106 protein-coding genes and 4 tRNA genes (1 of these 110 cut by a window edge) are annotated in these 110,671 nt (G+C 63.0%); 57 read left to right on the top strand and 53 right to left on the bottom strand.

The features are described 5' to 3' along the window. Positions 1 to 446, top strand: the 3' portion of a protein-coding gene (locus MESCI2_RS0126295) for a site-specific integrase (RefSeq protein WP_155936678.1). It extends 571 nt beyond the left edge of the window; the window shows 446 of its 1,017 coding nt (coding positions 572–1,017); the start codon falls outside the window, past its left edge; the stop codon is at positions 444 to 446. A gap of 88 nt (positions 447 to 534) precedes the next feature. Here MESCI2_RS0126295 and MESCI2_RS0126290 read toward each other — a convergent pair. Further along, positions 535 to 608: transfer RNA gene (locus MESCI2_RS0126290), tRNA-Cys, on the bottom strand. Positions 609 to 835: 227 nt separating this feature from the next. Here MESCI2_RS0126290 and MESCI2_RS0126285 point away from each other — a divergent pair. Then, entirely contained in the window at positions 836 to 1,042 is a 207-nt protein-coding gene (locus tag MESCI2_RS0126285; protein WP_027039079.1) for a hypothetical protein, read from the top strand. Between the two features lie 24 nt (positions 1,043 to 1,066). On the opposite strand, the gene MESCI2_RS0126280 is transcribed toward MESCI2_RS0126285, so the two are convergent. Further along, a complete protein-coding gene (locus MESCI2_RS0126280) occupies positions 1,067 to 1,324 on the bottom strand; it encodes a hypothetical protein (RefSeq protein ID WP_024503836.1) in 258 nt (85 codons plus the stop codon). A 223-nt stretch (positions 1,325 to 1,547) separates the two neighbouring features. Between MESCI2_RS0126280 and MESCI2_RS0126270 the strand changes: the two genes are divergently transcribed. Together MESCI2_RS0126270 and MESCI2_RS01000000135700 are read left to right on the top strand one after the other, a co-directional pair. Then, positions 1,548 to 1,622: transfer RNA gene (locus MESCI2_RS0126270), tRNA-Asn, on the top strand. Between the two features lie 399 nt (positions 1,623 to 2,021). Next, the gene (locus MESCI2_RS01000000135700; RefSeq protein WP_032901381.1) at positions 2,022 to 2,270 is read left to right on the top strand and encodes a hypothetical protein; all 249 of its coding nucleotides are present in this window, start codon (positions 2,022 to 2,024) and stop codon (positions 2,268 to 2,270) included. Between the two features lie 376 nt (positions 2,271 to 2,646). Here the strand turns inward: MESCI2_RS01000000135700 and MESCI2_RS1000000137540 are convergent, their stop codons facing one another. From MESCI2_RS1000000137540 to MESCI2_RS0126245, 4 genes are all read right to left on the bottom strand, one after another. Next, complete coding sequence (locus MESCI2_RS1000000137540; protein WP_081738913.1) at positions 2,647 to 2,892, bottom strand: hypothetical protein; 246 nt, start codon at positions 2,890 to 2,892, stop codon at positions 2,647 to 2,649. Positions 2,893 to 3,099: 207 nt separating this feature from the next. Next, entirely contained in the window at positions 3,100 to 3,399 is a 300-nt protein-coding gene (locus tag MESCI2_RS0126255; protein ID WP_027039077.1) for a DUF982 domain-containing protein, read from the bottom strand. 289 nt (positions 3,400 to 3,688) lie between these two features. Further along, entirely contained in the window at positions 3,689 to 3,889 is a 201-nt protein-coding gene (locus tag MESCI2_RS1000000139075; protein WP_245270478.1) for a hypothetical protein, read from the bottom strand. Positions 3,890 to 3,957: 68 nt separating this feature from the next. After that, complete coding sequence (locus MESCI2_RS0126245) at positions 3,958 to 4,446, bottom strand: Hsp20 family protein (protein ID WP_027039076.1); 489 nt, start codon at positions 4,444 to 4,446, stop codon at positions 3,958 to 3,960. Positions 4,447 to 4,666: 220 nt separating this feature from the next. On the opposite strand from MESCI2_RS0126245, the gene MESCI2_RS0126240 reads away from it, so the two are divergent. From MESCI2_RS0126240 to MESCI2_RS0126230, 3 genes are all read left to right on the top strand, one after another. Further along, the gene (locus tag MESCI2_RS0126240) at positions 4,667 to 5,098 is read left to right on the top strand and encodes a cupin domain-containing protein (RefSeq protein ID WP_027039075.1); all 432 of its coding nucleotides are present in this window, start codon (positions 4,667 to 4,669) and stop codon (positions 5,096 to 5,098) included. A gap of 85 nt (positions 5,099 to 5,183) precedes the next feature. Then, positions 5,184 to 5,954 carry a copper homeostasis protein CutC gene (locus tag MESCI2_RS0126235; protein WP_027039074.1) on the top strand — a complete coding sequence of 257 codons (771 nt, stop codon included), beginning with the start codon at positions 5,184 to 5,186 and terminating at the stop codon, positions 5,952 to 5,954. Then, a complete protein-coding gene (locus MESCI2_RS0126230; protein WP_027039073.1) occupies positions 5,951 to 6,448 on the top strand; it encodes a GNAT family N-acetyltransferase in 498 nt (165 codons plus the stop codon). The genes MESCI2_RS0126235 and MESCI2_RS0126230 overlap by 4 nt, the downstream gene beginning before the upstream one ends. Positions 6,449 to 6,476: 28 nt before the next feature. Here the strand turns inward: MESCI2_RS0126230 and MESCI2_RS1000000139340 are convergent, their stop codons facing one another. From MESCI2_RS1000000139340 to MESCI2_RS0126200, 6 genes are all read right to left on the bottom strand, one after another. Then, positions 6,477 to 6,593, bottom strand: a complete 117-nt coding sequence (locus MESCI2_RS1000000139340) for an MFS transporter small subunit (RefSeq protein WP_127413652.1) — start codon at positions 6,591 to 6,593, stop codon at positions 6,477 to 6,479. A gap of 111 nt (positions 6,594 to 6,704) precedes the next feature. Continuing rightward, positions 6,705 to 8,084: an L-lactate MFS transporter gene (locus tag MESCI2_RS0126220; RefSeq protein WP_027039072.1), complete on the bottom strand. Its 1,380-nt coding sequence runs from the start codon at positions 8,082 to 8,084 to the stop codon at positions 6,705 to 6,707. 248 nt (positions 8,085 to 8,332) lie between these two features. Further along, positions 8,333 to 9,355 carry an acyltransferase family protein gene (locus MESCI2_RS0126215; protein ID WP_027039071.1) on the bottom strand — a complete coding sequence of 341 codons (1,023 nt, stop codon included), beginning with the start codon at positions 9,353 to 9,355 and terminating at the stop codon, positions 8,333 to 8,335. A 407-nt stretch (positions 9,356 to 9,762) separates the two neighbouring features. Then, a complete protein-coding gene (locus MESCI2_RS0126210) occupies positions 9,763 to 10,560 on the bottom strand; it encodes an FAD binding domain-containing protein (protein ID WP_027039070.1) in 798 nt (265 codons plus the stop codon). A gap of 115 nt (positions 10,561 to 10,675) precedes the next feature. Beyond that, positions 10,676 to 13,027, bottom strand: a complete 2,352-nt coding sequence (locus MESCI2_RS0126205; RefSeq protein WP_027039069.1) for a xanthine dehydrogenase family protein molybdopterin-binding subunit — start codon at positions 13,025 to 13,027, stop codon at positions 10,676 to 10,678. 129 nt (positions 13,028 to 13,156) lie between these two features. Further along, positions 13,157 to 13,654, bottom strand: coding sequence for a (2Fe-2S)-binding protein (locus MESCI2_RS0126200; RefSeq protein WP_027039068.1), 498 nt, complete (start codon positions 13,652 to 13,654; stop codon positions 13,157 to 13,159). Positions 13,655 to 13,918: 264 nt separating this feature from the next. Between MESCI2_RS0126200 and MESCI2_RS0126195 the strand changes: the two genes are divergently transcribed. Further along, positions 13,919 to 15,103, top strand: coding sequence for an FIST signal transduction protein (locus MESCI2_RS0126195; protein ID WP_050596694.1), 1,185 nt, complete (start codon positions 13,919 to 13,921; stop codon positions 15,101 to 15,103). Positions 15,104 to 15,117: 14 nt separating this feature from the next. After that, on the top strand, positions 15,118 to 16,458 hold the full coding sequence (locus MESCI2_RS0126190; protein WP_023812224.1) for a hybrid sensor histidine kinase/response regulator: 1,341 nt from the start codon (positions 15,118 to 15,120) through the stop codon (positions 16,456 to 16,458). Positions 16,459 to 16,495: 37 nt separating this feature from the next. Here the strand turns inward: MESCI2_RS0126190 and MESCI2_RS0126185 are convergent, their stop codons facing one another. Then, positions 16,496 to 17,179, bottom strand: coding sequence for a response regulator (locus MESCI2_RS0126185; RefSeq protein WP_027039066.1), 684 nt, complete (start codon positions 17,177 to 17,179; stop codon positions 16,496 to 16,498). 174 nt (positions 17,180 to 17,353) lie between these two features. Here MESCI2_RS0126185 and MESCI2_RS0126180 point away from each other — a divergent pair, with 174 nt between their 5' ends. After that, positions 17,354 to 18,049: a fumarylacetoacetate hydrolase family protein gene (locus MESCI2_RS0126180; protein ID WP_027039065.1), complete on the top strand. Its 696-nt coding sequence runs from the start codon at positions 17,354 to 17,356 to the stop codon at positions 18,047 to 18,049. Positions 18,050 to 18,053: 4 nt separating this feature from the next. Beyond that, a complete protein-coding gene (gene maiA / locus MESCI2_RS0126175; RefSeq protein WP_027039064.1) occupies positions 18,054 to 18,704 on the top strand; it encodes a maleylacetoacetate isomerase in 651 nt (216 codons plus the stop codon). 3 nt (positions 18,705 to 18,707) lie between these two features. Here the strand turns inward: maiA and MESCI2_RS0126170 are convergent, their stop codons facing one another. Continuing rightward, positions 18,708 to 19,949 (bottom strand): MFS transporter, encoded by a 1,242-nt coding sequence (locus tag MESCI2_RS0126170; protein WP_027039063.1) that lies wholly within the window; start codon positions 19,947 to 19,949, stop codon positions 18,708 to 18,710. A 101-nt stretch (positions 19,950 to 20,050) separates the two neighbouring features. Between MESCI2_RS0126170 and MESCI2_RS0126165 the strand changes: the two genes are divergently transcribed. Together MESCI2_RS0126165 and MESCI2_RS0126160 are read left to right on the top strand one after the other, a co-directional pair. Continuing rightward, positions 20,051 to 20,512: a winged helix-turn-helix transcriptional regulator gene (locus MESCI2_RS0126165; RefSeq protein WP_027039062.1), complete on the top strand. Its 462-nt coding sequence runs from the start codon at positions 20,051 to 20,053 to the stop codon at positions 20,510 to 20,512. 96 nt (positions 20,513 to 20,608) lie between these two features. Next, a complete protein-coding gene (locus tag MESCI2_RS0126160; RefSeq protein WP_027039061.1) occupies positions 20,609 to 21,649 on the top strand; it encodes a zinc-dependent alcohol dehydrogenase family protein in 1,041 nt (346 codons plus the stop codon). Between the two features lie 18 nt (positions 21,650 to 21,667). Here the strand turns inward: MESCI2_RS0126160 and MESCI2_RS0126155 are convergent, their stop codons facing one another. Beyond that, complete coding sequence (locus tag MESCI2_RS0126155) at positions 21,668 to 22,558, bottom strand: DMT family transporter (protein ID WP_027039060.1); 891 nt, start codon at positions 22,556 to 22,558, stop codon at positions 21,668 to 21,670. A gap of 104 nt (positions 22,559 to 22,662) precedes the next feature. On the opposite strand from MESCI2_RS0126155, the gene MESCI2_RS0126150 reads away from it, so the two are divergent. Beyond that, entirely contained in the window at positions 22,663 to 24,066 is a 1,404-nt protein-coding gene (locus MESCI2_RS0126150) for a PLP-dependent aminotransferase family protein (RefSeq protein WP_027039059.1), read from the top strand. Positions 24,067 to 24,294: 228 nt separating this feature from the next. Next, positions 24,295 to 25,491, top strand: a complete 1,197-nt coding sequence (gene cml, locus MESCI2_RS0126145; protein ID WP_027039058.1) for a CmlA/FloR family chloramphenicol efflux MFS transporter — start codon at positions 24,295 to 24,297, stop codon at positions 25,489 to 25,491. Between the two features lie 49 nt (positions 25,492 to 25,540). On the opposite strand, the gene MESCI2_RS0126140 is transcribed toward cml, so the two are convergent. Continuing rightward, positions 25,541 to 26,434: a LysR family transcriptional regulator gene (locus MESCI2_RS0126140; protein WP_027039057.1), complete on the bottom strand. Its 894-nt coding sequence runs from the start codon at positions 26,432 to 26,434 to the stop codon at positions 25,541 to 25,543. A 126-nt stretch (positions 26,435 to 26,560) separates the two neighbouring features. Between MESCI2_RS0126140 and MESCI2_RS01000000135690 the strand changes: the two genes are divergently transcribed. Beyond that, on the top strand, positions 26,561 to 28,030 hold the full coding sequence (locus MESCI2_RS01000000135690; protein ID WP_032901380.1) for an MFS transporter: 1,470 nt from the start codon (positions 26,561 to 26,563) through the stop codon (positions 28,028 to 28,030). 24 nt (positions 28,031 to 28,054) lie between these two features. Here MESCI2_RS01000000135690 and MESCI2_RS0126130 read toward each other — a convergent pair whose 3' ends face one another. The 3 genes from MESCI2_RS0126130 to MESCI2_RS0126120 all read right to left on the bottom strand — a co-directional run bounded on the left by MESCI2_RS0126130 (position 28,055) and on the right by MESCI2_RS0126120 (position 30,579). Next, complete coding sequence (locus MESCI2_RS0126130; RefSeq protein WP_027039056.1) at positions 28,055 to 28,552, bottom strand: MaoC family dehydratase; 498 nt, start codon at positions 28,550 to 28,552, stop codon at positions 28,055 to 28,057. Positions 28,553 to 28,742: 190 nt separating this feature from the next. Further along, positions 28,743 to 29,171: a phasin family protein gene (locus tag MESCI2_RS0126125; protein WP_027039055.1), complete on the bottom strand. Its 429-nt coding sequence runs from the start codon at positions 29,169 to 29,171 to the stop codon at positions 28,743 to 28,745. A 112-nt stretch (positions 29,172 to 29,283) separates the two neighbouring features. Then, entirely contained in the window at positions 29,284 to 30,579 is a 1,296-nt protein-coding gene (locus MESCI2_RS0126120) for a DUF445 domain-containing protein (protein WP_027039054.1), read from the bottom strand. Between the two features lie 276 nt (positions 30,580 to 30,855). On the opposite strand from MESCI2_RS0126120, the gene rirA reads away from it, so the two are divergent. Continuing rightward, positions 30,856 to 31,317, top strand: a complete 462-nt coding sequence (rirA, locus tag MESCI2_RS0126115; RefSeq protein ID WP_023812242.1) for an iron-responsive transcriptional regulator RirA — start codon at positions 30,856 to 30,858, stop codon at positions 31,315 to 31,317. A gap of 29 nt (positions 31,318 to 31,346) precedes the next feature. On the opposite strand, the gene MESCI2_RS0126110 is transcribed toward rirA, so the two are convergent. From MESCI2_RS0126110 to hemP, 5 genes are all read right to left on the bottom strand, one after another. Next, positions 31,347 to 32,135, bottom strand: coding sequence for a heme ABC transporter ATP-binding protein (locus MESCI2_RS0126110; protein ID WP_027039053.1), 789 nt, complete (start codon positions 32,133 to 32,135; stop codon positions 31,347 to 31,349). A gap of 6 nt (positions 32,136 to 32,141) precedes the next feature. Next, the gene (locus MESCI2_RS0126105; protein WP_027039052.1) at positions 32,142 to 33,239 is read right to left on the bottom strand and encodes a FecCD family ABC transporter permease; all 1,098 of its coding nucleotides are present in this window, start codon (positions 33,237 to 33,239) and stop codon (positions 32,142 to 32,144) included. 11 nt (positions 33,240 to 33,250) lie between these two features. Beyond that, positions 33,251 to 34,159 (bottom strand): heme/hemin ABC transporter substrate-binding protein, encoded by a 909-nt coding sequence (locus MESCI2_RS0126100; RefSeq protein ID WP_027039051.1) that lies wholly within the window; start codon positions 34,157 to 34,159, stop codon positions 33,251 to 33,253. 10 nt (positions 34,160 to 34,169) lie between these two features. Next, a complete protein-coding gene (locus tag MESCI2_RS0126095) occupies positions 34,170 to 35,231 on the bottom strand; it encodes a hemin-degrading factor (RefSeq protein WP_027039050.1) in 1,062 nt (353 codons plus the stop codon). A 124-nt stretch (positions 35,232 to 35,355) separates the two neighbouring features. Then, complete coding sequence (gene hemP, locus MESCI2_RS0126090) at positions 35,356 to 35,568, bottom strand: hemin uptake protein HemP (protein WP_027039049.1); 213 nt, start codon at positions 35,566 to 35,568, stop codon at positions 35,356 to 35,358. Positions 35,569 to 35,766: 198 nt separating this feature from the next. Here hemP and MESCI2_RS0126085 point away from each other — a divergent pair, with 198 nt between their 5' ends. From MESCI2_RS0126085 to MESCI2_RS0126070, 4 genes are all read left to right on the top strand, one after another. Next, positions 35,767 to 37,944: a TonB-dependent hemoglobin/transferrin/lactoferrin family receptor gene (locus MESCI2_RS0126085; protein ID WP_027039048.1), complete on the top strand. Its 2,178-nt coding sequence runs from the start codon at positions 35,767 to 35,769 to the stop codon at positions 37,942 to 37,944. Positions 37,945 to 37,949: 5 nt separating this feature from the next. After that, the gene (locus tag MESCI2_RS0126080) at positions 37,950 to 38,393 is read left to right on the top strand and encodes a hypothetical protein (protein WP_027039047.1); all 444 of its coding nucleotides are present in this window, start codon (positions 37,950 to 37,952) and stop codon (positions 38,391 to 38,393) included. Positions 38,394 to 39,111: 718 nt separating this feature from the next. Continuing rightward, on the top strand, positions 39,112 to 39,486 hold the full coding sequence (locus MESCI2_RS1000000139070; protein WP_245270476.1) for an energy transducer TonB: 375 nt from the start codon (positions 39,112 to 39,114) through the stop codon (positions 39,484 to 39,486). A 60-nt stretch (positions 39,487 to 39,546) separates the two neighbouring features. Further along, positions 39,547 to 39,861 (top strand): antibiotic biosynthesis monooxygenase family protein, encoded by a 315-nt coding sequence (locus MESCI2_RS0126070; protein WP_027039045.1) that lies wholly within the window; start codon positions 39,547 to 39,549, stop codon positions 39,859 to 39,861. A 63-nt stretch (positions 39,862 to 39,924) separates the two neighbouring features. Here the strand turns inward: MESCI2_RS0126070 and putA are convergent, their stop codons facing one another. Then, positions 39,925 to 43,536, bottom strand: a complete 3,612-nt coding sequence (gene putA, locus MESCI2_RS0126065) for a bifunctional proline dehydrogenase/L-glutamate gamma-semialdehyde dehydrogenase PutA (protein WP_027039044.1) — start codon at positions 43,534 to 43,536, stop codon at positions 39,925 to 39,927. Positions 43,537 to 43,699: 163 nt separating this feature from the next. Here putA and MESCI2_RS0126060 point away from each other — a divergent pair, with 163 nt between their 5' ends. After that, positions 43,700 to 44,152, top strand: a complete 453-nt coding sequence (locus tag MESCI2_RS0126060) for an Lrp/AsnC family transcriptional regulator (RefSeq protein ID WP_027029407.1) — start codon at positions 43,700 to 43,702, stop codon at positions 44,150 to 44,152. A gap of 1 nt (position 44,153) precedes the next feature. On the opposite strand, the gene MESCI2_RS0126055 is transcribed toward MESCI2_RS0126060, so the two are convergent. Continuing rightward, positions 44,154 to 45,353, bottom strand: a complete 1,200-nt coding sequence (locus MESCI2_RS0126055; protein ID WP_027039043.1) for a cytochrome-c peroxidase — start codon at positions 45,351 to 45,353, stop codon at positions 44,154 to 44,156. A gap of 7 nt (positions 45,354 to 45,360) precedes the next feature. Beyond that, positions 45,361 to 45,810 (bottom strand): FixH family protein, encoded by a 450-nt coding sequence (locus MESCI2_RS0126050; protein ID WP_027039042.1) that lies wholly within the window; start codon positions 45,808 to 45,810, stop codon positions 45,361 to 45,363. A gap of 151 nt (positions 45,811 to 45,961) precedes the next feature. On the opposite strand from MESCI2_RS0126050, the gene MESCI2_RS0126045 reads away from it, so the two are divergent. Next, the gene (locus tag MESCI2_RS0126045; protein WP_027039041.1) at positions 45,962 to 46,882 is read left to right on the top strand and encodes a sugar kinase; all 921 of its coding nucleotides are present in this window, start codon (positions 45,962 to 45,964) and stop codon (positions 46,880 to 46,882) included. Here MESCI2_RS0126045 and MESCI2_RS0126040 read toward each other — a convergent pair. The 3 genes from MESCI2_RS0126040 to MESCI2_RS0126030 all read right to left on the bottom strand — a co-directional run bounded on the left by MESCI2_RS0126040 (position 46,879) and on the right by MESCI2_RS0126030 (position 50,595). Beyond that, positions 46,879 to 47,901, bottom strand: a complete 1,023-nt coding sequence (locus tag MESCI2_RS0126040) for an aldose epimerase family protein (RefSeq protein ID WP_027039040.1) — start codon at positions 47,899 to 47,901, stop codon at positions 46,879 to 46,881. The genes MESCI2_RS0126045 and MESCI2_RS0126040 overlap by 4 nt on opposite strands. Positions 47,902 to 47,993: 92 nt before the next feature. Beyond that, on the bottom strand, positions 47,994 to 49,451 hold the full coding sequence (locus MESCI2_RS0126035; protein ID WP_027039039.1) for an NAD-dependent succinate-semialdehyde dehydrogenase: 1,458 nt from the start codon (positions 49,449 to 49,451) through the stop codon (positions 47,994 to 47,996). Between the two features lie 193 nt (positions 49,452 to 49,644). Continuing rightward, positions 49,645 to 50,595, bottom strand: a complete 951-nt coding sequence (locus MESCI2_RS0126030) for an AEC family transporter (RefSeq protein WP_027039038.1) — start codon at positions 50,593 to 50,595, stop codon at positions 49,645 to 49,647. A 130-nt stretch (positions 50,596 to 50,725) separates the two neighbouring features. Here MESCI2_RS0126030 and MESCI2_RS0126025 point away from each other — a divergent pair, with 130 nt between their 5' ends. The 10 genes from MESCI2_RS0126025 (at position 50,726) to MESCI2_RS0125980 (ending at position 61,417) form a co-directional block, all read left to right on the top strand. Continuing rightward, entirely contained in the window at positions 50,726 to 53,746 is a 3,021-nt protein-coding gene (locus MESCI2_RS0126025; RefSeq protein WP_027039037.1) for a caspase family protein, read from the top strand. 103 nt (positions 53,747 to 53,849) lie between these two features. Further along, positions 53,850 to 54,398 (top strand): histidine phosphatase family protein, encoded by a 549-nt coding sequence (locus tag MESCI2_RS0126020; protein ID WP_027039036.1) that lies wholly within the window; start codon positions 53,850 to 53,852, stop codon positions 54,396 to 54,398. A gap of 230 nt (positions 54,399 to 54,628) precedes the next feature. Continuing rightward, positions 54,629 to 54,702, top strand: a tRNA-OTHER gene (locus MESCI2_RS0126015). 2 nt (positions 54,703 to 54,704) lie between these two features. Continuing rightward, positions 54,705 to 54,772 (top strand) — tRNA-Asn (locus MESCI2_RS0126010). 357 nt (positions 54,773 to 55,129) lie between these two features. Continuing rightward, positions 55,130 to 56,272, top strand: a complete 1,143-nt coding sequence (locus tag MESCI2_RS0126005) for a slipin family protein (protein WP_027039035.1) — start codon at positions 55,130 to 55,132, stop codon at positions 56,270 to 56,272. Positions 56,273 to 56,504: 232 nt separating this feature from the next. Then, positions 56,505 to 56,786: an acyl carrier protein gene (locus MESCI2_RS0126000; RefSeq protein ID WP_010909964.1), complete on the top strand. Its 282-nt coding sequence runs from the start codon at positions 56,505 to 56,507 to the stop codon at positions 56,784 to 56,786. Between the two features lie 56 nt (positions 56,787 to 56,842). Further along, positions 56,843 to 58,033, top strand: a complete 1,191-nt coding sequence (locus MESCI2_RS0125995) for a beta-ketoacyl-ACP synthase (RefSeq protein WP_027039034.1) — start codon at positions 56,843 to 56,845, stop codon at positions 58,031 to 58,033. A 50-nt stretch (positions 58,034 to 58,083) separates the two neighbouring features. Next, positions 58,084 to 59,355 (top strand): beta-ketoacyl-ACP synthase, encoded by a 1,272-nt coding sequence (locus MESCI2_RS0125990; protein ID WP_027039033.1) that lies wholly within the window; start codon positions 58,084 to 58,086, stop codon positions 59,353 to 59,355. 36 nt (positions 59,356 to 59,391) lie between these two features. Beyond that, positions 59,392 to 60,420: a zinc-binding dehydrogenase gene (locus tag MESCI2_RS0125985; protein WP_027039032.1), complete on the top strand. Its 1,029-nt coding sequence runs from the start codon at positions 59,392 to 59,394 to the stop codon at positions 60,418 to 60,420. Positions 60,421 to 60,433: 13 nt separating this feature from the next. Next, positions 60,434 to 61,417 (top strand): lipid A biosynthesis lauroyl acyltransferase, encoded by a 984-nt coding sequence (locus MESCI2_RS0125980; protein ID WP_032901378.1) that lies wholly within the window; start codon positions 60,434 to 60,436, stop codon positions 61,415 to 61,417. Positions 61,418 to 61,478: 61 nt separating this feature from the next. Here MESCI2_RS0125980 and MESCI2_RS0125975 read toward each other — a convergent pair whose 3' ends face one another. After that, positions 61,479 to 61,907, bottom strand: a complete 429-nt coding sequence (locus tag MESCI2_RS0125975; protein ID WP_023812266.1) for a L,D-transpeptidase — start codon at positions 61,905 to 61,907, stop codon at positions 61,479 to 61,481. Between the two features lie 222 nt (positions 61,908 to 62,129). Between MESCI2_RS0125975 and MESCI2_RS0125970 the strand changes: the two genes are divergently transcribed. The 5 genes from MESCI2_RS0125970 (at position 62,130) to MESCI2_RS0125950 (ending at position 68,497) form a co-directional block, all read left to right on the top strand. Further along, on the top strand, positions 62,130 to 63,410 hold the full coding sequence (locus MESCI2_RS0125970; RefSeq protein WP_027039030.1) for an acetylornithine deacetylase/succinyl-diaminopimelate desuccinylase family protein: 1,281 nt from the start codon (positions 62,130 to 62,132) through the stop codon (positions 63,408 to 63,410). A gap of 162 nt (positions 63,411 to 63,572) precedes the next feature. Beyond that, positions 63,573 to 65,051 carry an ABC transporter substrate-binding protein gene (locus MESCI2_RS0125965; protein ID WP_027039029.1) on the top strand — a complete coding sequence of 493 codons (1,479 nt, stop codon included), beginning with the start codon at positions 63,573 to 63,575 and terminating at the stop codon, positions 65,049 to 65,051. 13 nt (positions 65,052 to 65,064) lie between these two features. Beyond that, on the top strand, positions 65,065 to 66,012 hold the full coding sequence (locus MESCI2_RS0125960) for an ABC transporter permease (RefSeq protein ID WP_027039028.1): 948 nt from the start codon (positions 65,065 to 65,067) through the stop codon (positions 66,010 to 66,012). Then, positions 66,009 to 66,878, top strand: a complete 870-nt coding sequence (locus MESCI2_RS0125955; protein ID WP_027039027.1) for an ABC transporter permease — start codon at positions 66,009 to 66,011, stop codon at positions 66,876 to 66,878. The genes MESCI2_RS0125960 and MESCI2_RS0125955 overlap by 4 nt, the downstream gene beginning before the upstream one ends. After that, positions 66,875 to 68,497: an ABC transporter ATP-binding protein gene (locus MESCI2_RS0125950; protein WP_027039026.1), complete on the top strand. Its 1,623-nt coding sequence runs from the start codon at positions 66,875 to 66,877 to the stop codon at positions 68,495 to 68,497. The genes MESCI2_RS0125955 and MESCI2_RS0125950 overlap by 4 nt, the downstream gene beginning before the upstream one ends. A 21-nt stretch (positions 68,498 to 68,518) precedes the next feature. On the opposite strand, the gene MESCI2_RS0125945 is transcribed toward MESCI2_RS0125950, so the two are convergent. Next, entirely contained in the window at positions 68,519 to 68,950 is a 432-nt protein-coding gene (locus MESCI2_RS0125945) for a TerB family tellurite resistance protein (protein WP_027039025.1), read from the bottom strand. A 148-nt stretch (positions 68,951 to 69,098) separates the two neighbouring features. Between MESCI2_RS0125945 and MESCI2_RS0125940 the strand changes: the two genes are divergently transcribed. The 4 genes from MESCI2_RS0125940 to MESCI2_RS0125925 all read left to right on the top strand — a co-directional run bounded on the left by MESCI2_RS0125940 (position 69,099) and on the right by MESCI2_RS0125925 (position 71,532). Beyond that, a complete protein-coding gene (locus tag MESCI2_RS0125940) occupies positions 69,099 to 69,884 on the top strand; it encodes a TSUP family transporter (RefSeq protein WP_027039024.1) in 786 nt (261 codons plus the stop codon). Positions 69,885 to 69,936: 52 nt separating this feature from the next. Further along, positions 69,937 to 70,107 carry a hypothetical protein gene (locus MESCI2_RS1000000137535; RefSeq protein WP_023812274.1) on the top strand — a complete coding sequence of 57 codons (171 nt, stop codon included), beginning with the start codon at positions 69,937 to 69,939 and terminating at the stop codon, positions 70,105 to 70,107. 102 nt (positions 70,108 to 70,209) lie between these two features. Then, complete coding sequence (locus MESCI2_RS0125930; RefSeq protein WP_027039023.1) at positions 70,210 to 71,040, top strand: helix-turn-helix domain-containing protein; 831 nt, start codon at positions 70,210 to 70,212, stop codon at positions 71,038 to 71,040. 72 nt (positions 71,041 to 71,112) lie between these two features. Then, a complete protein-coding gene (locus MESCI2_RS0125925; protein ID WP_027039022.1) occupies positions 71,113 to 71,532 on the top strand; it encodes a VOC family protein in 420 nt (139 codons plus the stop codon). An 18-nt stretch (positions 71,533 to 71,550) separates the two neighbouring features. Here the strand turns inward: MESCI2_RS0125925 and MESCI2_RS0125920 are convergent, their stop codons facing one another. Next, positions 71,551 to 73,026, bottom strand: coding sequence for a cobyric acid synthase (locus tag MESCI2_RS0125920; RefSeq protein WP_027039021.1), 1,476 nt, complete (start codon positions 73,024 to 73,026; stop codon positions 71,551 to 71,553). Beyond that, entirely contained in the window at positions 73,026 to 73,640 is a 615-nt protein-coding gene (locus MESCI2_RS0125915) for a dimethylsulfonioproprionate lyase family protein (RefSeq protein ID WP_027039020.1), read from the bottom strand. Before MESCI2_RS0125915 ends, MESCI2_RS0125920 begins: the two co-directional genes overlap by 1 nt. Positions 73,641 to 73,784: 144 nt before the next feature. Here MESCI2_RS0125915 and MESCI2_RS0125910 point away from each other — a divergent pair, with 144 nt between their 5' ends. After that, complete coding sequence (locus tag MESCI2_RS0125910; protein WP_027039019.1) at positions 73,785 to 74,951, top strand: isobutyryl-CoA dehydrogenase; 1,167 nt, start codon at positions 73,785 to 73,787, stop codon at positions 74,949 to 74,951. Between the two features lie 23 nt (positions 74,952 to 74,974). Next, the gene (gene mmsB / locus MESCI2_RS0125905; protein WP_027039018.1) at positions 74,975 to 75,859 is read left to right on the top strand and encodes a 3-hydroxyisobutyrate dehydrogenase; all 885 of its coding nucleotides are present in this window, start codon (positions 74,975 to 74,977) and stop codon (positions 75,857 to 75,859) included. Between the two features lie 330 nt (positions 75,860 to 76,189). Here the strand turns inward: mmsB and MESCI2_RS0125900 are convergent, their stop codons facing one another. The 7 genes from MESCI2_RS0125900 to MESCI2_RS0125870 all read right to left on the bottom strand — a co-directional run bounded on the left by MESCI2_RS0125900 (position 76,190) and on the right by MESCI2_RS0125870 (position 86,350). Continuing rightward, a complete protein-coding gene (locus MESCI2_RS0125900; RefSeq protein ID WP_027039017.1) occupies positions 76,190 to 78,625 on the bottom strand; it encodes a GcvT family protein in 2,436 nt (811 codons plus the stop codon). Between the two features lie 193 nt (positions 78,626 to 78,818). Then, positions 78,819 to 79,463 carry a cytochrome c oxidase assembly factor Coa1 family protein gene (locus MESCI2_RS0125895; protein ID WP_027039016.1) on the bottom strand — a complete coding sequence of 215 codons (645 nt, stop codon included), beginning with the start codon at positions 79,461 to 79,463 and terminating at the stop codon, positions 78,819 to 78,821. A gap of 80 nt (positions 79,464 to 79,543) precedes the next feature. After that, the gene (locus MESCI2_RS0125890; protein ID WP_027039015.1) at positions 79,544 to 79,909 is read right to left on the bottom strand and encodes a hypothetical protein; all 366 of its coding nucleotides are present in this window, start codon (positions 79,907 to 79,909) and stop codon (positions 79,544 to 79,546) included. A gap of 142 nt (positions 79,910 to 80,051) precedes the next feature. Then, a complete protein-coding gene (locus tag MESCI2_RS0125885) occupies positions 80,052 to 81,431 on the bottom strand; it encodes an aspartate aminotransferase family protein (RefSeq protein WP_027039014.1) in 1,380 nt (459 codons plus the stop codon). 319 nt (positions 81,432 to 81,750) lie between these two features. Beyond that, a complete protein-coding gene (locus MESCI2_RS0125880) occupies positions 81,751 to 83,823 on the bottom strand; it encodes a prolyl oligopeptidase family serine peptidase (RefSeq protein ID WP_027039013.1) in 2,073 nt (690 codons plus the stop codon). A gap of 67 nt (positions 83,824 to 83,890) precedes the next feature. Next, on the bottom strand, positions 83,891 to 85,063 hold the full coding sequence (locus MESCI2_RS0125875) for an MFS transporter (protein ID WP_027039012.1): 1,173 nt from the start codon (positions 85,061 to 85,063) through the stop codon (positions 83,891 to 83,893). A gap of 111 nt (positions 85,064 to 85,174) precedes the next feature. Then, complete coding sequence (locus MESCI2_RS0125870) at positions 85,175 to 86,350, bottom strand: MFS transporter (RefSeq protein ID WP_027039011.1); 1,176 nt, start codon at positions 86,348 to 86,350, stop codon at positions 85,175 to 85,177. 253 nt (positions 86,351 to 86,603) lie between these two features. Between MESCI2_RS0125870 and MESCI2_RS0125865 the strand changes: the two genes are divergently transcribed. From MESCI2_RS0125865 to MESCI2_RS0125855, 3 genes are read left to right on the top strand one after another with little or no spacing between them, the layout of a single operon-like run. Continuing rightward, positions 86,604 to 88,181, top strand: coding sequence for a trimethylamine methyltransferase family protein (locus MESCI2_RS0125865; RefSeq protein WP_023812287.1), 1,578 nt, complete (start codon positions 86,604 to 86,606; stop codon positions 88,179 to 88,181). A gap of 58 nt (positions 88,182 to 88,239) precedes the next feature. Further along, the gene (locus MESCI2_RS0125860; RefSeq protein WP_027039010.1) at positions 88,240 to 90,810 is read left to right on the top strand and encodes a GcvT family protein; all 2,571 of its coding nucleotides are present in this window, start codon (positions 88,240 to 88,242) and stop codon (positions 90,808 to 90,810) included. Between the two features lie 9 nt (positions 90,811 to 90,819). Next, entirely contained in the window at positions 90,820 to 92,175 is a 1,356-nt protein-coding gene (locus MESCI2_RS0125855) for a M24 family metallopeptidase (protein ID WP_027039009.1), read from the top strand. Here the strand turns inward: MESCI2_RS0125855 and MESCI2_RS0125850 are convergent. Further along, positions 92,140 to 92,967: a phosphate/phosphite/phosphonate ABC transporter substrate-binding protein gene (locus MESCI2_RS0125850; RefSeq protein ID WP_027039008.1), complete on the bottom strand. Its 828-nt coding sequence runs from the start codon at positions 92,965 to 92,967 to the stop codon at positions 92,140 to 92,142. The genes MESCI2_RS0125855 and MESCI2_RS0125850 overlap by 36 nt on opposite strands. A gap of 91 nt (positions 92,968 to 93,058) precedes the next feature. Then, positions 93,059 to 94,069 (bottom strand): fatty acid desaturase, encoded by a 1,011-nt coding sequence (locus MESCI2_RS0125845; RefSeq protein WP_027039007.1) that lies wholly within the window; start codon positions 94,067 to 94,069, stop codon positions 93,059 to 93,061. A 229-nt stretch (positions 94,070 to 94,298) separates the two neighbouring features. Here MESCI2_RS0125845 and MESCI2_RS0125840 point away from each other — a divergent pair, with 229 nt between their 5' ends. Then, complete coding sequence (locus MESCI2_RS0125840) at positions 94,299 to 95,156, top strand: helix-turn-helix domain-containing protein (RefSeq protein WP_027039006.1); 858 nt, start codon at positions 94,299 to 94,301, stop codon at positions 95,154 to 95,156. A gap of 135 nt (positions 95,157 to 95,291) precedes the next feature. Beyond that, positions 95,292 to 96,314, top strand: a complete 1,023-nt coding sequence (bmt, locus tag MESCI2_RS0125835; RefSeq protein ID WP_027039005.1) for a betaine--homocysteine S-methyltransferase — start codon at positions 95,292 to 95,294, stop codon at positions 96,312 to 96,314. A gap of 16 nt (positions 96,315 to 96,330) precedes the next feature. On the opposite strand, the gene MESCI2_RS1000000138610 is transcribed toward bmt, so the two are convergent. The 3 genes from MESCI2_RS1000000138610 to MESCI2_RS0125820 form a co-directional block, all read right to left on the bottom strand. After that, positions 96,331 to 96,600 carry a hypothetical protein gene (locus MESCI2_RS1000000138610; RefSeq protein WP_027039004.1) on the bottom strand — a complete coding sequence of 90 codons (270 nt, stop codon included), beginning with the start codon at positions 96,598 to 96,600 and terminating at the stop codon, positions 96,331 to 96,333. A 213-nt stretch (positions 96,601 to 96,813) separates the two neighbouring features. After that, entirely contained in the window at positions 96,814 to 98,928 is a 2,115-nt protein-coding gene (locus MESCI2_RS0125825; protein WP_027039003.1) for a vWA domain-containing protein, read from the bottom strand. Between the two features lie 2 nt (positions 98,929 to 98,930). After that, complete coding sequence (locus MESCI2_RS0125820; protein ID WP_027039002.1) at positions 98,931 to 99,491, bottom strand: RNA polymerase sigma factor; 561 nt, start codon at positions 99,489 to 99,491, stop codon at positions 98,931 to 98,933. Between the two features lie 155 nt (positions 99,492 to 99,646). Between MESCI2_RS0125820 and MESCI2_RS0125815 the strand changes: the two genes are divergently transcribed. The 6 genes from MESCI2_RS0125815 to MESCI2_RS0125790 are packed head-to-tail and all read left to right on the top strand — an operon-like array spanning position 99,647 to position 101,989. Beyond that, positions 99,647 to 99,970, top strand: a complete 324-nt coding sequence (locus tag MESCI2_RS0125815; protein ID WP_027039001.1) for an ArsR/SmtB family transcription factor — start codon at positions 99,647 to 99,649, stop codon at positions 99,968 to 99,970. Beyond that, positions 99,967 to 100,392 (top strand): SRPBCC family protein, encoded by a 426-nt coding sequence (locus MESCI2_RS0125810; RefSeq protein ID WP_027039000.1) that lies wholly within the window; start codon positions 99,967 to 99,969, stop codon positions 100,390 to 100,392. The genes MESCI2_RS0125815 and MESCI2_RS0125810 overlap by 4 nt, the downstream gene beginning before the upstream one ends. Before the next feature lie 54 nt (positions 100,393 to 100,446). After that, on the top strand, positions 100,447 to 100,668 hold the full coding sequence (locus MESCI2_RS0125805; protein ID WP_027038999.1) for a hypothetical protein: 222 nt from the start codon (positions 100,447 to 100,449) through the stop codon (positions 100,666 to 100,668). Positions 100,669 to 100,680: 12 nt separating this feature from the next. Continuing rightward, a complete protein-coding gene (locus MESCI2_RS0125800; protein ID WP_027038998.1) occupies positions 100,681 to 101,118 on the top strand; it encodes a DUF1801 domain-containing protein in 438 nt (145 codons plus the stop codon). 29 nt (positions 101,119 to 101,147) lie between these two features. Next, entirely contained in the window at positions 101,148 to 101,540 is a 393-nt protein-coding gene (locus MESCI2_RS0125795; RefSeq protein ID WP_027038997.1) for a VOC family protein, read from the top strand. Between the two features lie 41 nt (positions 101,541 to 101,581). Continuing rightward, positions 101,582 to 101,989 (top strand): DUF1801 domain-containing protein, encoded by a 408-nt coding sequence (locus MESCI2_RS0125790; protein WP_027038996.1) that lies wholly within the window; start codon positions 101,582 to 101,584, stop codon positions 101,987 to 101,989. 29 nt (positions 101,990 to 102,018) lie between these two features. Here MESCI2_RS0125790 and MESCI2_RS0125785 read toward each other — a convergent pair whose 3' ends face one another. Both MESCI2_RS0125785 and MESCI2_RS0125780 read right to left on the bottom strand, forming a co-directional pair. Beyond that, positions 102,019 to 103,197 carry an NAD(P)/FAD-dependent oxidoreductase gene (locus MESCI2_RS0125785; RefSeq protein WP_027038995.1) on the bottom strand — a complete coding sequence of 393 codons (1,179 nt, stop codon included), beginning with the start codon at positions 103,195 to 103,197 and terminating at the stop codon, positions 102,019 to 102,021. An 81-nt stretch (positions 103,198 to 103,278) separates the two neighbouring features. After that, positions 103,279 to 103,866 carry a TetR/AcrR family transcriptional regulator gene (locus MESCI2_RS0125780; RefSeq protein WP_027038994.1) on the bottom strand — a complete coding sequence of 196 codons (588 nt, stop codon included), beginning with the start codon at positions 103,864 to 103,866 and terminating at the stop codon, positions 103,279 to 103,281. A 140-nt stretch (positions 103,867 to 104,006) separates the two neighbouring features. On the opposite strand from MESCI2_RS0125780, the gene MESCI2_RS0125775 reads away from it, so the two are divergent. Then, the gene (locus MESCI2_RS0125775) at positions 104,007 to 104,564 is read left to right on the top strand and encodes a DUF308 domain-containing protein (protein ID WP_027038993.1); all 558 of its coding nucleotides are present in this window, start codon (positions 104,007 to 104,009) and stop codon (positions 104,562 to 104,564) included. A gap of 139 nt (positions 104,565 to 104,703) precedes the next feature. Here the strand turns inward: MESCI2_RS0125775 and MESCI2_RS0125770 are convergent, their stop codons facing one another. The 5 genes from MESCI2_RS0125770 to MESCI2_RS0125750 all read right to left on the bottom strand — a co-directional run bounded on the left by MESCI2_RS0125770 (position 104,704) and on the right by MESCI2_RS0125750 (position 109,987). Further along, positions 104,704 to 105,441, bottom strand: coding sequence for a dienelactone hydrolase family protein (locus MESCI2_RS0125770; RefSeq protein ID WP_027038992.1), 738 nt, complete (start codon positions 105,439 to 105,441; stop codon positions 104,704 to 104,706). Between the two features lie 104 nt (positions 105,442 to 105,545). Continuing rightward, complete coding sequence (locus MESCI2_RS0125765) at positions 105,546 to 106,850, bottom strand: CynX/NimT family MFS transporter (protein WP_027038991.1); 1,305 nt, start codon at positions 106,848 to 106,850, stop codon at positions 105,546 to 105,548. Further along, positions 106,847 to 107,524, bottom strand: a complete 678-nt coding sequence (locus tag MESCI2_RS0125760; RefSeq protein ID WP_027038990.1) for a FadR/GntR family transcriptional regulator — start codon at positions 107,522 to 107,524, stop codon at positions 106,847 to 106,849. Before MESCI2_RS0125760 ends, MESCI2_RS0125765 begins: the two co-directional genes overlap by 4 nt. A 103-nt stretch (positions 107,525 to 107,627) precedes the next feature. After that, the gene (locus MESCI2_RS0125755; RefSeq protein WP_027038989.1) at positions 107,628 to 108,323 is read right to left on the bottom strand and encodes a 4Fe-4S dicluster domain-containing protein; all 696 of its coding nucleotides are present in this window, start codon (positions 108,321 to 108,323) and stop codon (positions 107,628 to 107,630) included. 89 nt (positions 108,324 to 108,412) lie between these two features. Further along, entirely contained in the window at positions 108,413 to 109,987 is a 1,575-nt protein-coding gene (locus tag MESCI2_RS0125750) for a trimethylamine methyltransferase family protein (protein WP_024501311.1), read from the bottom strand. A gap of 272 nt (positions 109,988 to 110,259) precedes the next feature. Between MESCI2_RS0125750 and MESCI2_RS0125745 the strand changes: the two genes are divergently transcribed. Next, a partial coding sequence (locus MESCI2_RS0125745) for a B12-binding domain-containing protein (protein ID WP_027038988.1) occupies positions 110,260 to 110,671 on the top strand: 412 nt, incomplete at its 3' end.

Below are 110,671 nucleotides of genomic sequence, written 5' to 3'. Positions count from 1 at the left end.
CTGCACGGCTCGCTATGGACATCCTGAAGCATACCGGCGTCCGCGTGTCCGATCTCCGGCTGCTTGGGCGCCAGCACGTCAAGAATGGCCTCATATCGTTCGTGACGGTCAAGACGAAGATGCTATGTGAGCTGCCGGTCAACAATTTGGATCTTCCGAAAGACCGGATGACGTTCGTCCTTACCGAGGAAGGCGCGGCCTTCGCCAGCGACAAGGCGCTCTCTGCCAGGGTGGCGAAGTGGTTCCGGCAAGCCGGGGTCCGCGACGTTACAGCGCACAGTGTCCGGAAGTGGCGGGCCACGAAAATGGCCGAAGGCGGCGCGACCGAATATCAGCTTATGGCGTGGTTCGGCTGGAAAGACCCCAAGGAAGCACGCCCCTATGTGCAGGCTGCGAATCGTCGCCGGCTGGCCCATGAGGCGGGCGAGAAAGCCTCGATTGTATAACGCGGGAATGCCAACGTCGTATAACGCGGCGGAATTCGCTATCTAAATGATTGATTTAAAACGCGAATTCCGCTATAGTAACCGGCATTGGAGGCCTCGCCCGGAATCGAACCGGGGTGCAAGGATTTGCAGTCCTCTGCGTAACCACTCCGCCACGAGGCCTCATTGCTCCCGGCGTTCCACCCGGTTCCAATAGGTTGCGGCGAAAATGCCGTCAAGCGGCCACCGTGCATTCCGAACGGTTTCCTCGGCGCCAGTTCCGGGCAGCATCCGTCAAATCCTCATTACCCAGCCAACACAACGGCATATTAGCGGATTGGTAAGCATGACCTGCCGCTGAAAGAAACGCATCCACGGCTTATGCGTTGAGCACGCCAGGAGGCAAAGCCATGCATCAGGCAAAGGTCGTAAAAGACAAAACCGCGTCGGCCAACCTGTCCCTGCCACAATGCGGAGAGCTTTTGCACTACGCCATCGACCGCCTGTCCATCGAAGGTGCGGGCAGCCTGTCGCCGCATGACAGGGCAAGGCTTGCCTCGGCCGCGGCAATTCTCAAGCAGATCCATGAGGCACTGGAAGAGCACGCCGCCCGCTGAACAACCACCTTGCGCTATCGGCGGTCAATCGGGCCGGCGACGCCGTTCCCACCAGACGACGAAGCGACGCCGGTGACGGCGAACCATGGCGAATTCATAGGACAGCACCAGCAATCCGAGCGGAACCATCCAGAAGCCGAGGATCGGCAGAAAACCGAGGATGCCGCCGATGGTCAGCAGGATGCCGATCGTGATTCTGAGCCCACGCGAGCGCGGCATTTTGAACTCGCGCCCGAAAACGGAGATTTTTCGCGCCGGCATCTGGTTATCTTGTGCTGTCATCGTCTCGAAAAATTGACCCGTTTGATTGTTCGCAAGCATGCTGGAACCAAAGCCGCCGCCGCGCTTTCGGTTCCATATCCCCACCAAGACGGCTAATATGAGGGCATCCGTCGACGATTGCGAGAAAGGCCTGTGCGAAAAAGCCTCGTAAAAATGTGAAAAGCTTCTTTGCAAAGCCGAAAAGGGCAGCTATAGGCTGCGCCACTCACATAAGAGCCCCCGTTCCCCGGTAGCTCAGTGGTAGAGCAACCGGCTGTTAACCGGTTGGTCGCTGGTTCGAATCCGGCCCGGGGAGCCAATCTTTCAAAGCCTTGAGACGGTCACGTCGCCCATAGGGGCTGATCAATGGCATGTCTGGAAAACCGCAGGCAGCAGGTTGATCCTCAACTTGACTTGGCGCCGCTATGCAGCGCGCTTCGATCACGGGCCCCATCAGGATTTCATCTCTTGTCGCCGTTCGGATTGGGGGCCGGTGCCTCTCGCACGTCTCGCGGTGGCGGGTCGACATGTTCGAGCTCTGGCGGGGCTTCTTTGTCCCGACGTCGGATAGGTACCTTCTCCGGCTGGAGCTTCGAGGGTGGCTCTTTGATCTTGCTCGGCATAATCGAGTTAACCGCACTGCCGGTCTCTTGTTCCCGTAGCAAGTCGAAAACCTGAATGCGCGGGGAACCGGGAACATCGAAGATCGTTCTCTCGGATGCTCAAGAAGATCGCCCTCGCCGCCGTGCTGGTCCAGGTTGCCGCGTTTTCGGCTCTCATCACTCAGACGGTGCTCTTCGCGTCCACGGCCACACAGGCCGCCAACGCGCAGTCCGGTGATGCAGTCGCTGTCACCGCCGAGAAGGAACCGGACAAGCCGGCCCAGCCTGTTGGTGCCGGCCAATGCCCAACGCGGGTTGTGGCGAGCAAGGTTTTCACGAGGAACGTAATTACGGCGCAGCGATAGTTCGCCCCGATTCCGGCCATCCGTCGATCTCCCCAATTTAAGTCAGGGCGATGTGATTGAAAGCGCAATGACTCCTGTTACTTGCGGCGTCGGGCGAGTGCGTTTGGGTTGGGCAAGAATTGAGAATGACTTCAGATATGGTATGCGTGCGCTGTCATGGCAGCGGCAGGGTTTTCGACTGCTCCAAGTGGTATGCGTCAAACGGGCACTGCTGCCCGCAGGGAACCCATCGGGGTGGCTGCCCCGGAAAGACAGGTACCTGCACGGAATGCGACGGCTTGGGGACGATGGCGGAGCCTCCGCTGAGAGCCGTGGCATAATCTGCGAGAGCATCGCATGCCGCCGATGGCGGCAAGGAAGCCCGAACGAGCCTATCTTACTCAGTTGGTGTTTCTGCGGGTGGCGCGGTCAAAACGGTGATATCCATCCTGGCGATCCTGGATGCCGCGCGGCCTTGCGCACCAGCGTCAACATCACCGCCTGCTGCAACCATGATTTTGGCGAGGTGTCCCACGGCGTCCGCGCTGCGGCCCGGTGAAAATCCTTCGCTCGTTTGCGGCTTTCCCGCTGCCGTTTGTTTTTCCGGGACTTGCCGATGTTGACTTGCGATAGCGGAAACCATTGAACCTCCTGTGGTGACGCCTCGAATATTATATTAGCGATGACTGTTGCGAGGCTGACCTAGCCAGCTGCCAAAAACCGCACCAGGAGTTCGAACAAACGATCGAGCCGCCCCGCTACAAGGTGAACTGGTAGGGCAGTTCACCTTGTAGCGATGTGAACGACGACCATGCAGCGCGCCATCCTGGCAGCGCCGCCCCTATCAATGCTAAGCGGTAATCCCGCCGCGACCTGACCTTGTGCCGTCCATCCAAGGGAATTGAGCAAGCGGGTCCTGCAGGATCTTGACGGATCTTGCGAAGCCGGCGACGGCGTCGCGCGCCACCGTCAGCGGAACCTGGCCGTCGTGAGCACGCTGGCAGGCTCGAAAGGCCGTCTCGAAAATCGGACCCCGCCGCTCCCTTGGCCACTCGTCAAAGAAGTCAAAGGCGTCGTCGAGGCACCCTATTTCTTGAATGAACTCGCCATTCTTGACCAGGACCGGTTGGTCGAACGTCCTGTCACTCATGTAATCCTCCATTCGGCACGGGGTTGTTGCTGGTTCGGGTCATTATGCGATTGCATGCTCCGGCTCGGCCAACATGCCGCCACCTCCACGCCCGGGCGGCACCGTTGCAAAGGCCGGGATTGGCGGCGGATCATCGTCGTCATCTCGCCAGGGATGCCGCATCCAACCGAGACGGCTCTTCCTGCGGCGCCGGTCGAAAGACAGGCTGACGGTTTCCGACACCTTTGAAACACGCGTTTCCTGCCCGGATTCGTCCAGAAGACGCAGGGCGCGGAGTATGTCGCTGACTTCAACGATGGCGCCGATGTCTGAACGCGGGACTGTCAGGAACCGCATGAACGTCGGAAGCCCAGAAAGCGAGCAAGGCCCGCTTTGCACCGATCGTCATCGTCTCCTCGTTCAGCACATCATCCGGCGTCCGCAACTCAGCGGATTCCGCGGCAAGATTTTTCGGTTCAGGTTGGTGAAAAATGTAAGCTTCGGTTCTCATCTCCATTCTCCGCGATCTGTGCCTCCCGGCCGAACCGGGAGGCGGACCGTAGATCTAGGTCCAGGGAATCAGGCGACCTCGCGTTGAGGCTCCGCCTTCGAATCGATCAACTGCTTCTTGCCGGGTTGCTCGAGCGAAACCGCTTTGGCTTCGGACCCTATCTCAATGCGCCGAGGCTTGAGTTCCTCGGGCACTTCGCGGATCAGGTCCACCGACAGCAAGCCATTCTCGAGGTTGGCCGCCTTGACCTTTACATGGTCGGCAAGTTTGAACACCTGCTTGAAGTTGCCCGTCGCCAAGCCGCGATGAAGGACCTCCCGATTTTCCTGGTCGGGTTTCCTTTGGCCGATGACAGACAATTCGGGGCCGTTCTGCATGAGTTCGACCTCATCGAGAGCGAAGCCGGCGATAGCCATCGTAATGCGATAGTCGTTCTCGCCAATCTTCTCGATATTGTAGGGAGGCCAGTCGGAGCGCCCGCTTTTCTCGAGCATATCGAAGAGACGGTCGAAGCCGACCGTTGTGCGGTAAAGAGGGGTATAATCAAAGCTTCTCATAGCCATATCCTCCGTGAAGCAACATGGGTTACGAGGCTGTCGCAGCGCCGCTGCGACGCCAGTATGTCGAGCCGAAGCCTCGACGGAAAACGATCTGGTAATCGTGTTTTTTTCCGTCAAGAGGGGCGTAAAAAATTTTCTGGCGGCAGGCAGGTGCCCAGGCGCTGCCTTGCGTGCTGGTGGCCACTGCGCGATGTTGACGCTAGGGGTGGAGCGAATCATGCGAAAAATTTTGATGTCCGGACTGCTGCTCGCGGCGGCCTTTTCCACGAACCCGGCCCACGCGCTGGACAGCAGCGGCACGCCTGTCGTGGTGACCCCTCTTGCGTCGCGCACGACGACCGCGTCCGGCCAGCCGATCACGCTGCCGCAGAAGAACGTGCAGGTGCTGGTCTCGACCTACGATATCGCGCCGGGCGCGACCTTGCCGGTCCACAGGCACCCTTTCCCGCGCTATGCCTATGTCCAGGCCGGCACGCTGAAGGTCACCAATGTCGAGACCGGCAACAGCAACACCTACAAGGCTGGCGATTTCATCGTCGAAATGATCGGCCAGTGGCATCAGGCCACCAATATCGGTGATATCGAGGTGAAGCTTCTGGTGATCGATCAGGTCGAGCAAGGCGCCAAGAATACGGAATTGCGCCAATAACCGCCAACTCTGTGGGCGAAGGCTGAAGGCTGTTCGCGCTTTCGCAGCAACCGGTCCGGTGGTAGGGCTGGCGAGAAATCATGGACTGGATCGCCCCTTGACCAAAGCTCTCCGCCTGCCGCTGATCGAAATCTGTGTCGAAGGCATTGACGGCCTTCTCGCGGCGCAAGCCGCCGGCGCCGACCGGGTCGAACTGTGCGCCAGCCTCGTCGAAGGCGGCATCACGCCAAGCCTCGGCACGGTCCGCGCCGCCATCGGGCAGGCAAGCGTGCCGTTTCACGTCATGGTGCGGCCGCGCGGCGGCGATTTTCTCTACAGTGAGACCGAATACGCCTCGATGCTGGCCGATGTCTCGGCACTGCGCGAACTCGGCGTGCCCGGCGTGGTGTTTGGCTGCCTGAACGCCGATGGCACCATGGACGAGGCGCGCATGAGCGAACTGACGCAGGCTGCCGGCCCCTTGAACGTCACCTGCCATCGCGCCTTCGACATGACGCGCGACCCGGCCGAGGCGCTCGAATCACTGATCCGCAGCAAGGTCGGCCGCGTGCTGACCAGCGGCCAGCGTGACACTGCCATCGAAGGCTTGCCGCTGTTGGCGGATCTGGTGCGGCAGGCCGGCGACCGCATCGTCATCCTCGGCTGCGGCGGCCTGGATCTGCACAACATTGCCGAAGTACGCAGCAAAACCGGCCTGTCCGAAATGCATTTTGCCGCCCTCAAGGATGTGCCGAGCGCCATGGACTACCGCAATCCCCATGTCGGCATGGGTGGCTCCGATCTCGATCGCGAGTACCGCAACACGCTGACCGACACACCGCTGGTGGCGGCAACGATCGCGGCAGCCAAGGCATGACCTCGACCCCTGCCCCGATAGCCTGTGTATCGGCCGCAGACGAAGCGGCGATCCTGGCGCTCAACAACGAGCATGCCGCAGAACTGTCGTGGCTGGAGGCTGAGCGGCTGTCCTTCCTGCTTGGCGAGGCGTTTTACACCAGGCGCATCGGCGATCTCGAAGCCTTCATCATGACCTTCGACCAGGACGCCCACTACGACAGCCCGAATTTCCTGTGGTTCCGCGAGCGCTATGAGCGCTTCGTCTATGTCGACCGCGTCGTCGTGGCGGCGCAAGCGCGCGGCCGCGGCCATGCCCGCCGGCTCTATCAGGATCTGTTCGGCCATGTTGAGCGCGCCGGCTACAATCTGGTCACCTGCGAGGTCAACACCGACCCGCCGAACCCTGCCTCGGATGCCTTTCACGCAGCCCTTGGCTTCACTGAGGCCGGCGATGCCGTCATCCATGGTGGCAAGAAAGCAGTCCGCTATTACATCAGACGAACCTCCGTCTGAGGCCAGGCAGATCGAGCTGAAGACGGGGCTACTGGAACAAGGCTGTCGCACTCACCAGCGTCATCCAGAACCCCCAGACCAAAGGGATGCCGACCAGCAGCCAGGCCAGCGTCAGTTTGATCGAATTGTCGTTGCCTTGCGCCATGGTCGGTCTCCTCAGAGCATGATCCCAAAAAATGGGCTCCGGTTTTCGGAAAAGATCATGCTCAAACAATAAGATAGAGCCCATCCCGATTCTATCGGGATGGACCTGGCTCTAAGCCACCGCTGGTTCGGTCTTCATGTGGAAGCGCGCATTGACCGGCCGCATCATCAGGTTGAGCAGGAGGCCGACAACGAGCAGGCCGGCCATGATGTACATGGTGACCGTGTAGGCATCGGCCTTCGCCACGCCGCTGTCGATCTGGTACTGCCTGATATAATTCACCAGCACCGGGCCAAGCACGCCCGCCACCGACCACGCGGTCAGCAAGCGGCCGTGGATGGCCCCGACGTAACGCACGCCGAAGACGTCGCGCAGGTAGGCGGGAATGGTGGCGAAGCCGCCGCCATACATGCTGAGGATGATCCCGTAGAACAGCACGAACAGGAAGACGCTGCCGGTCTGGCCGGTCCAAGGCACCGCCGCATAGAGGACGACACCCAGCGCGAAGAAGATGGCATAGGTTGTCTTGCGGCCGATATAATCGCTGGTCGAGGCCCAGAAGAAGCGGCCGAGCATGTTGAAGATCGACAACAGGCCGACGAAACCGGCGGCAGCGGCCGGCGAGATGCGTCCCGGGAACATCTCCTGGCTCATGGCCGAGGCTTGGCCGAGCACGCCGATGCCTGCCGTCACGTTGAGGCACAGCACACCCCACAGCAGCCAGAACTGCGGCGTCTTCAACGCATCGTCGAGATGGACATTGGACGTCGTCACCATCGCATTCTGTGCCGCCGGCGGCGTCCATCCGGCAGGCCGCCAGCCCTCCGGTGGCACCCTGACGATAACGGCGCCGACCAGCATGAAGATGAAGTAGACGATGCCCAGTACCAGGAAGGTCTCGGCGACGCCGATATGCTCAGGAGTCGAAAACAGCTTCATCAGATAGACCGACAGCGGCGAGGCGATGAAGGCGCCGCCGCCGAAGCCCATGATCGCCATGCCGGTCGCCATGCCCGGTCGGTCCGGGAACCAGGTAATCAGCGTCTTGACCGGCGAGATGTAGCCGAGGCCAAGACCGATGCCGCCCAGGACGCCATAGCCGAGATAGATGATCCACAACTGGTGCAGATAGACGCCGAGCGCCGACACAATGAAGCCGCCACCGAAACAGCAGGCGGAAGCGACCATGGCTTTGCGCGGCCCGACACGATCCAGCCAGCCCCCGCCGAACGCCGCCGCAATGCCCAGGAACAGGATCGCGATCGAGAAAATCCAGCCGAGGCCGGTCAGCTTCCAGTCGTCGGGCGCTGAGTCGGTGATGCCGATCAGCTTCGACATCGGCAGGTTGAAAACGCTGAACGCATAGGCCTGGCCGATGCAAAGGTGGATGCAGAGCGCCGCCGGCGGCACCATCCACCTGCTGAAGCCAGGCTCGGCGACGGTGCGTGAGCGGTCGAGCCAGCCGCCCGCCCTTTCCCCGGTCGTGTCCATTCCATCCTCCCAGATGCGTCTTCGAACCATCTTCTCAGATGTGTCCTGCGAACAAACTAGGCGGGTAGACCGGTGAGGCAATAAGGAATGCCTGTCATAAGACCAATGTCTAATGAGACTGGTCTATATCGGAAAGCAAGTCATTGCTTTCCCAAAAGTTATATTAGAAACATGTAATTGATTGTCTGCTTATGAAGCGCGATGCACTCCACCTGCACTGACGATCATCTGGCCGGGCACGACGGCATTCACCAGTTGCGGTTGAGCCATTCGCGCGCCGGGCGCTCGATGAGGTAGTAGCTGCAGGCCGCGCAAGCGAAGACCGCGGCCAGCATCGGGATCGGCGCGCTGCCTTGCTCATAGACGAATTTGTAGAACGGCTGCTGCCACAAATAGAGCGAGTATGACCACAGACCCAGCGTCGCCATCGGCCAGGACGACAGCAATCCGGAAAAATACCGTGGGCTGAAATCGAGTGCGTTGACGGCCAGAGCCAGCAGCGGCACCGCGAAGAGATAGTGGATCGGCGTCGGCACCTGATCCAGGAACAGGACAACGGCACAGAACGTTGCCACCAGGGCCACATGCTTGCCTTTCAAAAACGCCGGCAGCCTGCCGTCGGCCTTGAGCAGGCAGATCGAAGCCGACAGCAGGATCGAGGCGATGTGCACGTCGGTGCGCCAGTAAGTGGTTTCGTAGTCCATCCCGAAGACCCAGTACGAAACCGCGCCATTGGCCATGGCCAGCAAGGCCAGCGCCAGGAGCAGCACGACCACGCGAGAGCGGCTGGAGACGATGACGCTGATCAGCGCCAGGATGATGTAGGCGTGCTCCTCGATGCAGAGCGACCAGATATGGTCGAGCGCCCCTGCCCGCGCCACGAGAATGCCGGCATAATTGTAGGTGAATGTCAGCGCCGTCAGCGCCGCCTTCCATTTGAAGGCGAGGAACGTGCCGGAGAGCGCGATCATCGCGACGACTACGAAGACCAGAAGAGCCGGATAGATGCGGGAGAAGCGGCGTTTGAAGAATTTTTTCAGCGGGTAGCGTTCGATGAACAGGATCTCGCCCATCAGCCGGCCGCTGAGCACGAAGAAGAATTCGACGCCCAGCACGCCAAGATTGATTCCTGGAACCGGAAAAAAATGGCCGATCAGCACCAGCGCGATCGAAAGTCCCCGCCAGCCGTCGAGATAGGCCAGTCTTGCTCTGGTTGATCTGTCGGCGGCGGATCGGGACGGAACGACATGCGTCGCGGAAATGTCGGTCATGCCGATCCTCTCGCAATAGGCATGCGAAGGGTACGACGGTATATTCCGAACCCAGCTCGCATTCCCGCCCCAGTCCATATTGCAGTGCAATATGAATTTGTGCAAGTGCGAGATTGCTGCCGGATCAGGTCCGGCCTCCGGCTCGGCGGGATTTGCTCCAAGCAGTGCGGCAGCGATTCCCACCAGCAACTGAGCGGATGCAGGTCGCAGCACGAGAAAAAGGGGCCACGGAGGCCCCTTCCCTTGTCTGCTACTGATCGTATTAGAAACTGTTTCGAAACTCGCTCTGGCGAGTCATATGGTGGTGGTTTCGAGAACCGGAGCGGAGCGTACTTTTGGTACGTGAGCACCGGAAGCGCAGAAAACGCCATCAGATGGCCGCCGGGGTAGAGTTTCCAAACAGTTTCTCAGGCGTTGGCTGCCGCAACCGCGCGCTTGGCCATCACCGCGATCAGATTGGCGCGATAATCGGCCGAGGCGTGGAGGTCGGTCATCAGATTTTTCGCCGGCACTTTCACCCCGTCGACTGCCGACGCCGCGAAATTCTTGGCCAATGCCGCCTCGATCTCCTTCGAGCGGAAGACGCCGTCGTCGCCGGCACCGGTGACGGCGACGCTGACGCCATCCTTGCCCTTGGCAACGAACACGCCGACGATGGCGTAGCGCGATGCCGGATTGCGGAATTTTTCATAGGCCGCCTTGGCCGGCGCAGTGAAGGTGACGGCGGTGACGATCTCGCCATCCTTCAGCGAGGTCTCGAACAGGCCCTTGAAGAACTTGTCGGCAGCGATCTCGCGCTTGTTGGTGACGATGGTCGCGCCCAACGCCAGCAGCGCTGCCGGATAATCGGCCGCCGGATCGTTGTTGGCGATCGAGCCGCCGATCGTCCCCTTGTGGCGCACCGCCGGATCGCCGATCAGCGATGCCAGATGGGAAAACGCCGGACAGGCCTTCTTCAGCTTCTCGTCATTGGCAACAGCGTGATGCGTGGTGGCGGCACCGATGGTGACGGTCTTTCCCGACACCTTGACGCCCTGCAGCTCCGTGATCCGCGACAGGTCGACAAGGTCTGACGGCGCGGCAAGCCGCGTCTTCATCGCCGGGATCAGCGTCATACCGCCCGAAAGCAGCTTGGCGTCACCGGTCTTGATCAGCTTGGCGGCATCGGCGACCGAGGCGGCGCGGTGATAGTTGACTGCGTACATTTGTTTTTCTCCCCTGGGTGAAAGAGCGAACAGGAAATAGCGAATTGCGAATAGGATTTGTCCCGTCGCACCGCGTTCTCTTCTCTATTCGCTACTCCCTATTCGCTATTCGCTTTCAATGCTTCGTCGCCGCGCGGATCGCGGCCCACACGGTGGACGGCGAAGCCGGCATGGCAAGATCGTTGCTGCCGATGGCGTCGGTGATGGCGTTGATCACCGCCGGCGGTGAGCCGATGGCGCCGGCCTCGCCGCACCCCTTGATCCCCAACGGGTTGCCCGGGCATGGCGTGTTCGAGGTCGAGACCTTGAACGACGGCAGATCGCCGGCGCGCGGCATGGTGTAGTCCATGTAGCTCGCGGTCAAAAGCTGGCCGCTATTGTCATAATGGGCGCCTTCGAGCAGTGCCTGGCCAATGCCTTGCGCCAGCCCGCCATGCACCTGGCCCTCGACGATCATCGGGTTGATGATGTTGCCGAAATCGTCAGCGGCGACGAACTGGACGATCTCGGTAACGCCGGTTTCCGGGTCGACCTCGACCTCGCAGATGTAGCAGCCCGCGGGGAAGGTGAAATTGGACGGATCGTAGAACGCCGTCTCCTTCAATCCCGGCTCCATGCCGCCCGGCAGGTTGTGGGCGGTGTAGGCGGCCAGCGCCATCTGGAACCACGGCACGTTCTTGTCGGTGCCGGCCACCTTCAGCGCGCCGTTCTCGATGATGATATCGCCTTCGTCGGCCTCGAGCAGATGTGCCGCGATCTTCTTGGCCTTGGCCTCGACCTTGTCGAGCGCCTTGACGATGGCTGACATCCCGACAGCACCCGAGCGTGAGCCATAGGTGCCCATGCCCATCTGCACCTTGTCGGTATCGCCATGCACGATCGAGACCGAATCGATCGGCACGCCGAAGCGCTCGTTGACCAGTTGCGCGAAGGTCGTCTCATGGCCCTGGCCGTGGCTGTGCGAGCCGGTCAGCACCTCGATCGTGCCGACCGCGTTGACGCGCACTTCCGCCGATTCCCAAAGGCCGACACCGGCGCCTAACGAGCCGACGGCGGCAGACGGCGCGATGCCGCAGGCCTCGATGTAGCAGCTCATGCCGATGCCGCGCAGCAACCCCTTGTTGGCGGCGGCGGCCTTGCGCTTGGCGAAGCCGGCATAGTCCGACGCCTGCATTGCCGCATCGAGCGAAGCGGCATAGTCGCCCGCGTCATAGCACATGATGACCGGCGTCTGATGCGGAAACGCTGTGACGAAGTTCTTGCGCCGCAGCTCGGCAGGCGAAACGCCGAACTGGCGGGCCGCCGTCTCCATCATGCGCTCCATGACGAAGGTGGCTTCCGGCCGCCCTGCCCCGCGATAGGCATCGACAGGCGCAGTGTTGGTGTAGATCGCCTTCACATTGGCGTGGATGGCCGGGATGTTGTACTGGCCCGACAGCAGCGTCGCATAGAGATAGGTCGGCGTCGCCGATGAGAACAGCGACATGTAGGCGCCCAGATTGGCTTGGGTTTCCACCTTCAGGCCGAGGATCCTGTGGTCCTTGTCGAAGGCCATTTCAGCATGGGTGTGATGGTCGCGGCCATGCGCGTCGGTCAGAAAACTCTCGGTCCGGTCGGCCACCCATTTGACCGGCACGCCGGTCTTCTTCGACGCCCACAGGCAGACGATCTCTTCGGGATAGATGTAGATCTTCGAGCCGAAGCCGCCGCCGACATCGGGCGCGATCACGCGCAGCTTGTTTTCCGGCGCGACATTGTAGAAGGCGCTCATCACCAGCCGCGCCACATGCGGGTTCTGCGAGGTGGTCCAGCAGGTGTAGTGGTCCTCGGCCTTGTCGTAATGGCCAAGTGCGGCGCGCGGCTCCATGGCGTTGGGCACCAGCCGGTTGTTGATGATGTCCATCTTGACGACATGGGCTGCCTTCCCGAAGGCCGCCGCGGTGTCGTCGGCATTGCCGATGTCCCAGTCGAAGATCAGATTGTTGTCCGCTTCGGGGTGGATCTGCGGCGCACCCTTGTCCATCGCCTTGGAGGCGTCGACGACGGCCTTCAGCTCCTTGTAGGTGATCTCGACCGCCTCGGCGGCATCACGCGCCTGCCCCTTGGTCTCGGCGACGACGATGACGACGGCGTCGCCGACATAACGGACCCGGTCGAAAGCCAGTGGCGACCATGCCCCCATCTTCATCGGCGAGCCGTCCTTGGAGTGGATCATCCAGCCGCAGATGAGATTGCCGATGCCATCGGCCTTGAGTTCCTTGCCGGTCAGCACGCCGATGACGCCGGGCATGCCTTGGGCCTTCTTCACATCGATCTTCTTGATCTGCGCATGCGCGTGCGGACTGCGCACGAAGGCGGCGTGCTTCATGCCGGGAACCACCATGTCGTCGACATAGCGGCCGGCGCCCGTGATGAATCGTTTGTCTTCCTTGCGCGCGACCCGAGCGCCAACACCTTCAATGCCCATCAGAAATTCCTCCCGAAATGCTGAGATAGCGAATAGTGAGTAGCGAATAGCGAGTAGTGAAGGATGGTGAGTTGGCGTTTGGTCAGGCTGCTGACTATTCGCTACTCCCTATTCGCTACTCGCTTCATCTCACGCAGCCTGTTTCGCCTTACCCTTCGACCCCTTCATCGTCTTCGATGCGGCGAGGATCGCCTTGACGATGTTGTGGTAGCCGGTGCAGCGGCAGATGTTGCCGTCGAGCTCGGCACGCACCGTCGCCTCGTCGAGCCCTTCGGGGTGGCGGCTGATCATGTCGGTCGCCGTCATGATCATGCCCGGCGTGCAGAAGCCGCACTGCAGCCCGTGATGTTCCTTGAAGGCGGCCTGCACCGGATGCAGGTCGGCGCCATTGGCCAGGCCCTCGATCGTCAACACGGTCGAGCCGGAGGCCTGCACCGCGAGCATCGTACAGGATTTGACCGCCTTGCCGTCGACGTGGACGACGCAGGCACCGCATTGCGAGGTGTCGCAACCGACATGCGTGCCGGTAAGGCCGAGATTTTCCCGCAGGAAATGAACCAGAAGTGTTCGGTCCTCGGCAGCACCGCTGACCCGCTTTCCGTTCACCATCAACGAAACGTCCGACATGGTCCCTCCCTGGGTATCAACCTTGGTCATCACGTTGCCAACGCGGCGTTGGCGCATCGGCCATGCGTTATTGGTACACCGCACATCAGACAAAAAACAGCACGTCGCAAACGCGGCACATTGTACTTTCGGTCATGGCCGCGCCCAAACATGCGGTGCCGGTGGCCCCATTGCCAAACCGCCGATTGAAGGCAACAATGTCGCTCGACGCCCGCGCGCCAGAAGCATTTAAAAACAGCCGCGCACAAAAAAGCGTCGGAGGAAATGCGGAGAACATCGCTGGCCAATTCACGGACGCGCTATGCATGCGGCCTGTCGGCGCTCACCACGGACGAGCCCGACATGGAGGCGTTCGCCAAGGCGATCGCACTGGAAGCAGCCGCCATCGACGCAGGTTTTGCCCTGCTGTTCTTTTCCCAGAGCCTGGTCGAAGCCAGCGCCCTTTCCCAGGCGCTCATGACCCACGCGCCGGCGCTCCACCACGCCGGCTGCTCGACTGCCGGCGAGATCACGCCGCAAGGTCTCGAGGATGGTCATGTGCTGGCCATGCTGCTTCCGTCCACCGCGTTCACCGCCGTCAGCGTGATGGTCGAAAATCTGTCCTCGTCGGGCATGGACAGGATCACCGGCGAGGTCGAGGCCCTGCGGCGATCGCTACGCGCCCGCCTTGGTTGCGATCGGACCAAAGGCACTTTCGCGCTCTGCTTCATCGACGGGCTCTCTTATGCCGAGGAAGCGGTGAGTTCAGCCATCCACTGGGGCCTCGACGACATACCGCTGCTTGGCGGCTCCGCCGGCGACGATCTGAAATTCGAGACGACGCGCCTGATCTCGAACGGCAAGGTCACCTCCGACAGCGCCATCATCGTGCTGATATCGACCGAAATTCCCTTCCATGTCTTCAAGACCGACAATTTCGTTCCCACCGATGAAAAACTGGTGGTGACGGCTTCCGATCCCGATCACCGCATCGTGCGCGAGTTCAACGCCACCAATGCGGCGCAGGAATATGCCGCGTCCGTCGGCATCGTCGCGCAGATGCTGACGCCACTGACCTTCGCCTCGCATCCCGTGGTGGTGAAGGTGGGCGGCCAATATTATTGCCGGTCGATCCAGAAGATGCATGCCGACGGCTCGCTGTCGTTCTTCTGCGCCATAGACGATGGCGTCGTGCTGTCGATCGCCCAACCCAAGGACATGGTCGAATCGACGCGCGCCGCCCTGCGCGACGTCGAGGAGAGGCTTGGCGGCATCGACATGATCCTCGGCTTCGACTGCGTGCTGCGCCGGCTGGACGCGCGCAATCGGCAGGTGTTTCGCGATATCTCGGAACTCTACCGGGTCAACAATGTCATCGGCTTCGGCACCTATGGCGAACAGTACCGGTCGATGCATCTGAACCAGACTTTTACCGGCATCGCCTTCGGCGAGCGCCAGGCGGCGGAATAGGACGGCGCAACAGGATGCCGCTGAGGGACATAAACGATCTTGAAAAGCTGAAGAAGATCAATGCGGCACTGGTCAGCCGCGTCGAGCGCTCTATGGACCAGCAAGGCAACGCCTTTTCGCTGTTCCAGACCGCGATTTCGCTGGAAAACCGGGTGCGCACCCGCACCGAGGAACTGCACTCGACCTTGCGCCGGCTGGAGCAATCGAACATCGACCTCAGCGCCGCCAAGGAAAACGCCGAACTGGCGAACCTGTCGAAAACCCGTTTCCTCGCCGCTGCCAGCCACGACGTGCTGCAGCCCCTGAACGCGGCCCATCTCTCGGTTTCGGCGCTCGCCGAAGTTCAGACCAGTGACGAGGGCAAGAAACTGGTGCGGCAGGTCGAGCGCTCGCTGGAGACGATGGAGGATCTGCTTAGAACGCTGCTCGACATCTCAAAGCTCGATGCCGGCGTGGTGCAGCCCGACATAAGCGATGTCAGCCTGGAGGCGCTGTTCTCGTCGCTCCGCTCGGATTTCCTGCCGGTGGCGGAGATGAAAGGCCTGTCGCTGAAATTCCGGCCGGTCCATGCCGTGGTCCGCTCCGACCGCACGCTGCTGCGCCGTATCCTGCAGAACATTCTCTCCAACGCGCTGGGCTATACACGCTCGGGCGGCGTGCTTGTCGGCACCAGGCATCGCGGCGACACCATCCGCATCGACGTCGCCGATACGGGCTGCGGCATTCCCGACGACCAGCGCGAGGCGGTGTTCGAGGAGTTCCACCGCGGCACCTCGCCGGCCAATGCCGAACTGGACGGTGGCGGTCTTGGGCTCGGGCTCGCCATCGTGCGCCGCATGGCCAGCGCGCTCGGCCATCCCGTGACATTCTCGTCGAAGGTCGGACGCGGCACGATCTTCCACATCGATGTACCCGTCGGCATCGGTGCGCCAGCCGATGCCATCGCCAGCGTTGCCGACATGGAACGGCCGCGCGGCTATGGCCTGTTCGGCACCAAGGTGCTGCTGGTCGAGAACGATATCGAAGTGCTGCAGGCCATGACCTTCCTGCTCGAACGCTGGCAATGCCTGGTGCGGGCCGCGACCTCGACCGACGATGCGCTCGACATGCTTGGCGACACCGACTGGGTGCCCGACATCGTCATTGCCGACCAGCATCTCGACGGCGGCGATCTCGGCACCACTACCATCGCCGAAGTCCGCGATTATCTCGGCCGCGCCGTGCCGGCGCTGATCGTCACCGCCGACAGTTCGGAAGCGGTCGCCAAAGCCGCCCGCTCCGGCGGCATCGAACTGATGCGCAAGCCGCTGAAGCCGGCACAGCTAAGGGCGCTACTGGCGCATTTGCTGGCTTAGCTTCCATACCCTCTCCCCTTGAGGAGAAGGGTAAAACTCAAAACCCCGCCTGATCGCGAAACAGCTCCGCATTGTCCAGCTTCGACACCTCGATCACCGCCTGGGTGCGGCTGTAGACATTGAGCTTGCGCAGGATCTCCGAGACATGCGCCTTCACGGTGGTCTCGCCCACCTGCAACTCGTAGGCGATCTGCTTGTTGAGCAGGCCCTGGCGCAGCATTTGCAGCACGCGCAGTTGTTGTGGCGTCAGCGTCGACAGGCGCTGCACCATGTCGGCGCGGTCGACGCTTTCGGCGTCGGGCGTGCGGCCTTCATAGGTTTCCGGGACATAGATCGCGCCTTCCATCACCGAGCGTATGGCGGCGGCGAGGTCGCTCTTGCGCGCCGATTTCGGGATGAAGCCGGCAGCGCCATAGGACAGCGCCTCGGAAATGATTTTCGGCTCCTCATAGCCTGAGACGATGACCACGGGCAGGCGCGGATAGCGGGTCCGGAGTTGCAGCAGCCCGTCAAAACCGTGCACGTCGGGCATCGAGAGGTCGAGAAGCGCGAGGTCGAACGGCTTGGCATCGGCCAGAAGATCGAGCGCCTCGGTGATCGAGCGCGCCTCCACCGTGTCGACTTCCGGATAGGCCATCTGCACGGCGCTGTGCAGCGCCTCGCGAAACAGCGGATGGTCGTCGATGATCAGGAACCGGGCGCGATCGTGGGTTGCGGTCATGGGGTTCATTTCAGTTCGTGAGCGATTAGAATAACCTCTCCACCATGGCCAGATTATTGCCAAATAGTATATCGCCATCTCCGGCGGAAAGTGCCGCCGGCACTTTCTCGACCAAATCGCCTTGTCCAGGCCCTAAATCGGTCGAATGTTCCGGCAACCAAGCAGAGACCCTTGATGACAGAATTCGTCCTTCCCCTGCCCGCAACCGCATCGGTGGCCGTTGCCGGTTCGTCCGATCGTTTTGCGGTGCGCCGTATCTACTGCGTCGGCCGCAACTACGCGGCGCATGCCCGCGAATTCGGCAATGACGAGCGTGATCCGCCCTTCTTCTTCACCAAGCCGGCCGACGCGGTGGTCGATTCCGGCACCGCTATCCCCTACCCGCCGCTGACGGCCAATCTGCACCACGAGATCGAGTTGGTGGCCGCGATCGGCAAAGCCGGCTTCCGCATTCCCCGCGACAAGGCACTGGACCATGTCTGGGGCTATGGCGTCGGCATCGACCTCACCCGCCGCGACCTGCAGGACGAAGCCAAGAAGGCCGCCCGGCCCTGGGACTGGTCGAAGGCCTTCGACCGCTCCGCCCCTTGCGGCCCGTTGGTGCAAGCGCAGGAATCCGGCCATCCACGGAAGGGCCGCATCTGGCTCGCCGTCAACGGCAAGGTCAGGCAGGATGCCGACCTCGCCGAACTGATCTGGCCGATATCGGATATCGTGTCGATCTGCAGCGAGGCGATGGAACTCGAGCCCGGCGACCTGATCTTCACCGGTACGCCGGCAGGCGTCGGCGCGGTTGGCCCCGGCGACACGATGACCGGCGGCGTCGACGGTATCGGGACCATCGAAGTGACCATCGGCCAGCCGAAGTGAGGCCATGAGCGAACTCGTCCTGCACAATTACTATCGCTCCTCCACCTCCTATCGGGTGCGGATCGCGCTGGAGATGAAGGGGCTGAGCTACGACTACGTCCCGCATCATTTGCGCCATGGCGAGCATCTGGAACCAGCCTATCTCGCGGTCAATCCGCAAGGGCTGGTGCCGGCGCTGATCCTCGGTGATGGCACGCTGCTGACGCAATCGCTGGCGATCATCGAATTCCTCGACGAGACCAGCCCGGAACCGCCGCTGCTGCCGAAGGACCCGGCCGGACGGGCCCGCGTGAGAATGCTGGCGCAGATGATCGCCTGCGACATCCACCCGGTGAACAATCTGCGCGTGCTGACCTCGCTGCGCACTCTGTTCGGCGCCGGCGACGAAGACATCACCAACTGGTTCCGCCATTGGGTGAACGAGGGCTTTCAGCCGCTTGAACAGATCCTGGCTTCCTCGCCCGAAACGGGTGCATTCTGCCATGGCGACGCGCCGGGCCTGGCCGACATCTGCCTCGCCGCGCAGATTGCCAGCAACGCCCGGTTCGGCGTCGATCTGACGCCCTACCCGACGATCGCGCGCATCAACGCCGCCTGCATGGCGCTGCCAGCCTTCCAGAAAGCCGCGCCCCAGAACCAGATCGATGCGGAATAGGTTTCATCTGCCGACGCGCAGCGTCAACGCCCAGAACAGCAACGCCAACAGGCCGATGCCGGCCCCAAGCACACAGACGCCGCTCCAGCCCATTGCACCATAAGCCATGGTCGAGGCGATCGAGCCCAGGGCGCTGCCGACCGAGTAAAAGATCATGTAGCCGCCAACCAGGCGGCTGCGCGCGTCCGGGCGGCGGGCGAAGATCAGGCTCTGGTTGGTGACATGGACGGCCTGGATCGCCAGATCGAGCATGACGATGCCGGCGACGAGCAGCCACAAAGACATGCCCATGAAGGCGATCGGCAGCCAGGCCGCCATCATCAGCAGCAGGCTGAGGCCGGTGACCAACTGGCCGCGTCCACGATCGACGAGGCCGCCGGTCCAGCGCGCACCGAGCGCGCCGGCGACGCCCGCAAGGCCGAAAAGCCCGATCTCGGTGTGCGAGAGTGAAAATGGCGCAGCGCTCAGCGGCAGCACCAGCGGCGCCCACAGCACGTTGAAACTGGCGAAGATCAACATGGCCAGCACCGCCCGCACGCACAGCAGCGGCTCCTGCGCGAACAGCAGCAGCACAGAAGCGAGCAGGCGCGGATAGGATGTGCGTGGCCGCTCCGCCTCATGGCGCGGCAGGATCAGGTAGAGAACCATCGCCATGACGAGCGTCAACATGGCCGAGACAAGATAAACCCAGCGCCACCCGGCGAAATCGGCGACGACCCCTGAAGCGAAGCGGGCAAGCAGGATGCCCAGGATGACACCGCTGGTGACGGTGCCGACCGCCCGCCCCCGCTGCGACGCTACGGCGAGGTCGGCAGCGAAGGCGACCAGCACCTGCACCACCACCGCAAGCAGCCCGACCACCGCAAGGCTCGCCAGCAGCATCGCCGCGTTGGGCGCGACCCCGACCGCCACCAGCGCCACGGCAGACAGAATCGCCTGCCCGGCAATCAGCTTGCGGCGATCGAACAGGTCGCCCAGCGGCACGATGAAAAACAGGCCGAGCCCATAGCCGATCTGCGTGACCGTCACCACGATGCCGACCGAAGCCGGCGCGATAGCAAAATCATGCGCCATGGCGTCGAGCAGCGGATGGGCGAAATAGACATTGGCGACGCTCAGGCCGCAGGCGATGGCGAAGATCAGCGCGGTCAATCGTGACAATCCCGCAGGCGGCGGCGTCACCCGAGGCGGGCCATCGGATTGCTCGAGGCTTGGTGCACCGCTGTTCGCCACCTGCACATTCATGTCAGCTCTCTCCATAGAGGTTTCAACTTGAAACCTCTTGCTGGATAGGCAGAACAGTTTTATGTTGCAACCGAAAATCGAATGCTGGACCAACGACTGCCATGGTGAAACGAACGAGCCACCACGAAGCGGATTGTCTCATAGCGCGACCACTGGACGCGATCGGCGACTGGTGGTCGCTGCTCATCGTGCGTGACGCCTTCGACGGCTTGCGACGCTTCGGCGAATTCCAGAAGAGCCTCGGCGTCGCCAAGAACATCCTGTCGTCGCGGCTGCGCAATCTTGTCGCGCATGGCATCCTCGAAACGGTTCCGGCGCCCGACGGCAGCGCGCATCATGAATATGTGCTGACGCAAAAGGGACGCGGCCTGTTCTATGTCCTGGTTGCCCTGCGGCAATGGGGCGAGACCTACTTCGCCGGACCGGGCGAGCCCTACACCTTCATGGTCGACAATCTCACCGGCCGGCCGATCAAGCGCCTGGAAGTCCATGCCGAGGACGGTCGGCAACTTGCCCCCGGCGAAACCCGGCTTGCCGACTTTCGCACCCGGGAGATTGGATAGGCGCCTGCGCCCTGCCATGTCTGGCGGAATCGATTTCCGCTCGACCGGACAGGGAATCGGCTATCGTTTCCTGCAGCACAGAGGGTGGAGTGACCGATGAAAGCCGTCGTCTTCGAGAAATTCGGCGAAGCGCCGACGATCCAGACCGTTCCCGATCCGAAGCCGGCCGCCGATGGCGTCGTCATCAAGGTCGAGGCGACCGGCCTGTGCCGCAGCGACTGGCATGGCTGGATGGGTCACGACGACGGCATCACGCTGCCGCATGTGCCGGGCCACGAACTTGCCGGCATCGTCGTCGCCGCCGGCAAGCAGGTCACCCGCTGGAAGGCCGGCGAGCGCGTCACCGTGCCGTTCGCCGTCGGCTGCGGCCGCTGCTTCGAGTGCAATTCGGGCAATCACCAGGTCTGCGAGCATCAGACCCAGCCCGGCTTCACCGGCTGGGGTTCATTCGCCGAATATGTGGCCATCGAACACGCCGACACCAACCTGGTGCGACTGCCCGACGAGATGGAATTCGCCACCGCCGCCAGCCTCGGCTGCCGCTTCGTCACCTCGTTTCGCGCCATCGTCGACCAGGGCCGGGTTAAGCCGGGCGAATGGGTGGCGGTGCATGGCTGCGGCGGTGTCGGCCTGTCGGCGATCATGATCGCCAGTGCCATGGGCGCCAATGTCATCGCCATCGACCTCACCGACGAGAAGCTGGATTTCGCCAGAAAGATCGGCGCCGTCGCCACCATCAACGCGTCAAAGACGCCGAATGTGGTCAAGGCGGTCAAGCAGATTACCAATGGCGGCGCGCATATGTCGATGGACGCGCTCGGCCACCCCACCACCTCGTTCAATTCGATATCCAATCTGCGCCGGCGCGGCCGCCATGTGCAGGTCGGCCTGATGCTGGGCGAGCATGCCCGGCCGCAGGTGCCGATGGACAAGGTGATCGCCTTCGAACTCGAAATCCTCGGCAGCCACGGCATGCAGGCCTATCGCTACCAGGCGATGATGGACATGATCCGCAACGGCAAGCTGAAGCCCGAACTGCTGGTCAGCAAGAGGATCAGTCTCGACGAGGCGCCCGCGGCCCTGATGGCGATGGGCGGCTTCGAGGGGATTGGTATTGGAGTGGTGACGAAGTTCTAGGCGAGGACGGCACCGTCCTCAGGCGATCGCGCGTCGTGGCAATTCCTGCTTTGCGAATCGCTTGGCGCCTACGACGCAAAGCACCACGCCAAGCGTGACGACGACCATCAGCGGGCTGACCTGCTCGTGCAGCAGCGTCGCTGCCAGTGCCAGCCCGAAAAATGGCTGCAGCAGCTGCAACTGCCCGACCGCGGCGATGCCGCCTTGCGCCAGGCCGCGATACCAGAACACGAAGCCGATCAGCATGCTGAATAGCGAGACATAGGCAAGCCCTATCCACGCACTGACGCCGACGCCGTCGAACGACGGCGGCATGGTCATCAGCGTCAGCACCAGCATGATCGGCAGCGACAGCACCAGCGCCCAGCAGATCACTTGCCAGCCGCCGAGCTTGCGAGACAGCGCGGCGCCCTCGGCATAGCCGAGACCGCAGGCAATGATGGCAGCGAGCATCAGGCCATCGCCGACCGGCGAGGCCGTCACCCCCTGCGTCAGCGCAAAGCCCGCGACCAGCGCGCTGCCGATGCATGAAAACAGCCAGAACGCCGGCCGCGGACGGTCGCCGCCGCGCAGCACGCCGAAGATCGCGGTCGCCAGCGGCAGCAGGCCGACGAAGATGATGGAATGGGCCGTGGTGACGTGCTTCAGCGCCAGTGCGGTCAGCAAGGGAAAGCCGACAACCACGCCAAGTGCCACGATCACCAGCGACAGCAGATCGCCGCGCTCCGGACGTTTCTGCCGAAACAGGAGCAGCAGTGCCAGGCCAAGCAGGCCGGCAATCGCCGCCCGGGCCGATGTCAGGAATGTCGGATCGAATTCCCTGACCGCCACGCGCGTTGCCGGCAGCGAGCCGCTGAAGATCAACACGCCGATGAATCCATTCATCCAGCCGCTCGCGGTCTTGTCCATCGTAGGCTCCGTTTGTCGGCTCCGTATCGCGCGGAGCCGGTAGTATCGCCAGAGACAATGCGGTACAATTGTGCAAAACTGTTATGGTCGACAGAGCAGTACGGATGGACAAGCAGACCACTGGAAGCGAGAGCGGCGGTACGTTGGTCGAAGGCGTCATGGCGACGATCCGCCAGCGGATCGCGGCACGCAGCCTGACGCCGGGAGCACAATTGCCGTCGATCCGCGCCTTCGCCAAATCCATGCAGGTGTCCAAATCCACGGTGGTCGAAGCCTATGAGCGGCTCGCCGCCGAAGGCGCGATCCGCTCGCGGCCGGGCTCCGGCTTCTATGCCGCCGGCTCGCTGGCGCCGCTGTCGCTGGCCGAAATCGGCCCCCGCCTCGACCGCGCGGTCGATCCACTCTGGATCTCGCGCCAGTCGCTGGAGGCCGGCGACGACATGCTGAAGCCCGGCTGCGGCTGGCTGCCGGCCTCGTGGATGCCGCAGGCAGGTCTGCGCCGGGCACTGCGCACGGTAGCGCGTGCCGACGATATCGCGCTGGCCGACTACGGCACGCCGCTCGGCCTACCACCGCTACGGCAATTGCTGGCGCGGCGTATGGCCGGGCACGGCATCGAGGCCTCTCCCGAGCAGATCATGCTGACGGAATCAGGCACGCAGGCCATCGACCTGTTGTGTCGGTTCCTGATCGAGCCCGGCGACACGGTGCTGGTCGACGACCCCTGCTATTTCAATTTCCACGCCCTGTTGCGCGCCCACCGGGCCAAGGTCGTCAGCGTCCCTTATACGCCGTCGGGGCCGGATATCGACCTGTTCGCGCAGGCGCTGGCCGAGCATCGCCCCCGCCTCTACATCACCAACTCCGCCATCCACAACCCGACCGGCGCGGTGCTGTCGCCGGTCACAGCGCACCGGCTGCTCAAGCTCGCCGACCAATCGGATCTGACCATCGTCGAAGACGACATCTTCGCCGATTTCGAACATGCGCCCGCCCCCAGGCTGGCGGCGTTCGATGGTCTCAACCGCGTTGTCCACATCGGCAGCTTCTCCAAAACGCTTTCAGCGTCGGTTCGCTGCGGCTTCATCGCCGCACCGCGCGACTGGATCGAGCCCCTGACCGACCTCAAGATCGCCACGACCTTCGGCGGCGGCCGGCTCGCGGCCGAACTGGTGCTGACGCTGCTCAAGGACGGCAGCTACCGCAAGCACATGGATTTGCTGCGCGCGAAGCTTGCCCGCGCCATGGGCGAGACGGGCGCCCGCCTGAAGGCGATCGGCATCACGCCCTGGATCGACCAGCCGGCCGGTCTGTTCCTGTGGTGCAGCCTGCCGGACGGCGTCGATGCGGCTGAGGTGGCCCGCCGCGCTTTGGCCGACAACATCGTGCTGGCGCCCGGCAATGCATTCAGCCTGTCCGGAACAGCCCCCCGCTTCCTGCGCTTCAACGTTGCCCAGTGCGCGGACGAGCGGATTTTCAGGATGATCGAGGCGGCGATGGCGCGTTGACGCGCATCAAGCTGATGCTGTTGCCTGGGCAACCTTCGGCTGCTAGGGGAAGGATCTGCGCGTGGAGAGAATATTCGCGCGATCCGGGATAGCGACTATGGGAACCAGCAAGTCAGCAGACAAGTAGGCCGCAACAGCACTTCGTTGTTGCGGCGGCCCGTCATTTCCCATCTTCAGTGAGAACGGCAGATCGCCGCCAAATGTACCCATTTGAGCGGATGTTCAATCATGCCTTGCCCAAAAAAACCGACATGGACCACTTCCCTGCCAGCAGCCATGGTGCTGATGGCGCCCTTCGACATCCTGGCCTCGCTGGCCATGGACATCTACCTCCCGATTGTCCCAGCGATGCCGGAGATCCTCAAGACATCGCCTGATGTCATCCAACTGACGCTGAGCCTCTACATGATCTGTCTTGGGCTCGGCCAAATCGTCTTCGGCCCGATTTCCGACAGGATCGGCAGGCGTCCGGTGCTGATCGGCGGCGCGCTTTTGTTTGCAGGCGCTTCCGTCCTGCTCGCCTGCACCTCGCTGGCCATGGTGTTCGTCGCCTTGCGAGTCGTGCAGGCCATCGGTGCATCCGCCGTTCTCGTTGCGACCTTTGCAACGGTTCGCGACGTCTATGCGCAGAGGCCTGAAAGTGCCGTCATCTACGGCCTGTTCAGTTCGATGCTGGCCTTCGTGCCAGCGTTGGGGCCAGTTGCCGGTGCATTGATCGCCGAAAATCTCGGCTGGCGCGCGATCTTCCTGACGCTCGGAGGCCTGGCTACGGCAGCCACCCTCCACGCATGGCCGAAATGGCACGAAACCCGCCCCTCGGATGGCGATGCCAGGCGAATGGCGCTTCGACCCATTCTCTCCAGTCTTGCCTTCTGGACCTACACTCTTGCGTTCAGTGCCGCCATGGGCGCCTTCTTCGTGTTCTTTTCGACAGCGCCACGGGTGCTCATGGATCGCGCCGGCTTTTCACAGTTCGGTTTCAGTCTTGCCTTCGCCACCGCGGCGCTGGTGATGATCGTCACCACCCACTTCGCCAGAAGGTTCATTGCAAGCTGGGGCATCGCCGGCAGTGCCATCAGGGGCATGGCGATGTTGCTGCTCGGCGCGGCGCTACTGGCAGTGGGGCAACTGTTCGCACAGCCGTCCTTCGCGACATTTATCTTGCCGATGTGGGTCATCGCCGTGGGCATCGTCTTCACTGTTTCGGTCACCGCGAACGGCGCACTCGAGGCGTTCGGCGATGTCGCGGGAACCGCCGTCGCGCTCTACTTCTGCATCCAGAGCCTTGTCGTCGGCATCCTCGGCACGTTGTTCGTCATCCTGCTTGAAGGAGACACGGCGTGGCCGCTGGTGGGCTACTGTTCGGTCATGGCGACGCTCACACTAGGCGCGCTGAGACATTTGCGGAAACGCCAAACCGAATAGAGCGGACAGATGAGAAGCCTGGGCCGTTGGCGCAGGCTTCCCATCATTGTCAGCGCGACGCCGCGCAGACCTCTCGCACACAGTCGCGCAACCAGCGTTGCGCCGGATCGGCATCGAGGCGCGGATGCCACAGCATGGAGATGGTGACCCCCGCGGTGGCAACCGGCAGGGGAAAACTGTGCATGCCGGCGCGTGCGCCCTCGGTATGCCGCTCCGGAACGCTGGCGATCAGGTCTGATGTGCGGGCCATGGCAAGGGCTGCCGAGAACCCGGACACCATGCACACGATTGTCCGCTGCAGTCCGAGCCGGTTCAAAGCCTCGTCGATCGGCCCTTTCTCGCGGCCACGCCGTGAAACGCTGATGTGCCGGCCTGCGGCATAGCGCTCTGGCGTCACCGCACCCTCGCTCAACGGATGGCCCATTCGCACGGCGCCGATGAAGCGGTCTCGAAGCAATGCCTGAATGCGCACCTCCGGTCCGGTCTCGCCAGCAACGCCTATGTCCAGGTCGATCGCCGCGTCGCGCAACGACATGACGTCCTTGTCGGACTTCGGCGCAAAGCGCAGCCGCACGCCGGGCGCATCGGCCTGGATACGGGCAACGAGACGAGGTGCGAACTCTTCGACGAAGCTCTCATTGGTGCGCAGCGTGAAGATCCTGTCCAGGCGCCGGAGATCAAGCAGGGTGGCAGGACGCAGCAGCGCCTCCGCGTCCTGGACGATACGGCCAACCTGCTGCCGCAGTTCTTCCGCACGCGGCGTCGCCACCAGGCCTCGACCGGCGCGAACCAGCAGCGGATCGCCCGTCGCCTGGCGCAGCCGCGCCAGCGTGCGGCTCATTGCCGACGGGCTGAGGCGCAGACAGCTGGCGGCACGCGCCACGCTGCCTTCGGTCAAAAGAACGTCGAGAGCAAAGAGCAGATTGAGATCGGGCGATGTCATCGTCGGATCATGGCATGATATGACGCCAAACGCACGAATAAGATGCAAATGCTGCGCCTTCCGCCACATCTGCCAAAGGACTAGATCTCCAGCAGTTCCGGTTAGGACTGATGGAAGGGGATCGCCGTGGCAATTGCCGAGCAAAATCGGAATGAGTACGTGTCGGCGCAGCCACAAACCCAATCTGCCCGCTGGGCCTTGGCAAGCCTGTCGCTCGCCACGCTGCTGTCGTCGCTGGGAACCAGCATCGCCAGCGTCGGGCTGCCGTCGCTGATGCAGAATTTCGGAGCGTCGTTCCAGTCCGTGCAATGGGTTGTTCTGGCCTATCTGCTGGCCATCACCACCCTGATCGTCAGCGCCGGTCGGCTGGCCGACATGTTCGGGCGCCGGCCGTTGCTGCTTGGCGGCATCGCGCTGTTCACGTCCGCATCGGTGCTCTGCGGCCTGGCGCCGACGCTCTGGCTGCTGATTGCCGCGCGCGCCGTGCAGGGACTTGGCGCGGCGCTGATGATGGCGCTGACGCTGGCCTTTGTCGCCGAAACCGTGACCAAAGACAGAATCGGCAGCGCCATGGGCCTGCTCGGCGCCATGTCCGCGATCGGCACGACACTTGGCCCCTCGCTCGGCGGCCTTTTGATCGCCGGCTTCGGCTGGCGCGCGATCTTCCTCGTCAATGTCCCGCTGGGTGTGCTCACCTTCGCTCTCGCCTGGCGTGCCCTGCCGGCACGTAATAAAACCGCGCGGCTCGACCGAGGCACGTTCGATGTCGTGGGCACCGCCTTGCTGGCCTTGACGCTGGCCGCCTATGCACTGGCCATGACGCTTGGCCGAGGCAATTTCGGCGCACTCAACATCAGCCTGCTGATAGCTGCCGGCATCGGCGTGTTTCTCTTCGCCGCCGCGCAGGCGAGAGTGAAAAACCCCTTGATCCGGCTTGCCAGCTTCCGCGACCTCCAACTGAGCGCCAGTCTCGCCATGAGCCTCGTCGTCGCCACGGTGATGATGGCGACCCTGGTGGTGGCCCCGTTCTACCTCTCCCGCGGGCTTGGGCTGGATGCCGCAATGGTCGGCCTCGTGCTGTCGACCGGCCCGCTCGTCTCGACCTTGTCGGCGCTGGTGGCCGGACGCCTGACCGACCGCTTCGGCGCCCACAGGATGATGGTCGCAGGCCTGCTCAGCCTCACGACAGGCACGTTCCTGCTGTCGCTCGCCATGACCAGACTCGGCATTGCCGGCTATGTCGTTGCGATCACCGTCACCTGCATCGGCTACGCGCTGTTCCAGACATCCAACAATGCAGCCGTCATGACCGGTATCAGTGCCGGCCAGCGCGGCGTCGTTTCCGGCCTGCTCAACCTTTCGCGCAACCTCGGGCTGATCACCGGCGCCTCGTTGATGGGCGCCATATTCGCCGTCGCATCGGCCAAAGGGCAGGATGGCATTGGACTTCTGAGTTCCGAGGCCGCAGCACGGGGAATGCAGGTCACATTTCAAACGGCGACGGTGCTGGCGCTGGCTGCGCTGTTCCTCGCACTGCTCTCGGCCCGCGCCGAGTTCAAGCGGCAGAGGCTGGTGGAAGTATCACAAGACCTCTGATTTTGCGCTCCCGGTGAACAGCTCTCAGGCGCCTGCCCGCTTGCGGCGCTCGTAGAGCATGACCAGCGTTTCAGCCGTCAAGGCAGGCTTTTCCTCGCCTTCGATCTCCACCGTATTGGCTGCCTTCATCAGATACTGGCCGGGCCCCCTGTCCTCCATGGACAGCAGCGTGATGCGCAGCCTGATGCGCGCGCCGACCTTGACCGGTGCCAGGAAGCGCACCTTGTCGAAGCCATAATTGAAGGCGGCCTGCGTATTCTCGGGCACGATGCCCATGCCGAGCGCCAGGGCGCCGATGATCGACAGCGTCAGATAGCCATGCGCGATCGTCGTGCGGAACGGGCTTTGCCGCCGCGCCCTTTCAGGGTCGACATGAATCCATTGATGGTCGCCAGTGCATTCAGCGAACTGGTCGATGCGGTTCTGGTCGACCGTCGTCCACTCCGACACGCCGAGTTCCAGCCCGGCCATCGTCCTCAACTGCTCGTAGGTAGGCGGCGTTTTAGGCCGTATTTCGTTCATTCCTGGTTTCCCGATCGCTTCCAGAGCCTCCGGACCACGAACTGACGGCCTCTGTCAATTCGCTCTGCGCGAATCCGTTCCGTCGATTTCGGCCGCAATCGTGCCACGCCGCTGGCGCAGTCGCAGGCCAACTCGGGCTTTCCGGGCTTCAGGGCGGCCGGCAGCCATGAACCGGCCCCGGCTACATCCGCTACTTCTTCTCGTAGCCGGCGCGGATTTCCTCCATCGCCTCCTTGATGCGGGTGCGCAGGATGTCGATCGATTCGGCACCGGATTTCTTGACCAGTTCAGCCACTTCGCCGGCATTTTTCAACGCGGCCTCGAAGGACTTTCTGGCAAACTCCGTCTGTTTGGCCATCAGTTCCTGCGGATTGCCCGGCGCCCTGTAGCTTTGCGCCATATCGGTGACCTCGCGCAGTGTATCCTGCAGCATCTCGCGCTGCCGGGACAACAGCGAGGTGGCGCCGGCGGAACCGGCTCGTGCCGATTTCTCCAGCGCTTCGAGGTTCTTGCGATGATGGGCGAGGATCGCCTCGACATCGACATTCGGCATCTTCAGGTCGCGGCCGAACCTGCCGAACATGTCCATGAAGGAATCGGATTCCGGTTGTTTTGCCATGCTTGTCTGCTCCCCTTTGCCGCGGATGCGGGCACCCCTCGGATGGAGAATAACACTCGCGTGCCGTGAGTCCATTCGGACGCGGAGGAACGAGCGCCAGTCTGGCCGCGCATCAATTCACGAGGAACAGCCGCTCGGCCACATAGAGCAAGACACCGGCGAGGCCGCCGATGATCATGCCGTTGAAGCGGATGTACTGCAGGTCCCGGCCGATGTTCATCTCGATCAGCCGCGTCAGTTGCGCGAGGTCCCAGCGTTTGACCTGGTCGGCGATGAATGTCGACACGCCGGCCTTCTGGCTCTCCACGAACGACGCCAGCGCCACCACGAACCCCTGGTTCATGTCGGCCCGGATCTGCGCATCGCCGGCAAGATGGCGACCGACCTCGACGAACATGTTGGCAAGATGCGCGCGGATGACCGAATTCGGCGCCTTGGCATCCTGCTCGATGAACTGGCTGAGGCTTGCCCACATCTCGCCGGCCAATCCCGTGACCTCCGGCCGGGCCAGGAAGTCGCGCTTCAGCTTCTCGGCCCGTTTGGCGTATTGCTTCGATGTCCTCAGCTTTTCGATGAAGCCTTGGGCGAAGCGGTCGAATTCGGCGCGCATCGGGTGGTCTGGATCGGCCCTCACCTCGTCGAGCAGGGAGCCCGCCGAGGCGACGATCTTCTTCAGGAGATAGGCGTCGGCGCGGAACAGGTTGAACAGCGACGGCAGTTCCTCGCGGATCTTTTCGCGCATCGTTGCCAGCGCTTTTTCGTCATTGAGGAACCGCCCGATCACCTTGGTGAATTCGTCGAACAGTTTCTGGTGGCGGCGATCATCGGTAAGCGCCGAGAGCAGTTCGGCGGCCAGCGGCGCCAGCGGCACCTTTTCGATCTGTTCGAGCATGCGGCTGGTGACGAAGCCGCGCAGGCCGGATTGCTCTATCGCCGCCAGCGTTTGCGGCACCAGCCGCACGACGAAGCGCGACAGGCCGGCGGCGCGCTCGGTATCGGCCAGCCAGTCGGCGACGAGTGCCGAGAAATCGACCTCGGCGAGCTTTTCACGCACCGGTTCAGGCGCCAGGAAGTTGACCTCGATGAAGCGGCCGAGATTGTCGGCGATGCGGTTCTGGTTCTCGGGTATGATGGCGGTGTGCGGGATCGGCAGCCCCAGCGGTCGCCTGAACAGCGCCACCACCGCGTACCAGTCGGCCAGCCCGCCGATGGTCGCCGCCTCGGCAAAGGCAGCGACGAAGCCGAGCCACGGGTGGATGTGCTCGAACGATTTGGCGAGCGCAAACACCGCCACGCAAAGTGCCAGCGCGGCCGCCGCGAGGAATTTCGTCCGCCGCAACGCGGAAAGCTTGGCATCCGCTTCGGCATCGAAACGGACCGGCGCCAGGGGCGAAGCCGATTGTGACATGGGTGAGCCGCTCCTCGTCGATCTCAGCCTATTTAGTGTTCCGAGGGCCGAAATACCCGCGACGGCGGGTTTCGTCCGGCATCTTCTCCGGCTGCGCACACAAAGTTGAGGAGAAAATTCATCTATCGCGCGAAGCTAGTCTGGAATTATTCCAAGGTATAGGCCATATTCCGCCCGGGCCAATGTGGCGAATCCGGAAATTCGGGTCAAAGCCGCATCAGCAAGAATTTCCAGATCTGGCGTGGTTGCACCGCACCAGTGCCTTGTGAGGACAAAATGCGGCTTACGCGCCAGACCAACTATGCCATGCGCATCTTGATGTATTGCGCGGCCAATGATGACCGATTGAGCCGCATCCCCGAAATCGCGGCTGCCTATTCGGTGTCCGAGCTTTTCCTGTTCAAGATCCTGCAGCCGCTCGTCGAGCATGGCCTGGTCCAGACCGTGCGTGGCAGGAATGGCGGCGTCAAGCTTGGCCGGGCGGCTGAAGCCATCAGCCTGTTCGATGTCGTGCGCGTGACGGAAGAGAGCTTCGCCATGGCCGAATGCTTCGAAAACGATGCCGCCGAATGCCCGCTGGTCGACAGCTGCGCGCTGAACTCGGCACTGCGCGAGGCCCTGAATGCGTTTTTCGCCGTGCTCGCCCGCTACACGATCGCCGATCTGGTAGCGGCGCGGCCGAATGTGCGCAACCTGCTCGGCATCGACATGCTGGAGCGCCGCGCACCAGCTGCCTGACCCAGCAGGGGCTCGGGCTAGATCTGCAATCAGGCCGCTGACTGGGGCAGCACGAACGGCATGTTCCCGGCCGGCAGCACGCCGACCCTGAGCCGGCAGTCGAACACCTTTTCGATCAAATCATCGCTCAGCACGTCCCGCGGCGACCCGGTGGCGGCCAGCCTGCCGCGATGCATGACGAAGATCCGCTCGGCATACATGGCCGTCAGATTGAGGTCGTGCAGGATGGCGACCACGCCGCCGCCCCTTCTGGCGAAGTCGCGGGCAATGTTCATGATGATCAGCTGGTGCTTGATGTCGAGGCTGGAAACCGGCTCATCGAGGAACAGAAAGCGCGGCTTGCCGTCGAGCACCGGCGCCCAGACCTGGCACAGCACGCGTGCGAGCTGAACGCGCTGTTGCTCGCCGCCCGAAAGCTCCTGGTAGAAACGGCCGGCAAAGCCGTCGAGATCGACACGCGCCAGCGCCCGTTCCGGCAACCGCGCATCCTCGCCCGGCAAGGCGCCCGAACGGCCGCCGACAAGACCAAGCTTGACCACTTCCCGCACGGTGAACGGGAACGACAGCGTCGTTGCCTGCGGCAGCACCGCGCGATGGACAGCCACCTCTACCGGCTTCATCGTCGAGAGATCTCGGCCGTTGAGGGCAACGTGCCCGGTATAGGCGAGTTCGCCGGAGAGCGCTTTGAGGAAGGTCGTCTTGCCCGAACCATTAGGGCCGACGATGGCGGCGATCTCGCCGGGCCGCGCGTGGAAATCGACACCACTGACGATAGGCTTGCCGGCGATATCAACCGAAACATCCTTGGCCTCGATCATCAAGCCTCACAAATCAACCACGCCGCGCTTGCGCAGCAGGATCCAAAGGAAAAACGGAGCGCCCGCTATCGCGGTGACGATGCCTATAGGCAGTTCGGCCGGCGCAACGATGGTGCGTGCGACCGCATCGGCCAGAAGCAGCAGCGAGGCGCCGAGCAGCGCCGACGCCGGCAGCAGATAGCGATTGTCCGGACCAATCAGCAGGCGCAGCAGATGCGGCACCACGATGCCGACGAAGCCGATGCCGCCGCTGACGGCGACGGATGCGCCGACAGCTGCGGAGACGCCGACGATAGCCATGTATTTCAGCCGCTGCACCGGAATGCCGAGATGACCGGCGGTCGCCTCGCCAAGCGCCAGCGCGTTGAGGCCGCGTGCCAGGAACGGCATCGCCGCCAGCGCCAGCACGATGATCGGCCCTACCGACGCGATCTTCGCCCAGGTCGCGCCACCGAGCGATCCGAGTTGCCAGAAGGTCAGGTCGCGCAACTGGCGATCGTCGGCCATGAAGATGAGGATGCCGGTCAGCGCCATGGCGAGCGCCGCCAGCGCGATGCCGGCGAGCAGCATTGTGGCAACCGAGGTTTGCCCCCGTCGTGTCGCGACCTGATAAAGCACCAGCGTGGTGGCGAGCCCGCCACAGAAGGCCGCCAGCGGCAGTGCAAGCGTGCCGAGCAAGGCGGTCACCGGAGCCAATATCGTGGCGCCGAGCACGATGACGGCAACCGCGCCGAGGCTCGACCCGGCCGAGACGCCGATCAGGCCGGGGTCGGCCAGCGGATTGCGGAACAGCCCCTGCATGACCGCGCCGGAGACCGCGAGCGCCGCGCCGACCAGCATGCCGAGGATGATGCGCGGCAGGCGGATGTCATAGACGATCAGGCTGTCGCGGGCGCTCACCGCGGCGTCGCCGGGCACTGTGCCGAACAGCCAGCCCCCGATGACATTGACGGCCGATGCGTCCGAAGCCCCCGATGTCAGCGACAGAAAAACGGCAGCCGCGAGCCCCAGGCACAGCAGAAGGATGACGATGCGGGCGCGGCCCGACCGGTCGCCTTCGGATACGCTTGCCATCACCGGGCCGGCGATCGATTGATCGACCATGATCCGCCCGTTCAGTCCGTGACCTGCCCGCCATAAAGCGAGACAGCGAGGTCGTGGATGGCATCAGCCGTGCGTGGCCCGAAGCCGAGCAGATAGGCGCCGTCGACGCGGATCAGCTTGCGCGCCGTTCCGGCCGGCGTGGAGGCGATCGACGGATTGCCGAACAGTTCGTCATCCGAGACCGGAGGCCCGGCATTGCTCATCATCAGGATCACGTCAGGCCTGGCGGTTATGATCGCCTCGTCGGACATCTGCTTGTAGCCGGAAAAGCCCTCGACCGCGTTGACGCCACCGGCCAGCTTGACCATGCCGTCGGCGGCGGTCTCGCTGCCGGCCGCCAGTATCTTGCCGCCCTGGATCGACAGAACGAACAGGATGCGCTTGCGCTCCTTGGTCGAAGCCGTCTGCTGTTCGGCGGCCGTGAGCTTGGCATCGAGCTCCCTGGCCAGCACCTCGGCCTTGGCGTCGACGCCGAGCGCCTTGCCGACAATGCGGACCTTCTCGAGGATGCCTTCGTGGCTATAGTGCTCGGGCACTTCGATGAACGGCACGCTCGTCTTCTTCAAGACATCGACGGCTTCCTTCGGACCGCTGCCATGCAGCGCAAGGATGCCGGTCGGATTGACCGAGAGCACGCCTTCCGGCGACAGCGCGCGCATGTAGCCGACATCGGGCAGATCAAGCGCCGCCTTTGGGTACCGGCTGGTGGAATCGCGCGCCACCAGATGCTTCTCCTCGCCGAGCGCATAGACGATCTCGGTGATCGAGCCGCCAATGGCCGCAATCTTCGAGGGATCGGCAAACACGGCCGTGCCTTCGGCAGCGCTTGCAGGTTGCAGCGCGACAAAAGCCAGGGAAAGACCGGCCATCGACCCAAGGATCGATCCGCGTACAGCCGACAGTCCGGGGAAAAAACGCATCTTACTTTCCTCAGGCTGCGGTCGAGCTTGGGATACGCGGCAGGTTTTCCGCCAGGAAGCGCCAGTCGTCACGCTCGCTTTCGCCTTCATAGCGCTTGCCGAAGAACTGGATGATCATCTTGCCGTCGGCATCATAGACCTCGAGCGAGGTGACATGACCGTCCTTGGTCGGCTTGCGCACCGCCCAGACCTCCTGGATGTGGTCGGTCCGCAGATGCAGGTGGAAGGTTTCGTCCAGCACGTTGATCCATGGCCCCATCGGCTTGATCGACTTGATCGGACCGGAATGGATCTGGATGCAGCCGCGGTTTCCCACAAAGCACATGATCGGCATCTCGTCCTCCGCGGCGTGATGAAACATGGCCCGGACGGCATCATTGTCGAGCTGCCAGGCATAGTCTTGCCCGACCAGGCGCACCGCCTGCCGGCGGCTGAGCTTTAGCGTCTTCAGCATGCCGAAGAACTGGTGCACATCGGTCAGCCGGCTCCAGCGGTCGCGCAGATCGTCGAGATTGGCGGCCGTTTCGTCGCCATGGATGTCGTCATCGGGAAGTGGCCCTGAAATGTCGACGGTCGGCTCCTGATTGGACGATTCGAGCACGGCAACCAGCTTCTGATAGGCATAGAGGCTGGAGGCCGGCCGCAGATGCACCTTGTGCACGGCCTCGCCTGCCGCGTCGAAGAACTGCAGGCTGCGGCGGATCTCGTCGCCGTCGCGCTTTTCCACGGCAAAGCCGTGCGCCCAGACTTTCGGGAAGATGCGCAGGTCGATGTTTTCGCCAAGCACCATGGCGTTGTGGTTGCCGGTGATGACCTTGTCATAGACGCCGATCTTCTCGTGCACCGCGCTCTCATTACGGGTCAGCGCCATGACCTCGCCGACGGCCTCGAGGCCGGTCAGAAGATCGTTGACGCGCGGCTCGACACGCACGACGCCGTCGCCGCAATGCGCGGCGACCAGTTCGGCTTCCGAAATGCCGAGTTGGGCAGCCAGATCACGCTCGCGCATCTTCGGATTGTCTGTCCGTGCCCGCCGGATTTCATGCGGGGCGGGTTTTACGCGCTGGTCCATGTCTCGTCCTTGCTGCCTAGAGCAATTCCAGGAAAAGTATGAAACGGTTTTCCGTCCGGAATTGCGTTAAAACAAAGAGATAGAGCGGTTCGGCGTTTCCGTGAAACGGTGAACCGCTCTAGCCTTACTTGTTGAGAATGAGCTTACCCTGGCGGGTGATCTTCAGTCGGTAGAGCGCGCCATGATGCTCGATGCCGATCTCGTGCTCGCCCTGGAACAGGGTGTTGCTGGACAGGGTTCGCACCGCCAGCGGAACCCGGTCGAAACGGGTGGGGGCCGAGATATCGTCGGAACGGCGGACGCGATAGCGAAAATCGTTGGGATTGTGGGTGTTCATCTCTGTCGATCCCTTTCCTGTGCCGGGCGTCTGGCTAGGCGTTGCGTAATCCGATTCATTTCTTGACTTGAATAATCATGTTTATTAGTCAGTGCAATACCGGATCAAATGAGTCAACATTTAAGACGCCGGAGACGATCAAAAATGCCAGCCAGCCCCGGGCCAGCCAGCATGAAACCTGGACTTTGGAGTTGGGGCATGGGGTTGGTGACTTGGGAATGGCGTGGCCGGTCGGCGGCGAACGGCGCGGCGGCATTGCTGGCAGGCGTGGCGGCTATCGCCTTGTCGGCGCAATTGGCCAACGCCCAGCAGGCGGCGCAGCCTGCAGATCAAACGAAGAAGGCTGAAGAGGAAAAGGCCGCACCAGCGGGAGCAACGCTGCTCGACAAGATCCTCGTCATCAGCCGCACCGGCGAGACGGCGATCGAATCGCTGGCATCGGCCAGCCATGTCGGCCAGGAACAGCTCGACCGCCGCATGGCGACGACGCCCAATGAGATGCTGCTTGGCGTGCCCGGTGTCGCGGCGCAGGCCGACGCCAGACGCGTCAGCACCAGCATCAACATCCGTGGCCTGCAGGATTTCGGTCGCGTCGCGGTCATCGTCGATGGCGCACGACAGAATTTCCAGCGTTCCGACCACGGCACGCAGTCGACGTTCTACATCGACCCCGAACTCGTCAAATCCGTGGATGTTATCCGTGGTCCTGTAGCCAACACCTACGGCTCGGGCGCCATCGGAGGCGTTGTCTTCTTCGATACCAAGGACGCCGAGGATTTCCTCAAGCCGGAAGAAACATGGGCCGGCTCCGTCACGGGACGCTATGAGAGCAACGGCAAGGGCTGGACATCAAGCGCATCCGGCGCCTACCGCCTCAACGAGAACTGGGATGTGCTCGGCAACATCGTCTACCGCAACTATGACGACTACAAGGATGGCGGTGGCGACACCGTCAAGGGCACCGGCTTCGATGTGCTGAGCGGCCTGCTCAAGACTAGTATTCGCCCGACCGACAACAGCGAACTGAAGCTCGGCTGGGTCGGTTCAAGCGACGGCTGGAACGAGATCAGCGGCGGTGCGCCGGTCAATGACGTCGACCTGAAGTCGAACACCTTCACGGCGCGCTACAACATCACGGATGAGGACAAGAGCTGGCTCGATCTCCACATCAACACCTCCTACAACAAGACCAATCTCGATCTGACCAGCCTTGTCCCGCAAAACCGCTTCGATCCGGTCACCGGTCTTCCGGTTGTCTTGCCGACAGGATCGCAATCCACATTCGATGTCGGCACGACCGGCATCGACATCTGGAATACGTCCCGGTTCGAAACGGGTGGCATCGCGCATGAACTGACCTACGGCGGCGACTGGGTCGGCGACAACGTCAAGACGGGCGGCGCAGCCGGCGGCGACAGCTTCTACACGCCTTCGGGCAAGCGCAACGTTTCCGGCGCCTATGTCCAGGACAAGCTCACCTGGGATTGGCTCGAAATCATCGCTGGTCTCCGCTACGACAGCTACAGCCTGAAGGATGACACCCACGACATTTCTGGCGACAGGGTATCGCCGCGGGTCACCGTGGGCGTCTCCCCGTTCGAATCGGCAGGCCTTGCCGGCCTTCAGTTCTATGGCACCTATGCTGAGGGATATCGCTCGCCATCGATCACCGAGACCTTGATCAGCGGCAATCATCCGGCAGGCGTCAGCTTCCCGTTCTTGCCCAATCCCAATCTGCGCCCTGAGACCGGCAAGACGACCGAATTCGGCATCAACTACAAGCAGAACGATATCCTCGAGGCCGGCGACGCGTTCCGTCTCAAGGCCGCCTACTTCAACAATGACGTCGACGACTATATCGATGGTGTGACGCTGTCGGCATTCGACCCGACCAGCGGCTGCCCGTTCGGCCCCGGCATCCCGATCTGCTTCCAGTATCAGAACTTCGCCAAGGCCAAGATCAACGGCTTCGAGATGGAAGGCGTTTACGACGCCTCATGGGGCTATGCCGGACTCTCAGCCTCCATCATCAATGGGCATACCATATCGTATGAAGGCGACCGGGCAGATCTTGCCACCATCCCCTCCTCCCAGGTCACTGCCCAGCTCGGCCTGCGCTTCCTCGAAGACAAGCTGACCGTCGGGGGCGAAGTGCAGTACAATGGCAAGCCGAAGGGCAATGCGGTGGCCGAGGACTATACGCTGGTCAATGCATTTGCGAGCTACCAGGCAACGGACAATCTGAAGGTCGATTTACGCGCCGACAATCTGTTTGATGTCAAATACGCCAACCCGTTGAATGGCAGCACGACAGTTGCGGTGTACGAGCCCGGCATCACCCTGAAGCTGGCGGCAACGATGCGGTTTGGAGGCTGATGACTATGACGAGCTTGATGACATCCCTTCGTCTGCTGACCTCGACGCTGGCGATGTCGCTTGCGATGGTTCCGGCGTGGGCACAAGAGTCCGCGCCGGTCCCCGCACTCAGCCTCGAACTCAATGGCGCGCAACCTTCCGACAAGGGTTGCCGCCTGACGTTCGTGGTCAACAACAATCTCGGCGCCGACCTGTCCAAGGCTGCGTTCGAGATCGCCCTGTTCAACGAGGCCGGCGTCGTCGACCGGCTGACCGTGCTCGATTTCAAGGAATTGCCGGCCGGCAAGACCAAGGTGACGCGTTTCGATCTGGCCGGCACCGAATGTTCGAAAGTCAGCCGCGTGCTGATCAACAGCGCGACCGAATGCACCGGCACCGGCATCGAACCGAACGCCTGCATGCGCAAGCTGAAAACCGACACCAAGACCGGTATCGCTTTCGGCGTCTGAGGTGGGACTGCATCCCGCATTCCCGCGAAACACCGTAGTGCAGCCTCTGGCCGGCGATAGCAGACTGCCGGCGAACGATCTTGATTTGACAACTCTGCTCTTGTCGCTGCAGGTCTCGCGGCGAGACATGCAGGACATCAATCCCCTCCCCGAGGCCGGCGCCGAGCTGACCATAGAGCCAACCGAGCCGCTCGCGCTGCCGCGGCCATCGGCCTGGAACCGCAAATGGACGGCAGCGATCGCCGTCTCCTGCCTGCTCCATGCCGCGGTGGCAGCGGCCTTTCTGATCTCCCCTACGGGGATTTCCAGTTTCCAGGACGCCGAGCAGCCGGAAGGCAGTGAACAGTCGGGCACCAAGATGGCTGGCAGCGCGCTGGACAAGGACCCGGCGGCAATAAACGTTGCACTGGTGCCGAACCCGCAACCGGCCAAACCACAGCCAGCAACGCCCAAGCCAACGCCGCCAACAGAGCCTTCTCGGCCAGCCGAGGAAGCGGCAAAGCCGCCGACCAAGCCGGAACCTGTCAAACAGCAGACGGTTGCCCCAGACATATTGGTGGCCGGCGTCCCACGCCCCGATGGCCAGAGCGTGGCTCCCAGGACCGAAACGTCGGCGCAGCCAACCGTTCAGGCCGAGAGCACGCAAGCGCCTGTCGCCGTTCCGGAGCGGCCTCCAATCCCTAGAGCCAGGCCAACTCCGGCAGCTGCCCCTTCAAAGATGGCGGATGAGAAGCGCGGCACGGCGGATGGCGAGGACCGGTCGGCGCAAGCAGCCAGCAAGGGCAAAAGGCAAAAAGAGGCAGGCACGGCCGCGGAAGACAACTACCGCGGCGATGTTTTTAGAAAGCTCGGCAGCGTCAATCGCACCCTCCCGCCTTCCCTACAGCTGGCGGCACGCAACAATGCGGTTGTCACATTCGTCATAGGCAGGAAGGGCAACATAAACGAGTTGCGCATTCTGGAAACCTCAGGATCGGCGGCTTTCGATCAGGCAGCGCTTGGCATTGTCCGCAAGGCAGCCCCCTTCCCTCCGATTCCACCACAGGCAGCAAACGCAAATTTGGAGTTCGAGACCGAAATCGGCCCATTTTGAATGTGCGCAGAACAAACGCTGCAGCCGCCAATCATCAACATCCGCACGAAAGGAACCGCCATGTACATCGCAATGAACCGCTTCAAGGTGCAGACCGGCTCGGAGAACGACTTCGAAGCCGTCTGGAAGAACCGCGATTCCAGCCTTGCTGAGATGAAGGGGTTTAGGGAATTCCATCTGCTGCGTGGCCCGGTCAACGAGACCGAAGGCTACACGCTTTTCGCGTCGCACACGGTGTGGGCCAGCCACGACGATTTTATCGCCTGGACCAAGTCCGAGAATTTCCGCGCCGCCCACAGGAACGTCGGCACGACAAAGGTCCACTATCTCGGCCACCCCCAGTTCGAGGGTTTTTCGGTCGTCGAAGGCGCGTAATGCATGCCGCCCAAAGTGGTCCCGGTTTTGGGACAACGACATGCATAAACGACTGGCCGGGGGTCAAGCTCCGGCCAGCAAGCTCGCATTGCCGCCAGCGGCCGTCGTGTCGACGCAGACCGCCCGCTCGTGCGCATAGGCCGCCGGGTTCAGCACCTCACTGACCAGCGGCACGATCGGGCCGGAGCGGTCGGCGATGACCTTGCGCACGATGCGGGCGGCCTCGGACGTGCCGGAAAAGGCGACGACATCGACGCGCAGCGAGCGCGCTTCGACCGGATCCGGCCGGCCGTCGATAGCCGCCAGCGGCAGGCCCTTGCCGGTCAGCGCGGAAAGGGCTGCCGGCGCTCCTGGAGCAACGGCCAGCACCGCATTGCCGGCGGCGAGCGCCTGGATCGTCTGCGCCAGCAGCGTATCGCCATCGGGACCAAGGCACAGCACCCGCCCGCGTGGCGACAGCGACAGCGTGTTGGCCTCCCCGGTCGGCCCGGGCAGGTCGACCTGGCCGAAATCGATGCCGGCGGCCGCACCAATGGCCGCGGCACCCTTGCCGCGCAGATGCTTCCTCAGAATGGCGATCCGGTCGGGCCGCGTCGACCAGCCGCCAAGTGCGGGATCGGGCAGATTGTCGGCAAGCTCGGTCGCCGTGACCTTGTGGCCATCCTGCACATGGGTGCCAGCCTCCGGCCCTTTGCGGAAGCGGCGGAGGTAGTGCGGGCCGCCGGCCTTCGGTCCGGTGCCTGAAAGCCCCTCGCCGCCAAACGGCTGCGAACCGACGACGGCGCCGATCTGGTTGCGGTTGACATAGATGTTGCCGGCATGGATGCCGTCGACGAAATGCTGCACGCGGCCCTCGATACGGGTGTGCAGGCCGAAGGTCAGGCCATAGCCCTTGCGGTTGATGGCGGCGATGACCGCGTCGATCTCGTCGGCGTCGAAACTGGCGACATGCAGCACCGGCCCGAACACCTCGCGCTCCATGTCCTCGATACCCTTGACCCGGAAGACGTGCGGCGCGACGAAGCGCCCCTCCTTGGGTGCCTCTAGCTTGGCGATCAGCCGGCCCTGCAGGCCCATTTTCGTGCAGTACTCGCGGATCGAAGCCTGCGCCTCGTCATCGATGACCGGGCCGACATCGGTCGAAATCCGCCAGGGGTCACCGATGCTGAGCGCTTCCATGGCGCCTTTCAGCATCTCCAGCATCTTCTTCTCGACGTCCTTCTGCACGTAGAGCACGCGCAGCGCCGAGCAGCGCTGGCCGGCACTCTGGAACGCCGATGCCAGGATGTCGCGCACCGCCTGTTCGGGCAACGCGGTGGAATCGACGATCATCGCGTTGAGGCCGCCGGTCTCGGCGATCAGCATGGCGTCGGGCGCGGCGGTCTCGGCCAGTTGCTTTTCGATCAGTTTGGCAACCTCGGTCGAGCCGGTGAAGCAAACGCCGGCAATGCGCGGGTCAGCGGTCAGCGGGCCACCGACCGACGGGCCGTCGCCGGGCAGAAGCTGGATGACGTCTTCCGGCACGCCGGCCTCGCGCAGCAGCTCGACGGCGCGGAAGGCGATCAGCGGCGTCTGTTCGGCCGGCTTGGCGATGACCGAATTGCCGGTGACGAGTGCTGCCGCGATCTGGCCGGTGAAGATGGCGAGCGGGAAATTCCATGGCGAAATGCAGACGATGGCGCCCCGCGCTTGCGTGCCCGCCTCCGCATTGGCCGCTTCAGTGGCGTAGTAACGCAGGAAGTCGACGGCTTCACGCACTTCGGCGACGCCATCGGCCAGCGATTTGCCGGCCTCGCGGGTGGCGAGTGCGAAGAACTCGATGGCATTCGTCTCGTAGAGATCGGCGGCGCGGTTGAGGATCGCTGCGCGCTCGGCGACAGGACGTTTTGCCCAGGCCGGCTGCGCCTCCACCGCAAAGCGCACGGCGGTCGCGACCTGCTTGGCAGCGGCTTCGCTGACCGTGCCGACCACTTCGGAAGGCTTGGCCGGATTGACGATCGGACGCTGCTTGCCGTAGCCGGCGGCCCGCGTGATCGGCTTGGCATGCCAACGATCCGGCCCGGCGAAGGCCGCTCTGGCCTTGTCGATCGCCGCCAGCGTCACCGTGTCGCTGATGTCGAATCCTTTCGAGTTGCGACGCCCGGCCCCAAATATCTGGGAAGGCCGGGCAATCGCCGGATTGGCGGCCGGACCCTGGCTTTCGATCGTTTCGAGCGGATCGCGCGCAATGTCCTCCGGCTCGACATCCTCATCAGTCAGCTGGTGCACGAAGGAGGAGTTGGCGCCGTTCTCCAGCAGCCGGCGGACCAGATAGGCCAGCAGATCGGAATGCGCACCGACCGGTGCATAGATGCGGCAGCGTGTGCCTTCGGACCGTCGCACCGTCTCGTGCAGCGCCTCGCCCATGCCGTGCAGGCGCTGGAACTCGAAGGCGTCGCGATTGTCAGCCATCGACAGGATGGCGGCGACCGTATGCGCGTTGTGAGTGGCGAATTGCGGATAGATGCGGTCGGTCATGCCAAGCAGCTTCTTCGCGCAAGCCATGTAGGAAACGTCGGTGTTGGTCTTGCGGGTGAAGACGGGATAGCCCGTGAGTCCGAGCGTTTGCGCCCGCTTGATCTCGGTGTCCCAATAGGCGCCCTTGACCAGCCGCACCATGATGTTGCGATCGTATTTCTTCGCCAGCGCATAGAGCCAATCGATGGCGAAGGCCGCGCGTGGCCCATACGCTTGCACCACCACACCAAAGCCGTTCCAGCCGGCGAGTTCCGGCTCGGCCAGCACCCGCTCGATGACGTCGAGCGACAGATCGAGGCGATCGGCCTCCTCGGCATCGATGTTGAGACCCATGCGCGAATGGCGCGCGGCCAACGCCAGCGACAAGAGTCGGTCTGCCATCACAGGCAGCATCTCGTCCTTCTGCGCCACCTCGTAGCGCGGATGCAGCGCCGAAAGCTTGACCGAGATGCCGTGGTTCTGCCTGATGTCAGGACCGTTGGAGCCGGAATCGAGCGACGAAATCGCGTCGGCATAGGCCTTGAGATAGCGCAAGGCGTCGGCCTCGGTGCGGGCCGCTTCGCCCAGCATGTCGAAGGAATAGAGATAGCCCTTCTGGGTCATCGGCCGGCCGCGCTTGACGGCTTCGGTGATGGTGCGGCCGAGCACGAACTGCTCACCCATCTCGCGCATGGCGGCGGCCACCGCCTTGCGGATGACCGGCTCGCCGAGCCGCCGGACCATCGAGCGCAGCGTGCCCTCGATGCCGCCCTCGCCCTCATCGAGGACGCGGCCGGTCAGCATCAGCGCCCAGGTCGAGGCGTTGACGAAGATGGAGCTCGAACCGCCCGAATGCGCCGACCAGTCGTGCGGCGCGATCTTGTCGGCGATGAGGTCGTCCATCGTCTCGGTATCGGGCACGCGCAGCAGCGCCTCGGCCAGGCACATCAGCGCGACGCCTTCCTTGGTGGAGAGACCGTAAGCGGAGAGGAAGACTTCCATCAGCCTTGGATCGGACGAGCCACGCACCGCGCGCACCAGATCGGCGGCGCGAGCCGAGATCGCCTTGCGGTCTTTCCCGGAGAGCCCCGTCGCCTCGGCAAGCCGCTTCACGGCCTCGTCTTCGTCGGGCAGGTAGTTGGCGCGGATCTGCTGGCGGATGGCATCGAGCGCTGGCATGGTGGTCCCGTGGATCGAGCAAAGGGGATCGGGCCGGCGGTCACCGGACCGAATGGCGCAAGCTAGCACAAGTGCGAAATTTCGACCGGTCCAAAGAAATCGACATTACAGGTCATTCGATCTATCTTAGTGGCCTAGAATTGACATATGGACTGCATTTTCGATGACAGAAGACCAATTGGACCGCATCGACAGGAACATCCTGTCGGCGCTGGCAAGCGATGGCCGGCTTTCCATGTCCGAACTGGCGGCAAAGGTCGGCCTGTCGAAGACGCCGGTGCAGGCGCGGGTGAAGCGGCTGGAAAAGGACGGCTACATCCGAGGCTACCAGGCGATCATCGACCGCGAGCGCATGGGCGAAGGCCATGTCGCTTTCGTCCAGGTGAAATTGTCCGACACCCGATCCGCCGCGCTCGACGCCTTCAACCGATCCGTACAGGCTGTGCCGGAGATCGAGCAGTGCCACATGATGGCGTCGAGCTTCGACTATCTGCTGAAAGTCCGCACCAGGGACATCGCCGCCTATCGGCGCGTGCTAGGCGAGCGCATCTCAGCCCTGCCCCACGTCGCCCAGACCTCGACCTTCGTGGCCATGGAGACGGTCAAGGATCGGTAGCTCACTCCGCAAGAGTCTTCAAAAACGCCACCAGCGCTGCACGCTCGCGCTCCGACAGCTCCAACGGGTGAACTTCTGATACACCCTCGACGCTAGGCGCTGCCTTCGCATAGTGCGCCACCACCTCGTCGAGCGACGAAAACTGTCCGGCATGCATATAGGGCGGCCGCGTTGCTGCTCCGCGCAGCGATGGCGTCTTGTAGGCGCGAACAAGTTCGGGCGCATCCTTGACCATGAAGCGCAACTCGCCGCAGGCGCTGACGTCGCCATCGCGATAGGCGCCGAAGCAGTTGAACGGGTCTGCCTCGACTTGGTGCACGGCATCGATACGGCCGCGATCCGGCGGCAGACCCGCAACGGATGGCACGCCGGTGTTGTGGAAGCTGTTGTCGGTGAAGCGCGGGCCGTTGTGACAGGTCACGCAATTGGCCTTGCCGATGAACAGTTTAAGCCCAAGGATTTCTTGTTTGGAAAAGACAGCATCGCCCTTCGGCTCGGCACCGGTGGCGAGGTCCAGCGCAAAGCGGTCGAAGCGCGTTGGCGCCGGCGCGATGGAGCGTTCGAAGGCGGCAATCGCCTTGCCTAGATTGGCAAAGACGCCGTTGATAGCGTCACGCTGTGGGCCGCTCATCGCGCTCCAGGCAGCCTGCTCGGCATCGTTTCCAAGCGGGCTGGCATTCAACGGCATGCCGGAAAAGTCAGGCAGCGGCCCGAAGATGCGCTCATAGCGTTCGCCGAAGCGCTTCTTGATGTAATGCGCGTAGGCGGTGCGGTTTCCCGCCTGCTCCAGCGGGTTTTCGAGCGGCGTCAGCGCTTGCGCCCACAGGCTGTCGCGGCGGCCATCCCAGAAGAACCAGGGATCGCGCGCCACGCCGGCCAGTGGCATGGTGCGCCGGTTGGTGCGGCCGACGCCGATCGCCTGCGGCAGGTCGTCCTGGAACTGACGGTCGATCTTGTGGCATGTCGAACAGGATACCGACCCGTCACCGCTCATGCCCTGATCGAAGAACAGCGTCGAGCCGAGTGCGGCAGCCACCGGCACGTCGGCAAAACGATTGGTGGTGTCGGGCTTGAGCGCCGGCAGGGACGACAGCGCCAGCGAGGCGATGGTTGTCTTCTCGGCGTCGGAAAAATCCGGCTTCGTGCAACCGGCGAGGACAACGGCCATCATCAGCGCCAGAAAACGCGAAAGCCGCCTCATGTCCTGCTCACAGCACCACGTTGAAGAGCACCGTGTCGGAGCCGGCGGTGGCCGAGATGGCGAAATGCAACTGCCACCAGCCGCTCATGGTGAATTTCACTCCTTCGATTCGATAACGCCCGTCGCCGAGATAGTCGGTTGCCTGCGGGCTGGTCGGCAGGCCGTGACTGTGCAGTGGCATGCCGCCCGAAATCGCGATCGCGGCACCTTCCACCGGAACTCCTGCCTTTGTCTTCAAGGTCAACAGCCAGGATTGCAGTTCGCCCTGCCGTACGACACCCCGCTCCGGCGCGAAGCTGGCCACGAACAGCGCGTTGGCGGTGTTCTTCGTCCGCGAGACATCCGGGCCGGCAGGCAGCGACGACCGCGGCGCCGTCAGGAAGACGACCGCGAGAATGCCGACCAGCAAGGCAGCCAGACCAAGACCCGCCAGAAGATAACGCCATATCGATGCCAAACCGGTTCCTCTTCCGCAGACAACGCTCTGCCGGACGGATCGCATCCCGCCAGCCTGTGGGAAAACGCTGTGAAGGAAAAAACCCTGCTTGCCAAGCATGGCGCTGCCGGTGGCAAAAAGCTACAGCACCGGGATCACTGGAGGATTGTAGATGGCGGGAAACGGCGTCGCCTCGATCGGCGAATGCATGCTCGAACTGTCGGGCCAGACGGGACCGAACTGGCGCATGGGCTTTGCCGGCGACACGTTTAACACCCTGTGGGCGCTGCATGCACTGAGCGCTGAGCGGCCGGCAACCTATGTCTCAGCCTTCGGCGACGATCCCTTCTCGCAAGGCCAGATCGATTTCTTGGGCCAGAACGGCATCGGCATCGGCTCCAGCCCGGTCATAGCGGGCGCACGGCCCGGCCTCTATGCCATCACGCTGACCGGGGCCGAGCGTTCCTTCACTTACTGGCGTTCCGACGCTGCTGCCCGGCAACTCGCCTCGGATCCGGCTGCGCTGTCGAAAAACCTGGAAAATCAGGCGCTTGTCTACTTTTCCGGAATCACCTTGGCAATTCTGGATGAGGCCGCGCGCGCCGTGTTGCTGGCGGCTGTCGCCAAGGCGCGCTCGGCTGGTTCACTTGTCGCCTTCGACCCCAACTACCGGCCGCGGCTCTGGCGTGAGCGCGAGGAGGCGCAGGCAGCGATCGTCGAAGCCCTTGCCGTCACCGACATCGCATTGCCGACTTTCCCCGACGAGCAGATGCTGTTCGGCGATACAACGCCGCAAGCGACCGCGGAGCGGCTCGGGCAATTGATTGGCGAGGTCGTCGTCAAGAACGGCGAAGCGCCGGCGCTGATTGCCCAACGAGAAACATTACGCGAAGTCCCTGCGATCCATGTCGCCACTCCCGTCGATACGACGGGCGCCGGCGATTCCTTCAACGGCGGCTATCTTGCGGCTCGACTTGCTGGCCACGGTCCGCTGGAAGCCACGCGCCGTGCCCATCGTGTCGCCGCCGCCGTGGTGCAGGTACGTGGCGCACTGGCGCCGTTCGAGACGCTGCGGGCGGCTTTCGAAGGCTAAGGTAACCGGAATCTGTATTCCGTGACGTGGTGGTAGATCGCGCCCGGCCACAGCGTCGCCTGCGGGAAATAGGGCCGGTTCGGCGCATCCGGCCAAATCTGCGGCTCGAGGCAGAAACCGCAAAAGGCCTTGTAGTTCCGCCCTTCCAGCCCGGTCCGCGGCGTCACATACTGGCCGGTATAGAGCTGGACGCCGGGCTCGGTGGTCCAGACCTCCATCTCGACACCGGAACTGGCGCCTTGCGCCCATGCCGCCTGCTTGAGCGGCCCGCGTGCCGAAGCAAGGCAGAAATTCTGGTCGTAGGGCAGTTGTTCACCCTCGGTCTCCATGCGCAGCGGCCGCGCCTGGCGGAAATCGAACGGCGTGCCGTCAACCGGCTTGACCACCCCGGTCGGGATCATGTCGCCATCGACCGGCAGGTAGGCGCCGGCATTCAGCATCATCCTGTGGTCGAGAATGTCGCCGGCGCCGCCATCGTCCAGGTTGAAATAGGAATGCTGGGTGAGATTGCACAGCGTCGGCTCCTCACAGGTGGCCGTCAGCTCGACGCTGAGCGTGCCGGGGATCTTCAGCCGGTAGGTGCAGGTGACATCGAGCGCGCCGGGAAAGCCCATCGTGCCGTCGGGATCATGCAGCGTCAGCGTGACGAAATCCCTGCCATGCAAGGAAACCGTCCACGGCCGGCGGGAGTAACCTTGCGAACCGCCATGCAGCGTATGCTTGTCGAGGAAGTTTTGCTCGGTCTGGTAGCGGCTGCCGCCAATGGTGAAGCGGCCGTCGCGGATGCGGTTGGCATAGCGGCCGACGACCGCACCGAAGAAGGCCGTATCCGTCTCGTAGCCTTCCAGACTGTCATAGCCGAGCACCAGCGGCGCATCGTGCCCGGTCAGGCGCAGATCCTGGATGATCGCGCCCAGACCGATGATGTTGGCGGTGATGCCGCCGCCCCTGATCGTGAAGCGACGCACCTGCTCGCCAGCCTGCGTCGTGCCGAAAACCTCGCCGTCCTTCATCGCCATGCCCGTAAATGCCAGTTGATCCAGAAGACTTCGGCTGGTTTTCCCATGAGAGATGGGCAGGCCATTGGCCTCCCCATCTCAGGAATAGCCTATCAGAGGCCGAGGCCGCCGATGCAGACATATTTGGTGTCGAGGTAATCCTCGATGCCCTGATGTCCGCCTTCCTTTCCAAGGCCGGATTCCTTGACGCCACCGAACGGCGCTTCCGGCGTGGTGATGAGGCCTTCATTGACGCCAACCATGCCGTATTTCAGCCCTTCCATCACACGGAAGGCGCGGCCGAGATCGCCGGTGTAGAAGTAGCAGGCGAGGCCGAATTCGGTGTCGTTGGCGAGGGCGACGGCTTCCTCTTCGGTCTCGAACTTGAACACCGGTGCGACCGGGCCAAATATCTCTTCCTTCATGAAGCGCATCTTGGGTGTCGCGTTGGCGATGACCGTCGGCTGGAAGAACGAACCGCCGAGCGCATGGCGCTTGCCACCGGCGACGATCTTGCCACCCTTGGATGTGGCGTCGGCGATCAATTCCTCGACCTTCTCGACCGCCTTCTCGTCGATCAGCGGCCCCTGCTGCACGCCGTCCTCGAGGCCGGAGCCGACCTTCAGCCCGTTGCTGGCGGCAGCAAGCTTCTCGACGAACTTGTCATAGACACCAGCCTGGACAAGGAAGCGGTTGGTGCAAACGCAGGTCTGGCCGGAATTGCGATACTTGGCGGTGATGGCGCCGGCGACGGCACGCTCGAGGTCGGCGTCGTCGAAAACGATGAACGGCGCGTTGCCGCCGAGCTCCATCGACACCTTCTTGACGGTGACCGACGATTTCTGGATGAGAAGCTTGCCGACCTCGGTCGAGCCGGTGAAGGTGATCTTGGATACCAGCGGATTGGCGCAGATTTCGTCACCGATCTCGCTGGCCGAACCGGTCAGAATGTTGACGACGCCCTTGGGGAAACCGACTTCCTCGGCAAGCGCGCCCCAGGCGAGACCCGAGTACGGTGTCTGCGATGCAGGCTTGACCACGGCGGTGCAGCCGGCGGCGAGCGCCGGGCCGAGCTTGCGGGCCAGCATCGAGGACGGGAAATTCCACGGCGTGATGGCGGCGATGACGCCGACCGGCTCCTTGGTCACCAGGATACGGCGATCCGCCCACGGCGAGGGCACGACGTCGCCATAGGTGCGGCGGCCTTCCTCGGCGAACCACAATATGTAGGCCGCGGCGGAGCCGATCTCGCCCTTCGATTCGAACAGCGACTTGCCCTGTTCGATGGTCAGCAGTTCGGCCAGTACGTCCTGGTTGTCCATCATCGCGTCGTGCAGCTTGCGCAGCAGCTTCGAGCGCTCGAGCGCGGTCGTCTTGCGCCAGGTCTTGAAAGCTTCCGCGGCGGCTTCGATGGCGCGGCGGGTCTCGGCCTTGCCCGACTTCGGCACGGTGCCGATCTTGAGACCGGTGGCCGGGTTGTTGACGTCGACCGTCTGGCCGCTGTCGGCCTGCACCCATTCGCCGTTGATGAGATTGGCCTGCCGCATGAAATGGCTGGTTTTCTGAAGCATGGTCTATCCTCCGTTCAGCGCCCTGACGGGCCGGTCTGTGAAATCTTCGATGAGCGTGCGCCATGGACTGAAGCCGGCACGCCGGAGCCACTGCTCTTTACCGAGGGCAAGGCCCGCAAGCAATCGCAAGATGGCATATAGGGCTTGGGCCACAGCGAGACGAGAGCAAGCTGACGTCCTTAGCTCCGATGCCTTACCCGAAAACGTGCAAGACGACAGTCAGCCAGAAAGCGGTGGTGACGGCGGCGCAGGCCGTGGCGATGGTCATCTGGTTCGACGCCAACGCCTGGCCGGTGTTGAACTGCACCGCGATCAGATAGGAATTGACGCCGGATGGCATCGCGGCCACCATCACCGCCACCTTGGCCGTCAAGGGCGGCAGGCCGAGCAGCCAGACGAAGACCAGGACCAGCGCTGGCATCAGGAACAGCTTCAGCACCGAAAGCACCAACGCCGGCCTGACATTGCCCGAAATGCCGAAGCGGCGCAGGCTGAGCCCCATGGCAAACAGCGCCACCGGACCGGCCGTATCGGCCAGCGCATCGACCAGGCGCATGGCGACATCAGGCAGCGGCGCACCCGTGATGCGCCATGCAAGGCCTGCCAGAATGCCGATGATCAACGGATTCATGAAAAGCCGCCTGAGGAAGCTCCGGATAACGCGCAAGGGATGCACGGGTTCGCCGCTGCCGCGGCCGAAGACTTCGAACAACACGATCGAGGCCATCAGCATGATCGGCAGATGAACGGAGACCAGCAGCGACAGCACTTCGAATCCGCTCGGGCCAAAGATGCCAAGAATGAAGGGAACGCCGAGCAGCACGATATTGGAAAAGGCGGACGAAACCCCGCCGACGACGCCGGCGCGGGCATCCCTGCCGAAGATACGGGTGGTGACCAGATGGCCGGCGGCCCAAGTGATGGCGACCGCGGCGAAATAGGCGCCCCACAGCGACCATGGCGCCACGCCGTGGAAATCGGACTTCACCATCGTCTGGAACAGAAGCAGCGGCATCGCCACGTTGATGGCAAATTCCGATATCCCCTCGCCACTCGCTGGCTTCAAATAGCCGGTAAACCCGGCGAGATAGCCGAGCGCGACAAGGCTGAAGACGAAAAGGACGGTTTCGGTGAGCGGAGACATTTTTACCGTGACAGGCGAGTTTCCCGTGATAGGCGAGCCACGACCGCGACGCAATCGCGCCTGAATTTGATCATCGTCGGCTGGCAGGGTTATAGAGGGTTTGGATCATCAGGGCGGACACGAACGACAAATGGCCTTTGTCGGACTCTCGAACCTTAGTCGTTTGCGGCGGGCATGGCTGACGGCTTTCGCCGCCGCACTGCTTTGTCTTGCCGCGACCGCGCTTGCGGTTGCCGAGACGAAAAGCCTCAAGGGCGTGGCGCTGATCATCGGCCAGTCGAATTACCTGCACATCGCCGCCCTCCCCAACCCCGCCAACGACGCCCGCGACATGGCCAAGATGCTGACCGACCTTGGCTTCGACGCGCGCAGCGTCACCGACCGCGACGCCACCAAGCTGAAGCGCGACCTGGAGCGGTTCACCGAAGATGCCGACGGCGCCGATGTCGCCTTTATCTACTATTCCGGTCACGGCATCGAGGCCGGCGGCGAAAACTATCTGGTTCCGGTCGATGCCGACGTGTCGTCGCTGAAGGATGCCGGCACCAGCCTTGTGCCGATATCTGCCGTCATGGAGGCATTGAAAAAGACAGTGCCGGTGACGATCATGCTGCTCGACGCCTGCCGCACCAATCCATTCCCCGCGGACGCAGTGGTACGGCGCTCACCGACCGCTTCCGCCTCGCCCATCGGTGCCGGCGGGCTGGAACCTGTGCGCGGCGCCAAGGCTCTGGGCAATGCGCCGGCGGCCGACGCGAGCCTGGGTACGGTGGTCGGCTTTGCCGCCGAACCGGGTCGCCCGGCACTCGATGGCGCCGCCGGCGAAAACAGCCCCTACGCATCCGCCTTGCTGCGCCACCTCGCGGCGATGAAGGGCACCGAGTTCGGCTCGGTCATGCGCATCGTGACCGAGGAAGTCTATCTCGACACCAAGGCAAAGCAGCGCCCCTGGGTCAATGAAAGCCTGCGCCGGCTGCTCTATTTCGGCGTCGCACCAGTGGAGCCGACCGGCGACGACGGGCTGATCACAGGCGAAAGGCGCCAGCTCCTGCTGACGATTTCCGACCTGCCCGACCCCAAACGGGCGCAGGTGGAACTGGCTTCGCTGCAGGAAGGCGTGCCGCTCGACGCGCTCTATGGCGTGCTGAAGGCGCTCGGCACGGAAAAGATACCCGAAGATCCAACCGACCTGCAAAAGGTGCTCGATGCCCAGGCCGAGCGCCTGAAGAAGATGATGTCCGAGCGCGCCGCTTTGCGCACCGACGATCCAGAGATCAAACGCCTCGTCGCCTCCGCCGACAAGGCGATCGGCCAGGGCGCCATCGTGACGGCGCGCAAATTCCTCGACGATGCGGTCGGCCGGGTCGAGCAGACCAGCGATGCAGTCGATGAGGCCGAGGATCTCGTCAAGCAGAAGCGCCTTGCCGACGCCGCGATCTATGCCAGGCGCGCCGATGCCTCGGGGCTGGTCTTCGACTACAAATCGGCCGCCGGCGACTACGCCAAGGCGTTTTCGCTGGCCGAAAAATGGGACGACAAGCTGCGCTGGAACTACAAGAACCAGGAAGCCGAGGCGTTGAACGCCTACGGCTACGCCACCGGCGACCTCGATGCGCTAAAGCACTCCATCGAGGCCTATCGCACCATTCTGAACTTCATCCCCAATGGCGAGCTGAATCTCGACTGGGCGATCACCCGCAACAACATGGCGGTGGTGCTGCAGACCATCGGCGAGCGCGAGACGGAGACCGCGCGCCTTGAAGAGGCCGCACAGATCTTTCGCGCCTCCCTTGTCGTGTTCGAGCGCGAGAAGGACGATCTCAACTGGGCCGCCGCGCAGAACAATCTGGCCAATGTGCTGTTGAAGATCGGCGAACGCGAGAGCGACCCGAAGCGCCTGAACGAGGCGGTGGCAGCGATGCGCGCGACGCTCCAGAAACGCCCGCGCGAAAAAGTGCCGCTCGACTGGGCCGCCTCGCAGAACAATCTCGGCCTGGCGCTCTATGCGCTTTCCGAGCGCGAGGCCGCCGGCGAACATCTGGCGCAAGCCGAGGCCGCCTACCGGCTGGCACTTGAGGAATACACGCGCGAAAAGGCGCCGGTTGAATGGGCGATGGTCGAGAACAACCTCGGCAACACGCTGGTGTCGCTCGGCATTCAGCTCAACGACAAGGCGAAGATAAACGAGGCGGCCGACGCGTTCCGGGCCGCGCTCGAGGTGCGAACCCGCGAGACCTTCCCGGTTTCGTGGGCAACCAGCCGGCTCAACCTCGGCAACGCGCTGAGCGGTGTCGCCCGCTTCGATATGGGCACCGGCGCGCTCGAAGAGGCAGCTGCGGCCTATGACGATGCGCTGACGGTGTTTACCCGGCAGCGTTTCCCGATGGACTGGGCGTCGGCGCAGAACAATCTCGGTTCGATCTATCAGACGCTTGGCCAGCGCACTCGCGACGCGGCCAAACTGGAGCAGTCGGCGGCGGCGTTCCGGGCCGCGCGGCAGGTCTATGTCAGACGGAAATTTCCGCGGGACTGGGCAATGAGCCACTACAATCTCGGCAACACGCTGCAGCTTCTGGGCGGCGTGACCGACAGGCCGGAGCATTACGGTGAGGCCATTGCCGCCTACCGCGATGCGTTGCGCGAATACAAGCGCGAGACGAACCCGCGCCAATGGGCGCTGGCCCAGGCCGGCCTCGGCTCGACGCTGCATTGGCTGAGCATGAGCGATGCCAATCCCAAGACCCTGCAGGATTCAATCGCCGCACGGCGGGCAGCACTCGAAGTGCTGACCGTCGACGCCGCGCCAATCGACTGGGCCAACGCCCAGAACGGCGTCGGCATGAGCCTGCTCAACCTCGGCAATCTCGAACGCACCGGCAAATATCTCGGTGATGCCGAGGCCGCCTTCACGGCGACGCTGAAGGTGTTCACCAGGGAAAGCCTGCCCCTGCAATGGGCCTTCGGGCAGAACAATCTCGGTGACGTCAGCTGGAACCGGGCCAGCTATGGCGGGGGCAAGGCCGAATATCAAAAGGCGATCGAATTCTTCGAGAATGCCAAGCAGGGCTTTACCGAAGCCGGCTACACAATCCCCATCCCGCTCACCGACCAGAAGATCGATCTGGTGAAGAAGCAGATGGCGAAGAAGTAGGTCTACGCTTCCCGCCGACCGCGCCTTGTCTTTCGGCTGGCTTTACCGTCCCTATATGTCCTGTCACCGGAACCCATTGCCGGGAACCGGAGAAGGATAGCGGATGATTCGATTTGCCTTGGCGTTGTTCCTGCTTGTTGTCCCCGGCGTGGCGCACGCCACGGATGCAGGCTGGGCGCTGCTGCGCGATGGCGGGCATGTCGTGCTGCTGCGCCATGCCATGGTCACCGGCACCACCGATCCGGCCAATTTCGACATCGACAGCTGCGCCACCCAGATGAACCTGTCGGCGCGCGGCAAGCAGCAGGCGAGCAAGATCGGCGCTCTGTTTGCCGCGCGTGCTGCACCGATCGAGCGCGTGCTGTCCAGTCGCTATTGCCGCTGCCTCGACACCGCGCGCATCGCTTTCGAGGCCGAGCCGGAGTTGTTTGCGCCGCTTGATCTCCTGAAGAGCGATCCGGCCGAGAAGGCAGCACAGCTCGACGCGATCCTGAAGGAAATCCGCGCCTATTCCGGCTCCGACAATCTGGTCATGGTCACCCATCTGGAAGACATCGTGGCACTGACCGGCGTTTCGCCACGCGAAGGCGAGGCCGTGGTCGTGGAGCCGCAGGGCGATGGCCTGCGCGTGCTCGGCCGTGTCACCTTCTGAGCGCCCTGCGCGCGATCCGCTGACGTCGAAAGCGGTGTTGCCTAAATGCCACCGCCGCAAGAAGCCGCAAATCCGCCACGACAATGCCGCTTGCGACAACCCGTCGCAGGGGCTATAGGCGCGCTCCCGGTCACGAGAACCGAAGTGAGCACAACGGTTGGAGCTTTCGCCTCCGCCCGTGCAGGCGGCTTTGCCGCCCTGTATACGGCGCCGCTTTGGGGATTGGGATCGCGGATGTAGCTCAGCGGGAGAGCGCCGGATTTGGGTCCGGAGGTCGGGGGTTCAATTCCCTTCATCTGCACCACGGATAGCTCAGCTGGAAGAGCATCAGATTGTTAATCTGACTGTCGAAGGTTCGATTCCTTCTCCATTGGCCTGAAAAGCCAACACCCTACCAGGTGTTATCTGAAAACGATCCGGGGACTGGAATGCGAAAGACTGGACGGATGACCCAAACCCTCGGGCGCGGATCATCCCAAGCGTCTTTCGCCATCGGCTCGCGGCCAGGCCCGCGGTGACGATCAAGGCGCAGCGTCGCCGGCAAGGGAGGCCAAGGCTTGCCGAGCCCGCTTCGCTGCCCCGCGATCCGCTCCCGAAGGCCCGTCACGGATTGATGCCACCAGTCCCCGGATCATTCGTGCCCGGACTACGACGTGAAACGAGAAACGAAAGGAACGATCGACGCATGACTTGACGCCTCGCATGGGGCCATGCCCGACAGGAGTAAGACAATGACCATTCTCGACAAGGTTCTTGGACGCGAGCGCGTCCTCGTAAAGGAAAACGAACGTGCCCTCACCCTGCACAAGGGTGAGATCAAGACTGTCCTGCTGCCGGGCGAGCACTGGCTCGCCAACCGGCGCGGCAGCCTTGAAGTGTCCCGGCACGATCTGAAGAACCCGGAATTCGTTTCGGCATACGAGAAGGCGTTGTTCGACAAGCTCCCGGATGTGGCCGCGCGTCATTTCACCGTCGTTCGCACCGGGCGCACGGATGTCGCCGTCATCGAGCGTGACGGCAATTTGCACGCCGTTCTGGCGCCGGATCGCAAGCTCGTGCTGTGGACCGATGCCGGCCCGTGGAAGGTGACGCTGATCGACACATCGGTCGATCTCGCCATCGATGCGGCGGTCATGCGCCGGCTCGGCCAGGCCCGGAAGGCGGAATTGATGTCCGTCCATCCGGTCGTCGATGGTCAGGCCGGACTGCTGTTCATCGACGGTGTCCTGGTCAGGACGCTGACGGCGGGCGTGCATGGCTTCTGGAACGTCGGACGCATGGTGCAGATCAAGGTCGTCGACCTCAAGCGCCAGTCGCTCGACGTTGCCGGGCAGGAAGTGCTGACCAAGGATCGCGTGACGATCCGCGTCAACATCGCAGCCGAATACCGGGTCGTCGATCCGGTCAAGGCGGTCAGCACGGTGAAGGACTTCTCCGAAGCCCTTTACCGCGCCCTGCAATACGCCTTCCGCAAGACGCTTGGCGCGCTGACGCTCGATCAGATCCTCGAAAAGAAGGTTACGATCGACGAGGAAGCCGCTGGCAAGGTCCGCGCCGATATGGCTGCGATCGGAGTGGAGGTCAGCGATATCGCCCTCAAGGATGTCATCCTGCCGGGCGAGATGCGCGAGATCCTCAACCAGGTGGTGTCGGCCGAAAAGCAGGCCGAGGCCAACATCATCCGTCGCCGCGAGGAGACGAACGCGACGCGTTCCCTCCTCAACACGGCCAGGGTGATGGCGGAAAACCCGGTGATGCTGCGGTTGAAGGAGCTCGAGGCGCTGGAGACCATCGCCGGCAAGGTCGAGCGGCTGACCGTCCACAACGGAACGGGCGGGCTGCTCAACGACCTGGTCAAGCTCCGCGACAGCTGATGCATGTCGCCAAAAATGTCCCGGTTTCGGGAAAACGACATGCATCGAAATAAAGGCTGACGCGGCGTCAACAGGAGGGCCGCCGGGTAAAACCGGCGGCCCTTCTTGCGTTTCGAAGGCACCCTACCCATCTGCGCCCGGCGTATCAGGCCTTTTCCTGCCGGAAAAAACCGATTAGACAGCGCCCAAACAAGATGCGGACAGATTCCGCCCGCAACCGAAGGAAAAGCCCTTGTCCACCACGTTCGACAAAGTCGCCAAGATCATTGCCGACACCAGCGAGATCGATATCGACACCATCACGCCCGAGAGCCATACGATCGACGATCTCGGCATAGACAGCCTCGATTTTCTCGACATCGTCTTCGCCATCGACAAGGAATTCGGCATCAAGGTGCCGCTGGAAAAGTGGACCCAGGAGGTCAATGACGGCAAGGCTTCGACCGACGATTACTTCGTCATGAAGAACCTGTGCGCCAAGATCGACGCGCTGGTTGCCGCCAAGACCGCCTGACGTCGGTTGAACGCGCGATCTTGACGCGCTCTGCCGCCTGACCCACAAAGCCGCCCATGAGCAGCCCCCGCGACGTCGTCATCACTGGTATCGGCCTTGTCTCCTCGCTGGGGGAAGGTCCGGACGCCCACTGGCAGAAGCTCGCGCAGCCGGGCCTGGAACCGATGCTCGAAGCGGCGCGCTTTGCACCCTATACGGTCCATCCGCTGCCTGAGATCGACTGGAACCTGCAGATCGCCAAGCGTGGCGATCAGCGCCAGATGGAAACCTGGCAGAGGCTCGGCACCTATGCCGCAGGCCTGGCGCTGGACGACGCCGGCATCAAGGGCAATGACGAACTCTGCACGACCATGGACATGGTTGTGGCCGCGGGCGGCGGCGAACGCGACGAGGCGGTCGATGCCGCCATCCTCGCCGCTTCGGAAAGCCGCAACGACCGCGATGTGCTGATCAACGAGAAATTGACCACCGAATTGCGGCCGACACTGTTCCTGGCCCAGCTTTCCAATCTGCTCGCCGGCAACATCTCCATCGTCCACAAGGTGACGGGCTCATCCAGAACCTTCATGGGTGAGGAAGGTGCCGGTGTCGCCGCCGTCGAGACAGCAGCCGCGCGCATCCGCTCCGGCCAGTCGACGCACATCCTGGTCGGCGGCGCCTTCCAGACCGAACATTCCGACATGCTGCTCGGCTATGAGCTCGCTGGCTATTTGCATCGCGGCCCATGGAAGCCGGTCTGGCAAAGGCAGGGCGCTGAGGGCGGCGGCGTCGTGACTGGATCCGGCGGTGCCTTCCTGGTGCTGGAGCAGCGCGAACACGCGACAAGCCGCGGACGAAAGATTTATGCCGAGCTTGGGCCGGTCGTCTCCGGCCGCGCCAGGCGCCCATGGGGAGAACTCGACGCTCAGATCGCCGCGCTACTCAAGCAGGCTGCAGTGCCGAACGGCAAGTTGCTGGCCCTGTCGGGCGCGTCGGGCGCCCATACGGCAACCATCGCCGAGAAAGCCGCGCTCGATGCCAATCCGGCGATTGCCGCGCGCGGTTTCTCGACGCTGACCGGACACATGAAGGAAGCACAGTTTCCCTTCGCTGTGGCACTGGCGGCGCTGGCCGTCGATCGCAAGGCCGCCTACCCTGTTTTTGATGCCGCAGCCGAGAAGCCGTTCGAAGGGGTTCCCGCAACCGTCCTTGCAACGGCGATCGGCTATCACCAATTCGAGGGCATGGCGCTCGTCAACGCCGCCTGAGGCGGTGGTCACGATCCATGCCGCAACGATAGACGATCGAGGGCTACCGCATGGCCAATCTGAACGATCATATGGGCAGGCCGATCGTTGCCGTCACCGGCATCGGCGTGGTGACCTCGCTTGGCGTCGGCAAGGCCGATAATTGGGCGGCGCTGACCTCGGGCAAGTCGGGCATCCACCCGATTACCCGTTTTCCGGTCGATCATCTCAACACCCGCATCTCCGGCATGGTCGACTTCCTGCCGTCGAGCTCGAAGGGCTCCAGCCACCTCACCTATGAACTGGCGGAAACCGCCGCGCGTGAGGCCGTGGCCGAGTCCGGCCTCGATTCCGGTGATTTTGGTGGTCCTCTCTTCCTCGCTTCACCGCCGGTCGAACTCGACTGGCACGACCGCTTCGCGCTCTACAATTCCAATGATTTGGACTCCGGCGGCGAACGGCTGCTGCGGGTGGCGCGCGGATTGAAAGAACTCGACTTTTTCGAGACCACGCAGTTCGGCTCGATCGCCGGCCGGCTTGCCGACCGTTTCGGCACACGCGGGCTGCCGATCACGCTGTCGACCGCTTGCGCTTCCGGCGCCACCGCCATCCAGCTCGGCGTCGAGGCGATCCGCCGCGGCGAATGCGACCGCGCGCTGTCGATCGGCGCCGACGGTTCGGCGACCGCCGAGGCGCTGATCCGCTTTTCGCTGCTATCGGCGCTGTCGACCCACAACGACATTCCCGAAAAGGCGTCAAAACCTTTCTCCAAGGACCGCGACGGCTTTGTCCTCGCCGAGGGCTCGGGCGCGCTGGTGCTGGAATCGCTGGAAACCGCACTCGCGCGCGGCGCCACGATTCTTGGCATCCTGCGCGGCTGCGGCGAAAAGGCGGACGATTTCCACCGCACCCGCTCGAAGCCGGACGCTTCGCCGGCGATCGCGGCGGTTCGTGCTGTGCTAGCCGATGCCGGCTTGAGCCAAGACGAGATCGACTACGTGAACGCCCACGGCACCTCGACGCCGGAAAACGACAAGATGGAGCATCTGTCGCTGTCGACGGTATTCGGCGAGCGGATCGGCTCGATGCCGGTCTCGTCGAACAAATCGATGATCGGCCACACGCTGTCGGCGGCCGGCGCCGTCGAGGCGGCGTTCTCGCTGATGACGATGCGCGAAAGCGTCATTCCACCGACCATCAATTATGACAATCCCGACCCGGCGATCGTGCTCGACGTGGTGCCGAACAAGAAGCGCAATGCCGAGGTCCGCACCGTGCTGTCGAACTCCTTCGGCTTCGGCGGCCAGAACACTTGCCTTGTCATGGCGCGGGAACCGGTCTAAGCGACCTTTTCAGCCAGACCGAAACCGACAGGCCCAATGCGCGCATTGCAACTTATCGAGGACCGCCGTCTTGAAACGGTGGACCTGCCGCCTCCCCCACCGCCGGCACTTGGCGAAGTCACGCTGCGCATCAAGGCGGTGGCGCTGAACCATATCGACGTCTGGGGCTGGCGCGGCATGGCCTTCGCCAAGCGCAAGCTGCCTCTGGTCGTCGGCGCCGAAGCCTCCGGCGAGGTCGAGGCGGTAGGCCCCGGCGTTTCCAGCCTGCTACCCGGACAATTGGTGTCGATCTATGGCGCACGCACCTGCGGCCTCTGCCGAGCCTGCCGCGAAGGCCGCGACAATCTCTGTGAACATGTTTCGGGCGTTCACGGCTTCCACCTCGACGGCTTCGCGCAGGAAAAGATCAACCTGCCGGCCCGCCTTCTGGTCCCCGCCCCGCCCGGCGTGACCGACATCGGCGCGGCGGTGGCGCCCGTCACCTTCGGCACCGTCGAGCACATGCTGTTCGACAACGCCAGGCTGCAGCCCGGCGAGACCATCCTCATCCATGCCGGCGGATCCGGCATCGGCTCGGCGGCCATCCAGCTGGCCAAGCGGATGGGCTGCACCATCATCACCACGGTCGGCTCCAACGACAAGATCGACAAGGCCAAGGCGCTCGGCGCCGACCACGTCATCAACTACCGCGACGACCGTTTCGAGGGCGTCGTGCGCAAGCTGACCAAGAAGAAGGGCGTCGATGTCGTCTTCGAACATGTCGGCGCCGACACCTTCGCCGCCTCGATGTTGTGCCTGAAGCGCGGCGGCCGCCTGGTGACCTGCGGTTCGACTTCCGGCGTGTCGACGCAGATCAACCTCATGCAGCTGTTCCAGCAGCAATTGAAACTGCTTGGCTCGTTTGGCTGCCGCATGGAAAACATGGCCAACGCCATGCAGAAAATGGCAGCGGGACAGGTCGCACCTGTCATCGATACCGAAGTCGACTTCGACGGTATAGATGCCGCGCTGAAGCGCATGGAAGGCCGCGACGTTTTCGGCAAGATCATCCTGCGCGTCGGCTAGAGCCTTGACCTCTGTGTTCAAGAAGTTCCGTCGGGATCTAAAATTTCGCTATGGCAGGCAACTGCGCCAGCTCAATTACTGGCTGGTGGCGCGCGCCGCAATGATGATCATCTCGGTCCTGCGCCTGCTGCCGGCCGACAGTGCTTTGAATTTCGCCGACCGCGCCGCACGCATGGTCGGCCCCCGGGTAGGACGCCATCAGGTCGCCGTCGACAATCTGCGCAAGGCCTATCCGGAAAAGAGCGAGGCCGAAATCCAGGAGATCGCCTCCGACATGTGGGGCAACATGGCCCGTCTTGCCGCGGAATACATCTTTCTCGACGCCCTCTTCGACTACGACCCTACAGCCAGCAAGCCCGGCCGCATCGAGGTCAAGGGAGCTGACCACTTCGTCGAAATCGCCAGCGAAGAGAAGCCGCACATCGTCTTTACCGGCCATCTCGGCAATTTCGAACTTCTGCCTGTGGCGGCGGCGACCTTCGGGATGAACATCACGGCGCTGTTTCGGCCGCCCAACAATCCCTATCTTGCCGACTACATCCTCTCGACGCGCCGCTCGACCATGGGCTCGTTGCTGCCATCCATGGCCGGTGCCTCATTCGCCCTGGCAGGGGTCCTGGAGAACGGCGGCAACATCGGCATCCTTGTCGACCAGAAATTCTCCAACGGACTGGAGACGACATTCTTCGGCCGTCCGTGCCAGAGCAATCGGGTGCTGGCCACCCTTGCCCGCCACTATGACTGCGACGTCTATCCGGCGCGCTGCGTCAGGCTGCCAGGCAACCGCTTCCGGCTCGAAATCGAGGACAAGCTGACATTGCCGCGCACCGCTGACGGCAGCGTCGATGTCCACGCCACCACCCAGCGTCTCAACGACGTCGTCGAACGCTGGGTGCGAGAAGATCCCGGCCAGTGGATGTGGTTCCACAAAAGGTGGGAGATCAGCGGCGGGCGTCGAAAGCGTCCCCCGCAGGCAAAAGCGGTCCCAAACGCTTAAGCAGAGCTGCCGGCGTGGGTGTCAGCCCTGCGCCAGCAGATAACAGCGAACCTGAATCGCCTCAGTTGGTGACGACAATGCGCGTGTTGCCAAAACCGGCTTGCCGAACCATCGCATAGAAGGCGGCGGCATTGGTCGGGTGCAAGCGCACACAGCCATGCGATGCCGGGCGCCCGAGCTGCCTCACCGCGCCGGTGCCGTGAATGGCATAGCCGCCGCGGAAGAACACCGAATGAGGCATCGGCGACATATCGTATTTGCGCGAATACCACATCCGCGCCGTCCGTTGCGGCCGATAGCTGCCGCGCGGTGTGATGTAACCTTTGCGCGCGGTGGAGACGCTCCACCGGTAAACGGACGCGCCATATCTGACGGTCATCGTCTGCGACGACACGTCAATATTTGCAACGAGGCTGGCTGCCCAGCCCTGCCCCGAAGCACCGAACAGCATCGCAACAAACACGGCTGCCATGAGAACTGTCTTTTTCATGCGATCAAACCCCTTTGATTGCCCCTAACCTGTCTGCCCTCAAATTGTTTTTCATCTTTTTAATGGCAGATGAACGGGCTAACACACACTCCTTGACCAATTCGCCAATCCAAAGCAGAGAATTTGAACGATTTCCCGCGATAGTTGCCGCAACGACACGCCGCACGGGCTCGATCACCAACGGGCTTGCAAAATCAAGACGATCGCTGCTCAACTCGGCGCATGAACGAGCGACTCCTCCAGGCAATCGATGATCGTCGCGACGATGTCGTCGCGCTGACTACCGAGCTGATCCGGTTTCCGACCATCAATCCACCCGGCGAGGCCTATCGGCCATGCGCCGAATATCTCGGCGCGCGGCTGAAGAAGAGTGGTTTCGAGACCGAATTCATCCGCGCCGAAGGCACGCCTGGCGACACCGACCGCTACCCGCGCGTCAATGTCGTTGCCCGTTTCGACGGAAGATCGTCAGGCGCCTGCGTCCACTTCAACTCGCATATCGACGTGGTCGAAGCTGGCGACGGCTGGACCGTCGATCCTTTTGCCGGCATCGTCAAAGACGGCAAGGTCTACGGCCGCGGCGCCTGCGACATGAAGGGCGGCCTGGCTGCCTCGATCGTCGCAGCCGAAGCCTTCCTGGAAGTCTTCCCCGATTTTCCCGGCGCCATCGAAATATCCGGCACCGTCGACGAGGAGTCCGGCGGCTTCGGCGGCGTCGCCCATCTGGCGACCCTGGGCTATTTCTCGAAGCCCAGGGTCGACCACGTCATCATTCCCGAGCCGCTCAACAAGGACCGCATCTGTCTCGGTCATCGCGGTGTCTGGTGGGCGGAGATCGAGACCAAGGGCGAGATCGCGCACGGCTCGATGCCGTTTCTCGGCGACAATGCCGTGCGCCACATGGGCGCCGTGCTGAGGGCTTTCGAGGACGAGCTGTTCCCTGCGCTTGACCGCAAGATGACGCGCATGCCGGTCGTGCCCGAAGGGGCAAAACGCTCGACCATGAACATCAATTCGATCCATGGCGGCCAGACCGAGGATTTCCGGCCCGGCCTGCCGTCGCCCAATGTGCCCGACTCCTGCCGGCTGACCATCGACCGTCGCTTCCTCCTCGAGGAGGATCTTGAGACCGTCAAAGGCGAAGTGACCGGTATCCTCGACCGGCTAAAGCGCGAGCGGAAAAAATTCGACTATGAAATCCGCGACCTGATGGAAGTCTTGCCGCTGATGACCGAGCGCGACGCCCCGGTGGTCAAGGCGGTTGCGCAAGGCATCATGGCGATCTTCGACCGCGAACCCGACTATGTCATTTCGCCCGGCACCTACGACCAGAAGCACATAGCGCGCATCGGCCATATCTATGATTGCATCGCCTATGGGCCGGGCATTCTCGACCTCGCCCACCGGCCGGACGAATGGGTCGGGATATCGGATATGGTGGAATCGGCCAAGGTGATGGCGATCGGGCTCAACGTGCTGCTGCGCGGCACAGCCACGGGATAAGGTGCGCATCGCGACAAGCTTCGACCTGTCGATGCGGTCGCCAGGACAAAAACATTCCCGGCCACGCCAACGGGCAGAACGAAACGCAATTTACTCCGTGGCGAAATCACGCTTCTATCGCCCGGGTTCGAGCACGTGTCTGAACGCATGGGGAGTTGCACGATGAAATTGTGGAAAACCATTTTGGCGGCCGCGGTGCTGTTGCTGGCCGCCGGCACCTCTGCGTTTGCCGCGCGAACCGACCTGGTCATCGGCATTCCGCTCGAACCCCCGCATCTCGATCCGACCGCCGGTGCTGCCGCTGCGATCGACGAGGTTCTCTACGCCAATGTGTTCGAGGGCCTGACACGCATCGGGCCCACTGGCGAGGTGCTGCCGGATCTGGCCGAAAGCTGGACCATTTCCGATGATGGAAAGGTCTACACTTTCAAGCTACACACCGGCGTGAAATTCCATGACGGCACCGACTTCGATGCCAGCGACGTGAAATTCTCGCTCGATCGAGCTCGCGCCGAAAATTCGGTCAACGCGCAAAAGGGGCTGTTCGCCGCCATCGACACGGTCGACGTGGTCGACCCGGCAACCGTCAAGGTCACGCTGAAGAACCCGCAAGGATCCTTCCTCTACAATATGGGCTGGGGTGACGCGGTGATCGTGGCGCCGGAATCGGCAGAGACCAACAAGGAGAAACCGATCGGCACCGGCCCGTTCAAGTTCCAGAGCTGGGCCAAGGGATCGTCGATCACGCTGGTCAAATCGGACAATTACTGGGGCACGCCGGTGTCCCTCGACAAGGCCGAATTCCGCATCGTACCCGATGCCGCGGCCTATGTACCGGCCCTGCTTTCCGGCGACATCCAGGCTTTCCCGTTCTTCGATGCCGACAGCCTCGCTCAGGTCAAGGACGACCCGCGCTTCAAGGTTGTGATCGGCGCGACCGAGGGTGAGACCATCCTGTCGATCAACAACAAGAAGCCGCCTTTCGACAAGCTGCAGGTGAGGCAGGCTATCTCCTACGCGCTCGACCGCAAGGCGATCATCGACGGCGCCTCGGCCGGCCTCGGCCAGCCGATCGGCTCGCACATGTCGCCGGCCAGCAAGGATTATGTCGACCTCACCGGCCGCTACCCGCATGATGTCGCCAAGGCCAAGGAATTGCTGAAAGAGGCAGGCCTCGAAAACGGCTTCAAGGCGACGCTGAAACTGCCGCCGCCCGCCTATGCACGGCTTGGCGGCGAGATCATCGCTTCGCAGCTTCGCGACGTCGGCATCGATCTGGAAATCATTCCAGTCGAATGGGCACAGTGGCTGGACCAGGTGTTCACCAAGAAGGACTACGACCTGACGATCGTCTCCCACACCGAGCCCAACGACATCGATATCTATTCACGCAAGGACTATTACTTCAACTACGACAACCCGGCCTTCGACAAGGTGATTGCCGATCTCGGCGTCACCTCCGACGAAGCCAAGCGCAAGGAATTGCTGGGGCAAGCGCAGAAGATCCTGGCCGACGATGCCGTGGTCGGCTTCCTCTACGAATTGCCGAAGGTCGGCGTCTGGGACGCCAAGCTGCAAGGGCTGTGGGAAAACGCCCCGATCCAGGCCAATGATTTGACCAAGGTGAAGTGGAGCGAGTGATCCCCCACTTTCCATGACCGCCTACCTCCTAAAACGCCTCGCCATCGCCATCGCCACGCTGGTGCTGGCTTCCATGGTGGTGTTCGCCGTCCTGGAGATCCTGCCCGGCGATCCGGCGCGGCTGATGCTGGGCATGAATGCCAGCGCCGACCAGGTCGAGCTGCTGCGCAACCAGATGGGCCTCAACGCGCCACTGGCCTTGCGCTATCTGCACTGGGCCGGCGGTCTGCTCAGCCTCGATTTCGGCCGCTCCTACACCTATTCGGTGCCGGTCATCGACCTGGTGCGCGAGCGGCTTGCCGTCTCGCTGCCCTTGGCGCTGATTGCTCTTGCCCTCTCCACCATCATCGCCATTCCCGTTGGCCTGTTTTCCGCCAGCCGGCGTGGACGCGCCGGTGACACGATTTCCATGGGCGCCGCACAGCTTGGCGTCGCCGTGCCCAATTTCTGGTTTGCGCTGATGCTGATCTATGTCTTCGCCGTCTGGCTGCGGCTGGTCCCTGCCGGCGGCTTTCCCGGCTGGAGTGCCGGCGTCTGGCCAGCCCTGAAATCGCTGCTGCTGCCGGCGGTCGCACTTGCCTTGCCGCAAGCCGCGATCCTGGCGCGCGTCACCCGCTCGGCGCTGATCGAGGTCCTCAACGAGGACTATATCCGCACCGCCCGCGCCAAGGGCCTGCCCTACCGAGCTGTGCTGTGGCGGCATGCCCTGCGCAACGCCATGATCCCGGTGTTGACCATTCTGGGCCTGCAATTCGCCTTCCTGCTTGCCGGCACCATCATCATCGAGAATGTGTTTTATCTGCCCGGCCTCGGCCGGCTGGTGTTCCAGGCCATCACGCAGCGCGATCTAATCGTCGTCGAAAGCGTCGTCATGCTGCTGGTCGCCGCCGTCATCGCCGTCAACCTTCTCGTCGATCTTTCCTATGCGGTGGTCGATCCGCGCCTGAGAAGCCGGCAATGACACTGCACATCGACATCTCAGAGGAGACGTTCGGCAGCACCCTGGCCAAGGCATTCAGGAACACCGCCTTCGTGGCCGGTTTCGTCATCACACTCATGATCCTGGCAATGGCTGTAGTCTCTTATGCCTGGACGCCCTACGACGTCACGAAACTGGTGATATCGGACAAGACGCAGGCACCCTCGCTGGCGCACTGGTTCGGCACCGACCATTTCGGCCGCGACATCCTGTCGATGGTCATGGTCGGCGCCCGCAATTCGATTGCCGTGGCGCTGGTCGCGGTTGGCATCGGCATGGGGGTCGGCGTGCCGCTCGGCGCCTTTGCCGCGGCCCGCGGCGGCCTCGTCGACGAAGCGCTGATGCGTCTGAATGACCTCGTCTTCGCCTTCCCGGCTTTGCTGTCGGCGATCATGATCACCGCCATCTTCGGGCCGGGCGCCGTCAACGCCATCATCGCCATCGGCATCTTCAACATCCCGGTCTTTGCCCGCGTCGCTCGCGCCGGCGCGCTGGCGATCTGGCCGCGCGAGTTCATTCTCGCCGCACGCGCCGCCGGCAAGAGCAGCGCGCAGATCACAATCGAGCATGTGCTGCCCAACATCGCCACGCTGCTCCTGGTGCAAGGCACCATCCAGTTCGCTCTGGGCATCCTGGCCGAGGCCGGGCTTTCCTATCTCGGCCTTGGCGCGCAACCGCCAATGCCGAGCTGGGGCCGCATGCTGTTCGACGCGCAGACCCGCATGGTGGTGGCGCCATGGATGGCGATCTTTCCGGGCATGGCGATCGTTGTCGCCGTGCTGGGGCTGAACCTCCTGGGCGACGGCATCGCCGACATCCTCGATCCGAAATCGCGGCGGCAGCGATGAGCCTGCTCGACATCGAGAACCTGTCGCTGACCATCGGCGACACGCCGATCCTCAGGGGTGTGGAGCTTTCCGTCGCGCCCGGCGAGGTGATGGGACTGGTCGGCGAATCCGGTTCGGGCAAGTCGATGACCGCGCTGACGGTGATGCAGCTTCTGCCCCATGCCGCGCGCGCCACCGGACGCGTCACATTCGACGGCATCGACATCCTCACGGCGAGCGAGGACCAGATGTGCGCGCTGCGCGGCGACGACATCGGCATGGTGTTCCAGGAGCCGATGACGGCGCTCAATCCGGTCAAGACCATCGGCGAACAGGTTGCCGAAGGCATACGCTGGCACACCAAGGCCAGCCGCGCCGAGGCCGAAGACCGGGCGCGAAAAATGCTCGACCGCGTCGGCCTCCCCTCGGCGAAATTCCCTATGTCGCGCTATCCGCATGAACTGTCCGGCGGCCAGCGCCAGCGCGTCGTCATCGCCATCGCCTGCGCGCTGAAGCCGAAGCTGCTGATCGCCGACGAGCCGACGACGGCGCTCGACGTGGTGCTGCAGGCGCAGATCCTCGACCTCTTGCGCGACCTCGTCGCGGAAAGCCGCATGGGCCTGCTCCTGATCTCGCATGACCTCGCCGTAGTGACCGAGATGGCCGACCGCATCACCATCCTGCGCCACGGCGAGGTGATGGAGGCCGGCGACACGGCGCGCACGCTGTCCGAGCAGCTCCATCCCTACACGCGCCAGCTGGCGCAGGCCTCGATGCATGTGCCGGCGCGCGCCAGGCCGCATGGCATCGAGACGGGCCGCCCTTTGCTTCAGGTCGAGGGCGTGACCCGCGACTACCCCGGCCGGCGCGCCTCGCCGTTCAAACGAGCGCCAACGATCCGCGCTGTCGACGACGTGTCCCTGTCGATGGCGCCGGGTCAGTCAGTGGCGTTGGTTGGCCGCTCCGGTTGCGGCAAGTCAACGCTTGCCCGCATGATCCTGGCGCTTGACCGGCCAAGCTCGGGCACAATCCGGTTTCGCGGCGAGGCCATCACCGGCAAGAGCCAAGCCGAGCTGAAGCCGGCGCGACGTGACATGCAGGTCGTTTTCCAGGATCCCTACGGATCCTTCGACCCGCGCCAGAAGGTCGAAAAACTGGTCGCAGAACCCCTGCATGTGCTGGAGAAGAAGCCGACGCGCACCGAGCGCCGCGAAATGGTGGCGCATGCGCTGCACGAAGTCGGCCTCGGCATCAGCGACATGGACAAATACCCGCATGAATTTTCCGGCGGCCAGCGCCAGCGCCTGTCGATCGCCCGCGCCATCATCACCCGCCCCAAGCTGGTCGTCGCCGACGAACCGGTCTCGGCGCTCGACGTCTCGATCCGCGCCCAAATCCTCGATTTGTTCGCCGAGCTCAACCAGAAGCTCGGCATCGCCTATCTCTTCATCACCCACGACCTGACCGTCGCCCGCGCCATCACGGACGAGGTGCTGGTCATGCATGACGGCAAGGTCGTCGAGCGCGGCAAGACGAGCGAGGTGCTCGACCACCCGCAGTCCGAGGCTGCCAAGGCGCTTGTCACCGCCGCTCCTGACTTGCACCGGGCAATCGCCAAGCGGCTGCGAGAGCAAGGCTGATCAGGAGAGAAGGCGGCCCAATCACTCCTGCGGCTTCACTACATCGACCGGGCTGATGTCGAGCAGGTCGAGCGTGCGGCGCAGCAGCCGCACCTCGCTCTCGGCCAGTTGCGAATCCGCCTTGGCGATGTCCGCCATGTGTTGAGCCAATTGCTTGCGCCGTTCGATGTCGAGATCGCGGAACAGTGCGATGGCCTGCGAACCGTTGGTCTCGTAGCCGAACTCGTTGAGATATTCGATGACGCTGTCGATGCTGCTTTCCTGGATGCCGAAGGCCTCCTTGCAGATGCGCCGGAAGGCAACCATCTCACTCTCGCTGACAGACCCGTCGGCCAGGATCATGCGAAACAACATCAGCAGTTCCGCCGACAGGACCGGATCGTCCGCCACCTTGCGCACACCTGGGTCGCCGTCGAAGATCTGACGTATCTGGTCCAGCAATGCGAATGCCATCAGGAGCCTCTTTCCGGGTTAACCACACAAATACAAATCCAAGCGCGATGCGCTTGGATAGAGGTAGCGCGGAATCGACCTTGCGCAAACAGGGCGGCCATGGTCGAACGCTCGATATTTGAGCCGGCCGGACACCTCCATACCTCAGATGATCGACCTTAGCATCCAGACCATTGCCATGCTCGCTTTCGCCGCCTTCGCTGCGGGCTTTGTCGATTCGATTGCCGGCGGCGGCGGGCTGATCACCGTGCCGGCGCTGCTGCTTGCCGGCTTCACGCCGGTCCAGGCGCTCGCCACCAACAAACTGCAAGGCATGTTCGGTTCGGGCTCGGCGACCATCCACTATGCATCGAAGGGTCATGTCGACCTGCGCCGGCAATTGCCGTCGGCGCTTCTGGCCCTTGTCGGAAGCGCCATCGGCGCCTTGCTGGCGACGATCGTGCCGGGTGACATTCTGCGGGCTGCCCTGCCCATCGTGCTGATCGCCATCGCGCTCTACTTCGCGTTCAAACCCAACATGAACGATGTCGACCGGGCTGAGCGCCTGTCGCCGTTCCTGTTCGGACTGACCCTGGTGCCGGCCATCGGCTTCTACGATGGCCTGTTTGGACCAGGCGCCGGCTCCTTCTACATGCTGGCCTTCGTGGCACTTGCCGGCTACGGCGTGCTCAAGGCGACGGCGCATACCAAGCTGCTCAACTTCGCCTCCAACATCGGCGGCTTCATCGTCTTCGCGGCCTTCGGCGTCGTCTACTGGAAGATCGGCCTGATGATGGGCGTTGCCCAGTTCCTCGGCGCCCGCGTCGGCGCCAGCCTGGCCATGCGCATCGGCGCAAAACTGATCAAGCCGCTGCTGGTGATCGTATGCCTGGCGCTTGCTGTGAAGCTGCTGGCCGACCCGGCGAACCCGCTGCGCGCCCTGATTGGTGTGTGATCACGCGCCCTGATAGAATGCCGCTGTTCGAATCATGTTGGAGGAGCCACACATGAATCTTAGCGCACCTACGCAGATCGTTTTTATCATTTCCGTTGTTATCGCCATCATCGGCGTTCTCGCCGCGCTTGGCGTTCTTGCGTTCATTCCACTCGCATCGGTGTGGATCGTGCTTATTGCTTTCATCGTGCTTGCCGGCGGCTGCTTGATGCGCGGCGCCTGATACGTTCTCTTGAAGTGGGGACGAGGAGCGCCCGGCCAAAAGCCGGGCGCTTTTGATTCCGGCCAAGGGTCTGCTAGATTTCTTTCTACGGAAGGATGGCCGATGCCAGTCGAGATGCAACCCCGGCAAGAGCAGGACCGATCTGTCGCCGGGCGGTTCGAGATGCGCCGGCGCCTGCCCGACCCTCAACTTGCGGGCATCGTATCGGACATTTGCGGCTATCGCGAAACAGCGCCCGGCCATCTGCGCAACGTCGAATACGCGTCGCTCACCGTACCGCTGGTCATCAGCTTCGCCGAACCCTTCGCCATCGGCCTCGGCAAGGCGCCCGGCGACAATGACCGCTTCGCCAGTTTCGCCGCCGGCCTCTTTGCCGGACCGGTGGTGATCGAATCCTTCGGCGGTGCCTGCTGCGTCCAGGTCAACTTCACGCCGCTTGGCGCACGCCGTTTCTTCCGCCTGCCGATGAGCGAACTGACAGACAGCATGGTCGTCCTCGGCGACGTGCTTGGCGCGCAAGGCTTGGCGCTGCGTGAACGGCTGGGTAATGCGCCGGATTGGACGACGCGTTTCGATATGGCCGAAGCCTTCGTCACCGCCCGTCTTGAGAATGCCGCCGAGACGCCGCTTGAAATCGCCTGGGCCTATGACCGCATCATCGCATCCGGCGGCCGGACCCGCATTGCATCGATCGCCGAAAGGCTGGGCTGGAGCCGCAAACATCTCGCCGGCAGTTTTTCCAACGCCATCGGCATCGGCCCCAAGACGCTGTCGCGCATCGTCCGCTTCAACCGGGCGCTCGGCCTGTCGAGACAGCCGACAGCCGATTGGGCCGATATCGCAGCCGATTGCGGCTATGCCGACCAGGCCCATCTGGTGCGCGAGTTTCGCGACCTCGCCGGCGAGACGCCAACCGCGCTTTCAATCAGGTAACATTTCTTCAAGACCTTGGGACGGCCTTCGACGACAAGTGGGGCATCGACCAATCCCACTGAAGGAGTTCCCATGCCCACAACCACCGAAGCGCCGCGGCTTTACCCCGCTTTGCGCTACAAGAACGCGGCAAGAATGATCGACTGGCTGGGCGAAGCCTTCGGCTTCAGCGTTCGTGCCCGCTATGGCGAAGGCGATGTCGTGCACCATGCCGAACTGGTCTTCGGCTCCTCGATGATCATGCTGGGCACGGTGCGCGACGACGACTACGGCAAGATGGTCGGCGAGTCCGGCTCAGGCGGCGGCAAGTCGATCTACATTGCCGTCGATGATGCCGATGCCGCCTATGCCAAGGCCAGGAAGGCCGCCGCCACGATCATCCAGGAATTGACCAACCGCGACTATGGCAGCCGCGAGTTCATCTGCCGCGACCCGGAAGGCAACGTCTGGTCGTTTGGCACCTACTGGCCGAAGGCTGGCGAGAAGGCCTGAGCCAACCAGTGCCCCGAATTACCGCGCCAGTGCAAAGATCGCGTCGCAGTCGAGATGGGTCTCCAGCTCGGCTGCGACCTCGTCCAGCGCCCGCTCGACCTCGGCGCGATAGTCGATCCCTCCACCCTTGATGCCGAGGCTTTCGAGGAATTTCCCGCGAAAGCCATCGGCGCCAAACAGTCCATGCATATAAGTACCCAGCACCTTGCCGTCGGCCGACACCGCCCCATCCTCGATGCCATTGATGATTGCCGACGGCCTCAGCGTATCCGGCCCTGTGGTGCGGCCGAGATGGATTTCATAGCCTTCGAGCGGCAGGTCGAACGGCACCGAACGGGCGCTGATATTGCGCACCGTCTTTTCCGGTTCCATCACCGTTTCGACGTCGAGCAGGCCTAGCCCTTCGGCTTCGGTGACGCTGCCCTCGATGCCGTCGGGATCGCGCACAGCACGGCCCAGCATCTGGAAACCACCGCAAATGCCGACGACATGGCCGCCGCGCTTGCGATGGGCCAGCAAGTCGCGATCCCAGCCGTTCTCGCGGAATTTCAGGAGATCGCCGATCGTCGACTTGGAACCTGGAATGACCACCAGCCCGGCATCGGCGGGCAGCGGCCTTCCCGGCGGCACGAACACCACCTCGACCTGCGGTTCGGCCTTGAGCGGGTCGAGATCGTCGAAATTGGCGATGCGGCCAAGCATCGGCACCGCCACCTTCAGCGCGCGCGCTTCGCCGGACGCCAGCCGTTCAAGCACCACCGAATCTTCCGAAGGCAGGCGTGCCGCCGCCTTCAGCCAGGGAACGACACCGAAACAGCGCCATCCCGTGAATGTCTCGATCGACCTTATGCCGTCGTCGAACAGCGAAACGTCGCCACGGAACTTGTTGATGAGATAGCCGACGATCATCCGCCGGTCCTCCTCCGGCAGGATCAGATGCGTGCCGGCGACCGAAGCGATGACGCCGCCGCGATCGATGTCGCCGACCAGCACCACCGGCACGTCGGCGCGCGTGGCAAAGCCCATATTGGCGATGTCGCGGCTGCGCAGGTTGATCTCGGCCGGCGAGCCGGCGCCCTCGACGATGACCAGATCGGCGCCCTCGCCGACCTTGCCCCAGGAGTCCAGCACGGCATCCATCAGCCGGCCCTTCATCGCCTGGTAGTCGCGCGCCCGCGCTTCCCCGAACATTTTGCCCTGCACGATGACCTGCGCGCCGACATCGGTCTGCGGCTTGAGCAGCACCGGGTTCATGTGGACCGATGGCGCGACACCGCAAGCGATCGCCTGCAGCCATTGCGCGCGGCCGATTTCGCCGCCGCCGGCATTGTTGTCACCTGGAATGTCGGCGACGGCGGCGTTGTTCGACATGTTCTGTGGCTTGAACGGCCGCACCTTCAACCCACGCTTCTTCGCCGCACGGCACAGGCCGGCGACCAGCACGGTCTTGCCGACGTCGGAACCCGTGCCTTGCAGCATGATCGCTTTGGCCATCAGCCCCTGCCCTGCGCCACGGTTCCGGTGATGTCGGATTTCTGCGCCAGCGGCCCGCCGCGCCAGATGTACAGCGCCAGCAATGGCTCCTTGCCGGTGCGCATGGCGTGATTGACGTTGGAAGCATGGTGGACGACCTCGCCGGCCGTGCGCATGCAAAAGCCGCTCTCGCCCATGCGCCATTCGGTGCCGCCGGTCAGCGGAATGTAGATTTCCTCCGCAACATGATGGTGGTCGGGATAGACGATATCGGGTCCAAGGATCAACAGGCCGGCGGCGGCCTCGTCATTGGCGAAGTGGCCACGGGTGCCGAACACCTCCAGCCAGCCGTAATTGTCGATGAACTCTTTTCCAAAGTCCGCCTCGCCATAGGTCTGCCCCCAGCGGAAATCATAGCGACGCTCGGCAAGCAGTTGCACCAGCGGCTTGGCATCCGGCCGTGCCAGTTCGGCGGCACGATCGAGATGGCGCAGGCAGGCAAGCGGGTGCGGCTCCAGCGTGCGGGCCGGCATCTCCCAGCCGATCCGGGCCACGGCATCGCGCACCAGAGCGTGATCGACGGACGCAAGGTATGCGTGGAACTGTCCCAGCAGTTCATCGAACTTTGTCGTCACATCTCACTCCGGACATGCATTGGTGCACAGCCGCTCCGCAGGGGATCGGGTTGCGCGGCGGCATCATTGGTCTAGATTGGTGCGCGCGCAAAGCCAAAAACAACAGGCCAGCGAGCTAGCTGGCCAGCACACAGGGAGCACGCCATGGACGCCGCGGTCGATGCGAGCACCAGCCAATTCGAACTCAACGAGGAGCAGCGCGCCATCCAGGAGATGGCGCAGGCCTTCGCCGCCGACCGAGTCGCGCCGAATGCGCTCGATTGGGACCGCAACAAGCGTTTCCCGGCCGACGTGATCCGCGAGACCGGGCCGCTCGGCCTCGGCGGCATCTATATCAGCGACGATGTCGGTGGCTCGGCACTTGGCCGGCTCGACGCCGTGCTGATCTTCGAGGCGATGGCGCACGCCGATCCGGCCTTTTCGTCCTTCATCTCGATCCACAACATGGTGGCCTCGATGATCGACCGTTTCGGCAATGACGAACAGCGCCAGCGCTTCCTGCCGAAGCTCACGTCGATGGAATGGCTGGCGAGCTACTGCCTGACCGAACCCGGCTCCGGCTCCGACGCCGCGGCGCTGAAAACGCGTGCGGTGAAGAGCGGCGACGACTATGTCCTCAACGGCACCAAGCAGTTCATCTCCGGCGCCGGCGACAGCGATGTCTATGCCGTCATGGTGCGCACCGGCGCGGACGGGCCGAAAGGCATTTCCACCATCGTCGTGCCGAAAGACGCACCAGGCCTCTCCTTTGGCGCAAACGAGCACAAGATGGGGTGGCACATGCAGTCGACCCGTCAGGTCATCTTCGAGGATTGCAAGGTGCCGGCGGAGAACCTTCTGTCCGGCGAAGGCGCGGGCTTCGGCATTGCCATGGCCGGGCTCGACGGCGGCCGGCTGAACATCGCAGCCTGTTCGCTGGGCGGCGCACAATCGGCGCTCGACAAGGCGCTGTCCTACACCGCCGAGCGCAAGGCCTTCGGCTCGAAGATCAACCAGTTCCAGGCGCTGCAATTCAGGCTGGCCGACATGGAGACCGAGCTGCAGGCGGCGCGTATTTTCCTTTATGCCGCCGCCTCGAAACTCGACCGCAAGGCGCCGGATGCCGGCAAATGGTCGGCGATGGCCAAGCGCTTCGTCACCGACACCGGCTTCAATGTCGCCAATGACGCACTGCAGCTACTCGGCGGTTACGGCTATTTGCACGATTACGGCATCGAGAAGCTGGTGCGGGACCTGCGGGTGCACCAGATCCTTGAAGGCACCAACGAGATCATGCGCGTCATCATCGCGCGGGCATTAATTGGCCGCTGACGGCAACTATTCAGGAGAAATCGATGAGCACCATTGCCTTCATCGGCCTCGGGAACATGGGCAACCCAATGGCTGCCAATCTGGTCAAGGCGGGGCATACGGTGAGCGGTTTCGACCTCATGCCGGAGAACCTCACCGTCGCCAAAGAACATGGCGTGACGATCATGGCGAATGCCTTGGCCGCGGTGAAGGATGCCGAAATGGTGATCACCATGCTACCTGCGGGCAAGCATGTGCTGTCGGTCTATGAGGACATAGCGCCCAAGGCGAAAAAGGGCGCGCTGTTCATCGATTCCTCGACTATCGATGTCGAATCGGCGCGCAAGGCGCACGCTATTGCCGCCAGACACGGCCTGCTGTCCATCGATGCGCCCGTCTCGGGCGGCACCGGCGGCGCCGCGGCCGGCACGCTGACCTTCATGGCCGGAGGCTCCGATGACGCCTTTGCAACTGCCGAGCCGATCCTGAAGCCGATGGCCGGTCGCATCGTCCATTGCGGCGGCGACGGCGCCGGCCAGGCGGCAAAGATCTGTAACAACATGATCCTCGGCATTTCGATGATCGGTGTCGCCGAAGCCTTCGTTCTGGCCGAAAAACTCGGCCTGTCGCATCAGGCGCTGTTCGACGTCGCCTCGACCTCCTCCGGCCAGTGCTGGTCCTTGACCACCTATTGCCCGGTGCCCGGCCCGGTGCCGACTTCGCCCGCAAACAGGGACTACAACCCAGGATTTGCAGCAGCCCTGATGCTGAAAGACCTGAAATTGTCCCAGGAAGCCGCGCAAGGTGCGGGTGCTGTAACGCCGCTTGGTGCCGAAGCAGCCCAGCTCTATGCCCTGTTCAACGCCCAGGGACATGGCGGCGTCGATTTCTCCGGCATAATTAATTTTCTCAGGGGTAACCCTGCGTAACCCACGGATTTGGCGGGTTTTTCCGGTTTCCTTCGGTGGAAAAAATGCAAATTTAGATTTGCTTAAGCTCTCGATAACTCCGCGGTAACGATGTCCCTATAAAACGGACTGCGAGGCGGACATATCTCATCCGCCCGGCGCTCCGGATCAGGTCTCGCGTACCGGAGCCCGTAAGTTTCGACAAGTGCCACAAGTTTCGCAAAGTGTTTGCGTAGCGAAGCGCCATGCGTATCTGGCAGAGCCGCGTTCCCGATGGAGCGCGGTTTTTGCGTTTTGCCCTGCAGCACGGTTGAGACATCGATAAACCCGGAAACTGTACTCCGGGATACCTCACATGCGCCCGCGGGTGCCTTCCGGATCATAGGGCGAGTCGGCGACCACCTTCGCCGCGCGGCGCTCGCCGAGGATGGACACCTCGAGCTCGGTGCCGGGCGACACAAGGTTCAGGGGCAACAGCGCAAGTGCGATGTCGTGACCAAAAGTGTAGGAGTAGCCCGCCGAGGTGATGTGGCCGACGAGCTCGCCTTCGCGGTAAACGCCCTCGAAGGCGAACGCGCTCGCACCATCCGTATCGATCGACAACGTGGCGATCCGACGTGTCACCTGCTTCTGTTTTGCGACCAGTGCCGCGCGGCCGATGAAGTTCCCTTTGTCGAGGCTGACGAATCGGTCGAGGCCGCTTTCCCAGGCCGACAGTTCGAGATTCATATCGCGATACATGGCGCGGTAGGATTTATCGAGACGAAGCGATTCCAGCGCTTGAAGCCCGACCAGCCTCAGCCCGTGTGCCTCTCCCGATGCCAGCAGCGCATCCAGCAAATGCCGCTGATAGCAGAGCGGATGATAGAGTTCCCATCCCAGTTCGCCGGAATAGTTGACGCGCAGCAGCCGAACGTCGCTGGCCATGCCGACAGTGCCGGACTGCACGCTGAACCATGGGAAGGCCTCGTTGGAGAGGTCGATCTCCGTCAGCGGCTGCAATATGTCGCGCGCCTTCGGCCCAACCACCGTGAAGCTGCCGCGATCCTCCGTGACGTTGCGCAGATGCAGGCTGCCGTCCTTCGGCAACAGCCGGCTGAGATCGTCAAGGTTCCAGCGCTCGGCGCGTGGCGTCGATATGAGGTAGAACAGGTCGCTCTGCAGCCGCGCCACCACATACTCGGCCTGCACGCCGCCGGCCGGCGTCAGGTGATGGGCAAGAGCGACACTACCGGGACGCGGCAGTCTGTTGGCCAGGATTCCGTCGAGCCAGCCCTCGGCGCCCAGCCCGCTGACTTCGAACTTGGTCATGGGAGACATCTCGACCAGGCCGGCGGCCTGGCGGACAGCCTGGACCTCCCCGGCGACGTGGTTCCCTTTGGCGGTCCAGCGCCAGCTGTAGACATTGCGCGCTTCGATGCCCGCCGGCGCAAACCAGCTCGGCATCTCCCAGCCGTTCAACACATCCCATACCGCGCCGAGCTGGCTTAGACGGTCGTAGGACGGAGCCGTCTTCTGCGGTCGCGCCGCCGGCATGTCCTGGCCTGGATAGTGCTGTACGGCGTGGGTGCCCCACGCTTCCCTGACCTTTGCCCGGGTCCAGTTCTTGTTGGCATAGTGGCCGAACCGACGGGGATCCAGTTCCGCCGTGTCAATGCTGTTGCCACCCTCGACGATCCGTTCGGAGAGGTAGTAGCCAATCGCACCGCCCCAAAGGATGCCTCCCGGCACGCCTTCGGCGAGCCAGACATTTTCCAGGCCCCACGCCGGCCCCATCAGCGGCAGTTCATCGGCGGTCATCTGGAAAGGTCCTCGCACATTCCGCTTGATGCCGGCGCGTCCGAGCGCGGGGACCAGTTCGGTCGCGCGCTCCCAGTTCCAGGAGACGGCGTCGAAATCCTCATCGAGCAGATCGGCGCCGAACCATTCCGGGACGCCGTTTTCAGCGAACAGCTTGAGCTGCTCGGTGCGCTCATAGGGACCGAACATCAGCCCGTCGCCTTCTTCGCGCAGATAGCCCTCGTAACCCTCGTCCCTGAGGATCGGCATTTCCGGAAGACCAAGCCGCTTGCGTTCCACAATCTCGGGAACCGCCTCGGTGATCCAGTACTGATGCAGGATCGGGATCGCGGGAATGTCCAGGCCTAGCATAGCGCCTGTCTGGCGTGCGTAATTGCCGGTTGCGAGGATGACATGTTCGCAGACGATGTCACCGCGTGAGGTCTTGACCCTCCACTCGCCGCTCGGCATCCGCTCGAAACCCACGACCTCGGTATCGAGATGGATCTTCGCGCCGAGGTCGCGCGCACCCTTGGCCATGGCCTGGGTGACATCGGCCGGTGCAATGTGGCCGTCATCGGGATGGTAGAGCGCACCCAGCATGCTGTTGTTGTCGAGCAGCGGCCAGATCTCTCGCGCTTCCGCGGGAGATACGATCCGGGCCCGCACACCCTGGACCTCGGCAACGTCCATGTAGCTTCTGTACTCGTCCAGCCTGTCGCGCGTGTTGGCAATGCGCAGCTGGCCGCATTTGTGCCAGCCGACGTTCTGGCCAGTCTCCGCCTCCAGTCCCTCATAGATTTCGATCGACCTGGCGATCATGCGGCCGACATTGCGGCTGCGCGCGTAAGAGGGGATGAGCCCCGCGGCATGCCATGTCGACCCGGCCGTAAGCTGCGTTCGCTCCAGCAATGCCACATCGGTCCAGCCGCGCTTTGCCAGGCCGTAGAGAATGCCGGCACCCACACAGCCGCCACCGACCACGACCGCACGAAAGGAACTCACCATATGCGCGTGCCCTTGTCTGAAATTGCCACCGGTCCACATGAACGCATGCGCATACTGTCAGACAGCATCCGGCTTTTCAGCATATTTCCTTGTCTGGAACGCAGCAGTGGTCACCCGACTGTTGGGCCACAAAGCCGGCCGAACTGTCAGCTGTCGCGCCCGTGTTTAGGCTGCGGTTTTGCGTTTTGCCCTGCTATATTCCGATTGCAGCGTTCGGGATCGGGACATGATCTTCGTTGATCAGCACGATCGGCGCATCGGCTCCCTCGACCCTGACGACCAGCAGGCGCAGGCTCCATGTGCCGGCTGTCCGGACAGCGGTCGAATAAGCCGTGCCCTTGCCCTTGGCGCCGTGGACCGGAATGCCGAACTGGGCGTCACCGGCCCCATTCGCATTCACGTTGAGATGGCCGCCGACCCAGAAACTGTCGGTCACATCATCACCCAACGCCGCCTTGACACGGTCGTCGGCGCGAAGTCTGTCCATCGTCATGTGATAGGCATCGCTGCCTTTCAGGACGTAGGGAATGCTGCCGACCATCGTCGCGCAGCCGCCAATCCCGACCACCCAGACGGCAAGGCCGGCGATTGCCCAGTTGCGCTGCGTCTTGCGGAACTGTTCGGCGTCGCGCCAGGCGCGGTTCTGCCAGGCCCAGCGGCTGCCGCGTGCGCCCAGCATGATGATCATGATGATGTTGACGACAGGAATCAGCGCCAGCAACGCAATGAAGGTGCTGTTGCCGATGCCCCAGATCCAGTTGAGGAAGAAGGCGCCCCAGTTCCAGCGGTCGAGTTCGGCTGGAATTTCAGCCGGCTGATTGAGCGGTTGTCCGGCCATCGTGTCCCCATCGGTAACGTACCGACTGATTCTAGCGCATGCGCTCGTCCGTGCGCAAAATCAAAGTTCTGCAACCTCGGTCAGGTCTTGTTGGACAGCCGCCGAAAATTCGCTTTCACGGCACGGCTTGCCGGCTTCAGCGCGGTGCTGATCGAGCGCTCCGCCGCAACCCCGTTGAACAGCGATGGCGTGCGGCCGGAAAAGACTTCCGGCCAGAACCGCGATGCCGATTGCAGGAAAGACATTTGTGCCGCAAACGCGCCTTCGGCCATAGCGGCGGTCTTCTCGTTGACCGCACGCGCCGTCTCCGTGCTCCATGGCTGGCTGCTCCCGCCATCCATGGCCATCAATGGCAGCCGCATCATCGCCACCAGCGGCGCCAGCATCAGGTCGCCACCGATTCTGGCCGCTTCTTGCGTCCGTCGGCTCTTGCCGGTCTTTCTCATGGAAACAAACCCCTTGTCGCGGCCGAATCGGCCGCTGCCCCACACACTACGCGCTTGTGATGGAATTCGTTCCCTCCCCGCTTCAGCACGGCCTCAAGGCTGGGCGCTCCCGCCGAAGAGCGCCCAGCCGAGGGGTCGAGTTCTACCGCTTGCTAAGATCGGCTTGCGCCAGATCCAACGCTTTCGAGATGCGGTCGCAGGCCATATCGATCGTATCACGGGTCCAGATCAGCGGCGGCGACAGGATCATCGTGTCGCCGGTGGCGCGCAGCATCATGCCATTCGCGATGGCGTAATCCCGCACGGTTACCGCCGCACTTCCAGCCGGAAGGAACCGCTCCTTGGTCGCCTTGTCCTTGACGATCTCGATCGCGCCCATCAGTCCGATCGAACGCACCTCGCCGACCAGATCATGTCCGGCAATGCGCTCCTGCAACGCCTTGGCGAAGTAAGGGCCGGTGTCGTTCCGGACGCGGTCGACCAGCCCTTCGCGCTCGATGATCTCGAGGTTCTTCAGCGCCACGGCGCAGGCCACCGGGTGCCCGGAATAGGTGTAGCCATGGTTGAACTCGCCGCCCTTCTCGACCAGCGTCGAGGCGATGCGGTCGCCGACCAGCAACGCCGACAGCGGTTGGTAGCCCGATGTCAGCGCCTTGGCGGTGGTGATCGTGTCGGGCTCGATGCCGAGCGTCTGGGCGGCGAACCATTCGCCGGTGCGGCCATAACCGGTGATGACTTCGTCCAGCATCAGCAGGACATCGTATTTACGGCAGATGCGCTGCACTTCCGGCCAATAGCTCGCCGGCGGTATCTTCACGCCGCCCGCCCCCATGACCGGCTCGCCGATAAACGCGGCAACCTTGTCGGCGCCGGCTTCGAGGATCGCCTCCTCGACAGCCCCGGCCGCGCGCAGACCGAAATCATGATCGCTCTCGCCAGGCAGCGCCAGTTCATAGGCGTAGGGCATCATCACATGGACGATGTTGGGCACCGCTCCGTTGAGCTGCTTGTGCATGCCATCCATGCCGCCGAGCGAGGTGCCGGCAACGGTCGAGCCGTGATAGGCCATCTTGCGCGAGATGATGCGGTTCTTCTCCTGCTGGCCTTCCAGCACCCAATAGTGGCGCACGAGACGCAGTGCCGTGTCGTTGGCCTCCGAGCCCGACGAGCCATAGAACACCTGGTTGACGTGCTTCGGCGCGATCTCCGCCAGCTTCTTGGACAGCAGCACTGGCGTCGGCGTCGAGCATTTGAAGAAGGAGTTGTAGTAAGGCAGTTCCTTCATCTGGGCATAGGCGGCCTCGGCAAGCTCGTCACGGCCATAGCCGATGTTGACGCACCACAGCCCGGCCATGCCGTCGAGGATTTCCGTCCCTTCGGAATCGTAGATGAAAGGGCCGTTGGCATGGGTGATGATGCGCGACCCGGCCCCGCGCATTTCCTTGTGGTCGGTGAACGGATGCAGATGATGCGCGGCGTCGATCTGCTGAAGCTGCTTCAGCGAATAATTCTGATAGGTCATGTCTGATCTTCCCTCTGGATTCTATCCGGCAAGCCGGGGCGAATGCTTCAGAGGCACAGAGGTGGCGAATAGCCGATGCGGGCACACAGCCGCAAAAGCTCGGCGCGCAGCGTACGCGGTGACGGTGTCACCGCGACCCGCAATGCGCGAGCTTCAAATGCGTCAACCAACATCCTGACGAGAGCCATGGCCGGCACCTTAAGCAATTCCAGGAAAAGTGTGAAACGGTTTTCCGTCCGGAATTGCGTCAAAACAAGAGAGCGAGCAAAGGATGGTCGAGGTGAACCACCCTTTGCGCCGGCAACGCTTGGTCTGCCGGTTATGCCGTCCCGCCCAGCGCCCTCTGCAGGAAGACATATTTCATCGCCGTCTGCGCCGCCTGCGGCCGGCGGTCGCCACGCCCGCCATGACCGCCCTCGGTCTCCTCGAAGAACAGCGTCCTGGCATGGCCGGCTTCCTGCAGGCGGGCGGCCATCTTGCGCGCATGGCCGGGATGGACCCGATCGTCAGCGGTCGATGTGGTCAGCAGCACAGGCGGATAGGCGGCAGCGGCGTCAACATGCTGGTAGGGCGAGTAGGCTGAAAGCCACTTCGCGTCTTCGGGTTTCGACGGATCACCATATTCGGCCATCCACGAGGCGCCAGGCGGCAATTCGGCGTAACGCAGCATGTCGAGCAGCGGCACCTCGATGATGACGGCGCCGAAAAGCTCGGGATGCTGCGTCAAGGAAACGCCGGTCAGCAAGCCGCCATTCGAACCACCCTGGATGCCGAGCGAGCTTGCTGTCGCGATGCCGCGCTTGACGACGTCCTGCGCGACCGCTGCGAAATCGTCGAATCCGTTTTGGCGATTGCCCTTGAGCGCCGCTTGATGCCAGGCCGGGCCGAACTCGCCGCCGCCACGGATGCAGGCCTGCACATAGGCATTGCCCTTTTCCAGCCACAGCCTGCCGCGCACGCCGGCATAGCCGGGCAGCAGCGGCACTTCGAAACCGCCATAGCCGTAAAGCAGCGTCGGCACCGGCCCCTTCTGATCGCGCCGCCTGACGACGAAATAAGGGATCATCGTGCCGTCCTTGGAGCGCGCCTCGAACTGCTCCGAGACCAGCGGCGAGGCATCGAAACGCGCCGGCTGCGACTTCACTATAGCGAGCGTCTCGCCATTGTCGTCAGACCAGATGATCGAACTCGGGGTCAGGAAATCGGTGAAGGAGAAGGACACGCTCGAGCCGAACTGCTCGGCATGGCTGATGCCGACATTACCATTTTCGGGCAGCGCCACCGGTTTCAGCGACCAGTTGCCATCCTTGCGCTCACAGACGATGACCTTGCCGCGCACATTGTCCATTAGGCTGATGAACAGCCGGTCCTGCGTGCGGGCAATGCCGGCGATGGAAACGCGATATGCCGGCTCGAACAAGGTCTCGACAGGCCCGATCGCGCCGGTCTCGACCCAGCGCGCCAGGTCGAGCGAATAGAGGCCGTCGGGCTTGCAAACCGTGCCGTCGGGCGCCGTCCACGGGCTGCGCACGCCGAAGACGAGCTGATCCCTGAAGATCGCCGTATCGGTCATGTCATCCGGCAGCGGCAGCTGTTTGTTTTCGCCGGAAGGCAGCCGAAGGAAGATGTGCGAGGCGAAGAAATTCAGCGTTCGAGCCAGGACCAGATAGCGTCTGTCACCGTCGTACTCGACAGCGGCACCAACGGCGAGATCATCCTTCTGCGCCTCGAAGATCGGCGTCGCGTCTTCCAGCTTGGTATCGCGCTTCCACAGCTTTATGACTCGCGGATAGCCGGACTCGGTCTTGTCGGCCTCGTCGAAAGCGGCGGAAACAATCACGGTGTCCTTATCCAGCCAGTTGAAGCCCGACTTGGAAGCGGGTGCACGAAACCCACCCTCGACAAACGACTTGGTCGCGATGTCGAATTCGCGCATCTCGCTGGCGTCGCCACCATCGGGCGACATTGAGACCAGGCAAAGGTTGAAGTCCGGATAGAGCCGGCTTGCACCGCCAAAAACCCATTTTATCCCCTCCTTCGCCGCAAGCTGGTCGAAGTCGATGATCGTTTCCCAGTCGGGCTTCTCGGTCTTGTAGGAAGCGACGGTCGTGCGGCGCCAGAGGCCGAGCACATTGGTCTTGTCCTGCCAGAAATTGTAGACATGGCCGGCTTTTGCCGCGCCGACCGCGATGTTGTCCTCGGCCGTCATCAAGTCGAGCGCGGTCTGGAACGACGCCTCATAGGATGGATCGCCCTGCAATTCGCCAACCGTGACCTCGTTCTGGCGATGCACCCAGTCGAGCGACGGCTTGGCTGTCCGATCCTCTAGCCAGAGGAAGGGATCGTCGGTCGTGGGGGCGGAATTCGGCGTCTGGGTGGCAGGCTTGGTCATGAGGTCTCCGATAAACGCGTTGCTTTGAAAAGCCAACGCCGACAGGCTGTATCGATATTCACTATGCTCAGCGCACGATTGAGGCTTTCCGCCGACCAGCGAGGCTCGCAATGGCCAGCGCCAGGCACAGCAGCCCAAGCGTGATCGGCAGCCCGCCGGCACCCAGAATATCCATGGCGCCGCCGGCCAGCGGCGGCACGGCGATACCGCCGACGCCCCACATCAAGGAAAAGGCCGCATTGCCGGCAACCAGTGCGGAGCCGGTGAAGCGTTCGCCGAGCTCGATGATCGACATCGTGTAGATGCCGTAGGAAACCGCGCCCCAGATAAAGATCATCGGCCAGATGAGCGGCGACTCGATGAGAAGCGGAAGCAGGACGCAGCCGAGCACCGTGATCGCGACGCAGGCAAGCCGCACCAGGCGCGCGGAAAGCCTTTCCGCCAAAAGGCCAAGCGGCACCTGCATGGCGATGTTGCCGGCGATCATCACCGACAGCAGCGCCGACATGCGGGTTTCGGTGATGCCGTGATGGGTGCCATAGACCGGCAGCAACGCCAGCGCGCCCTGTTCGAAGCCGGCGGCGACTATGACGGCAAACAAAAGCAGCCACGCCAGCGGCACGAAACCCAGGACGGAAACCTGATGCCCGGCCTCGTCGACCTTGGGCAAACGCGGCAGCACCGAAGCCAGGCAAATGCCGCACAGCACGAAGGCGAAAATGCCGACCAGAAACGGCGGCCAGCCCTCGGTGCCGACTGCAAGCAGGCACAGTGGCCCGGCCGCGAAACCGGCCGAGATGATCGTCGAATAGACACCCATGACGCGCCCTCGCCGGGCCGGCGGCGCCAGCGCGATGACCCAGATCTCGCTCAGCACATAGAGCGGGTTGGTCACCACACCGATCAGGAAGCGCAGGGGAAACCACAAATAGACATTTTGCGTCCAGCCGATCAGCGCCAGCACGACAGCCGAAAGGGCCGCACAGGTAAGCGCCGTGCGCCCTGCCCCGAACCGCCGCGCCAGCGCCGGGATCAATGGCGACGACAGGATGAAACCGATCGGCGTCATGGCCGCCGACAAGCCGATCATCGCTGGCGAAACGCCCTGGCGCTGCAGGATGAAACTCAGCAGCGGATAGGACAACCCTTGCGCGATGGCGAACACCGAGACGGTCGCGATCACACCGGTGATCGCTGCCCATTGCATCGTCTCGTCCTTGTTCGATTCAACCAAATTCATGTGCGCACCGCTATCGAGGCTGCAGGATTAGCGATTGAGCAACGTGGTGGTAAGCCCCTGGCAGGCGAAAACCGCTTTCTCCGGACAATGCCTGTCAGGAGGTTGGGCTCGTCAAGAAGCTCGGCGCACGGACGACCGATACAGCGCGAACATCACCAGCACCGCGTCGAGGCCGGCGATCACGACCGGCAGCCCGAGCGGGCCGATGCCTTGCATGAGCAGGCCGGCGCCAGGTGGGCCGACGATGCCACCGGCGCCCCACATCAGCGCAAAGGCCGCGTTGCCGGCGACCAGCACAGAGCCCTTGAACCGGCTGCCGAGTTCGACCAATGCCATGGTGTAGACGCCGTAACCGACCGCGCCCATCACCAGCAGCACGACCCAGATCAACGGCGTTGTGATCAGCAGAGGCAGCAAAAGCGCGCAAACGGTTGTTGCCAGCGCGCAGACGATAATCATGGCGCGGCCGCCAAAACGCTCCGCCAGAAGACCGAGTGGTATCTGCAGCAGGATGTTTCCGAGGGAAAGCGCCATCACCAGCGAGGCCAGAACGGCTTCGGCCAGGCCGTAGCTGGCGCCGAAGACCGGGACCAGCGCATAGGTGCTCTGCTGCACCGCCGCCGAGACAAGCACGGCAAGCAGCAGCGCAGGCGCCATCCTGGCAAAGCCGACAAGGCCGCTGGCAGGCTGGCCGTCATCCTCGAAACCGGTGAGCTTAGACGAGACCGCGTGCAGGATCACCGCGCAGAGCGCGAAACCGGCGACGCCGACCATGAAGGGCGCCCAGCCCGACGTACCGAGCAGGGTCAGCGCGAATGGTCCGGCGGCGTAACCGGCGCCCATCAGCGTGTTGAACACGCCCATCACCCTGCCGCGCCGCGATGGCGGCGCCAGCGACAGTGCCCACACCTCGCCGAGGATGTAGAGCGGGTTGATGACGACGCCGATGATGAAGCGGATGACGAACCAAGCCACCCAGTCCTGCAGATAGCCGATACCCAGGAAGCAGAGCGCGCCGATCAGCGAGCAGCCGACCGCCAGGTTGCGCCCACCGACCAGCCGCACCGCGGCCGGCACGAAGGAAGCCGAAAGGATCAGCCCGAGCGGCATCATCGCCGCCGACAAGCCGATCAGCGCCGGCGACATGCCTTGCTTCTGCATCAAGAGCGTGAACAGCGGCGAACTCAGCCCTTGCGCGGCGCCAAACATGGCAAGTGCCGCGGTGACGCCGGCAAGCGCTGCCCATTGCGTTCCTGCTTCGCCTTCGCTCGAGCCGGTCGCGACCATGCTGCCATCCAAATGAACTGCTGGCCATCAGGCCGGCAAGCCCGAGTAGCTATCGGTTCGATCCCGGGAAAGGAAGGGCCGGCCACCGAAATCCGTTTACGCCAACGAGGCGGCAGGATCAGGCCGAAGTCGTGGCCGTGCAACTGCCGTTCCGGCATGTCGCTTCCCTCGCCCTAGTGGTCGCCGCCTCCGCAATGGCTGGACAGCCGCCGGTCCATTATGCCGCCCGCTATCGCATCCTACGAGGACCATCATGACCGCCGCCCTACAACCCTTGGAACCGGCATTGGCCACTGACCGCGCCCGTCGCGGCGGCCGCGCCGGAAAGCGCGCCGGCGGCTCGGCCGCTTTCGAGCAGCCGGCTTTTCGCCAGTTGAAGAACCCACTGGCGCCGACCAGGCTGGTCTCCGACGACGAGCTGGAATCGATCCACCTCGCTTCCCTGCGCGTGCTCAGGGAAATCGGCGTCGACGTGCTGCATGACGAAGCCCGCAGCATCATGAAGGCGCATGGCGCCGATGTGCGCGACGGCAGCGAGCGGGTGCGCTTCGACAGCGACATGATCCTCGAACTGGTGTCGCACTGCCCGTCGGAGTTCACCATCCATGCCCGCAATCCAGCGCACAATGTGCGCTTTGGCGGCAACAATGTGATCATCTCGATGATGGCCTCGGCGCCCAATTGCTCCGACATCGATCGCGGCCGCCGGCCCGGCAACCAGCAGGACTACCGCAATTTCTTAAAGCTCGCGCAGATGCACAACATCCTGAACTGCACGGGCGGCTACCCGGTCGAGCCGACCGATATCCATCCGTCCGTCCGCCACCTCGAATGCATCCGCGATCTCAGCGTGCTCACCGACAAGGTGTTCCACATCTATTCGCTCGGCAAGGAACGCAATGTCGACGGCATCGAGATCGCCAGGATCGCGCGCGGCATCAGCCACGAGCAGATGCTGGAAGAGCCGTCCGTCTTCACCATCATCAACACGAATTCGCCGCTCAAGCTCGACGTGCCGATGATGGAAGGCATCATCCAGATGTCGAGCAAGGGCCAGGTCGTCGTCGTGACGCCGTTCACCCTGTCGGGCGCCATGGCGCCTGTCACCATCGCCGGCGCACTGGTGCAGCAGAACGCCGAGGCGCTTGCCGGCATCGCCTTCGCCCAGATGGTGCGCAAGGGCGCACCCGTCGGCTATGGCGGCTTCACCTCCAATGTCGACATGAAGTCCGGTTCGCCGGCGTTCGGCACGCCGGAATACATGAAAGCGCAGCTCGTCGGCGGCCAGCTTGCCCGCCGCTACAACATTCCCTACCGCACCTCCAACACCTGCGCCGCCAACACGGTCGACGCGCAGGCGGCCTATGAAAGCGTGTTCTCGCTGTGGGGCGCCATCCAGGGCGGCGGCAATCTGATGATGCATGCCGCGGGCTGGCTGGAGGGCGGTCTGCGCTGCTCCTACGAGAAGACCATCCTGGACATCGACCTGCTGCAGATGGTGGCCGAATTCCTGACCCCGCTCGACCTTTCCGAAGAGGCGCTCGGCTTCGACGCCATCCAGTCGGTCGGCCCCGGCGGCCATTTCTTCGGCACCCAGCACACACAGGACCGCTACAAGACCGCCTTCTACTCGCCGATCCTCTCCGACTGGCGCAACTACGAGACCTGGGCAGAAGCCGGCTCGCCGACGGCGCTCGAAAAGGCCAACAAGGTCTGGAAAGAGCGGCTGGCGTCCTATGAGGAGCCTTACATGGACCCGGCCATCCGCGAGGAACTCAACGCCTTCGTCGCCAAGCGCCGGTCCGAAGGCGGCGCGCCGACCGATTTTTAATCGGCTCCCCGCCGACCACCCCATCTGATTCAGTTTACGCAAAAACGGACCTATCTTGATGAAATCTCACGTAAAAGCGGTTGTCATCGGCGGCGGCGTCGTCGGCTGCTCGGTTCTCTACCACCTGGCCAAGGCCGGCTGGACCGACATCATGCTGATCGAGCGTTCGGAGCTCACCTCCGGCTCATCCTGGCACGCGGCAGGCGGCTTCCACACGCTGAACGGCGACCCCAACGTCGCCAAGCTGCAGGCTTATACGGTGCAGCTCTACAAGGAGATCGAGGAAATATCCGGCCAGTCCTGCTCCCTGCATTTGACCGGCGGCGTGATGATGGCCGATACGCCCGAGCGCATGGACTTCCTGCGCCTAGCGCATGCCAAGGGCCGCTATCTCGGCATGGACACCGAACTGATCACGCCGTCCGAGGCCAAGGCGATGTTCCCGCTGATGGACGAGACCAATTTCGTCGGCGCCATGTGGGATCCGGTCGAAGGCCATCTCGACCCGTCCGGCACCACCATCGCCTATTCCAAGGCGGCGAAAAAACTCGGCGCCGAGATCGTGCTGCGCAACCGCGTCGTGGAACTGACGCAGGAGGTCGACGGCACCTGGAACGTCGTCACCGAACAGGGCACGGTGAAGGCCGAGCATGTCGTCAATTGCGGCGGCCTGTGGGCGCGCGAGATCGGCCGCATGGTCGGCGTCGAACTGCCGGTGCTGGCCATGGAGCACATGTATCTGCTGACCGAGCCGATGCCGGAGGTCGAGGAATTCAACAAGTCTACCGGCCGCGAAATGATCGGCGTTCTCGATTTCAAGGGCGAGATCTACACCCGCCAGGAGCGCAACGGCATCCTGCTCGGCACCTATGAGAAGGCCTGCAAGCCGTGGTCGCCGGTCAACACGCCGTGGGATTTCGGCCATGAATTGCTGCCGCCGGACCTCGACCGCATCGCGCCGTCGCTGGAAATCGGCTTCAAGCATTTCCCTGGCATCGAGAAGGCCGGCATCAAGCAGATCATCAACGGCCCCTTCACCTTCGCACTCGACGGCAACCCGCTGGTCGGCCCGGTGCAGGGCCTGACCAATTTCTGGTGCGCCTGCGCCGTGATGGCCGGCTTCAGCCAGGGCGGCGGCGTCGGCCTCGCTTTATCGAACTGGATGGTCCATGGCGACCCCGGCTTCGACGTCTGGGGCATGGATGTCACCCGCTTCGGCGAATGGGCCGGCCTGCGCTACACCAACGCCAAGGTGCGCGAAAACTATTCGCGCCGCTTCTCCATCCGCTTCCCCAATGAGGAACTGCCGGCGGCACGCCCGGCGCAGACGACGCCGCTCTACGACACCATGCTGGCTAACAACGCCGTCATGGGCGACTCCTGGGGACTTGAGACGCCGCTCTGGTTCGCACCTGAAGGCAAGGAACCCAGGGATATCGTCTCCTTCCACCGCTCCAACGATTTTGGGCCGATCGGCGAGGAAGTGCGCGCCACGCGTGAGCGCGTCGGCGTCACCGAGATCGCCAACTTCGCCAAATACGAGGTCTCGGGACCCGCGGCCGAGGATTTCCTCAACCGGCTGATGACCAACCGCATGCCGAAGACCCGCCGCATCGTGCTGACGCCGATGCTCAACGAATTCGGCAAGCTGATCGGCGACTTCACCATCGCCAAGGCGGCAGAGGACCGCTTCATGATCTGGGGCTCGTCGGCGGCGCAGAAATACCACATGCGCTGGTTCGAGAAGCACCTGCCGAAGGACGGAACGGTGCGCATCCACCGCTTCGACCAGACGCTGGTCGGCCTGTCGATCGCCGGGCCGAAATCACGGGACTTGCTGCAGAAACTGGTCGATGTCGACGTCTCGACAAAAGCTTTCCGCTTCATGGATTTCCGCGAGATGGCGGTTGGCGGGGCGCCCTGCATGGTCAACCGCATCACCTACACCGGCGACCTCGGCTATGAAATCTGGATGGCGCCGGCCTACGAGCGCCTGGTTTACAAAGCGATCAAGGACGCCGGCGAGGAATTCGGCCTTGTCGATTTCGGCATGCGCGCTCTGCTCTCCATGCGCCTCGAAAAGAATTTTCCGACTTGGTTCCGCGAGTTGCGGCCGATCTATGGACCGTTCGAAGGCACGATGGACCGCTTCATCAAGCTGGAGAAGAACGACTTCATCGGCCGCGAGGCTGCAGCGAAGGAACACGCGGAAGGACCGAAACTGCGCCGCGTTTCCTTCATCGTCGATGCCGCCGACGCCGATGTCATGGGCGACGAGCCGATCTGGGCCAAGGTCAGCAAGGACTATGGCACGGTGGAAAAGCCGCATGGCTATGGCGCGCCGCGCTTCGACAAGGGCGGCAAGGAAATACGCGGCTCCAAGGCTGCCGAAGGCGCTTCCGCCGTGCGTGGCATCGTCGACGGTGACTGGCGCGTGGTCGGCTGGGTCACGTCGGGCGGCTATGCGCATTATGTGCAGAAGTCGATGGCGCAGGGCTACGTCCCCGCAGCGCTTGCCGAGGACGAAAGTGCCGGGCTGTTCGAGATCGAGATCCTCGGTCACCGGCGCCCGGCCCGCATCAATGTCGAAGCACCCTTCGATCCGAGCGGCGAGAAGATGCGGACCTGAGGTTCGACCATGGGCAGCGCGGGGCCGAAGGGCAGCTTTGGCCGCCATCGCAAGATCATGCCGTTCGAGCCAGGCTCGATCGAGGCCCTCCGCGACGCCTCCCGCCGGAAGGCGGCTTCGCTCAACCAGCATGTGCTGGGCTATGGCGCGCAGGCCGAGGCTGAATGGGCTGCGGCAGGCATTGCCGCGCCCGATCTTCCTGCCATGCGTCAATACCGGCTGGAGCGCATCCGCGCCGAGCTGAAGCGGCGCGGCTATGCCGGCGCCCTGCTCTACGACCCCGTCAACATCCGCTACGCCACCGACAGCACCAACATGCAGCTTTGGGTGGCGCACAACCCGACGCGGCATTGCTTTGTCGCCACCGAAGGGCCGGTGCTGCTGTTCGACTATTTTTCCTGCGAGCACCTGTCCGACCACTCCGGCGTCGTCGACGAAGTGCGGCCGGCGGTGTCGTGGATGTATCTTTATGGCGGCGACCTGACGGAGCAGAAAGTTCGCCGCTGGGCCGCCGGGATCGCCGATCTGGTGAAAGAGCATGGCGGCGGCAACAGCCGCATCGCCGTCGACCATATCAATCCGGAGGGCGTCGAAGAACTGGCGCGGCTCGGGATTTCCATCGGCAATGGCGAAGCGGTGATGGAGAACGCGCGGCTGATCAAATCACCGGACGAGATCCTCGCCATGCGCCGCGCCATCGTCGCTTGCGAGGCGGCGATGGGCGAGATGAAACAGGCGCTGAAGCCGGGGATTTCCGAAAACGAGCTGTGGGCGGAATTGCACCGCGGCAACATCGCGCGCGGCGGCGAATGGATCGAGACGCGACTGCTGACGTCAGGCCCGCGCACCAATCCATGGTTCCAGGAATGCTCGTCGCGGAAAATCGAGGCTGGCGATCTCGTCGCCTTCGACACCGACCTGATCGGCCCTTACGGGTTCTGCGCCGACCTGTCGCGCACATGGCTGTGTGGGGACACAAAGCCAACCAATGAACAGCGCGACCTGTTCCGCATCGCCGCTGACCAGATCAGGCACAACACCGAACTGATGCAGCCGGGCATCTCGTTTCGCGACCTCGTCGAACGCTCGGCCGTGCCACCGGGAGACTGCTTCCCGACGCGATACGGTGTGCTCTATCACGGCGTCGGCCTGGCCGATGAATACCCAACCTTGCCGCATGCCAGCGACTGGACATCGGACACTCCGGACGGCGTGCTGGAACCGGGCATGGTGCTGTGCGTGGAAAGCTATATCGGCAGGCTTGGCGGGCGCGAAGGCGTCAAGATCGAGGAACAGATACTGATCACCGATACGGGCAACGAACAGCTCTCAACCTACCCCTTGGATAAGAGACTGCTCGGCTAGCCCGGCAATGGCCTCGCGCAACGCCCCAACCGTCCTTTCCGGTGTCCCTGCGGCGGTGATGTAGGGCAGGCCTTTGCGCCGTCCGGTCCAGCCGACGACCGCCACCTTTTTCGCCGCCGGCTCGCAGCGTTGCGCCAGTGCCCAGCTCTCGCAGTCGATGGCCGCTATATCGGCCTTGCCCTCTGCAATTGCGACGATCGAGGAACGGTGCCCACCGCTTTCGCTGCGCGAGGCAAAGAGGTCAAGGCTCTCGCCCATCGCCTCCAGGTCGCGCGTCAAACCGAGGAACCCCGACATCGAATCGAGGCTGTTGAAGGTGAAGCGCTTGCCGCGGATCCGATCGAGTGGGATCAGCGGGCTGCCATCATTGGGCGAGGCAACCGACGGCGCGCCATCCGCCAGCATGACGATGGCGCTGGAATAGAGCTCGCCCTGCCCGCCTTCGTAGGCGTCGTAGCTTGGCTGGGCAACCACCTGCACATGCCTGGACAGGCCGAGTTCCATCGGCCCCCAGCAGGTCTGCGCGAACAGCAGCGCCGGGTGCAGCCACAGTATGTGAAAATCGAGCTCGTCCGGCGGCAATGTCGCTGGATCGGGTGCGATCAATGCACCGGCAGCATCACGAATACCGCCCGGCACCGGCGGCAGGTCTCCATTGCGCCGCACGATGGTTTGCGGTGCGTCGATACCCTTTTGCCGAAACGCGTCGCGCAGCAGCATCCATTGCGCGTCGACCTCGCCGCGCATTTCGGGCCAGTCATACATCGGCAACGCCGCAACCAATTCACTCATGCCGATATCAAATCATCATGTCTGGAGAAATGATCGCAAAAACGCGGCGCCCAATCAGAATTGGCCGACATGGATTCCGGGTAGACCGGAATTATTCCTTCGGCGGCTCGGCGGGAACCGGCGCACTGCCGAGCCCGCTGATGCTGCGCGCCCTGATGCGCGGCTTGAAGGCCCTGCCCGGCTCGGCTTGACGCCGCAGCACCGGGTGCACGATCGGCTCCTTCGCCTTGAACGCATAGGCTTTGATCAGCGCGAAATAGTTGGGATAGGCATAGCCATTGTTCATCCGCAGCCATTCCTCACGGCGGTCACGAAACAGCTTGGGCAGCTTGTACCACGCCACAGTCGGGGTCTTGTGATGGACGAAGTGCAGATTGTTGTTGAGGAACAGGAACGACAGCGGCGAGCGCTCGACGATCACCGTGCGGCCTTCCGGATGTTCCGACCATTGATGCTCGGCGAAAGTGCGGATCGAGATCAGCGATTGGCCAAGCCAGACCGGCACCAGAATGTAAAGCCACAGCGGGATGCCGAAGCCGAACTGGACGATCGGCAGCACGATAGCAAGGCCGATCGCATGCAGCAGCCAGGCCTTGCGGATCGGCTTGTCGCCGGCGATCACCTGCTTGGCATCGTCGATGAAGAAGCCGACGCAGGACAGCCACGGGCCGAGCACGAAGCGGCCGGCCATGGTGTTGTTGATCTTGAGCAGGAATTTCATCGTCGGCGGCAGCTCGTCATGCTGCCAGAGCGCCTGATAATAGCTTTCCGGATCGTCCAGCGGGTCGGTCAGCCGCTCGTCGGCGTGGTGACGCAGATGGATTGTCTTGAAGCGGCGGAACGGCCAGACCAGACCGATCGGCAGAAACACGAAGGCTTCATTGACCCGCGCGTTGCGTGTCGGATGCCCGTGCAGCACTTCGTGCATGATCGACGATTGCAATGCGGCGGTCAAAGCCAGGATGGCGAGCGCCAGGACGGGGTAGGATGGCCAGAGCAGGAAACCGGTGGCGAGCCATGTTGCGTAGCAGAAAAAGGCGAGTACCACGGTCGGCCACTCGATGGCCGGTGCGCTGTGTCGCCTGATGCTCTTGCTCGTCATGCTATCGACCACTGCCCCTCAGTCGCCGGAACCCCAATTGGCTCCTGACAGCATAGTGTCAGGAGAAATGATTCCACTCAACGAGACAAAGTGCACAAACTGTTGCGATTGCGCATTTCCAACCGCACATGTTATACATTGTAAACAAAGTTAGGGATTCATTTACGCCTGAGGCGCGCTTGGAAGCGATTCGGCGCAAATTTTTCCTCAATCGAGGTGGAGAACGCACATGGACAAGCGCGACCTGTCGACGATCTTCCGCGAACGCCTGAAAATGCTCTTGACACGCTCCGACCTCAACCAGTCGGCCTTCGCGACCGCGGTCGGCATCGACCGCTCGGCGCTGTCGCAGCTGCTGTCGGGCGCCTCGACCCGCCTGCCCCGCGCCGAAACGCTGCTCAACATCGCCGCCGAGTTCAAAGTGTCGCTCGATTGGCTTCTCGGCCTCAGCCAGGACGAGGGTCTCACCGGCGAAATCCGCGAGAGCCTGGAGATAGAAGAGGCACCGGACGGTTTCGACCGCACGTTGCTGGCCAAATGGCATGCGGAGGCGGCCGGCACCAAGATCCGCTACGTGCCGGCCGGCATCCCCGACCTCCTGCGCACCGAAGCACTGGTCGACTACGAAGCCGGTATCACCAACAAGAGCCGCCTGGCGCAAGCCGGAGAAACGCAATACCGCATCGACTACAACAGGCGGCCGGAAACCGACATGGAAGTCTGCATGCCGCGCCACACGCTGGAGATTTTTGCCCGCGGGCTGGGTGTCTGGGACCGTTTCCCCGAAGCCGACCGGCGCGCCCAGTTGCTGCACATGGCGACGCTGCTCGACGACCTCTACCCGACCTTCCGGCTGTTTCTCTATGACGGGCGGATGCGCTATTCGATCCCTTACACCATCTTCGGCCCCTATCGCGCCGCCATCTATGTCGGCGACATGTATCTGGTGCTCAACGCCACCCAGCCGATCCAGACGCTGATCCAGCATTTCGACAATCTGATCCGGGCCGCCGACATCAATGCGCATGAAGCGGCGGGCTTCGCGCACAAACTGGCCGGCATGTCATTCCCGTCAGGCACGGTCTGAGCTTTTGGCAGTCGAAATCACCGCCGCCCATGACCCAAGGCACTGCATGAATGACTCCGCTAGTGCTATTTCATTGACTACACATAAAGACTTCGTTATATCCTTATTCGAATTCTAGACATGAAAGCCAATCCGATGACGACGACCAACCCGATCGATGCGCTGCTGGCTGAAAAGGGCGTGCTGCTGGCCGATGGCGCCACCGGCACAAACCTGTTCGCCATGGGGCTGGAGGCGGGCGAGGCGCCAGAGCTGCTCAACGAGACGGCGCCCGACACCATCACCAGCCTGCATCAGAATTTCGTCGATGCCGGCGCCGACATCATCCTCACCAACTCGTTCGGCGGCACCCGTCACCGCTTGAAGCTGCACCATGCCCAGGATCGCGTGCACGCGTTGAACAAGCGCGCCGCCGAGCTTGCGCGTGCGGTCGCCGGCAAGGCCGGCCGCAAGGTGATCGTCGCCGGCTCGGTCGGCCCGACAGGCGAATTGCTGGTGCCGCTCGGCGCCATGACCTATGACGAGGCGGTCGACGCTTTCGTCGAGCAGATCGAGGGTCTCAAGGAAGGCGGCGCCGAAGTCGCCTGGATCGAGACGATGTCGGCTCCCGACGAGATCCGCGCCGCCGCCGAGGCTGCCATCCGCGTCGGCCTGCCCTACACCTATACCGGTTCCTTCGACACCGCCGGCCGCACCATGATGGGCCTGCTGCCCAGGGATATCCACGGCGTCACCGACGGACTGTCGCAGGCGCCTCTCGGCGTTGGTGCCAATTGCGGCGTCGGCGCATCCGACATCCTGGCCTCGCTGCTCGACATGACGGAGGCGAAGCCGGAGGCCACGGTGATCGTCAAGGGCAATTGCGGCATTCCCGAATTCCGCGGCACCGAAATCCATTATTCCGGCACGCCCGAACTGATGGCCGATTATGTGCGCCTCGCTGTCGATGGCGGCGCCAAGATTATCGGCGGCTGCTGCGGCACCTCGTTCCTGCACCTTGCCGCCATGCGCAAGGCGCTCGACGCGCACACCAGGGCGGATCGGCCGACGGTTGCCGCGATCGTTGAGCGCATTGGTCCGATGCGCAACAAGGTCGCGACGGAAAACACCGCCGAGACCAGCGAAGCCCGCCGCGAGCGCCGCCGCAGCCGGGCCTGACCTCATCGGTTTTCGATTATTCGCTGTTGTCGGCGTAGCTCGACTGCGCCGACTTGAAGTCGACCACATTGTCGCCGCGCATCGTCATGAGCGCGCCTGAAGAGCTGGGGTCGGTGATCTGTTCCAGCATGATGCGGAAGCGGTCGTTGGTCAGCGCCGACAGGGCGGTATGGCGCGCCTGCGCGACATCGTCACCGATACGCCTGGATTCCGATGATGGGGCCGATGAAACCGCCGAGGCGTCTCGCGCCGGCGGTGTCGAGTTGGCGATAGTCCTGATCTGCAATTTCGGCTCCCTCAAGCCCAGTACACCCGTCCTGTGTAACAAGGAGGGGGTTGCGATCCCGTACCGGAAATGCGGCGCAATTTAACGACCCGAAAAATGCTCCGAAAAAAGGCCGGCAAGGGAATGAATCCCTCGCCGGCCTGCCTCACCCGCCCACGGTCGGTTTCCCCTGTCAGAACGATCCCATCTGAAAGAAACCGGCCGTCATCACCACTACCGGTTGCCGCCCAGCGCCGAGGCAAGGCGCACAAGCGAGAGGAACTCGGACCTGTACCCAAACGGGTCGGCTCCTCGAGCGGCAGTGGCGATCTCCATGATCTTGTCGTAACCGAACTTAGCGGTCGCATCCTCGTCGCGCAGCTTCTGGCCGAAGGCGGCGACCGCGACAGAGAAGCGCTGGTCGGTGCTGGCCTGGTCGAAGGACGAAATCTCGTTGGCCGAGGTCACCGGCGTGGTGATCAGCTTCGAGACGTCCTCATTCGGCAGCTTGTAGCGGATCTTGACGAAGGCATATTCGTCCGCATTGGCGACGCCGCCATTGTCCACCGACGCCTGGCCATAGCGCAGCTTGTCGATCTGCTCGCCACCGCTGCCCTTGGGCGTGATTTCATAAATCGCGGTGACGGAATGGCCCGAACCGATATCGCCGGCATCGACGCGGTCATTGTTGAAATCCTCGCGGTTCAAGGCGCGGGTCTCGTAGCCGATCAGGCGATATTCCGTGACCTTGTTCGGGTTGAACTCGACCTGGATCTTGACGTCCTTGGCGATGGTGAACAGCGTCGAGGACGCATCCTCAACCAGCACCTTTTCAGCCTCCGCCAGCGTATCGATATAGGCGGCGGTGCCGTTTCCGTTCTGGGCGATGGTCTGCATCATCTGGTCGTTCAAATTGCCGCGGCCGAAACCGAACACCGACAGGAAGACACCAGTCTTGCGCTCTTTTTCGATCAGCCGCTTCAGGTCGTCGTCGTCGCTTTGACCGACATTGAAGTCGCCGTCGGTGGCGAGCATCACCCGGTTGACGCCGTCCTTGACGAAGGATTTCTGCGCCAGCCTGTAGGCTTCCTTGATGCCCGCCTCGCCGGCCGTGCTGCCGCCGGGCGTCAGATTGTCGATAGCACTGAGGATCTTGTCCTTTTCGGACGCCTTGGTCGGCTCCAGGACTGTGCCGGCGTCACCCGCATAGGTGACGATCGAGATGGTGTCGTCGGCCTTCAGCTTGCTGACCAGCAGGCGGAATGCCGATTTGAGCAGCGGCAGCTTGTCCGGCTCATCCATCGAGCCCGAGACATCGATCAGGAAGACCAGATTGGCCTTCGGCTGCTCGGTCGACTTGACGTCAAAACCTTTGATGGCGACATGCATCAGCCTGGTGTGCGTGTTCCACGGCGTCGGCATGACGCTGACGGTCGAGTTGAATGGTGTCGAGGCCGACTCCGGACCCTTCCAGTCATAGGGGAAGTAGTTGATCATCTCCTCGACGCGAACAGTATCGGCCTGCGGCAGGGTGCCCTGCTTCAGCGAGCCGCGCACGAAGGAATAGGAGGCCGTGTCGACGTCGATCGAGAAAGTCGAGACCGGATCCTCGAGTGCCGCATGCACCGGATTGGTCTTGAAATCCTCGATGCGGTCGCGGTTTTCCGGTTGCGGCTGCATCTGGTCGGCCGGCAAGGTCGACGGCTGCTGCGGCGCCATCAGCTTGGACTCGGCCGGCATGCGGGCCCGTGACGTGCTGGGCGCACTTACGGCGCCATCCAATGCGAATTCGCCTGTCGGAGTCGGTGGCGCAGGCTCGGCCAGCACACCGCGCTCCAGCGCATTCTGTTGTGCCGCGCCGCCGGCAGCCGTCGATTCGGATTTCTGCGGCGAGGCCGGCGCCACAAGCGTATCGGTCGCGTCGCGGCTTTCGACATCGGCGTCGGCCTTCTTGTCCTTCTCCAGCCCGGTCGGAGCCGGCTTCGGCTGAGCGGTCGTTGGCTTCACCGTCGCCGGCTTGTCGGCCAGCGTCTCGGTGATTTTCTCGTCGCCGCCGAATTTCGGCGGCTGTTCCCTCAGCAGATGGAAGGTGGCGTATCCGGCGATCGGCAGGGCGACGAGCCCAGCAAGGGCCGGCGTGGCAATGAGTTTCTTTTGCATGATCTCGCTCCAGAGCTTTTGTGCTCGCTCTGTGAGACGAAGCCCGCCAACCGATCCTTGGGTAATGGCAGAAATATTTTCCTGATCGTAGGCGCGCAGGGCGGCTTCGAAAGCACGTGCCTTGGCGTCATGGGCGGGCGCCGGCGCCGCTATATCGCGCAATCTGTTGAGTTCGTTGTCGTCGACCATGGTCACACTTCCCCGGCCGAGCGCATCAGCGTCTTCAGCCGTTTCTTCGCTTCATGGATGTGCCAGGAAACCGTCGTCTCCGAGATCGCCATCGCCTCGGCGGCGGCCGCATGGCTCAGACCCTCGCCATAGACCAAAAGCACGGCGTCGCGCTGCTTGTCCGGCAATCGCCGGACGGCTGCCCACAGCGCTTCGGCAGGGTCTTCCGGTTCGACCGACGCCTCGCCCGAGATCAGTGCATGGACGCCATAGGCCTCGGTCTTGACAGTCTCGCGGGCGGACTTTCGCATCATGTCGCGCGCGGCGTTCATCGTCACGGAATAGAGCCATGTCGTGAAAGCGCCGCCGCCGCGATAGTCGCGGATCGCCTTGCCCAGCCTGACGCAGACTTCCTGGGCGATGTCTTCGGCATCGGCCTTCCTGCCGCACCAGCGATAGGCGGCGCGATAGACGAAGTCATAGTGCCTTTCCAGCAGTGTGCTGAAGGCCCCTCTGTCTCCGCCCTTCGCCCGCCCGATCAGTTCGGCGTCGGAGGCTTCGCTCTCATCCAGCATCATAGCCATCATTTGCCTGTTGGACGAAGGCTAATGGCTAATCCTTGGGGCAATGGAAAGATTTTTTTGGAAACCGCCGGATCGTGACCGCCGACACCCCGCTTGACACATCCATATCTCGGCGGTTATACGTCAATCAATAGCCACAGGGTTATCGATCCCAGATGACGAACGCTCACGATGTCCTCTTCAGAACGCTCTCCGATCCGACGCGTCGGGCAATCTTCGAGCGCCTGTGCCGGCAAGGCGAGCAGACGGTCGGCGCCCTGACGGCTCAGTCAGGGGTCTCTCAACCTGCGGTGTCGAAGCATCTCGGCGTGCTCAGGCAGGCCGGGCTGGTGCGCGACCGCCATCAAGGACGGCAGACCCATTATAGCGCCCAGCTGGCAGCACTTTCCCCGCTGACCGACTGGACGAACCAGATGAACACGTTCTGGCAGAGCCGGTTCGATGATCTCGAAAGCTTGCTCAAAAGAATGGACCAATGACCAACATCGCGACCGAAACGCGCTCCGTCATCGTCGAACGTGAGATCCCCTATCCGCCGGAAAAAATCTGGCGCGCGCTGACCCAACCGCATCTGATCGAGGAATGGCTGATGAAGAACGACTTCAAGCCAGTCGTGGACCACCGTTTCAATCTGCGAAAGGAACCGCAACCCGACGTGAGCATCGTTGTCGACTGTCAGGTAACAGCCGTCGAATTGAACAAGACACTGTCCTACACGTGGCAGGCCTATGGCCTTGAGAGTATCGTCACCTGGACTCTCCTACCGACCAGCACGGGCACCCGGTTGCGTATGGAACAGTCCGGCTTCCGGCCGGATCAGGAGCAGGCGTATCGCGGCGCGACGAGCGGGTGGCGGCAGTACTTTGCAAATCTGAGTCAGGTCCTGGCGTGGATAGATTGAAACCCGCCGGTGCGGATCGGTGGTCCGCGTCGGCTGTTTTGACAGGAGGAACTATTGGACTGGAACATGTGGGTTCGGCAAATTCATCGCTGGCTGTCGATCATCTTTACCCTGACCGTCATCGCCAACTTCGCCACCATGGCATTCGGACAGCCCCCCGCCTGGGTGGTCTACTCGCCGCTCCTGCCGCTCTTCCTGCTGCTGTTCAGCGGCCTGTACATGTTCGTGCTGCCCTATGCCGCCAGGGGCCGCGGCGCGCCGCGTGCCGGCGGATAGGAGTGGGGCAGAATGGCCAAGACACAGGGTCAGTCGACCAAGGCTGCGCCAGTACTGCTCTCGGGCGGCAACCCGCAAATAGCCAAGGGCGACGGTGACGCCCCGGTGCAGGCCTATATGGCTGCGATGCCGGGCTGGAAGCGCGGCTTGAGCGAGCGGCTCGACGCGCTCATCGAACACAACGTGCCCGACGTGCGCAAGGCCGTGCGATGGAACTCGCCCTTCTACGGCGTCGAGGGCCAGGGCTGGTTCGTGAGTTTCCATGTCTTCACCCACTATTTGAAAGTGACCTTCTTCAGCGGCACGTCGTTGCGGCCGATTCCGCCTGGCGGCACGGCGAAGAGCAAGGATGTGCGCTGGATCGACATCCGCGAAGACGATCAGTTCGATGAGGCGAGGATGGTGGAATGGATCAAGCAGGCCGCGGCCCTGCCCGGCTGGATCCCGTAATGACCGACTATGACAGAGGAAAAAGAGCAATGAAGATCAAGCTGACCAGCGTGTATGTGGACAACCAGGAAAACGCACTGCGCTTCTACACCGACGTGCTGGGCTTCACCAAAAAGGCCGATTTCAGCAATGGGCCTTATCGCTGGCTGACCGTGGCCTCGGCTGAAGAGCCTGATGGAACCGAGCTGCAGCTCGCGCTCAACGACAACCCGGCCGCCAAGGCCTATCAGGAAGCCATCTTCAAGCAGGGTCAGCCCGCCGTCATGTTCTTCACCGACGACGTCAAGAGCGATTATGAGCGCATCAAGGCGAAGGGCGCCGCGTTTATTAAGCCGCCGACCGAGGTGACCGGCTCGACCATCGCCCAGTTGAACGACAGCTGCGGCAACCTCGTTCAGATCACCCAGCTGGCGCGCTGGTAACGGGCGGCGGTTGAAACGCGTCGAGGCACAGGAGACACCCAATGACCCCCTCGCAACAGATCGACCAGCTGATCGCCGGCCTCACCGATTGGCGCGGCGAGACGCTCGCCGGCATCCGCAAGACCATCCTTGCAGCCGACCCGGACATCGTCGAGGAGTGGAAGTGGATGGGCAGCCCGGTATGGTGCCTGGACGGGAAGAACATCGTGGTCGGCAACGCCCACAAGGACAAGGTGAAGCTGACCTTTTCCCATGGCGCCAGCCTGCCGGACCCCGACAATCTGTTTAACAACGGTTTTGGCGGCAAGGTGTGGCGGGCTATCGATGTGTTCGAGGGCAACACGCTCAATGAGGGCGCTTTAAAAGAGCTTGTCCGTGCGGCCGTCGATTACAATCACGCCAAAAAGAAGAAAGCGCCCGCGGCTAGGCGGGCAAAGCCACAGAAATAAAGTCTATGAAGCTCGTCGGCGCGTTTGGCCTATGCCGCCTGCCCCGCCACCCAGCCCGACGACCATGCCCACTGGAAATTATAGCCGCCCAGCCAACCCGTGACATCGACGACTTCGCCGATGAAAAACAGGCCCGGCACAGATTTGGCCTGCATCGTCTTCTGGTCCAGCCCGTTGGTGTCGACCCCACCCAGTGTCACTTCGGCGGTGCGGTAGCCCTCCGAGCCGGCAGGCTTGATGCGCCAGTTATTGACTGCGGCAGCTATGGTTTTGATCTGGCCATCGGAAAGATCGGCAAGGTTACCGTCGATCCCGGTGCGCTCGGCGATTGACTGCGCCAGCCGCTTCGGCAGATGATTTGCCAGCACCGTCTGCACCGCCTGCCGTCCATTGCTTCGCTTGGCCACCCGAATGAGGTCAGCCACGTCAACTCCCGGCAGCATGGCGATGCGGATTTCATCGCCTTCGCGCCAATAGGACGAGATCTGCAGGATGGACGGCCCACTGACGCCGCGATGCGTGAACAGCATCGCTTCGGAGAAGCGCGTCTTGCCGCAGGCGACTTCCGCGTCGACGGCGTTGCCGGCCAGCGGCGCCAGCCGCTCGAGCGTGTTTGCGTCGAAAGTCAGCGGAACCAGCGCCGGCCGCGTTTCGACAACAGCAAGGCCGAACCGTTCGGCAAGCTCATAGCCGAAACCGGTCGCCCCCATCTTGGGGATCGACTTGCCGCCACAGGCCACGACCAGCGACTGGCAAGTAACCAAGCCTGTGGAGAGGGTGAGCGCAAACCCCTCCACGGTTTTGCGGACATCCTCAACGCTGGTCGAGAGCGCCAGCTCCACGCCCCTGCCCTGCATTTCCGAGACCAGCATGTCGATGATCTGGCGCGCCGAGCCGTCGCAAAACAGCTGCCCCAACGTCTTCTCGTGATAGGCAATGCGGTGGCGTTCGACGAGGGCGATGAAATCGCGCTGTGTGTAGCGACTGAGCGCCGAAATGCAGAAATGCGGATTGTCCGACAGAAAATTCTTCGGGCTGGCATGGATGTTGGTGAAATTGCACCGGCCGCCGCCGGAGATGCGGATCTTCTCGCCAGGCGCCGCCGCATGATCGAGGATCAGCACCGAACGGCCGCGCTTGGCCGTCTCCGCGGCGCACATCATTCCGGCGGCACCCGCGCCGATGATCACGACATCATAAGATTGCATCAGGCTACTCGTTCCCGCTCGACCGGCTCATTTGGGGCGCGCCACTTGCGCTGCCTGGTACCACTTTGGTCCGATGGTTTTCTAACAATCCCGTCCCAGCAGCCTGGTGATCTGGGGGGTGACGATTGTGGTGAACAACCCGGGATCGCTGAAAGCCCTTGCGGACAGCATTGCCCCGTGAACCGATGCCATCAGCATCTGGGCCTCCTCCTCCGGCCGGTTGTTCAAGCGGAACAAGTCCTGCTCCATTCCAGCCCGTAGCACCGACGTAAGCCATCCCGCGAGATTTTGAAAATAGGCACGAACGCGTGACGCCACCTCTTCCGGCAGCATCTGCATCTCGCCGGCGAGCATCGCGCAGACGCAGAAGGACGGCGAGGCATCGCGAATGCATGTCCGCCAATAGTTCATATAGGACTGCAGTTGTTCAGCAGGGCTTGAGAGTTCTCCCCGGAGAGATTCCAAACCCGCTTCGGCCTGCCGCCTGTAACGATCCACCAGCACCGAAACCAGCTCGGCCTTCGTCGGAAAGTGATGGTGGATACTCGCCTTCCTGATGCCGATGGCAGCCGAGATATCGGCATAGCTGAACCCGTTGTAGCCTCCCGCGACGATAAGAGACTGCGCGACATCGAGAATCTTTTCTGAAGTCGAAGCCATTGATTTCATATCGCTGCCTACCTTCTGGTAGGCAAATAGTCAACGTTGTGCATCGTTCCCGATTCTCACAGGGACGTGTCCGGACATCGGGTTGACTCAAAGGCCTTGCCTACCTACTGATAGGTAGACAGCAATAAGGAAACCTGCCGATGCAAAACCAATCTTTCACCCAGTCCGGATGGCTACGATCCTATTATTTCGCACGCGCCATATTTTCTATCGCCTGGGTTGCCGCCGCCATCCTATTCAACGGGCAACCCGGTCCCACCGCGCTTCTGCTCGTCATCTACCCCGCATGGGACGCCCTCGCCAATCTGGTCGACGCCAGGGTAAATGGCGGCCTGAAGGCCAACTCGTCCCAGGCATTGAATGTCGTGGTCAGCCTGATAACGACGCTCGCCGTCATCGTGGCGGTCGCCAACAGCATGTATGCCGTTCTGGCCGTGTTTGGGGTTTGGGCGATCCTCTCAGGCCTGCTGCAACTGAACACGGGACTAAAGCGTTGGCGCTACCAAGGCGCACAATGGGCGATGATCCTGAGTGGTGCGCAGTCGGCCCTCGCTGGCGGCTTCATGATCAGCCGATCCCTCGGCACGGCTGCGCCGACGATTCTGGACATCGCCCCTTATGCCGGGTTCGGCGCGTTTTACTTTCTGCTTTCCGCAATTTGGCTTGTCGTCGCAGCCTCTCGCAAGGCAAACGCCTAGGCGCAGCCTGATCCGGCGGCGGCAAGGTGAACAACATCTGCCGCCGTCGAAAGGGCAAGCATCGCTCACCCTTTGCCGCATCGGCTGCCGTTCTGGTTCAAAGACGCGTAGCGTCCTGCTCAGGGGCGCGACCGCTGACCTAGATCAGCGTCTCGGCGAACAACGTCGTCAGCCGCTTCCAATGGCGTTCGGCACCCGCGGCATTGAAAACGCTATGATCGGGCACGCACCACCCATGCGCCATGCCGGCATAGTTCTCGATCACGTGGTCGACTTCCGCAACCCGAAGCGCCTCGGCCAGCCGCGCCGACTGTTCCGGCGGAAAACTTCTGTCGACACCCGACATGCCGACATAGACGCGCGCCTTGATGGAGGCAGCCTTGCGATGCGGGCTGTCGGCGGCGTCGCTGGCCAGATTGCCGCCATGGAAGCTTGCGGCCGCTTTTATCCGTTCGGGATAGGTTGCAGCCGCATTCAATGATCGACCGCCGCCCATGCAATAGCCGACGCTGCCGATCGGCCCGGTGATGCCCTCGGCAGCAAGCGCATCGAGGAACGCACCGCTGTCGCTGATGGTCATGTCCTGCGTCGTGCCGGTGACCAGCGCCATCAGCGGGATTTTGGTCTTTTCCTCGGCGAAGGCGGTCTTGGCGTCGAAGGGCCCGTAAGGCGCATTGCGGTAGAACAGGTCCGGCACCAGCACCGCATAACCTTCATTCGCCAGCCGCTCGGCCATACTGTCGAGCGCCGGCCGCGGACCGAAGGCGTCCTGATAGAGAATGACGCCGGCCTTGGCAGGAGACGCGTTTGCCGAGCGGAAAAGCCCGGCATTGGCAACACCATCCCTGGTCTTGATCTGAAGGTCGTGTTTCGTCATCGCCCGCTCCGTTCGACTGATGCGCGATACATAGCCGCGCAAGCCTATACGGCAAGGCGTTCCCTGAACCCGGCAGTCAACATTTCGTGCAGGATTGCGTGACGCTATTGCTCGCCTTCTCGCACGGTCCGTGCACCCACATGCAGCGCGCGGCCGGCACCGAGCCCCATAATGGCTACGCCAAGACCGAGCACGACGAACAGGAACGCCGTTCCCGAAAAACTGCCGGTCCAGTCGCGGATCAGGCCCACCAGCAGCGGCCCGAAGGCCGCCAGCACATAGCCGACGCCTTGCGCCATGCCTGAAAGATGCGCGGCGACATGCGAATCCGGCGAACGCAGCACGATCAGGCTCATGGCAGCCGCGATCAGGCCACCCTGCCCGATGCCTTGCAGGATTGCCCAGAACAGCACCGTCGAGGTCGGAGCAAAGAGAATGCCGAGCAGCGCGATCACCGCGGTGGCAACGAGCGCCACATTGATGCCGCGCTGGTCCTTCAGCCGCATCGCAAATGATGGCACGGCGAGGCAGGTGATGACCTGCGCCATCACTGACACCGAAACCATGGCGCCAGCGGTGGCCGCATCGAAGCCACGCTCGCGCAGGATCGGCGCCAGCCAGCCGAAGATGCAATAGGCAAGTGCCGACTGCAGGCCCATGAACAGCGTCACCTGCCAGGCCAGGCGATCGCGCCAGAGACCGACGACGCGAAAGCCGCGATGATTGACCTGCCGACGGCTGCCCAGCGCTTGCGGAATCCAGATCAAAAGCACGACCAGTGTGGGCACCGCCCAGGCAGCAAGTGCCCCGGACCATGAACCGGTGACAAAATGCTCGATCGGCAGCGTGAAGCCGGCGGCGGCGGCCGAGCCGGCGCAGAGCGCCATGGTGTAGAGCCCGGTCATGACGGCGGCCCGGTCGGCGAAATCGCGCTTCACCAGGCCTGGCAGCAGCACATTGCCGATGGCAATGGCGGCGCCGGCCAGGAAGGTCGCGACAAAAAGCAGGGGAACCGTACCGAACCAGCGCAGGCCGGTTCCCAGCATCAGCAAGGCGAGCGCCCCGAGCAAGGTGCGCTCGGCTCCATAGCGCTGAGCAAGCCGCGGTGCGAAGGGCGCGAACAGGCCGAGGCACAGGACGGGCAGCGTCGTCAGCAGGCTGGCGCCCGTCGTCGACAGCCCGGTTGCCTGCATCACCTCGGGCAACAGCACCGACAGGCTCGAAAACAACGGCCGCAGACTGAAGGCGATCAGCACAAGGCTCGCGCCAAGCACGAGGCGCGCGGCACGGCTGCGCAGTTCAGGCGGATGCGGTACAGGCAGGCTGTCGACTTCCGCGTCGATGAGTTCCAGACCCTCGATGGCGGCGGATTGCGCCTTCGGGTCAGGCTGACGAAAACTCTGGTTCATTGCGAAAGCAGTCTTTCAAGTTGGGCAAGCACCGGCGCCATGAAGGCGCGGACGGCGGCAACCGCGCGCTCGGGATCGCTCGCGGCAATGGCGTCGACGATTGCCGCATGCGCCCGGTGGTCCGGTTCGGGCAGATCGCCGTCGATGGTGGCATGGATGGTCTCGGTGATGGCAGCGGTGAAGAAGTCGTAGAGCTCCATCATCGCCCTGTTGCCGGACGCCGCGACGACGGATTTGTGGAAAGCGAGATCGCGCCGGATGAAGGCATCGCTTCCTCCGTCCGCGACGGTGCCGCGTTCGGCAAGCAGTTGCCGCATCCGCTCGAGATCGGCTGGCGTGTGGCGGAAGGCGGCGAGCCGTGCGGCCTCGAGGTCCAGCGCTGCCCGCGCCTCCCACTGATCGCGCAGGCCGCTGCGCTTGACCCGGTCGAGCGCGGCAGAGGTATCGACGGCGGAGCGCACATAGGTTCCCGAGCCCTGGCGCGTATCCAGCAATCCCTGCGAGACCAGCACCCGCACCGCCTCGCGCACCGTGCCGCGGCTGACCGACAGAAGGTCAGTCAGGGCTGCCTCATTGGGAATACGTTCGCCAACGCCCCAGCGGCCGCTGACGATCTCGGCACGCAGGCTGCTGGTGGCGCTGTCGGTGAGATTGGTTCTGGTGGCGGGTTGCATCGGCCTATTCATCAAGTCATCAGATGACTTGATGAATAGGCCTGCTTCTAACTGTCGTCAACATGCTCATCGAAGCGAACGAGCACCACGCAATGGGAATGGATCAGTTGGTGGCTCGTGCGAAGCTCGCCATGTGGAAGGCCTGAACCTCCGGCGGATAGCGATACTCCGTGCCATAGGGGCACGAATTGCGATCAAGGCAGCCGCCGCTGCGGCACGGCTCGCCACTCGCTCCCCGCACATGCGCCAGGCAGGATTGATAAGCGAATCCTTGCGCGGAATAGGCGTCGACCGGACAAGATTTCCGGCAAGGTTTCTCGACGCAGCTATCGCAAAGGTGAGGCGCCGCTTCGCCGGCTTGAATCGGAAGTTCGTCCTCGAACAGCAGCGCACCGCGATAGGCATGCCATAGCCCGTATTGCGGATGCATGAGGATGCCGAGCGGCGACGACTTCAGTCCCTCCGCCCTCATCGCCCATTGCTGGAACGGCAGATAGGGCTTGTCCGACGGAGAAATCGCCCGTGCGCCAAAATCCTGCGCCACCGCGCCGATCACCTCACGCGACCAGGTGTCGAGCGGATTGGCGATTTGCTCCGGCTGGCTTTCGCGCCAGCGCAGGAAATGCGGCCAGGGTGCCGCGCCCGCCTGTCCCACCAGCAGAACGGCCGCTGCCGGCGCACCATGCGATCCTGTTGGCGGCGCTTCGCCTGGCGTAAAATTGAAACCGCCGCGAAGAACAAGGCCGTTGGCAAGGAGCGCCGCAGCAATGCCGTCAACGCTGCCGGCAGGCGCAATCATTCCTTCTTGACCGGATCGGAGAACGCGCTCCGCCAGACTTCCTTGTGGATGATGTTGGCGACTTTAGCCCCGCCTGATTCGGGCTCCTTTCAAGTGAAGGCGTCGGGCATCGACCCCTTCTTCTTGGCGATGAAGTCCTTCAACGCTTCGTCGATGCTCGGATCGAGATGCGGCGCCTCGTAGCTTTCCAGCCAGCGGCGGGCAAGCTCGTTGGCGCGCTGCGGCGCTGTCTTCTCGCCTTCGGCCAGCCACTGCTCGTAGGAATTGTTGTCGGCGATGTTGGAACGGTAGAAGGCGGTCTGGAAATTGGCCTGGGTGTGGTCGCAGCCGAGATAGTGGCTGCCCGGGCCGACCTGGCGGATGGCGTCCATCGCCTGGCCGTTTTCCGACAGATCGACGCCCTCTGAGAATTTCTGCGTCATGCCGAGCTGGTCGATGTCCATCATGAATTTCTCGTAGCAGGACGCCAGCCCGCCCTCGAGCCAGCCGGCCGAATGCAGCACGAAATTGGTGCCGGCCAGGATGGTCGAGTTCAGCGTGTTGGCGCTCTCATAGGCCGCCTGCGCATCCGGAACCTTGGACGCGCAGAGCGAACCGCCGGTACGGAACGGCAGGCCGAGACGGCGCGCCAGCTGTGCGGCGCCATAAGACACCAGCGACGGCTCCGGCGTGCCGAAGGTCGGGGCTCCCGACTGCATCGAGATCGACGAGGCGAAGGTTCCGAACAGCACCGGCGCGCCCGGTCGGATCAGCTGCGTGAACGAGGCGCCGGCCAGCACTTCGGCCAGAACCTGCGTCAGCGTGCCGGCCACCGTCACCGGGCTCATCGCGCCGGCAAGGATGAACGGCGTGACGATGCAGGCCTGGTTGTGGCGCGCATAGACTTTCAGCGCGCCGAGCATGGTCTCGTCGAACACCATCGGCGAATTGGCGTTGATCAGGCTGGTCAGCACCGTGTTGTTCTCGACGAAATCGTCGCCGAACACGATTTTGGCCATGGCGACGGTGTCTTCGGCGCGTTCCGGCGCGGTCACCGAGCCCATGAACGGCTTGTCGGAATATTTGATGTGGCTGTAGATCATGTCGAGGTGGCGCTTGTTGACCGGCACATCGACCGGCTCGCACACCGTGCCGCCCGAATGGTGGATCGACGGCGCCATATAGGCGAGCTTCACGAAATTCTGGAAATCCTCGATCGTCGCGTAACGCCTGACGCCATCGAGGTCACGCACGAAGGGCGGACCGTAGACCGGCGCGAAAACGGTGGCATTGCCGCCGATCTGCACCGAACGCTCGGAATTGCGGGCGTGCTGGGTGTAGACGGACGGCGCGGTCTTAAGCAGCGAACGGCACAGCCCCTTCGGAAAGTGCACGCGCTCGCCCTTGACGTCGGCGCCGGCCTCTTTCCACAGTTGCAACGCCTCCGCGTCGTCGCGGAAGATGATGCCGATCTCCTCGAGCACCGTATCGGTGTTCTTCTCGATCAGCGCCAGGCCTTCCTCGTCCAGCACCTCATAAACGTTGATCTTGCGTTTGATGTAGGTGAGCTGCGTACCCGGGCCACCGCCCGAACGTGCTGCCCGCCGGGCTGCAGCCCCGCCACTGGCGCCGCGCCCACGTCGCGCGTTTGACGCTTCCTGATCGACTGCCGCGTGTTCGCTCATGGTGGTTCTTCCCTGAAACTGTTCTTGTCTGGAATCCATAGCGGCTGCCTCGCCGCTTCTTGCCAGATCGTAGCCACCCACCCTATTCGAAACGGCCCGCCAGCGCCAACGCCTGTCGCAAAATCGACAAGAATTCCAAGAGAGTTACGGTCGCTTTCCTTTTGCGGGAAGTCGCAAATCAGCTATGGATACATGCCCTCAGCGGGTTAGGTATGAACGCGAAGATGTGTGCCTTGCGACATGGTCGCGATGCCGGCAGGAGCTCGATACAAATGTCCGAGGACGAGATCATCCTTTCTGAACTTTCCGACGACGAGTTGGTGCAGCAGATGCACGACGATCTCTATGACGGGCTGAAGGAAGAGATCGAGGAAGGCACCAACATCCTGCTCGAGCGCGGCTGGGTGCCCTATAAAGTGCTGACGGAAGCGCTGGTCGAAGGCATGCGCATCGTCGGCGAGGATTTCCGCGACGGCATCCTGTTCGTTCCCGAAGTGCTGCTNTCGGCCAACGCGATGAAGGCCGGCATGTTCATCCTGCGCCCGCTGCTCGCCGCCACCGGCGCGCCCAAGCAGGGCAAGATGGTCATCGGCACCGTCAAGGGCGACATCCACGACATCGGCAAGAACCTCGTCGGCATGATGATGGAGGGCGCCGGCTTCGACGTCATCGACCTCGGCATCA

This window comes from Mesorhizobium ciceri WSM4083 (assembly GCF_000519305.1).
GTDB lineage: Bacteria > Pseudomonadota > Alphaproteobacteria > Rhizobiales > Rhizobiaceae > Mesorhizobium > Mesorhizobium ciceri_B.
Note: the sequence above shows the minus strand (reverse complement) of the source record. Positions and strands in the feature narration are given on the sequence as shown.

Excerpts from the sequence above, each read along its gene's own strand:
- MESCI2_RS0126285 (WP_027039079.1), top strand. The coding sequence starts at position 836 with ATGCATCAGGCAAAGGTCGTAAAAGACAAAACCGCGTCGGCCAACCTG.
- MESCI2_RS0126280 (WP_024503836.1), bottom strand. The coding sequence starts at position 1,324 with ATGACAGCACAAGATAACCAGATGCCGGCGCGAAAAATCTCCGTTTTC.
- MESCI2_RS01000000135700 (WP_032901381.1), top strand. The coding sequence starts at position 2,022 with ATGCTCAAGAAGATCGCCCTCGCCGCCGTGCTGGTCCAGGTTGCCGCG.
- MESCI2_RS1000000137540 (WP_081738913.1), bottom strand. The coding sequence starts at position 2,892 with ATGGTTTCCGCTATCGCAAGTCAACATCGGCAAGTCCCGGAAAAACAA.
- MESCI2_RS0126255 (WP_027039077.1), bottom strand. The coding sequence starts at position 3,399 with ATGAGTGACAGGACGTTCGACCAACCGGTCCTGGTCAAGAATGGCGAG.
- MESCI2_RS1000000139075 (WP_245270478.1), bottom strand. The coding sequence starts at position 3,889 with ATGAGAACCGAAGCTTACATTTTTCACCAACCTGAACCGAAAAATCTT.
- MESCI2_RS0126245 (WP_027039076.1), bottom strand. The coding sequence starts at position 4,446 with ATGAGAAGCTTTGATTATACCCCTCTTTACCGCACAACGGTCGGCTTC.
- MESCI2_RS0126240 (WP_027039075.1), top strand. The coding sequence starts at position 4,667 with ATGCGAAAAATTTTGATGTCCGGACTGCTGCTCGCGGCGGCCTTTTCC.
- MESCI2_RS0126230 (WP_027039073.1), top strand. The coding sequence starts at position 5,951 with ATGACCTCGACCCCTGCCCCGATAGCCTGTGTATCGGCCGCAGACGAA.
- MESCI2_RS1000000139340 (WP_127413652.1), bottom strand. The coding sequence starts at position 6,593 with ATGGCGCAAGGCAACGACAATTCGATCAAACTGACGCTGGCCTGGCTG.
- MESCI2_RS0126220 (WP_027039072.1), bottom strand. The coding sequence starts at position 8,084 with ATGGACACGACCGGGGAAAGGGCGGGCGGCTGGCTCGACCGCTCACGC.
- MESCI2_RS0126215 (WP_027039071.1), bottom strand. The coding sequence starts at position 9,355 with ATGACCGACATTTCCGCGACGCATGTCGTTCCGTCCCGATCCGCCGCC.
- MESCI2_RS0126210 (WP_027039070.1), bottom strand. The coding sequence starts at position 10,560 with ATGTACGCAGTCAACTATCACCGCGCCGCCTCGGTCGCCGATGCCGCC.
- MESCI2_RS0126205 (WP_027039069.1), bottom strand. The coding sequence starts at position 13,027 with ATGGGCATTGAAGGTGTTGGCGCTCGGGTCGCGCGCAAGGAAGACAAA.
- MESCI2_RS0126200 (WP_027039068.1), bottom strand. The coding sequence starts at position 13,654 with ATGTCGGACGTTTCGTTGATGGTGAACGGAAAGCGGGTCAGCGGTGCT.
- MESCI2_RS0126195 (WP_050596694.1), top strand. The coding sequence starts at position 13,919 with ATGCGGAGAACATCGCTGGCCAATTCACGGACGCGCTATGCATGCGGC.
- MESCI2_RS0126190 (WP_023812224.1), top strand. The coding sequence starts at position 15,118 with ATGCCGCTGAGGGACATAAACGATCTTGAAAAGCTGAAGAAGATCAAT.
- MESCI2_RS0126185 (WP_027039066.1), bottom strand. The coding sequence starts at position 17,179 with ATGACCGCAACCCACGATCGCGCCCGGTTCCTGATCATCGACGACCAT.
- MESCI2_RS0126180 (WP_027039065.1), top strand. The coding sequence starts at position 17,354 with ATGACAGAATTCGTCCTTCCCCTGCCCGCAACCGCATCGGTGGCCGTT.
- maiA (WP_027039064.1), top strand. The coding sequence starts at position 18,054 with ATGAGCGAACTCGTCCTGCACAATTACTATCGCTCCTCCACCTCCTAT.
- MESCI2_RS0126170 (WP_027039063.1), bottom strand. The coding sequence starts at position 19,949 with ATGAATGTGCAGGTGGCGAACAGCGGTGCACCAAGCCTCGAGCAATCC.
- MESCI2_RS0126165 (WP_027039062.1), top strand. The coding sequence starts at position 20,051 with ATGGTGAAACGAACGAGCCACCACGAAGCGGATTGTCTCATAGCGCGA.
- MESCI2_RS0126160 (WP_027039061.1), top strand. The coding sequence starts at position 20,609 with ATGAAAGCCGTCGTCTTCGAGAAATTCGGCGAAGCGCCGACGATCCAG.
- MESCI2_RS0126155 (WP_027039060.1), bottom strand. The coding sequence starts at position 22,558 with ATGGACAAGACCGCGAGCGGCTGGATGAATGGATTCATCGGCGTGTTG.
- MESCI2_RS0126150 (WP_027039059.1), top strand. The coding sequence starts at position 22,663 with ATGGACAAGCAGACCACTGGAAGCGAGAGCGGCGGTACGTTGGTCGAA.
- cml (WP_027039058.1), top strand. The coding sequence starts at position 24,295 with ATGCCTTGCCCAAAAAAACCGACATGGACCACTTCCCTGCCAGCAGCC.
- MESCI2_RS0126140 (WP_027039057.1), bottom strand. The coding sequence starts at position 26,434 with ATGACATCGCCCGATCTCAATCTGCTCTTTGCTCTCGACGTTCTTTTG.
- MESCI2_RS0126130 (WP_027039056.1), bottom strand. The coding sequence starts at position 28,552 with ATGAACGAAATACGGCCTAAAACGCCGCCTACCTACGAGCAGTTGAGG.
- MESCI2_RS0126125 (WP_027039055.1), bottom strand. The coding sequence starts at position 29,171 with ATGGCAAAACAACCGGAATCCGATTCCTTCATGGACATGTTCGGCAGG.
- MESCI2_RS0126120 (WP_027039054.1), bottom strand. The coding sequence starts at position 30,579 with ATGTCACAATCGGCTTCGCCCCTGGCGCCGGTCCGTTTCGATGCCGAA.
- rirA (WP_023812242.1), top strand. The coding sequence starts at position 30,856 with ATGCGGCTTACGCGCCAGACCAACTATGCCATGCGCATCTTGATGTAT.
- MESCI2_RS0126110 (WP_027039053.1), bottom strand. The coding sequence starts at position 32,135 with ATGATCGAGGCCAAGGATGTTTCGGTTGATATCGCCGGCAAGCCTATC.
- MESCI2_RS0126105 (WP_027039052.1), bottom strand. The coding sequence starts at position 33,239 with ATGGTCGATCAATCGATCGCCGGCCCGGTGATGGCAAGCGTATCCGAA.
- MESCI2_RS0126100 (WP_027039051.1), bottom strand. The coding sequence starts at position 34,159 with ATGCGTTTTTTCCCCGGACTGTCGGCTGTACGCGGATCGATCCTTGGG.
- MESCI2_RS0126095 (WP_027039050.1), bottom strand. The coding sequence starts at position 35,231 with ATGGACCAGCGCGTAAAACCCGCCCCGCATGAAATCCGGCGGGCACGG.
- hemP (WP_027039049.1), bottom strand. The coding sequence starts at position 35,568 with ATGAACACCCACAATCCCAACGATTTTCGCTATCGCGTCCGCCGTTCC.
- MESCI2_RS0126085 (WP_027039048.1), top strand. The coding sequence starts at position 35,767 with ATGGGGTTGGTGACTTGGGAATGGCGTGGCCGGTCGGCGGCGAACGGC.
- MESCI2_RS0126080 (WP_027039047.1), top strand. The coding sequence starts at position 37,950 with ATGACGAGCTTGATGACATCCCTTCGTCTGCTGACCTCGACGCTGGCG.
- MESCI2_RS1000000139070 (WP_245270476.1), top strand. The coding sequence starts at position 39,112 with ATGGCGGATGAGAAGCGCGGCACGGCGGATGGCGAGGACCGGTCGGCG.
- MESCI2_RS0126070 (WP_027039045.1), top strand. The coding sequence starts at position 39,547 with ATGTACATCGCAATGAACCGCTTCAAGGTGCAGACCGGCTCGGAGAAC.
- putA (WP_027039044.1), bottom strand. The coding sequence starts at position 43,536 with ATGCCAGCGCTCGATGCCATCCGCCAGCAGATCCGCGCCAACTACCTG.
- MESCI2_RS0126060 (WP_027029407.1), top strand. The coding sequence starts at position 43,700 with ATGACAGAAGACCAATTGGACCGCATCGACAGGAACATCCTGTCGGCG.
- MESCI2_RS0126055 (WP_027039043.1), bottom strand. The coding sequence starts at position 45,353 with ATGAGGCGGCTTTCGCGTTTTCTGGCGCTGATGATGGCCGTTGTCCTC.
- MESCI2_RS0126045 (WP_027039041.1), top strand. The coding sequence starts at position 45,962 with ATGGCGGGAAACGGCGTCGCCTCGATCGGCGAATGCATGCTCGAACTG.
- MESCI2_RS0126040 (WP_027039040.1), bottom strand. The coding sequence starts at position 47,901 with ATGGCGATGAAGGACGGCGAGGTTTTCGGCACGACGCAGGCTGGCGAG.
- MESCI2_RS0126035 (WP_027039039.1), bottom strand. The coding sequence starts at position 49,451 with ATGCTTCAGAAAACCAGCCATTTCATGCGGCAGGCCAATCTCATCAAC.
- MESCI2_RS0126030 (WP_027039038.1), bottom strand. The coding sequence starts at position 50,595 with ATGTCTCCGCTCACCGAAACCGTCCTTTTCGTCTTCAGCCTTGTCGCG.
- MESCI2_RS0126025 (WP_027039037.1), top strand. The coding sequence starts at position 50,726 with ATGGCCTTTGTCGGACTCTCGAACCTTAGTCGTTTGCGGCGGGCATGG.
- MESCI2_RS0126020 (WP_027039036.1), top strand. The coding sequence starts at position 53,850 with ATGATTCGATTTGCCTTGGCGTTGTTCCTGCTTGTTGTCCCCGGCGTG.
- MESCI2_RS0126005 (WP_027039035.1), top strand. The coding sequence starts at position 55,130 with ATGACCATTCTCGACAAGGTTCTTGGACGCGAGCGCGTCCTCGTAAAG.
- MESCI2_RS0125995 (WP_027039034.1), top strand. The coding sequence starts at position 56,843 with ATGAGCAGCCCCCGCGACGTCGTCATCACTGGTATCGGCCTTGTCTCC.
- MESCI2_RS0125990 (WP_027039033.1), top strand. The coding sequence starts at position 58,084 with ATGGCCAATCTGAACGATCATATGGGCAGGCCGATCGTTGCCGTCACC.
- MESCI2_RS0125985 (WP_027039032.1), top strand. The coding sequence starts at position 59,392 with ATGCGCGCATTGCAACTTATCGAGGACCGCCGTCTTGAAACGGTGGAC.
- MESCI2_RS0125975 (WP_023812266.1), bottom strand. The coding sequence starts at position 61,907 with ATGAAAAAGACAGTTCTCATGGCAGCCGTGTTTGTTGCGATGCTGTTC.
- MESCI2_RS0125970 (WP_027039030.1), top strand. The coding sequence starts at position 62,130 with ATGAACGAGCGACTCCTCCAGGCAATCGATGATCGTCGCGACGATGTC.
- MESCI2_RS0125965 (WP_027039029.1), top strand. The coding sequence starts at position 63,573 with ATGAAATTGTGGAAAACCATTTTGGCGGCCGCGGTGCTGTTGCTGGCC.
- MESCI2_RS0125960 (WP_027039028.1), top strand. The coding sequence starts at position 65,065 with ATGACCGCCTACCTCCTAAAACGCCTCGCCATCGCCATCGCCACGCTG.
- MESCI2_RS0125955 (WP_027039027.1), top strand. The coding sequence starts at position 66,009 with ATGACACTGCACATCGACATCTCAGAGGAGACGTTCGGCAGCACCCTG.
- MESCI2_RS0125950 (WP_027039026.1), top strand. The coding sequence starts at position 66,875 with ATGAGCCTGCTCGACATCGAGAACCTGTCGCTGACCATCGGCGACACG.
- MESCI2_RS0125945 (WP_027039025.1), bottom strand. The coding sequence starts at position 68,950 with ATGGCATTCGCATTGCTGGACCAGATACGTCAGATCTTCGACGGCGAC.
- MESCI2_RS0125940 (WP_027039024.1), top strand. The coding sequence starts at position 69,099 with ATGATCGACCTTAGCATCCAGACCATTGCCATGCTCGCTTTCGCCGCC.
- MESCI2_RS1000000137535 (WP_023812274.1), top strand. The coding sequence starts at position 69,937 with ATGAATCTTAGCGCACCTACGCAGATCGTTTTTATCATTTCCGTTGTT.
- MESCI2_RS0125930 (WP_027039023.1), top strand. The coding sequence starts at position 70,210 with ATGCCAGTCGAGATGCAACCCCGGCAAGAGCAGGACCGATCTGTCGCC.
- MESCI2_RS0125925 (WP_027039022.1), top strand. The coding sequence starts at position 71,113 with ATGCCCACAACCACCGAAGCGCCGCGGCTTTACCCCGCTTTGCGCTAC.
- MESCI2_RS0125920 (WP_027039021.1), bottom strand. The coding sequence starts at position 73,026 with ATGGCCAAAGCGATCATGCTGCAAGGCACGGGTTCCGACGTCGGCAAG.
- MESCI2_RS0125910 (WP_027039019.1), top strand. The coding sequence starts at position 73,785 with ATGGACGCCGCGGTCGATGCGAGCACCAGCCAATTCGAACTCAACGAG.
- mmsB (WP_027039018.1), top strand. The coding sequence starts at position 74,975 with ATGAGCACCATTGCCTTCATCGGCCTCGGGAACATGGGCAACCCAATG.
- MESCI2_RS0125900 (WP_027039017.1), bottom strand. The coding sequence starts at position 78,625 with ATGGTGAGTTCCTTTCGTGCGGTCGTGGTCGGTGGCGGCTGTGTGGGT.
- MESCI2_RS0125895 (WP_027039016.1), bottom strand. The coding sequence starts at position 79,463 with ATGGCCGGACAACCGCTCAATCAGCCGGCTGAAATTCCAGCCGAACTC.
- MESCI2_RS0125890 (WP_027039015.1), bottom strand. The coding sequence starts at position 79,909 with ATGAGAAAGACCGGCAAGAGCCGACGGACGCAAGAAGCGGCCAGAATC.
- MESCI2_RS0125885 (WP_027039014.1), bottom strand. The coding sequence starts at position 81,431 with ATGACCTATCAGAATTATTCGCTGAAGCAGCTTCAGCAGATCGACGCC.
- MESCI2_RS0125880 (WP_027039013.1), bottom strand. The coding sequence starts at position 83,823 with ATGACCAAGCCTGCCACCCAGACGCCGAATTCCGCCCCCACGACCGAC.
- MESCI2_RS0125875 (WP_027039012.1), bottom strand. The coding sequence starts at position 85,063 with ATGAATTTGGTTGAATCGAACAAGGACGAGACGATGCAATGGGCAGCG.
- MESCI2_RS0125870 (WP_027039011.1), bottom strand. The coding sequence starts at position 86,350 with ATGGTCGCGACCGGCTCGAGCGAAGGCGAAGCAGGAACGCAATGGGCA.
- MESCI2_RS0125865 (WP_023812287.1), top strand. The coding sequence starts at position 86,604 with ATGACCGCCGCCCTACAACCCTTGGAACCGGCATTGGCCACTGACCGC.
- MESCI2_RS0125860 (WP_027039010.1), top strand. The coding sequence starts at position 88,240 with ATGAAATCTCACGTAAAAGCGGTTGTCATCGGCGGCGGCGTCGTCGGC.
- MESCI2_RS0125855 (WP_027039009.1), top strand. The coding sequence starts at position 90,820 with ATGGGCAGCGCGGGGCCGAAGGGCAGCTTTGGCCGCCATCGCAAGATC.
- MESCI2_RS0125850 (WP_027039008.1), bottom strand. The coding sequence starts at position 92,967 with ATGAGTGAATTGGTTGCGGCGTTGCCGATGTATGACTGGCCCGAAATG.
- MESCI2_RS0125845 (WP_027039007.1), bottom strand. The coding sequence starts at position 94,069 with ATGACGAGCAAGAGCATCAGGCGACACAGCGCACCGGCCATCGAGTGG.
- MESCI2_RS0125840 (WP_027039006.1), top strand. The coding sequence starts at position 94,299 with ATGGACAAGCGCGACCTGTCGACGATCTTCCGCGAACGCCTGAAAATG.
- bmt (WP_027039005.1), top strand. The coding sequence starts at position 95,292 with ATGACGACGACCAACCCGATCGATGCGCTGCTGGCTGAAAAGGGCGTG.
- MESCI2_RS0125825 (WP_027039003.1), bottom strand. The coding sequence starts at position 98,928 with ATGGTCGACGACAACGAACTCAACAGATTGCGCGATATAGCGGCGCCG.
- MESCI2_RS0125820 (WP_027039002.1), bottom strand. The coding sequence starts at position 99,491 with ATGGCTATGATGCTGGATGAGAGCGAAGCCTCCGACGCCGAACTGATC.
- MESCI2_RS0125815 (WP_027039001.1), top strand. The coding sequence starts at position 99,647 with ATGACGAACGCTCACGATGTCCTCTTCAGAACGCTCTCCGATCCGACG.
- MESCI2_RS0125810 (WP_027039000.1), top strand. The coding sequence starts at position 99,967 with ATGACCAACATCGCGACCGAAACGCGCTCCGTCATCGTCGAACGTGAG.
- MESCI2_RS0125800 (WP_027038998.1), top strand. The coding sequence starts at position 100,681 with ATGGCCAAGACACAGGGTCAGTCGACCAAGGCTGCGCCAGTACTGCTC.
- MESCI2_RS0125795 (WP_027038997.1), top strand. The coding sequence starts at position 101,148 with ATGAAGATCAAGCTGACCAGCGTGTATGTGGACAACCAGGAAAACGCA.
- MESCI2_RS0125790 (WP_027038996.1), top strand. The coding sequence starts at position 101,582 with ATGACCCCCTCGCAACAGATCGACCAGCTGATCGCCGGCCTCACCGAT.
- MESCI2_RS0125785 (WP_027038995.1), bottom strand. The coding sequence starts at position 103,197 with ATGCAATCTTATGATGTCGTGATCATCGGCGCGGGTGCCGCCGGAATG.
- MESCI2_RS0125780 (WP_027038994.1), bottom strand. The coding sequence starts at position 103,866 with ATGAAATCAATGGCTTCGACTTCAGAAAAGATTCTCGATGTCGCGCAG.
- MESCI2_RS0125775 (WP_027038993.1), top strand. The coding sequence starts at position 104,007 with ATGCAAAACCAATCTTTCACCCAGTCCGGATGGCTACGATCCTATTAT.
- MESCI2_RS0125770 (WP_027038992.1), bottom strand. The coding sequence starts at position 105,441 with ATGACGAAACACGACCTTCAGATCAAGACCAGGGATGGTGTTGCCAAT.
- MESCI2_RS0125765 (WP_027038991.1), bottom strand. The coding sequence starts at position 106,850 with ATGAACCAGAGTTTTCGTCAGCCTGACCCGAAGGCGCAATCCGCCGCC.
- MESCI2_RS0125760 (WP_027038990.1), bottom strand. The coding sequence starts at position 107,524 with ATGCAACCCGCCACCAGAACCAATCTCACCGACAGCGCCACCAGCAGC.
- MESCI2_RS0125755 (WP_027038989.1), bottom strand. The coding sequence starts at position 108,323 with ATGATTGCGCCTGCCGGCAGCGTTGACGGCATTGCTGCGGCGCTCCTT.
- MESCI2_RS0125750 (WP_024501311.1), bottom strand. The coding sequence starts at position 109,987 with ATGAGCGAACACGCGGCAGTCGATCAGGAAGCGTCAAACGCGCGACGT.